Origin of the sequence: Bifidobacterium sp. ESL0800, assembly GCF_029395355.1 — a bacterium.
Lineage (GTDB): Bacteria > Actinomycetota > Actinomycetes > Actinomycetales > Bifidobacteriaceae > Bifidobacterium.
Genome location: NZ_CP113913.1, coordinates 1,730,148 through 1,845,490, shown reverse-complemented (window position 1 = coordinate 1,845,490; position 115,343 = coordinate 1,730,148). Strand labels below are relative to the sequence as shown.

The following is a 115,343-nucleotide window of genomic DNA, read 5'->3' as shown; positions in this document are numbered from 1 at the left end:
TTCTCAGTCTCAAGGTCCTGTGACGTTGGAATTTATGTCTATGCAGTCCGTTGGCACCACGCAGTTGAAAGCCATACAGCAAGTTTCCAAGGATTTTGAGGCTAAAAATCCCAATGTGAAGATTAAGGTTTTGCCAGGATCGAGCACTAACGAAAATGATATTAAGGTTCGTTTGGCAGGGCATAATCCCCCTGATATGTGGGATACTCACGGATGGTCGCGAGATCGTTATGGCAACTTCTTGGAGCCTCTGCAGAACAGGCCTTGGGCCAAATACATGAAGGCCGAAGGCAAGTCGATCTTTAAGAATTCCAAGGGGCAGTTCTTCACGCTTCCTGTGAATATTCAAGTTTCTGGAATAATGTACAACAAGACGGTTCTTCAAAAAGCGGGCGTGGATCCAAAATCCATAGTTACATGGTCTGATTTTGAAAAAGCTTGTGACAAAATCAGAGATGCTGGTATGACCCCTATTGTTAACAGTGCAAAGGATCCGGGAGCCCCGGGCGACTTGTCGGATTATATTCTTCCTGGACTATACACTCCTGCGCATCTCCAAGGTCTTAAGAAGGGCAATTTTGATATGGATACCTATATCACTTTCGCTCAGATGATTAAGAAATGGGTAGCCGCCAAATATTTCAATGTTGATTACAGTTCCGCCACGGCTGACGACACAGCCCGTTATATGGCGTCTGATCAAGCTGCGTTCCATTTCCGTTCAAACAGTCGTGGACAACTGGTCGAATCATTCAACCCCAAAGTCAAGCTTGGCATGATGCCTGTGCCCGCCAAAGTCGGCAAGCCTTACTTCTCCGTTGGAGAGGAGCTGGCATTCGGTGTCTCCAAAACAAGCAAGCATAAGGAACAAGCCCTGAAGTTCATTGATTTCATGGCGCAGCCGACCGAAATGAGCAAATTGGTCAAAACCAGTATGAACAACTCCGCTTTGAGCAATGTTGATTCTTCGCTTGGCCAGTTCCAGGATACTTACGATTATTGGGTTAAGGATAAGAAGACTAAGTTGATTCCTCTTTTCGATCGTTCATACATGATTGGCATATTCCAGATGCTTACAAAGTCAACCGATGGTCTGATTTCGGGGCAACTGACTCCTCAAGAAGCTGGCGAGCAGGTCAAGACTATGTATAACACCAAGCGTAGCGAGCAAAAGTCCTGAAAGTCTGGGGACGAGCATGAATCACAATAAATCGAAGTCTCAGAGACCTAGAAAGGCTCACAGGTTTCGTGGGTCCGCGATGAATCTCTTTTACCTGCCTGTAGTTGTTCTTATGGTGGTTTTCGTCATTTATCCGCTAATTTCTGGCGTCGGTATCTCATTGATGAACTGGAATGGTTTCGATCCGACTAAACGGTTTGTGGGTTTGTCGAATTATCGACAAATTCTCACTGATCGCAATTTCGGTACGATTCTTGTTAATACTTTTATCTACGGCTTTGTTGGGACCGCAATTCAGCAAGTTCTTGGATTGGGACTTGCCTTATTGCTCAATGCAAAAATACATGGTAGGACGCTTATTCGTGCCATCATTTATTTACCTGCTTTGGTAGCTCCTGTAGTCATGGGTATTATGTATTACTTCATTTTCCAATATCAGCAAGGTGCTCTTAACCAAATTCTTGTTTGGATGGGATTGCCTAAGGTTGCATGGTTCAACAATGCGCATTTTTCTGTGGCGATAGTAGTGATAGTCAATTCGCTTCAGTTTATGGGCGTTTCGATGATTATCTATTTGTCTGGGTTGCAGACGATGGATCAGGAAGTACTTGAAGCAGCTGAGGTAGATGGTGCCTATGGCTGGAAGAAATTCCTGTATGTGCAGTTGCCTCTGCTGGCTCCTGCGTTTACCACCAGCGTCGTGTACAACCTTATAGGCGGACTGAAGATTTATGACATCATCAGGGTGTTGACAGGCGGGGGGCCGGGTTATTCGACTAACTCTCTCTCCACATACATCGGCATTCTCTACTTTGACAATCAGACGGCTGGATATGCTTCTGCAGTCGGCATTGTTCTATTTGTCATTATCGTTTTGGTGACCTATGCGGTGAACAAGGGTCTTGCAAAACTGGAATGGGAGTGATGATGAGAAACAGGGGAACGCAAAGCGCGAAAGCTGTTGAAATCTCTAAGGCGCACCAAACTCACGAGATGCGTGAGACGCAGAGTGAGCATGAAAAGTATAAATTCAGCAAGGGAATGATTTATTTATTCCTTGGCATTGTGGTTATTTGCCAGCTGTTGCCTTTTTACTTAGCGATCACCACTTCTCTAAAGCCATCTGATGATATGTCTTCGGCGCTTATTCCGAGAACGCATGATTTGGCATGGAGTAATTGGAGTATGGCTGTCAATGAGGGAGGCATTCTCAAAGCCGTATTAAATAGCGTTATAGTCACTGGCTGTTCTACGTTATTGGTATGTGTTTTGGGAGGTATGGCTGCCTATCCATTGGCGCGACGTCGTACACGTCTCAACAATTTCATTTCGGCGTTTATTCTTGCCGTGATGATGGTTCCGCCCCTTTCGATTTTGGTGCCGTTATATACCTTCCTGGTGAACATCAACGGTGCTAATACCTATTGGGGTGTCATTGTAGTGCTGACTGCAACTCATATGCCGCTCGCTGTTTTTTTGTATACAGCTTTTATTAGGGCAATACCTTCGGCAATTGATGAGGCGGGTACGATAGATGGCGCGAATCGGTTCCAGGTTTTTTCGCGTTTGATCATGCCGATGCTTAAGCCGGTGACTTCGACTGTCATCATAGTGACAGGATCTCAGTTATGGAATGAATATGCGCTTGCCAATTACATTCTGACTGATCCGTCAAAGCAGACGATAGCGCCACGTGTGGCTTCCTTCTTCTCTGAGAACTCGAATCAGCTCGGCATTGCCGCAGCGGCCGCTTTGATTGCTGCTGTGCCTATGGTCGTGGCATACATGTTCTTGCAGAAATATTTCATTGCAGGAATGATCGCAGGTTCCGTGAAGTAGAAAGATCAAGCTGGAGTATAAGCCGTTATCTGTCTATCTCATAATCACAGATAACGGCTATATTCCCAATTATTTCAAAATTTAATGCGAAGTTTTTTCTAAATAAGATCGATAATTTAAGTAAAGGAAAAGGAACATGTTATTTCCGTCTACCGCCACCTCTACGCGGTTGCCTCTGACCCGTTTGGCCATGACCGACAGTTCTGTCGGCGATGACCTGCCCAATGTCATCAGCGTTTTCGCGAGCCGTGATGCCGGTGTATTTGGGCAGGCCGTTGACCAGAATCTGCGCCCTCGTACTCTGCTGGTCGAGCATGCCCTGGATGTGTTCACGCGGCCGGGTCTGCGGGGCCAGCGTGTGGATAGTGACGGCAACGGAACGGTGAACGCCGGTCGCGCTTGGTCGCCGAGGTTCAAGGTGAGCAGGCCGGCTACGGTTTCCGGCGATATGCTGCGCTATGAGGCCCGCGACGACGATGCAGGACTTGAACTTGCCACGGAAGTCGAGGCGCTGGAAGGCGGCTCGCTGCGGATTCGCCATACACTCACCAACATCGCCTCCGGTTCCTACATGCTTGAAGGCCTCGACGTCCATGTCCCGCTGGGCGACGACATGACCGAGTTCCTCGACTTCTCCGGCCGTCACGAGCGCGAACGTCAGCCGCAGCGGCATCAGGTCGCAGACGGCATGTGGCTGCGCGAGTTCCGTAAGGGCAAGCCCGGATATGCCGGACCGCTTATCGCCGCCGGTACGAAAGGCTTCGATTTCCAGCACGGATCCGTTGTGATGGTTCAGGTTTCCTGGAGCGGTGATTCCGCAATCGCCGTCGATCGCGACGATGACCAGAGTGCCGGCATCAACGCGGGCGAGCTGTTGCTTCCCGGCGAAATCGTTCTTGCGAAAGGCGAAAGCTATACCACGCCGTGGGTGATGGTTACGGCTTCGGACGAAGGCCTGGACGGCGCCGCGCACAGTGTCCACGCGTGGGAGCGCTCGCTTCCGACCCATCCCAAGCCCCAGCCGATGACACTGAACGTGTGGGAGGCGGTGAAGTTCCATCAGGACTTCTCCAAGCTCAAGAAGTTGGCGGAAATCGCTTCGCGCATCGGCGTCGAGCGTTACGTCCTGGACGATGGCTGGTTCCATTCGCGTCGCGACGATTACGCCGGTCTCGGCGATTGGTGGGTCGATCCGGACGTTTGGCCGAACGGTCTCAAGCCGCTTTCCGATTATGTGCACGGGCTCGGCATGGAATTCGGTTTGTGGGTTGAGCTGGAGATGATCAACGCCAACTCCGATCTCTACCGCAAGCATCCGGACTGGATTATGCAGGCGAGCAACCGCACGCCGATCGAGCAGCGTCATCAGCTGGTGCTGGATTTGACGAATCCCGAAGCTTTCGACTATGTATTCAGTTCGATTTCCAAGGTTCTTTCGCAGACTGGCGTCGATGCCATCAAGTGGGACCACAACCGTTTCCTGCTTGAGGCGGGCTCGAATCTGCGCGGTGGCGCCCCGGCGGTGCACGCCCAGACCGAGGCCTACTATCGTCTGCTCGACAAGCTGCGTGCGCAATTCCCCGATATCGATTGGGAGTCCTGTGCTTCCGGCGGCGGACGCATCGACACGGGAGTCGTCGAGAAGGTGTCTCGTTTCTGGTGCTCGGATATGACCGATGCCATGAGCCGGCAGAAGATCCAGCGCTGGACCGTGCAGACCGTTGCGCCTGAATATATCGGGGCGCATATCTCGCAGCCGACATCGCAGCAGACCGAACGTACCCTGAGCCTCGCCTTCCGTGCCGCCACCGCGGTGTTCTTCTCCTTCGGTATCGAATGGGATCTGACGCAGGCAAACGAAGCCGACCTCAAGGAACTCGCCGAATGGATTGCCTGGTACAAGGGCAATCGCGATTTCCTGCATTCCGGGAAATTCGTGCGTTTGGACCTCGCCGATTCCGCGGTTCTGGGCTACGGCGTGGTCGCCGACGACGGTTCTCGTGCCATCATCGAGCACGTGCAATACGACGAATCGCGCTCCAACCGTGGCATTTATCTGCGCATTCCGGGTCTTGACGAAAGTGCGCAATATAAGGTTCGTTGGACGGCCGTCCCCCAGCTTTCCGCGCCGCTCGAGTCTTTCGACTCCTACGGTCCGTTGGGAGACTTGGCGGTTTCCGGCGAATACCTGATGAAGGTCGGCGTGCGTATGCCGCGCTGCCTCCCGGAGACGGAGCGTATCTTCGAAATCGTGAGGCAGTAGTTCATCTAGTATATAGAACATGTAAGGATCGTCGGTTTCAAAGCAAATGGCCGGTTTCGGTAACCGGCAGTCGCTTTGAAACCGACGATCCTTGCGCTTCCAGTCTTCAGCAGCTTTCAGCCCGCAGCAGTACTTAACAGTCTTAAGTTTCTTTTGCTTTTAAGGGCAAACGAGATTGTGCGAAAGCAATCAGAACGAAAGCACTTCGACCTTGCCGGTCTCCAACTGGTAGCGGGCGCCGACGATGGAGAGGCGTTGCGCGGCCAGTGCTTGTTGTATTACGGAAGAGCGGTCGACCAAGGCCTCGATCGTGCGGGCGATATGGACGCGTTCGAAATCGTCGGTATCGCTCAGTGCGGCCTCCTGCGCGGCCAGAACGGATGCGCCCACCGAGCGCACGAGCACGGATTCGGAAGCTTCGATCAGCTCCTCCATCTTGTCGAATACGTCGTCGGAGTCGATGCGGCCGGCGGTTTCGAAATCGTCATCGCCGGTAGATTCGGCGCCGTCTTCCGCCGCACTCGCCGCGTTGTTTTCCGGCAGCCCATCGTCCGTTGCAGGATCGATTATTTCGGAATCCGTGACTTCCGCTGCGAAGGCCGCTCCCAAGTCGATGCCCGCGCCGGCGGCGATGGCGTCAAGTTCTGCGACGGCGCTCGCCACGGCCCCGCAATGCTGGTGGCCGAGCACCACGAGCACGCTGACGCCCAGATGGGTCACGGCGTATTCCAGCGAGGCGATGACCGCGTCGTCCAGCGTCTGTCCGGCGGTGCGCACGGTGAACATGTCGCCCAGGCCTTGGTCGAAGATGATTTCCGGCGGCACGCGCGAGTCCGAGCACGAAAGCACGGCCGCGTCCGGGTGTTGCCCGTCGATCAGCGATTCGCGCGTCTCGAGATCCTGCCAAGGATGCTCGGCCTGCCCCGAAGCGAAACGTGAATTGCCCTGCAGCATGCGACTCCAGGTGGCGTTGGCCGTGGATTCGGCGGAATTCGGGTCGTTGCCTTGCGGGTTGGTGGCATTGGCGGCGTTGTCTGCTTCGTTGGTATCGGTCATGTCGCTCTCCTTGGCTTACGGCGGTAGGCGCAAGCGCGTCTTGTCGCTTCAAGATTTTACTCCGTTTATCGTCGTGAGCGCCATGGGTGTGCAAACAGCTGTTATGGATGCAGAAATCAGCGATATCGGAAGTGTGAAAATGGCGTTCGACTGTGAGGAAAATCACGTAAAATGTCAGTGTGCAATGCATATATTATGCATGTGGCAGTTGTGTGTTTGGACAAACTTACGATTGCTGGGAAAAGAAATGAACGATGCGTTAGACGCTGTCAACGTTGCGTAGGTTGCGATGGTTGGGTGCGGTGTGCTTGGGGTAGGAAGGAGATGTTGTGCAGACGCGGATGAAGCGATGGCTATGGATTGCCGTCGGAATGATGCTCTTGGCCGTTGGGCTCGCCGTATTCGGCGTTGTCGTGCAGCAACGATCTTCTCAAGAAATTCCGGCAAATGGCTCGCAGCATAACGCAAACGACATTTCGATGAATTCGGCCACGAGCAATGGCACGTATGGCGTGAATTCCTTGGCGGAGTATACACAGCGCAGCAAGTCCGAGTCGCAGACACCACAGGCACAAACGCCGCAGACCAGGACCTGTACCCCGTTCGGTGGCGCGAATCTTCCGGACCACATCGTCAACGGCAACTTTGACTACCCCTCTATTTCTTCGGGTGTCACTCCCATCCAGCAGGTCCTCTATGTATATCCTGTCAGCGGGTACAAGTCCTTCAACGGAGGTCCTCGTGCTTTGATTCCAGGGTTCTGCCGTTCGCAGTTCGGCTGGAGCTCGACGGAGACCACGACCGATACCGGTGTAAACGACCAGCGCATCGAGATGCAGAAGTGGCGGGGCAACCAGCATGCCGAATTGGTGGCTCTGACGCCGGGAACATCCATTTACCAAGATGTGAAGACCACTCCTGGTGCGGTGTACAAGTGGAGCCTAAAGCACGCGAGCAGGTTCAGTTACGCTCATCTTCCGAGCTATCAGGGGCCGCCGGACGAGATGCAGGTGTTGCTTGGCCCGCCAAGTGGCTCCGGGGTTGCGCAAACGGCCACCCGTGAAACGTCCAATGGGGGCGGTGACGTAGCGGGTGAAGTGGGGCATGGTGGCGATCCGACCATTATCGCTACCAAAAATCCAGCCAATACTCCTGAAAACTCAAGCATGACCGGGGGAACCAACGATTTCTCCGGGGCCTGGGAGACCTATACCGGAACGTACAGAGTGCCGGCAGACCAGACGGTGACGCGGTTCAGTTTCAAATCGATACGCTCCACGTCGATTAATGCTGGCAATGAGGTCGACGACATCAGTTTCAAAGTGACCTATCCACTGTCCTATGATGCGAACGGCGGTACTGGAACGGTGCCGACCGGCGTGGACGCTGTGCATCAGACCGGCGGATGTGCGGCGCAACATGACTCCGGTGAATCAATCGCCTTGCCGACAGGAGCCGAAGGCGAATGCTGGAACGGCGATCTGACCCGTGAAGGAACGAAGTTCGTGGGCTGGTCGACGACGAAGTATGCGGATCCGTTCAATACCATTGCGGAGGCCAAAGACGCCACGGTGAGCACGCTGACGATGCCGGCGGATGCCCAGATGTTGTATGCGGTATGGGTGAAGGCCTATACGGTGGAGTTCTGGACGCAGATGAACACTGCAGGCGTTGCTTCTCCCAACCTCATGGACACACAGATGGTGGCCGGCGGCGAGAAGCCTGAAATGCCAACGCCTCCCGCTACCTACAATCTCGGCATAAAATTCATGGGTTGGGGCACAGCTCAGAACGATCTGGACGCCGGCGAAGGCAAGATGACCAAGTTCGACCAGACGGCTCCGATCACCGGCGACGTCAAAGTGTGGACGCTGTGGGGTTACGAAGACACCGCACCTGGCTACCAACGCACGTGCACCATGGGCATCGACACGGTCAAGACGTGCTTCCCCGATACGGCGCTGGCGGGCGCGGTTCTCGCCTCGACGGATATTCAGCATGCCTCGTCGGCTTCGTCCATTTGGACGCAGCGTGACGCATTGAATACAGGCCGAGTGAATGCTAAAGCCTTTCCTCATGACGGCGAGGATACGCCGTTGAGCGTCAGCGAACTGGACGGCATGCAGACGCTGACGGGTATTGGGTCGCTGCATCTCACCGGCGCTGCGGCCAACCACGCCTTCGACGACAACAGTGTCAACCTGCACCAGCTGAAGTATCTCAGTAAGATGGGCAATCTTTTCCTGAGTAATGACAAGATTTCCGACCTAAGCAACCTTTCCGGCCTTTCGCAGCTGACGACGTTGCATCTCACGGACAATGCGATCTCCAACCTTTCCAGCCTGGTTCCGTCATCCGGAAGCCTGCCAAAGATCGAGGAATTGTATCTGGATGACAACCAGATTCAGGATTTGCGGCCTTTGGCTAGTCTGACCACGATGAAAACGCTGAAACTCAAACGCAACAACATCAGCGACATCACTCCCCTGACGTCGATGACGGGAATCTGGGCGCTGTATCTGGACAACAACCAGATCAGCAACATCAGCAGCATCACCCATGCGCATTACCAGTGGATCGACCAGCTCGGGCTGTCGAGCAACAAGATCAGCGATATCAGCGCCTTGCGCGACGGTACCAGTATCACGCAGTTGTGGCTGCACAGCAACCAGATCTCGGACGTCTCGCCGCTGGCCGGCCTGACGGAGCTGAAGACGCTCTATATCGGCACCAACCACATCTATGACATCTCCTCGTTGAAGAACCTGACGTCGTTGGACAAGAATGGCGCATCACAGGCTGACTGTAGCACAGGTACTTCCAGCTTCTGTGCTGATAGCCAGACGGTGACTTTACCGGCTCTGGTAGCCGACCCGGGGCTGTCGATGCATACGGCGGTGACGGTGCGTAAAGTGGATGGGACAGTGTCCGGTTCGGCCGTAGAGCCGACATCCACTACGCCTACCTCGCCCAGCGCGGCTCAGTTCGACGGGCAGGGTAAACAGATGACCTGGGCCGGCCCGATGGACTATAACGACGATGGCTCGCCCAGAGATCTTAAGCAGGAGTTCAACACCACTGCGGACTTTGTTGACGCCAACGGCGACCCGTCCACAACTGGCGTCTTTTCCGGCACCATCACCGAACCCTACACGGTCGCGAAGCACACAGTTTCCTTCGACCCCGGCCAGGACGGCACGCTGCCTTCCTCGCAGCCGGCGTCGGTGAGTGTGCACAGCGGTTACACCGTCGCGCATGAAAACCAGACGCCGACTTCCAAGCCGTCGCGACCGGGCCACCATTTCACCGGCTGGTACTGTTCGGCTGCCGTGACGGGGGTGTGCGATAAAGGCGATCTCTTCGATTTCTCCAATACCAAGGTGATTCGTGATGTGCCCTTGGAAGCCCGCTGGGAACAGATGCTCAGCGCAGTGCCGTTGACCGGCATTTCGGCGCTCGGCGCTCTGTTGCCGTATATCCTTCTTGCGGGTGCAGCCCTTACATGGGGTGCGGTTTTGGCCTTGCGTCGGCAACTGATCTCCCGGTGAACGCGCAGCCTGTCGATGAGCCGTTCCATGTCCTTTATCCTGTGAGAGGTAATCAGCCTGTCCGAAACGGTGCGTCTACGTCGCTTTGCATCAAGCGACAACTCCATTTCTCTGTATTACATATAAGGGCGAAAATTGCGTCAATTGGTTTACCGATGGCTAATTTGCGCTAGACAGTTTAACGTACTACAACTAATAAATGTGAGATGTTATACAGAAGTGCCGTGAGATTTTGGTATTCGCTTGTTGGCGAATTTGGGGGAATAAAGAAGATGGGCCCCTTAAATCGGCGGCTTCATCAATAAAAACGCCATGCTCGTTTGACGCGATGACTGGTGTCTGACGCGTAATCGCAACGCAAGTATGACGATTCAATCGTGAGTCACTGCTGCCGTTTAGGGCGACGGCTTACGCAATTGCGTTCATTTTCTCAATTCGTCGGTGTCGACGACGTATTGGCGATACGGTCAATCGTTTCGGCGTCGACATCTCAGGGATGCTCTGCATCCGTATGGTTGAACAATATGAAAGTGGCCGCTTTAAGTACCTTCGGTATTGGAAGTAGCGGGGGTATGCGGTCATGACGGCGGCGGAATGCTGCCATGGAATGGAGGATTGACATGCGTGAGTCGTGGCCGCATGGCAAGTATGACAACAGGTCATTGAGGCGAGGCGAGGACGGTATCGCCAGCAACCTGAAGCACAGGATCGGAGGCGCGGCGGCCGCGGTGGCACTGTTGTCCGCGGTTTCCATGTGCGTGGCGCTTGCGCCGATGACCAGCGCGAAGGCTTATGCCGCCGACGAGCCGAGCTCGTCTGTCTCGGCAAGTGAAGCCGGCAAAACCAGTCAAGGTGCGCAGGGCAAGCAGGGTTCGCAAGCCAAGTCGAGCGCAAAGAAGCTTGATACGGCAAGCTCGTCTGATGCGGCAAGCCCGTCTGCTGCAGCAAGCAGTGCCGGGCACGCCGCTACAGTCGGTTCGTCTGCCGGAACCGGCAACACTGCCAACGTTGGTGACGCGGGTAATACGGGTAACGCCAGCCATAGCACGCAGACAGCGGCGACGACTAAAAACGATGGTGCGGCAAACTCGAGTAAACGATCTTTGACGAGAGCTACTTGCACGGAGGCCGGACCAACGACGTTCTACAATCCCGTAGGTCCCGCCGGCGACGCTCACCCCAACCATAACGACGATCTTAAAGGAACGTATTGGAAGATTACTCCCGAGGGTTCCGACTGCGTTCTGCACATCGGCAATAACGGCATGGCGGGCCAGTGGGGAAAGATCGCCACGAACGATGACGGCGATCACTCCGAGGGCCACCAGATCGCTCACGACGACTTCTGGCCCTGGTATGGCCAGAGTGACGAGATCACGAAAGTGGTCGTCGACGTCAATGCCAATGGCTATAAGGTCTATACGCTTAATGCCTCGACCCTCGACTACATGTTCGCCAACATGCCCAATCTCGTCAGCGCGGATGTGAGGAACCTCGACGTGGAGTCCCCCGGCTATATGCGTTCCATGTTCGCCAACGATCCCAAGCTTCAGACGGTGGATACCACCAGTTGGCGCCCGTACTGGGCGCGGAAGATGCAGCACATGTTCGATGGCGACACCAAGCTTACCAACATCGACGGCATCGGCGACTGGTTCAGGGATGCCCCCGCGGGTAGCGCGGACCAGCTCAGCGACACCAGCTACATGTTCTCGGAGGACGCCTCGCTCACCTCGATGGATCTTTCGAAGTGGGCCTCGCATCTGACCGTCGGCGCCGACAACATGAGCTATATGTTCAACATGGTCAACGATGCCGCCACCAACTTGGGTGACACTCAGCTGGCCAACATCAACCTGACCGGTTGGCCTATGGGCTTCAACACGGCCGGCATGTTCAGAGGCTGCACGAAAATCACCGGCGTCGGCGGTCTGCGCGATTGGGATATGAGCATGGACCAGCGGATGGACACCATGTTCAAGTATTGCTCGAAGCTTGAAAACCCTGACATGTCGCAGTGGGACACCCATACCGTCTGGAACTTGGACGGCATGTTCGAAAACGACGGCACGCTGACCGATCTGAGCAGCGTTAAGCACTGGAACACGGCCAACGTGACCACCATGGGCGCCGTGTTCGACAGCGACACCAACCTCACCGCCATCGATGTGTCCGGTTGGAATACGGAGAAGGTCACCAACTTCAGCTGGACGTTCCGCAACTGCCCCAAGCTTCCGAGCATCACGGGCATCGAGAAGTGGCACACGCCGGCGGTCATCAAGACCTACGCCATGTTCGATGGCGACCATGAGCTCACGTCACTGGACCTTTCCGGCTGGCACCTCAAGATCAACAGCCTGCCGCCTTCCTCCAACCCTTCGGTGGACAGGTATGGCGATATGAGTGGTATGTTCGCCGACTGCCCGAAGCTTGAAACGCTTACAGGTCTCGACGACTGGGAGACCTCGGCCGTCACGGAGATGTACTCGATGTTCATCGGCGATGGCGTTTTGAAGGAGCTCGATCTGAGCCACTGGAGCACGCCGGCGGTCGATAACATGGGCGACATGTTCCGCGGTTGCAGGTTCCTTGACAAGCTCTCTGTCGGCACCGCCCGGTTCGACCGCGGCGCGTTCTATCAGATCGGCGGCGAGGTTCACTTCCTGCGCAATACCGACGATGACACGGACGGCAACGACGTGACGGCGAACGGCATCACGGAGCCGGGCGTCTGGCACCGTGCACACGCGACCATCACCATCCTGCCTTCCTCCGCGCTCCACTATGAGACCGCGGACAACGGTGGCCCGGGACTGACCGACACCATGCCGAACGGCACGAAAATCGCCTACTATACGCGTGACCATCATCCCGCCAACGAGCATTACGAGGTCGGCACGTGGTCGGGAAGCCGTAAGTACGACTACATCTCCACGTGGAACTACGGCGATCAGGCCGTGCCTTCCGTGCTCACCCCGGTACTTACCGTCTCGCAGCGCACGCTCAAGGGCACCGTCTGGTTCGATACGCAAAAGGATGGCGCCATCGGCCACAACGAGCCGCGCATGAAGAAGGGCACGCGCGTGGAGGTCCTCGACAGCAACGGCCACGTGGTCGCGCACACCACCGTCGACGAAAACGGCAATTGGACGATCGGCAATCTGCCTGCCGGAACCGGTTACCGCGTGCGGATTGAGGCCGGCGACTCCGGTATCCCGCAGGCCGGTGGTTTCCAAAACACCGTCAGCGGCCCCGATTTCGACCCTGCGAGCGGTTCGTTCGACTCGCATGGCAACTGGACCAGCGCTCCGTTCGACATGCCCGCCACCACGCAGGACCAGCACAGCGATGGCAAGTGGAGCAAGACCGAGAATCTGGGCATCCACCGCGGCAAGACCACGGGCACGCCGATGACCCCGCTGCCGGTGCAGCACAAGGCGCACGTCGGATTCAACTCGAACGGCGGCACATCGGTGCCGGGTCAGGATTTGAGCTGGGTCGGTGACGGTCACGGTGAGGCCAGCAAGCCCGCCGACCCGACCAGGGAGGGCTACAAGTTCGCCGGCTGGACGCTGCACGGCGGTGACGGCAAGACGCTCTATGACTTCAGCACCCCGGTCACCGGCGACATCACGCTGGACGCGCTGTGGACCAAGGTGACGTCAACACCTGCCGGCAACCAGCAGAAGGCTCCCGGAGCGCAGGCCGCCAACGGTTCAAAGCCCGGGAAGCTCGCCAAAACGGGCGCGGCGGTTTCCGCGCTCGCCGTGGTCGCGCTCGCTTCGGCTGCGATGGGCTCGTTCATCTCGATGGGCAAGCGTAAGCGTAATCGGACCGATCGGCTCTGAACGGTTTCATAAGACCATAGGAGATGCGTCGGGAGAGCAGTGATTCCCGGCGTGCCTCAATCTAATATAAAATCGCACAAAATGATTGTTCATAATCGGCAATTTTATTATGACAAGTGAGGGTAATTCGACTAGTTATTAACGCTTTATTCGGCACAAACTGACGGATAAACCAGTGTCTATATCGGTTCACGAAAAGAAGTGCCTTCAGGCGCATGCGAACTGCCGATCTTGCTGTTTTCGGCGTTACGATAATATGGTCGCAGCGATAGGCGGTTCCACAAGCGCTCTTGCAAGGTGCTGGGTATTGGTTACGGGCGTTCGCAAAGAGCGTGGAACGGGAACTTATACAGGCCGAAGTCGCGTAGACATATAGCATTTCGAGGTAAAGGGGTACAAACTATGACCATGCTTCAGCACGAGTTGACCGATTTCACGGCCAACATCTATCAGGACAACAAGTTCAGCAAGCTCACCAAGGCTGACGTGCTCGGCCACTGGTCCCTGATCTTCTTCTACCCCAACGACTTCAGCTTCGTCTGCCCCACCGAGCTCGAGGATCTCGCCGATCACTACGACGAGTTCAAGAAGGCCGGCTGCGAGATCTACGGTGTCTCCCACGACACCGAGTTCGTGCACAAGGCCTGGCACGAGGCCAACGACAAGATCGCCAAGATCCAGTTCCCGATGGTCGCCGACCCCACCAACACGCTTTCGCGCGATCTCGACAGCTATGACGAGGTCAACGGCCAGGCCGAGCGCGGTGACTTCATCCTGAGCCCCGAGGGCAAGGTCGTGGCCTACGAGGTCATCTCCTCCAACGTCGGCCGCAACGCCGAGGAGATTCTGCGTCGCGTCGAGGCCTCGCAGTTCGTCTACGAGCACGGCGATCAGGTCTGCCCCGCGAAGTGGGAGCCGGGTGACGAGACCATCGCCCCGAGCCTCGACCTCGTCGGCCAGCTCTAAAGCGAAGCATTCATCGTCAAAGAGTCAAGCCGTGAACCTGCGTGCCGGAATCCGAAAGGATCAGGCTGGGGCTCACGGCTGTTGGCGATTTTGGCGGAGTCGAAGCAGTGATTGATAAAGAGGATCATGAAGCAGCAAGATGATTTGTTTGATGTCGTGGTGATTGGCGGCGGCCCGGCAGGACTTACCGCAGGGCTCTACCTGGCCCGTGCGCGATACCGTGTGCTTGTCCTCGAGAAGGAGGACTTCGGCGGCCAGATTACCATTCTCAGCGAAGTGGTGAACTACCCCGGAATTGCTTCCACCGACGGTCGTGCACTGGCTGAGACCATGCACCAGCAGGCTGCCGATTTCGGCGCGGAATTCATGTCTGCGAACGCCACCGGAATAGATATCGACGGCGATATCAAGATCGTGCACACCGATCATGGAGATCTGAAAACTTTTGGCATTCTTTTGGCAACGGGTGCCGTACCGCGCAAGGTCGGCTTCAAAGGCGAGACCGAATTTGCCGGCCATGGCATTTCCTACTGCTCCACCTGCGACGGCGAGTTCTTCAACGGGCAGGAGGTCATCGTCGTGGGCGGCGGCTTTACTGCGGCCGAGGAGTCCGTTTTCCTTACCAAATACGCCACGAAGGTCACTGTTCTGGTGCGCGGCGACGACTTCACCTGCGATGCATCCATTTCGGACGAGGCCAAGAGCAACCCGAAGATCGAGGTTCGTTACAACACGACGATGAAAAGCGTTTCCGCCGACAGAGGCGGGCTCGTTTCGGCGGTCTTCACTGATCGGAAGGCCGGCAAGGACGTCGAATGGAAGCCTGAGGGCAATCCGCATTTCGGCGTGTTCGTCTTCGCTGGCTACGTGCCGCAGACCGGCTTGCTTGAGGGGTTGGTCGACCTTGATGAAGAAGGGTACGTCATTACCGACCAATATCTTGAGACTTCCGCTGCCGGTGTCTACGCCGCCGGCGACCTGCGCCGCAAGACGTTGCGCCAGCTGATCACCGCCGTTTCCGACGGCGGCATCGCGGCCGTGGAGCTCGAACGGTACGCCAAGGACGTCAGCGAGAAGCTTGGCGTGGTGCCGCCTCGCCCGACCAATTCCAAGTACGAACGGCACGAGCAGGCCTACGAGTCCAACACTGAGTTCAAGCCGCAGCGCAAGGATTCCGACGTCACCAAAGACGTGCAGACCGCCGGTTTCTTCGACAGCACGATCCGCCAGCAGCTCAAGGTCGTCTTCAGTGTGATGGCCAAGCCGCTGATGCTCAAGGTCGCGCTGGACGAGACCCCGCTTTCCCCGCAGGTCCTGGGATTCGTCACCGAGCTCGCGGAGCTGAGCGGCGGCAAGTTGACCGTGCGCTCCTCCACGCCTGCGGATGACGGCGTTGAGGTGGACGAAAAGGGCAACGTCGCGTATGACATCAAGGAGAACCTGCCGATGGTGCGGCCTTGCGTGCGCGTCTGCACGGTAGGCGATGGCGGCGAGCCGGTGCCCACGGGCATCGCGTTCCACGGCATGCCGAGCGGCCGCGAGTTCAGCTCGTTCGTGCTGTCCCTTTACAACGTTGCCGGTCCGGGGCAAGTGCTCGACGACGATGTGCAGAAGCGTATCGACCGGTTGTGCGCGGACGGCGGCAGCGTCGATATCATGGTGCTGGTCTCGTTGACGTGCACGGTCTGCCCTCCGACGGTGCTGGCCACGCAGCGCATCGCTTCCAGCAATCCCAGGGTTCATGCCGAGGCCTACGAGGTCTCGCATTGCCGCGACCTGCAACAGTATTACGGTGCGATGAGCGTGCCCTGCATTGTCGTCAACAAGACCGAGCCTGACGGCACGACCTCTCAAAAGATCGAGTTCGGAAAGAAAGGGGTTCCGGGAATCCTGGATTTGATTGAGGAAATGTGAGCCTTGGAAGTCAAGGCCTGTACAATGATAATTAAAGATTTTGTATGACGTCTATGGCGTTATGCAAGTTGTTTGGTGGTGAATGCCTCCCAACGTTGGTGCCTGCCTGCGGCGAAGCGGTGTATCGTAGAAGGCCGGTGACCTGCGAATAGTGAATACGATATAAAGGACAACATGAAGCAGCAAGACGATTTGTACGACGTAGTGGTGATTGGTGGCGGGCCGGCTGGGCTTACCGCAGGCCTGTATCTGGCTCGTGCTCGATATCGTGTAATGATCCTCGAGAAGGAGGATTTCGGCGGCCAGATCAACATCACGAATGAAGTGGTGAACTACCCCGGCATTGCGCGCACGGATGGTCGTGCGTTGACCGAAACCATGCGCCAGCAGGCCGAGGACTTTGGTGCGGAGTTCATGGTGGCCGATGCGACGGGTCTTGACGTTGCAGGCGATATCAAAACCGTACACACCAATCGCGGCGACCTCAAAACGTTCGGTATTTTGGTCGCAACGGGTGCCAATCCTCGTAAAATCGGGTTCGAGGGCGAAGCCGAGTATGCCGGCCGCGGTGTTTCCTACTGTGCCACCTGCGATGGCGAGTTCTTCAATGGCCAGGAGGTCATCGTCGTCGGCGGCGGTTTCTCGGCGGCCGAGGAATCCGTGTTCCTCACCAAATATGCCAGCAAGGTCACGATTTTGGCGCGTGGTGACGATTTCACTTGCGATGCTTCCGTCTCCAACGAAGCCAAAAACGACCCCAATATCGAGATTCATTACAACACCGAGCTGAAGTCCGTTTCGGCAGGCGAAGGCGGCCTGGTAAGCGCCGTGTTCCACGACCGCAAAACCGGCGAAGACAATGAATGGAAGCCGACCAAGAGCAAGAATTTCGGTGTGTTCGTCTTTGCCGGTTACGTGCCGCAGACCGAGATTCTGAAAGGCGTCGTCGACCTCGACGAATACGGCTACGTGATTACGCACGGCTATCTTGAGACCACTGCGGCCGGAGTGTACGCGGCCGGCGACCTGCGCGAAAAGAACCTGCGTCAGGTGGTCACCGCCGTTTCCGACGGTGCCGTTGCCGGCGTGGAACTTGAGCGTTATGCCAAGGACCTGAGCGAGAAGACCGGCCTGGTGCCGCCTCGCCCGACCAGCTCGAATTATGAGAAGCGCGAGGCCGAAGAGGCTCGGAAAGCCGCCAATTCCGGCACTTCCCCGGCTCCGGTTTCCTCGTCCTCGTCTGCGGCCTCGTCCGATGCCGGCGCTGCTGCTCAAGGCGGCCGCGCCAAGACCTCCGGATTCTTCGACGATGCCATCCGCAAGCAGCTCGATGTGGTCTTCGGCCGCATGAGCCAGCCGCTGGTGCTTCAGCTTTCGCTCGACAAGACCAGGCTTTCGCAGGAGCTCAAGGGCTTCATCGACGAGCTGGTCGGCTTGAGCGGCGGCAAGCTTTCCGCCGTTGTCGCGCCGGATTCTGCTGACACCGAGGATGAAGAGGACGCGGAAGGCCGCGCGAAGTTCGATGCCGCTGCCATGATGCCGATGGCCCGTCCCTGCGTGCGTCTGTGCAAGGTGGGAGCCGACGGCGGCGTGGAGCCTACGGGTCTGGCGTTCCATGGCGTCCCCAGCGGCCACGAGTTCAATTCGTTCGTGCTGGCGCTGTACAACGCGGCCGGCCCGGGCCAGAAGGTGGATGATGGCACCCAGCGGCGCATCGAGGCATTGGGCGCGGACGGTGACACCACCGACGTGATGGTCCTCGTCTCGCTGACCTGCACGATGTGCCCGACCACAGTGCTCTCCTCGCAGCGCATCGCCGCCGACAATCCGAAAGTGCGCGCCGAGGCTTACGACATCTCGCACTTCCCCGAGCTGCAGAAGCAGTACGGGGCGATGAGCGTGCCCTGCATCGTCGTCAACAAGACCGCCGCTGATGGCACGACCACCCAAAAAGTCGAGTTCGGCAAGAAGTCGGTCCCCCAGATGCTCGATCTCATCAACGAGGCGTGAAGCGCAAAGCGCGAAGCGTACGAAGGCAAAATCAGATATTTACGGTTTCGCGGCGTGAGGCGCAAGCCACAAACTCATTTTCAAGACCTCCCCGGTTCATCCCAGCGGAGGTCTTTTTATGTTGATTGCGGAGTAGATCCTATGTTAATTAGGTAGTAGACCCTATGTTAATCATGGAATAGAGCTTATGTTTATTGTGGAATAGATTTTATGTTAATCCGGGAATAGACTTTATGTTAATCAGGGAGTAGAGTGTATGTTAATCAGGGAATAATGGGGATGGTATCGTTATTACCCAAAGTTAGGGAATGATAGGAGAGGCCAATGATACCAAGGGAAATCACTGCTGAAATGCATGACCTGTTTCGGCAGTTTCCAATCGTTTCACTGACTGGTGCTAGGCAGACCGGCAAAACGACTTTATTGCGCGAGGTATTCAGCGATTACGCATATGTTTCGTTGGAGAATCCTCGGATGCGTGAACTGTTGCAGACCGACGCTGATACATTTTTCGCTCGTTATGGTATACATGTCATCTTCGATGAGGCTCAGCGTATGCCTGACCTGTTCTCGTATCTTCAAGGAATTGTGGACGAGCGCCATCAGGAGCCGGGGCAATTCATCCTTTCCGGATCACAAAGCTTTCTGTTGATGAAATCCATTACGCAGTCTCTTGCCGGTCGGGTCGCGGTGCTGCACCTTATGCCGTTCTCGCGCGGTGAGCTCAAAGCGGCAGGCAAAGATCTTGGCACGATGGATGAGTGGATGTGGCGTGGTGGATATCCTCGGCTTTATGACACTGCCAATGAGGTGAATCCAGAGAAATATTTCCGTAGCTACATTGACACCTATCTTGAACGTGACGTTCGAGAAGAACTCGGTGTTCGCAAACTGTCGGCCTTCCGAAACTTTCTAGTGCAATGCGCGATTCGGGTTGGGGAGCTTATCAATTATGCGTCGCTGGCGAAAGCCTGCGGAATCGATGTGAAAACGGTGCAGGACTGGCTTTCGGTGTTGGAGGCCAGTTTCATCGTGTATCGTATGTATCCATACTATAAAAATTACGGCAAACGGCTTGTCAAGACACCTAAATTGTACTTTTATGACACAGGGTTGGTGGCTTATCTTCTGGGGATTATTTCGCCGGATAGGCTTCTGCTCAGCAAATATCGTGGACCGATTTTCGAGAATGCAGTCAGTAATGAAGTCATGAAGGAATACTACGTGCGCGGGCGAAAGCCGACTTTTTATTTTTGGCGTGACACCAATCAGAAGGAAGTCGACCTGGTTATCGAAAAAGGCGGCGAAGTCCAGTATTTGGTTGAGGTCAAAGCCTCTGCCACTTACGATCTGCATGCGTTCGCGCGGGTCGATGAGCTCGGCGAAACCATGGGGCTGACGACTGATCGTCGCATTGTCGTCTACGGTGGCGACCAAGCCTTCGACACCCGTTTCGGCCGGTTGCTGACGTTGGATGACGTCGATCAGCTGGTGGTGTGAAACGTGTCGGGGTCAGTGGGCCAATGAGCACAAAGGTCGCCAAATAGCAGAAGCGGATTGGCGGGTTTCCGCCGTTTTGGGTTTGGATTTGGTGACTTTTGTGCGTATCTGTTGCTGAATAAGAATATAGAGAATCTGCGTGGCTGCGTTGCGGATCTTTTATATTTCATACATATCGTTTTGCCGAAAATCATCGTTTTGATGTCTTATATAGCATCTCTAAAGTGCGATTTTGACCATTTTCGTACTTTAGCAAGTTGTTTTCAATATGCTAAATGTTGATTTTGCTAGTTTTCGCACTTTAGAATAGGCGGATTGCCTTTCTATCCGGCAATTTTGGATAAGTACGACGAAGCCTCGCTGAAATCCTTTGAAAATCAGGATTGCCGGCGAGGCTTCGTTTTACCGCTTATCGGCTTAAGAATCAGCCGGTGTTCTGCAGGCCGGCGGCGACTCCGGAGACCGTGCAGAGGATGAGGTAGGTGAAGCCGCCGCGCTGTTGGTCGCGGGCCAGCTCCTCGTTGTCCGTCTTCTTGGGCTCGACGGCACTGGCGTTCGCTGGGGTCTCGCCGTTGGCCTTCGCCTTGGCGGCCGCGGCGTCCTGCTTCTTCTGCAGTTCGCGCTGGCTGCGCAGGGCAAGCACCTGGATGACGGAGAGGATGTCGACGTACGGCGAACGCACGCGCACGGCCTGGCCGAGCACGTGGCGGTGCTGCAGCGGCCAATCGTCGCCGACGATGGCGAGCACCCACTTGCGGGTGAGCTCCATCTCGTTCAGCACCTTGTCGCGCAGGTCGTCGCGGTCGCCCAACGCCAGGTACATCTTGGCGATGCGCTCGTCGGTCTTGGCCAGTGACATCTCGATGTTGTCGATGAACGTGGAGAACATCGGCAGCTCCTTGTAGGCGCCACGCAGGGTCTTCAAATCGCCGAATTCCTCGCACGCGGTTCCCAGGCCGTACCAGGCGGCCAGGTTGATGCGTGCCTGGGCCCAGGAGAAGACCCACGGAATCGTACGCAGGTCATCGAGCGACTTGGCGCCGAGGCCGCGCTTGGCCGGGCGGGAACCGATCGGCAGCAGGCCGATTTCGGTCAACGGGGTCACCGTGGAGAACCAAGGCGTGAAGTCGGGCGTATTGAGCAGGTCGAGGAAGCGCTTGTGCGCGGATTCGTCGAGCTTCTGCGTCATCGGTGCGTACTTCTTGGTCATCTCGGTGGTCGTCTTCTCGACGCTCGGAGCGGATTGCAGCAGCGTTGCCGCCGCCACGGACTCGACGTGACGAATGGCCAGCGCTTGGTTGCCGTAGCGGGCGAAAATGCTCTCGCCCTGTTCGGTGAGTTTGAACCGGCAGTTGACGGAACCTGCCGGCTGCGCGAGAACCGCACGGTTCGCAGGGCCGCCGCCGCGGCCGACAGCGCCGCCGCGCCCGTGGAAGAGCGTCAGGTCGATGTCGTGCTTCTTGGCCCATTCCGCAATGCGCCATTGCGCCGAATGCAGCGCGAGCGTCGCGGTGGTGGGGCCGGCGTCCTTGGAAGAATCCGAGTAGCCGAGCATGACCTCGAGCTTGCCGCCGGTGGCCTTCAGGCGGGCCTGTACCTCGGGGATTTTGATCATTTCGTCAAGCACGTCGACGCAGTTCTGCAAGTCCTGGAGCTGCTCGAACAGCGGGATGACGTCGATGGTCGGCACATCCTCGGGGTTCGAGAACGCCATGCGGTTGAGCTCGTAGACGTCGCGGATGTTCTGCGCGGACTTGGTGAACGAGATGATGTAGCGTCGGGCGGCCTTCTGGCCGTTGCGCTTCTGGATGGCGCCGAGCGCGCGGAAGGTGTCAAGCACCTCGTGGGTCATCGGCTGCAATTCGCCGCGTTCGCCGTGCAGGCCGTGCTCGCGAATATCCTCCAGAGCGCGGGAATGAACGAGCGAATGCTGGCGGAACTCCGTCTCCACAAGATGGAATCCGAAGGTCTGTGCCTTCCAGATGACGTCCTGCACCGGGCCGTAAGCCGCGCGCTTGTCACCGGCGGCCGCCAGCGAACGTTGCACGATCTTGAGGTCGGCGATGAAGTCGTCGCAGTTCTTGTACATCAGGTCGGCATCACGCACCACAGTGTAATGCAAACGGTCGGCCATGACCAGCATGGCCGCGCGGTGCAGCTCATGCGAGGAGGTGGAGGCGGCCTTGTCGGTCAGGCGCTCGCTCATTTCCTTCTGGTGGCTCCAGAGGTTGACGAGTTCGTCGCTCGGGGGTGTTGTGACGGCTTCCATCGTCAGGTTCGTGCCGGCGGTGCGGGTCGCCTTTTCCAGCGCTTCGATGGCGTGGTCGCTGAACTTGCGGGCCACGGCGCGGCTGACCTTGGCGGTGACGTTCGGGTTGCCGTCGCGGTCGGTGCCGATCCAGGAACCGGGATGGAAGAATGCGGGGCATTGCGGCTCCGAGATTCCGGCCTGGTCGCCCAGGATCCAATCGTCGAAGCGGCGATAGACCTGCGGGATGGTGTCGAACAAGGTGTTGTCGAAAATATCGATGATGGTATCGGCTTCCTCGACCGGTGTCGGCTTCTTGGCGCCGATCGGAGAGGTGCGGAAGAGCGCGTCGATCTCGTTATACAGACGACGGTAGTTTTCCTTCTTGTCGGAGCCGCCCAGCAGCTTGCCGGCGCTCAAAAGCGTGGCGATTCTGCGGATCTTGCCCTCGACGGCCTTGCGGCGGGCCTCGGTGGGGTGCGCGGTGAAGACAGGATGGAACTCGAGTTTGTTCAGGAGTTTCTTGGCTTTGGCCGGGCCCATTTCATTGATGAGCTGGTGGTAGGCGCCGGTCAGTTCGTTGACCGGATCGGTCGCCGCGTCCTCGGCGACGTTCGATTCGCGCTTGTGCAGCACCGAAACGCGGTAGTTCTCCTCGCAGAGGTTCGCCAGGTGGAAATACGTGGTGAGCGCGCGTGCGAGCAGCTGTGCCTGATGGACGTCCAGGGCGTCGATGACCTTTTCGGCCTTTTCGAGGTTGTCTTCCTTGGGTTGTTCCTTGCCGATGGTTTCCGCATAGTGCTCGGCGCTCGCCTTGACGGCGTAGCCGCGGACGGTGTCGAATGTGGAAAGCAGGTTCTTGTCGTATTCCCCGAGCACGGTGCGCAGAATCTCAAGACAGAGCGCCAGATCGTCTTTCAGCGTTTCGGGAAGATCACGTTCCTCGGGGCCTTTGGTCCCGACGCCGGAAGTGAATAATGCGGCATCAGGCTGCGTGATCGGTTGATTTTTTGCTGGCTTGTTGTTTTTGGTACTTGTAGCCATTCAGACCTCCTTCAAACCAAGCGTCCGGTTGTTCGGTCTGTCGGCATTCCGCGGCTCCTCCGCGGTTGTGGTGCCATCTGTTGCGAACCCAAAGCCATTGCTTGGCGAGTCCTGTTCGATTGTAAGGTGACCTAATCGACATTTTTGTAACGAAACCCAATAATGGCCATATTCCGGACGAGTTTTCCGGGAGGCGGAGACTTACCTCGTGCGTGCTAAGAATATAGTGTCGAAAAGGTCAAAGTTTTATACGAACGTAACGGTGTTTGTTGTATTTCGTGCGATTTGAGTGTGGGGAGCCTAGCTTGAGGCGTGTGGAGAACGTGGGATGCCGAAACGATGGGGGAAGTTGCTGCTGTTATGGCGAGGAAAGGGACGAATTTGACGGACGACAATACCGGTGCGAACAGGGAAGCCGACGTGGACACGGTTGCCCAGGACATTGAGAAAACGGTCAACGTGACCGATGGCGTCAACGATGCCGAGCGCGGCAGCGAAGGTATCGACGATATTTTTGGCGAATTGGGCGAATCTGATTCCGAGGAATACCGGCGTGTGGCCGAGGCCGTGGCGTCGATCGATGACGAAGTGGACAGCGGCGACAGGGCCGGTTACGGGGCTCGCGGCGATCACCGCGCCAAGGTCCACGACCGGCTGACGCATTACATGCCGCTGGACACCGCCGATATCGAGCGCGATTGGGACACGCCGGTGGTCGACGCCGGCATCGCGGCGAAGGCCAGCATTATCGCGCGCGTCGGGCTGCTCGACCTGCGCGCGGGCACGGGAAGTTTCCGTATCCGCGAGTTGATGCACCGCATCGGCTACCCGCTCGGCGTGCACGTGCGGGCGAACATCAACCTGACCGATATGGGCGTATCGTGCAGCGACGGCGTCAGTAGGATTACGCAGGTTGTCGATTTGCCGACAACCGGAGTCAATACGGAGCGTATCTGGCTGCTTGAGCACTTCGCCGATTGGTTCAGCGTCAATATCGGTGCGCCCGCGACCACTTACCACGCGCAGACCGCGGTGTCGCAGGCGATGGTGCAGCAGCTCGACAACCCCGACGCCGAGCGTTCCGTGCTGCGTGCCACGCAGAAGGCTCACCGTGAGATCGAGCGGCGTAAACGAATTCATGAAAAGGCCGTCAAACGTGCCAAAAAGCGCGGGTTCCAGCCGCCGAAGGGCGAATATGCGGAGCATTTCGAGCACATCGGCAAGACGCGCGAGGACATCGCCGCCGAACGTGCGGCCGCGGCTGCCGGCAATAATGTCGGCAAGAAGGTCGCTTCTGAGCCCGTCCGTAATGGTTCCGACAGCGTTGATAGCCATAATCAGGCATCGGGTAACTCCGTCAATGTCAATAATACAGTAAACCAAAATGTCGATAGTGTCAGGGCCGCTAATTCTGCTGCTGCCACTTCTTCTGTTGCAACGAAATCGGCAGGTTCCAAACCGCAAACCAGTGTCGGGGCCGCGCCGAAACTCAGCTCAAACACCAGCCGCGGCATCACCGTCCGGCAGGCGCATGAACGGCTGAGCCTTATCCAGCACCGCAAGCCGCTTTACGCCCCGTGGTTCTCGGCCATCGCCTCGGCCGTGGCGTGCGCGTGCTTCGTCTTCCTGCTCGGCGGCGGCCCTTACGACATGATCGGCGCGTTCATCGGCGCCGGCATCGGCCATTGGGTGCGTCGACGGTTGTTCGTCTACCACCTCAACCAGTTCTTCGTCACCTTCGTGGCGGTTGCGGTGGCTGCGTTCGCCTGTGTGGGCACGCTGCGGCTGATCGGCGTCTTCGACCCGGTGGCCCTGCGTCACGATACCGCCTACATCGGCGCGATGCTCTTCGTCATCCCCGGTTTCCCGCTGATCACGGGTGGTCTTGATATCGCCAAAATGGATCTGCCCAGCGGCATCCAGCGCCTGGTCTACACGCTCGCGCTCATCCTCATGGCCACGCTCGCCGGCTGGATGGTGGCGTCCATCGTCCACCTGAGCCCCCAGGGCTTCGAGCCGCTCGGCCTCAATCCGTGGGTCACCGGCGCCCTGCGTGCGCTCTGCGCGTTCGGTGGGGTCTGGGGCTTCTCGGTGCTGTTCAACTCGCCGCAGCGCATGTGCTTCACCGCCGCGATCATCGGTGCCATCACCGACACCCTGCGCCTCACCATCGTCGATTTCGGCATGCCGCCCGAGGCCGCCGCGTTCCTGGGCGCGATGCTCGCCGGTCTGCTCGCCTCGGTCTGGCGCTCGTCGGTGCGCCACGGGTTCCTGCCGCCCTACCTGGGCTACCCGCGCATCTGCCTGACCGTGCCGTCCATCGTCATCATGGTGCCCGGCCTCTATATGTACCGCGCGATGTTCTACTTGGGCCAGTTCGATACCCTGAACGCGCTTGATTGGGCCTTCCGCGCCTTCATGGTCATCCTCTGCCTGCCCATCGGCCTGGCGATGGCCCGCGTGATCACCGACAAGTCCTGGCGTTACGACGTCTGATAGCACAAAGGTCGAGTGATGAGAAATCAGAAATGGCAAGAAATGGCCATTCCTAAAACCGAATTACTCGACCTTTGTGTTGACAAATACGATAAATTCTCAGAATATTGATGGTTTAACGGGAATTTTGTCATTCTGAGTGTGGCAAAATTAGTTTCTTATAACTTTTAAATGACAAGAACTGAATTTCTTGTCATTTTCGATTGACAAGTTTTTGACGACTTTTAAAAGAATTTTAAGAATTCTAGTTCTATTCCAGAGATTTCATTACATATTCTAAAAATCTATATTGCGGTTCTTAGAATCTTAGACTGCATTTTAAGAACCGCAAATATTTATAGACTTTTGGCACAGGTCGACAATCAGTACTTCATGCCCATGGCCTCGCGCACCTGGTCGAGGGTTTCCTCGGCGATGGCGTTGGCGCGCTTGTTGCCGTCGTGCAGGATGTCGCGCACGGAGTCCATGTCTTTGGCGAGCTCGGCGCGGCGCTCGCGGTGCGGTGCCAGATAGTCGTTCACGGACTTGATGACGTACTGCTTGAGCGCACCGGCCCCGGCGTCGCCGATTTCCTCGGCGATGTCCTTCGGGTCGCGCCCGGTGACCAAGCCGGCGGTGGTCAAAAGCGCCGAGACCTGCGGGCGTTTGACCGGATCAAATGTAATACGACGCTCGGAGTCCGTAGGGCTCTTCTTGATGAGCTTGGCCGTCTCCTCGGCTGTGGCGGAAAGCGAAATCGCGTTGCCGTAGGACTTGCTCATCTTGCGCCCGTCAAGACCCGGAATCTCCGGTGCGTCGGAGAGGATCGCGACCGGCTCGGGGAACACGGGGTGCTTTTTCGCGTACCGTTCGTTGAACCGCCGCGCAATGGTGCGTGTGATCTCGATGTGCGGCAGCTGGTCCTTGCCCACGGGCACGACGTTGCCCTTGCAGAAGAGGATGTCGCACGCCTGGTGCACCGGGTAGGTCAGCAGCAGGCCGGTGAGCGCGTGGCCGCTGGCCTCCTTTTCGGCCTTCACCGTGGGGTTGCGCTCGAGCTCGGCTTCGGTCACGAGTGAGAGGAACGGCAGCATGAGCTGGTTTTCGGCGGGTGTGGCCGAGTGTGTGAAGATCATGGTCTTGGTCGGGTCGATGCCCGCCGCGAGGTAGTCAAGCACCAGGCCGAGCGTGTTCTCGCCGATGTGTTCGGTGGTGTCGCGGTCGGTGATCACCTGGTAATCCGCGATCAGGATGTTGGTGTGCACGCCTTTGTTCTGCATCTCGACGCGCCCCTTGAGTGTGCCGAAATAATGGCCGAGGTGCAGGCGTCCGGTCGGGCGGTCGCCGGTGAGCATCGTGAACTTGCCCGGGTCCTTCTCAAGTTTCGCCGAAACCGCGTCGGAGCGCTTCTTCGCCGCTACGAAACTTGCGCTTATTTCGTTGCCCGCCGCAGTGACTTGTTCCGTTTCCGTGTCGTTCTGTTCGTCCGCCATGACCCGCCCTTAATGTCTGGAATCCTTGAAAATCTTGTTTTTATGGTAAAAGTCTGAGCCGACAATGAAACGTAACAGATTGGGTGGTATCCTACTATATTGATGGATTAAATTGCGACTGAAAATAATCGGGGGGTCAAATGGGCCGCGGACGTCAAAAGGCTAAACAGAAGAAAATGGCCCGTAAGCTGAAGTATTTGACAACCGACACCGATTACGACGAGCTGGCAAAGGAGCTTGGCGCGCAAGAACCAGGGAGTGGGTCGGCAGATCCGTTCACCGAGGTCGAGAAGGAATATTCAAGGGCTCACGGCAAGGTCGATAACGACACGCACACCGAAGCTGCAGACGAGCATGGGGACTCGCCGGTTGCCGATGACGATTTGGACGATTACGCCAAGTGGGCCGCCGAGGCGGCGGCAAAGGCGGCAAACGGTGACAACGCGAAATCCGCGTCCGCTTCCAGCACCAGGAAAGCGCCGATGCCGAAGCCGCACAAGCCCATTCGTATGCCAGTTCCCAGCGCCCTGCGCAAGCCGAAGCCCAAGGCCAGCGAGGCCTGAGCAGCTTCAATCCAGCGGCAGCAGCGCGCTGAGGTCGTCGCGCTCGCCTACCGCGCTGATGCGGCCTGCTTCCTTTTCCTCGGACCACGTCGTCAGTCCGCAGGCCAAGCGTAACCACACGTCCGGGTCGAGCTCAATGACGTCGGGCGGGGTGAGATTGTGCGGGTCCGACTCCGGGCCGTCGAGGATTTTCACCGCGCTCCACGGCGCCACGCGTACTTCAACGCCGGGCCCGGGAGCCTTGTTTTCCAACAGATACAAGGAATATCGCACCGCCATCGCCCACGTGTTGCGCGGCAAGCCGTCCGGTGAAAACGCAAGTCTCGCCTCAAGCGGTTCGCCACGATGCGTGTCCGCCGCCTTGCGCCACGCATCCAGCGCCGCCATACCCTTCGAAATGTCCTGTTCCCGTATCGCTGCCATACCGTCATTGTATATGGTGACGGGTCACTAACGGGCCTCTGCTGCCGGGCTGCTTTGTCGCTTTGCGATTCGAAGATACGCTGAAAATCACATTTTTGGCCCCATTTCCGTGATTTTCGTTGCATTTATCGGCTCTACGCAATCAAAATCACGTTTTTGGCCCTGTTTTTGTGATTTTCAACGCAGCCTATCTATCCAACGCGTTGGGAAGCATGGTTTTGGCCCTGTTTTTGTGATTTTCAGTGTGTCTGCCATTTCAATGCAGTCATATAAGCACAAAAAAGGGAGCCGACAACTGTCGACTCCCCTTCTTAAATAAATCGCAAATCAGGCGGTAGCGGCTTCCGGGCCTTCTTCAGGCTTCGGGTCGGCTTCCTTATCAAGACCCAAATCGACTGGCGAAGAGCTGTTTTCCCACGGCTCTTCCCACGGATCGTAGTCGGGGTTCTGCTGCTTGTACATATAGAAACCGACGACTGCAGCGAGCAGACCGCCGAAGAGCAGCGCAAAGAACTTCCAACCGTTAGAAGACTTGTTCTCCATGACGGCTCCTTTCATAAGTGTCGGCCTGCGCGTCCAAGCCGACGTTGTTTCTATCCTAGCCGATGTTCTGTGACAATTGGGTGGAAAACCTCAAGAAAAGTAAAAAGTTCAAGGTTTCTTGAAGTGGGCATCAAGGTTTTGTTCCCTATGTCTGGCCTCTGACGTCGTGAAGGAAAGCAGGTATATGTACCCGTTCTTCGATAAAATGGCCCAATGACCAATGAGAACGGCATCCAACGATGGTATCGGAAACTTAGGTATGAGTGGGCGATCGAAGGTCCGGTAATGACTTGGGCGATTGTCGTCATTTGTGTGGCCGTGTGGCTGGTGGAGGTCCTCTGCAAATACGCTTCTCCGCAGCAATTCGACGTTATGCTTTTCAACTGGTCGTTCATTCCGGGGCAAGCGGTGTTGAAGCCATGGACTTGGTTCACCTCGATGTTTATGCATGATCCCAACGTGCTGCACGTGCTATGCAATATGCTTACGCTGATTGCCATCGGTCCGTTTCTGGAAAAGATGCTTGGCCATTGGTGCTTCCTCGCGTTTTATACGATCTGCGGTCTCGGTGCCGCTGACGGGATGATGGTTTCCAGCTATTTCACCCATGATTGGGCCACTGGTGGCTACGGAGCCTCCGGCGCGTTGTTCGGGCTTACCGCGATGCTGCTGTTGGTTGCCTATCGCACGCATACGGATATTCGCGGCATGCTGGTGTGGGTCGCCATCAATTTCGCGATGCCGCTATTTATCCCGCACGTGGCGTGGCAGGCTCATGTCGGCGGATTCGTGATTGGCCTGCTGCTGACTTGGTTGCTGCTGGACGGAATTCCCGCGCTGCGTCGCCGCCCGCTGTGGGTACGGATGCTGGTTTACGGCGCGATTCTGGTTGTGCTGCTGGTGGTGTTGGCAGTGGTGGTCACGCCTTCGTGGGTGGCCCAGATGGAGCTGTTCGCGAAACATCTCAATCTGCAAAATCTGCCGTAGACATTGTTGTGCTTTTTGTCGCGCTGCTATCGGACTTAAAAGAGGCTTGTATAGTGCCTGCGCAGGTTTAATTGCGCAGAAGCCCCTGCTGATAATCGTCCAGCGGGAGGGGCTTCTGCATGCTGGCATGAGTGTATGCGGTGAATCTCCGCTGACGGTTAGTGAGTGGGGGCTTTAACACAATTGATGCCACATGGGTTGGGCGGGCGATGCTGGGAATCGGGCGACCTATTCGGTGGCGTCAGACGGCGTGATGCTGAGATCAGGCTAAAGCCTGTGGTGTCAGGCGGCGCGATGCTGGCGCAGGACGGACTCGACCAGCTGCGAGTAGAGGTCGGGCAGGCTGTAGCCCGCGGCGATGGCGGCCTGGGGCAGCTGCGAGGTTGCGGTCATGCCGGGGGCCACGTTCGACTCGAGGAACTGCGGGGTGCCATCGGCGTCGACGATGAAGTCGGTGCGGGAGATGTCGCGCAGGCTCAGCGTATTGTGCGCGGTGAGCGCCGCTTCCTGTGCCGCTTTCAGAACGGCTTCAGGCAGACGCGCAGGCACGTAGAAATCGGTCGGGCCGGGGTTGACGCGCGCCTCATAGTCGTAGTCGCCGTCGAAAGTGGCCACCTCGAGCGGCGGCAGCACGAGTGGCTCGCCGTCGATTTCCAGCACGGAGACCGAAATCTCGGTGCCGGTGACGGCCCGCTCCACCAGCGCGACGTCGCCGTACGCGAAGCTGTTGACCATGGCTTGCGGCAGTTCGGAAGCCTTGTCGACGCGGGTGCAGCCCATCGCCGATCCGCCTTGGGTGGGCTTGACGAAAAGCGGCAACGCGAGCGACGAAACGAGCAGATCCACCACTTTCTTCGCGCCCAGCTCGCGGAACGTCGATTCGGGCAGCGTCACCGAAACCGGGGTGGAAAGGCCGCCGAGCTTGCGCACCACGTTCTTGGCGATGGGCTTGCTCCAGGCCGTGCGCGAGGCCTTGGCGCGTGAACCGATATACGGCAGGCCTTCCAGCTCGAGGATGTCGCGGATCGAGCCGTCCTCGCCGTTGGCCCCGTGCAGCAGCGGCCAGACGATGTCGGGGCGGGTCTTCGGGTCGCTCAGATACGGCAGCAGCTCGCTGTCCATATCGTGCACGGCGACGTTCCAGTCGGCCTTTTCGAGGTAGCCGCCGACGCGGTGGCCGCTGGCGAGCGAGACGTCGCGTTCGTGGCTCATCCCGCCGCAGATGACGAGCACTTTGGTGGCTGCGCGGTCGATGGGAGCATGGTCTTGTGCCTTGGTTGAACGCTTGGTGGTCTTGATATGCTTTGCCATGATTTGCTCCTTCAGTCTTTCCTATCCTCGTGCCTGGCGTGTGTATCCGCGTCGGCCGGGGCCGTTCCGAAGAGTTCCGCGGTCTTGAGTTCGCTGTTCATCACACCCGCGAGACGCTTGATACCCAGCGTGATCTTCTCCGGCGTCGGGTAGCAGAACGAAAGGCGCATATGGTGCGTGCCGCTGCCGTCGAGGTAGAAGCCGGTGCCGGCCACGTAGGCGACTTTAGCGGTGATGGCGCGCGGCAGCATCTCCTTGGAATTGAGGCCTTCGGGAATCTGCAGCCAGATATAGAAACCACCTTTCGGCTTGTTCCAGGAGCAGTATGGCAGGTACTTCTTGAGCGCCGCGTCCATGGTGTCGCAGCGCTCCTTGTACATGCCACGGTACTGGCTGATCTGCTTCTTCCAGTCGAAATTGTCGAGATAGGTGGTGATGGTCATCTGGCTCATGTTCGGCGGGCAGAGGATCGATGCCTCGTTGGCCAGGATGAGCTTCTTGCGGATCCCCGGAGGCGCCACGATCCACGCGATGCGCATGCCCGGCGCGATGATCTTGGAGAAGCTGGAAAGGTAGACCACGTTCTCGGCGTCCATCGAGCGCAGCGCGGGGTAGGTCTGGCCGTTGAAACCGAGCAGTCCGTAAGGGTTGTCTTCCACGACGAGCACATGGTGGCGTCGCGCGATCTCGAGGATCTTCGGCCTGCGTTCCACGCTCATGGTCACGCCGGCGGGGTTGTGAAAATTGGGCACGGTATAGAGGAACTTGACCTTCTTGCCGGCTTTTTGCTGGGCGACGATGGTCTCCTCGAACGATTCGGGGATGAGCCCGTCCGCGTCGGTCATCGCGTTGACCACTTCGACTTGGAAGGAGGCGAAGACGCCCAGCGCACCTACGTAGTTCGGGGCCTCCGTGATCACCACATCGCCCGGGTCGCACATGATGCGAGTGACCAGGTCGATGGCGTTCTGCGAACCGTTGGAAATCACCACGTCGTCGGGCTGCACGTCCTTGATGCCCTCGAGTGCCATGATCTGCAGCACGTCCTCGCGCAGATGCGGGTCGCCCTGCGCCGAACCATACTGCCAGGCCACGTCGCCCTTGTCGACGAGCATCTTGGCGATGAGCTGCGAAAGTTCCTTGAACGGCAGATACTTCAGGTATGGCATGCCGCCGGCCAGCGAGACGACGTCCGGGCGCGAGGCCGTGGCGAAAAGCGCGCGAATCTCGGAGGCGCGCATGTTGTCGGCGCGGGCCGCATACGAGCCGTACCACGGGTCGCTGTTGAAGACCTTGGACTTGGGGTTTTCGGTTTCAGACATCGATCTATGCCTTTCTTCGGTTGCGGTCCCGCTTCGAACGAGTACCGCCTCCCGAACAGATCGTGCGATTAAAGAATATAAGAGAAGACTCTAGTCGCCACTGCCAGCCTTGCAAACGCTGACGAAAAACCGGCACCGCTTCAACACGCTTCCGGCGGTTCATGGGGAAGGGGCTAAGGGCTATCGCGCTATACGTAGTTATAGAAGCTCATATCTCAGGTGTTTGGATGTGTCTGATGGGAATTCCGTCGGTTGGGTTGAGGCCGATGTGCGCTCGGTGACATCCGATGCACAGATAGCTGAAGAAGAATCACTGTAGCGGCCCTTGGAAGAGTTGGGCATGTTCGCCGATGCGCACGAGACGAATAACGGGGTTCGATTTGTGTGGCAGGTACAGAACGACTACGTCAACTTCTCCGTCGGAAAGGTGGAAATCAATGTGGCCGTTATAGTTGCCGCCTGGATTGTTTAGCGGATGCGGGCGATATCCTGATGATACCTTGCCGTTCTGGGCCAGCTCATCGATGGCGGACTGCAATTCGGCAACGAGATACGGGTATCGTCGTCTGAACGCCGCGTAATCCTTGACGAACTGCGAATCAATCTTAATCTGAAACACGATCGGCCTTTTGGTTCAGATACGCCATGGCGTCTGCCGCGTTGGTGAACGCCGGCGAGTCGTCGGGTACTTTGCCGTCGGCTCTTTCCTGTGCATATTGCATGGCTTCGATGGTTGTTTGGTTTGGATTGAACGATTCGGGAAGCCGTACCGAAAAGGGGAACCCGCGGTCCTCGACGAACTTCTTGGCCATGACGTTGAATGCCGCCGTTGCAGAAAGCCCCAACGCATTGGCTATGGCATCGAACTGTCGTTTGAGATCGCTGTCCATGCGCATCGTAAAAGCGGTAGTGGTTGCCATTATAACTCCTTTGATATCAGAAAGGTATAATAATGATACCAGAAAAATGCTAGATGCAATCCATTTCCCTTCAAACGAGCCGTGCTCCGATTGGGAGAGAACCAGGACGATACGCGGTATCGGCGTTGCCGTGCCGTGCACACTTCGTTCCTAGAACAGCTGGACGTGGTTGATGTAGAGGGAGTTGTTGGGCAGCGAGTTCATCGGGACCCAAAGCAGGAAGTCCTGCGACTTGACGGGCTTCTTCAGCTTGACCTCGGTGGTGCCGCTGGCGTCGAAGGTGAACTGCGCGACCTGCTGGCCGGCGTTCGGATCCTGTGCGGAATTGGCGATGAGGTAGCCGGTGCCGCCGGAAGTGCGAATCTGGACCACGAACCGAGTGACGTCCGCGGGCTGGCTTACATGCATGTAATACGCGAGGCCGTTCTGGCCGGCCGGGTTTTCGTAGAACTGCTGCTTGTCGATGGTCAGCGGCGTGTTGTTCACCGGGATTGACGGCGCAGGCACGGCCTTGGCGACCTTGTCGGCCTTGGTCGCTTTGGAGTTGGATTCGCCTTCGGACTTCGAATTCGAGTCATTGGCGGAGCCGCCGTTCTGCTCGTCGGAGTTGCCGGAATCGGCAGAGCCCTGTTCCTCACCGCCGCCGTTGCTTTGAGCGCCGAACGGCACTTTGTTGAGGTTCATCTTGGGCCACGGGTCGGAGCTGGTTTGCTGATAAGTGCCGGTGCTTTTGCTGTTGTGGCCGACCAGCACGTACGCGGCGACCCCTGCGGCCGCGAGAATCAGGACGATGACGGCGATGATGGCGACGACTTTGGTCGTGAGTCTGCCGAGTAACGGGGTGTCGGCGATGTCATCGCCGGTCGGGTTGGCGGATTGCTGTTGGGCCCGCTGCTGAGGGGTGAAGCTGGGAGGTGTAACAGGATTGACCGCGTCGATGGCCTCTTGCTCCGCTTGGAGCGCCTGCGCGGACTCGTGTCCAGGCTCGATGGGATTCCCGTTGGCGTCGAACAGCGGAATACGCCCTGTGGCTTCGGTGCGGTTGCCGGGGGTGATGTCCGGCGTGCCGGTGGCGTTGCCTTTGACGGCGAAGTCGAATTGCATCGTCGGATTGGTGTTTTGTATGGTGTTTTGATCGAAATCCGGGAAGATGGAATCGTCGGCGGTCGAATCGAAGGATTTGAAAGCGTCTGCCATTTCTGCGGCGGTCAGATCGTGCAGATCCAAGCGCGGGGCCGGGGCGTTGGTCAAATCGTCGGAGGCGCCGGATTGATTGTTGCCGGACTTGCCGCGTTGGCGCCACCACTTCGAGGATTTGTCTTGTGCGGGCTTTGCCGAATCCGAATTCTGTGCGGAGGCTGGGTTTTCGTTGGTACTATGGGCGTTGTCGGCAGCGCCGGAAGTGCTGGAAGCGGCCTGAGAATTTGACGCGGTGCCTTTATTTGGTGAAGTTGCCGGGCTGCTCTGAGACGACGCCGGCTTCGGTCCGGTCGGCGCGCTGCCGGCAGCGGAATCGTGGCTTGTTTCTGCGGTTTCCGGTTGATTCGTTGAATCCGCCTTCGCCGGTTTGCCACCGTGCTGGACGTCAGCGGACGAAGAAGCTGCAGAAGCTGCAGCAGCGGCAGCGGAACTGGCGCGGTTGGCCGCAGCACCCGCCTGCTTCTGCGCTGCACCGGTGAGAGCGCCGGTTCCTGCAGCGGCAGCGGCGACGCCCTGTGCCGCCCCGGATTTCGCTGCACTGGAGGCTTGACGAGCGCGGAACTGCAACTGGTTGGTCGAAAGGTCCTGCGGGAAATCAAGCAGATCGCTCGGCCGTGGCCTGCGCAGCGGAAGCCTCGTAATGGAAGCCTCTCCATCGGAATTGGGACGTTTCACTTCGCTTGCGGGAAGCTTTGCCAGCGGTTTGACTTCGCCCAGCAGCGCCACAAGCTCGGACAGGGAAACCATCGAAAGGGTCGGACTGCCGTTCGCGTCGTTGATGGACAACCCGCGTTCGCAGATGATGCGTAATTCTTCCGGAGTGTCTTCCGGCAGCGCGGAAAGGTCGAAATCCTTGATTTCCGAAGTCCATTTACCGATGAGCATGGCGTAAAGAAGCGATGCGAGCTCGTGGACTGCGAGCATTTCCGGTTTGAGGTGCTGCTTCACGGGGCCATTGGTGAACATCGCCTGAAGAGGGACGTCGGCAATCTGGACGCCTTTTGATGTAATACGGACGATATCGGTGCTCAGAGACTTCATGCTCAAATCGTCACGCAACAGCGTTTCGAGCCCATCGGCGACTTCGGCGATGACGGAATGCATGGCATCGTAGCCGAGCTTGCGTTTGCCGTGCCCGATGAAATCGTTGAGCGAAAGCCCGCGATCCAGTTGCGTGATGAGCACGGGGACGTCGCCGACGCGCTGCATCTGGATGACCGGCGTGAAATGAGGGTTGCGAGAAAGGGTAAGCGTCGAGGCTATGGCCTCGAAACTGGGGATGGCGGCCTTGTCGGTGACGATGAACAGCTGGCAGTCGTGCGCGAGGACCCGATCGTTGGCCTTCCACGCCTCGAGCCCGGGTACGCTACGCAGCGGCGACACCAACGTATATCTGTTGATGACGATATCTCCCAGCTGTGGCTTCATAATGTCCTCGACCCTACGCGCAAACGAATGTAAACAATATCAGGCGGCAAAGCGCCTCTTTTATTCTATCCATGGCCGTGGCCGGGGCGGAAGGTTTTGTGGCAAGGTTTCGTGTCGATTTGTTTGGTGTCTGCGGCTTGGCGCGTGTGGATTCGGTGCCGTCTCAGCGAGCGCGGTGACGGGCGGCTTTGCCGACTTGCCGTTCCAACGCCATTGCGTCGTCCGCGGCAACCGGTGGCAAGCCCAACGATGCCGCAGTAAGCCACGAGAAATCAGCGGCTGAGGTCGGGCGTTCGAGGCCGGATTCGGTGGGATTGCCGGATTGGGCATCGTCGCCGTCGGTCTCGATTTCAGCGCCGTTTTGGTGTGACGATGCGTCGCCGAGGTCGAAAAGCGGCTTGATTTGTTGGGCCGAGCGATCGCCATAAGACGTATCGGCGGAATTGACGGGTTCGATAGGAAGCGGCGGAAGTTCCGTATCGGCTGTTTCGCCTAATGGTGAAATCGCGGAAACGGAAGCAAACGTGAGGTCGTCCGATATCTCGACCACCGGGAATTGATTCGGCTTTTGGGATTCAGGGGCTGCTGCCGCCGGCTCGGTTTCGTGCGATGCCGAAGCGGGCTCGGGACCATTGCCGGTTTCTGCGTCGACTTTCAGGTTTTCGCGATCCGCATCATCGTCCGTCGCGCCACTGTCCAACGGGTTGAAGCCAATCGGGTCATAATGCCGCGGATGACCTGTACCGAAAGGGAATTTGTCTCCCGCAGTCTGGGAATCCTTCTCTTCGGTATCAGAGGTGTCGTGCTCGTTTCCTTGATAACCGTTTCCCTGACTGCCGGTGCCGTCATTGCCGGGAAGTTTGATACCGAATCTGCCGGCCAGCGAACGTGCGATCGGCATCAGTTCCTGCGTACGAAGTACCCACAACGTACCCACATACAGCAGCGTGACGATGATGCCCAGCACACAGCAGACGCCCACGGCCTGCAACCAGTTCATATGCCCGCCGCGCACGCCCGAGCCCGGCTCGATATCGGCGCCGAATAGCCCGTAGACCGGGTAGCGCAGCAGCCAACCGACCGCGGCGGCGACCAGTGAGGCGATGATGCCTTTGCCGAACGCGGTGGCGATGCGTTTGCCGTCGAGCCGGCCTTGGAAACGCTTGCGCATCATAGTGATGATGACAGGGAAGGCCAGGATGAACGACAAGGACATCGTAACGCCCACCGTGGTGGCCCAGTTGAACGGCGAGATGAACAGGATCGCGATGACGATCATCAGCGCCTGCCCGCCCGAGACCAACAGGGTGAAGAAGAAGGGGTGGTAGCCGTCCTCGAAGGCGTAGAACGTGCGTTGGATGATCAGATAGGTCGAGGAGAACGGCAGCCCGATCGACAGCGCGGCGAGCGGACCGGCCATCAGCACCGCCTCCTTGACGCTCACGCTGGGCAGCAGGGCGAGCGTGATCGGCGTGGGGATGACGATGAACATCACGGTGAACAGGCACATCATCAGCCAGACATTGCGCAGCGAACCGCTGAGATCTTCGCGCGCCCCGTCGAGGTCGTGGTCGGCGATGGCCTGCGAGATCTTGGGGAACATCGCCGTGGCGACGGAGGTGGCGATGAGCGAATAGGGCAGGATGTAAATGGTGTTGGCGTTCCAATAGCTGGCGTTGCCGGCCATATCGAGCACGTTGAGATGCAACTGCGCCGCCTTGCCGGGCACGCTGGTGAGCACGCGCTGGTTGACGATGGTCTGCAACTGATCGACCACGACGATGCCGATGCCCCAGGCCGCCACGGAACCCATCGAACGCAGGCCGAAGCCGTGGATGCCCCAGCTCGGCCGATAGTGCAGGCCGATCTTGCGCAGCGGCAGAAACAGGACGAGCGCCTGGAACGCCACGCCCAGCGTCCACATGCCCGCCGTCAAGGCGATTTTCCCGCTGGTCCAGAAGCTCAGGGGTTGCCTGTTCGCGCGGCCGAACATGAGGATGAACGCGGTGAAACCGATGCAGCTGATGACGTTGGCGCCCACCGAACTCCAGGCGTAGGTGCCGAAACGGTCTTTGGCGGCGAGGATCTGGCCGAGCACGGTGTAAAGGCCGTAGAAGAAGATTTGCGGGACGCACCAGAAGGTGAACGAGGTCGCCAAGGCCAGCATGTCGTGGTCACCGTTGACGTAGAGACGCGTGAGCGGAGGGGTCAGCAGCGCCACGAGCAGCGTCACGCCTAGCAGCAGCGCGATGGCGAGGGTGACGAGCTTGTTGAGCCGGTCCTGTGCGTCCTTCTTTTTGAGCGTGCGCACGATCTGCGGAACGAGCACAGCGTTGAAGATGCCGCCGGAAACCAGCGTGAAGATGACCTGGGGAATCTGCGAGCCGGCCTGGTAGGCGTCGGCCGCCATGCCTGTCGTGCCGAGCGCGGCGGCGAGCAGGATGGTGCGAACCTGGCCCGTGATGCGGCTTGCCGCCGTCCCCACGGCCATAACCATCGAATTATGACCTACGGAAGAGCTCATTCGTCAGGATCTTTCTTGCGGTTGAATTGGCGCCAGAGGCCGAGCACGCCTAGAAACAGCGCAATGACTATGAAGATCATGCCGCTCATGTCGCTCAGGCGTAAAGTGCTCGTGATGCGTGTCGATTCCGGGGTGGAAAACGCGTCGCCTCGGCGGTCGGTAAGGGTCAGATGCGCCGTGGCTGTGCCGGAGGTCGAAACGCGGACGTTGAACGTGGTTTGGGCTTCGCTGCGCGCCGGGATGGAAAGCGTGGCGAAACGTGTCGTGACGATTTCCATCGAATTGGACAGCGATGAGATCTTGACCGTGACCGGGTAAGGGTGGTTGTTGCTCACCGTCACCGGCATTTTCGCGGATTCGCTCAAGACGGTGATGGATTCCGAAGGAGTGATTTTGATGCCATCCATCAGCTGGCCGGCGAGGTTCTGGGCGCTTGCGTCCATGCGTTTGGCGACGGTGTCGTTGCAGGAAAGGGCGTGGAGGGCGATGGCGTTTTGCAAGGAGGAGATGGCGGCCATCCAGTCGCAGCCGTTCTTCGAGCGCTTCGCCGTGGCGTCCGCGTCCTGGCGGGCAAGGGATTGCGCGTCGCCGGTGTCGACTTTGGTGTTGCCTGCGTTTGCGTTTCCTTTGACATTGCCGTTGTTGGTGGCGCCCCCGTTGGTTGAGTTGCTGTTGGCGTTTGAAGATGAAGAGGGTGACGAGTTTTCGGACTTATTTGTATTACTAGATTTATCGGATTTGCCGTTTTTTGAGGAAGACGTTCCGGATTGCCCCGATGTTTCGTCTGCTGAGGAACCCGAGGTCGCGTTTGAACCTGATGCTGAACCGGAGTTGGAAGCTGAGCCGGAGCTTGCTGCGGATGAGGAGTTCAAATCGGCCTTGGATGGACTGCTTTTATCGTTTGGTGTCTTGGATTTTTCCGAGTTTCCCGAATTGCCCGAGTTCTCTGACGTCTTTGACGAAGATTCATCGAGAATAGAATTGGTGAATCGGTCGATGTCGTTTTTGCTTGCGGCGAGCGTGGAAAGTGACTGCCGGATTTTTTCGAGAACGGATGCGTGTATGTTGGCCGAATCGGGAACCGCACTGGCGGCTTTCTCCCCGGAAAGATAGGCTTCGGTCTGGTTCAGCTCGCTCATACTGCGCAATTTCAGCCATGGTGCCTGTTCCACCGCCTGCATCAAGGTATCGGCATTTTGCGCGTTGTTTTCGGAATTGGCAGTGCCGGTGTCGAAGCAGATCAGCAGATTGCGCGCGGCGTAGGGGCTCTCCATCTGGTAAAAAGCGCTTTGCGCCATAAAACGCGCAAGCCTGCCGGCAGCGCTCGACTCTCCGTCGACGGTTTTGTCGGTGGGCAGGCCTTGCGCGAGTCGGCTCAACTCGTCCTGCGCGGTGAGCACGGTGATGTCGCCGGCCGAGGTATGGATGATGTATTTGCCGGTGTGGATCGTGGAATTGTCATCGGCGTCTTCCACGCCGGTAACGTCGGTGGCGATGGCGGTGGAATATCCTTGTGCTCTCGCCGTTTGTAACGAACCCATCGTCCACCGTCCGTGGCCCGGCCAAGCGTAGGACGGCATATTGGCCTTGGTGTCGCCGGTGGCGTCACGATATTGCTTCAACCCAGTTTCCGCGTTCCAGTCTTTGGACGCAATGCCTGCCTTCTCGTACTCGCTGCCATTGTTCAGGGCGGAATATGCGGTGATGTCGAAGTCGCCGGACTGCATGATTCCGCTGGTTTTCGGCGGCACGGGAAGGCTCTGCGCCAGCGTCGGATCCGTGATGACCTGCAGGCCCGGATGCTTGCTGATCAATTGTTCGACGGGTTGCGAAAGTTTGTGTGTGCTGAGGATTTTGGCGCTGTCCCCAACGCCTGCGGTCATGAACTCCGTGAGCTTCTGCCCGTCGATCTGCCAGCCGTTACTGGTCAGCGGCATGGCGATGGTGATGTCCATCGGAGGGGTGTTGGCGGTATTGAGGCCGTCACCGGAACGGGTCAGGAACGTATGCGTGGTATTGAGATATGGCTTCTGTGATTTTGAAGCAGATTTGCCTTCGTCGCTTGAATTCCGAACGAACGAATAGTCGACGCGCACCGGCTTCGGGCCCCACGAAAGCATGTTTTTCAGGCTCTGCTGGTCAGGATTTGCATCGATGGTGACGCTGGTCTTCTCGCCTTTTGCGATTTCGGGCACGTTGACTTGCCCGATTTGGTTGGGCACTTGGATTCGTGAATCCCCTTGTGCCCATTGCTGCAGGTCCGAGCGCGAGACGAAGGTGTAATAGTCGTTGACGGCCACGCTCAGTGTGCCCGCCGGCAACGCGCTGTCGCTGGTGTTTTTGATGACCGCGCTCAGATGATAGCCGGAGTTCGCAGTGACCACGGGTGTTGACGCGGTAATCGTCACCTCGGCATCCTTTTGTGTGCCTTTGGCGCCCGGTTCGTTGGACGCTGAGCCGTTTTGATCGGCATTGCCCGCAGTGCCTTGCAGCGTTTGCCTCGATGAAGGGGAAAAATTATTGAAGGAACGCGTCGATGGCGATGTCTGCAGGCCCGGAGTCTGTTCTTCGGAAGTCCCGTCTTCCGGCGTCTGGGTCGGCTGCGACGGTGTTGCGGGTTTGGCTGGTTCCTTGCCGGTGTTGTCGCCGGGAGTGGAAGGATTGGCCGGAGTGGTCGAAGAGCCCGAGCCTCCCGGATTGGTCGTTGAAGTATCCGAGGATGCGTCGGTCTCTGAGGTTTCCGCAGCCATTGCGACACCGGGCGAAAGAACCAATGCGGATGCGCACAGCAGGGCTATGACAGATGAGACGATCGCCGAGATCTTGGAAGAGAGGGGCGATTGTTTGCTGTCCATATTGGTGCGGGGGACGCAGGGGTGCCAGTGCTTCAACCTTCTGCCTGCCTGTTCAGTTTCTTGGCGTAAAGCCACGCGATTTTACGCTCGTTAGGATAGCTCAGCACGTTGTCAAGGTCGTCGAAATCCACCCAGATGGCGTCTTCGGCCTCATGGTCGGGGTCGCCTTCGACGGTGAGGAAGCCGCCGATCTGCCGAAGTGCGAAATGGTGGACGAGCTTGTGTACGCGCTCTGCCTGGCCGGTGAACCAATAATCGATGGTGGCGATGGAATCGATGACCTCGCCTAATATGCCGGTCTCTTCGTGGACCTCGCGGACGGCGGTCTGCTCGGGAGTCTCGCCCTTTTCGATATGGCCTTTCGGCAGGCACCATTCGAGGTGGCCGCTGCGCGAATGGCGGGCGATGAGCGCGACCCGGTTGTGGGAATCGAAAATCAAGCCGCCGGCTGAATATTCGCGGGCCACCGGCAGTTCCTGGGCGTCGAGCGTGGCGAACTTGGTCGGACCATGGCCGGCGCGGTGATGTGGCATCATCTTCGGCGTCGGCGCACCGTCCGGTTCGATGAAACGGACGATATGACGTTCGGATTGCGAAGTATACAGTAATGTGTCGGGCTGGTTGAGTCTGTTGCCGTCGTCACGCCTGTCGGAATTCTCGCCATTCGCGTTTTGGGCATGGTTGCCCGAGGCGTTGGCCATCATACGAGCCATGTCTGCGGGCGTTATCATACAACCTAGCTTACTCAGAAGGATGTGCAGGTAGGGTAACGGGATGGCAAAGGGCACAAAACCGGCCGGAATCAGGGTGAAGGGACTAGCGATTTCCGCTTTTTGCTTTAGAGATATCGCCGGTAACCGGCTGTTCTGCTTGACTTGTGCAGTAAACCGGTACGTGCTCCATCACAGTGGCTTGATGGCCGGAAACCTACTCCAAGTGGCATGAATGACCGGTTTGCGGCACAAAAACTGGCAGGGCGGTTGGATATTGATTGATGTTGGCCAATTGCCGGCCGATTGCCGGCATGCGGCGCGGGCAACGGTGACGGTATGCTGGAAGTCGCGTGAAATTCGAGCGTTGGAGGCAAATCGTGAAGTTTGAGGTGTGGCCTGAGGCCATTGAGCTGGGGCACATGTTCGCGGAGCAGGGCTACGAGCTTTCGCTGGTGGGCGGGCCCGTGCGCGACCTGCTGTTGCACCGCAAAAGTCACGACCTCGATTTCTGCTCCTCCGCCCGGCCCGAGCAGTTCGAACCGATTCTCAAGCGTTTCGGTCACGATGGTTTCTGGGATATGGGCCGCAAGTTCGGCACCTTGGGCGCGATGCGGCGTCGCAAGGACGGCACTGAAGTCAAGGTCGAAGTCACCACCTACCGCTCCGATAAATATGATCCCGATTCGCGCAAGCCGGTCGTTGAGTATGGGGACTCGCTGGAAGGCGACCTTTCGCGGCGCGATTTCACCGTCAACGCGATGGCGTTGCGCGTGCCCGACCTTGAGTTCGTCGATCCGTTCGGCGGTGCCAGCGATCTGGCCAAAGGCGTTCTGCGCACGCCGGTCGACCCGCGGCAGTCTTTCGAGGACGACCCGCTGCGTATGATGCGCGCGGTGCGGTTCGTCGCCCAGCTTGGCTTCCGCATCGAGCCGGACACCGCCGAAGCCATCACCGATATGGTCGACCGCATTTCCATCGTCTCCGCCGAGCGCGTGCGTGACGAGATCACCAAGCTGCTGCTCTCCGAGCGCCCGCACGAGGGTATCGAGGCGCTGGTCGACTCCGGCTTGGCCGATATTGTATTACCTGAGATTCCTGCGCTGAAGCTGCAGATCGACGAGCATCACCGTCATAAGGACGTTTTCGAGCACACGCTGATGGTGCTCGACCGCGCGATCGCCCTGGAAACCGGCCCCGACGGCCCTGTTCCCGCGCCTGATCTCACGTTGCGTCTGGCCGCTTTGCTGCACGATATCGGCAAGCCCGCCACGCGCCGCTTCGAGCCGCACGGCAAGGTGAGCTTCCACCACCACGACGCGGTGGGCGCGAAATTGGTGCGCAAGCGCTTGAAGGCGCTGCGTTTCGACAAGCATCTTATCCAGGACGTCAGCGAGCTGGTGAATCTGCACTTGCGTTTCCACGGCTACGTCGATGAGCCTTGGACGGATTCCGCCGTTCGCCGGTATGTCAAGGATTCCGGGCATCTTTACGAGCGCTTGAACCGGCTTACCCGCGCCGACGCGACCACACAGAACAAGCGCAAGGCGCTGATGTTCTCGGACGCGATGGACGAGCTCGAGGCCCGCGTCAAGAAGCTTAAGGAACAGGAGGACTTCGACGCGATCCGCCCGGACATCAACGGCAACGAGATCATCGAGATCCTAGGCGTCAAGCCCGGCCCGGCAGTCGGCCGCGCCTACAAGCACATGCTCGATTACCGTCTGGACCACGGCCCTGCCGACCACGACACCGCCGTCGCCGAGCTCAGGCGTTGGGCCGCTGAAGTTGGCTTAGTCTCCGAATAGCCGAATTGATGGCCCTGATGGCCGCGAAGAAAAGTCGTGCAGGCTGCCAGCTGAACCGACGACCCGCAATAAGTGCTACTTCTTTTGGCGGAAATCCTTGGGCAGCTTGGCCTTGTCGATTTTGCTGGGCAGTGTGCAACCTGGAATGTTTTTGATTTTAGAGTCTTGGGGCGGCACTGATTTTTTGGGGGTCAGGTCGCTGAATGTCGAGCCGATGGCCACGCTGACGACCCCGTCCGTCCTGCTGTCCATCACCAGTTCGGCGTCGGTGAAGTTGCTGTAGACCGTATAGGCCTGCCACATGTTGTTCACCCCGTAGTAGATGGTGGTCCGCTCCACTTTTCGCGAAGGGAAATCGCCGACGGCGGAAACGTTGAAATTACGATTCCGCAAGGCCTCGCCTACCGCTCCCGCAAGACCCACCGATTTGGTGCCGTTCAGCACGTTGACTTCCACGCTCCCGTTTGGCTGGTATGTGGCCGGGCTTTTCTTGGGGTCTTCAGATGCGCAGACAAGCGGTGCGCCGTAGTTGGTCTGTGCCTGTGGCACGTCTGCATTGCTTTTGCCGATGGTGCGGAAGAAGACGAGGAACGAGACCACCAAGGCCACGACCAATACGGCCGCAATCGTTGAAAATACACGCACCTGACGGTGATGCACGTACTCCTTGCGCGCCTTGCGTTCGTCGCTAAATTGCTGCATTGTTCATTCCTGTCAACCCGTGCCTGCGCCATTCCTTCAAACGCGCGTCTTGCCCGGCGTGCAGAGGATTTGGCGAAATACCGACGTTTTTACTTTACCGTGAGAGTGTGACGCACAGAAGATACCGTCGATGAAGATTATTTCTTGTATATCATAGTAAAATTCGTTGGATTATATTGACTTGTGGACGATAAAAGGAACAGAGGAAGTCAGTTCTCAACCGCTGCGGCCAAAGCGGCGAATTCGTTGACGGTCAAGGTCTCGCCGCGTCTGGTGGGGTCGATGCCGGCAGCCGTGAATGCCTCGGATGGCACCAGCTTTTTCAGAGCTGCGTGAAGGGTCTTACGGCGCTGGCTGAAGGCGGCGTCGATGAGTCGGAACACTTTCTCGCGGTTGGCTTGATGGGTGATAGACGAGGTGGGCGCGAATATGGTATTTGCTGATTGTGATACATTTTGGTCGCGCTTGTTGTCGTTGTCAAGGCTTGATTCTGCGGCAATCTTGCTTGTCGACGTGTTTTTGCCATCATAATTGCGATACCGCGTAAACGAAACCAGCGCGGAATCGACGTTCGGCGCGGGCCAGAAGACGTTGCGGCCGACGAGACCTACGCGTTCGGCCTGGCCGTACCACGCCAGTTTTACGCTTGGGGTGCCGTAGATTTTTGATCCCGGCTTGGCGGCGAGCCGGTCGGCGACTTCTTTCTGCACCATGACGAGAAAATGGTCGAGGTTTTCGAAGCGCTCAAGCAGCGTCAGCAGTATCGGAGTCGCCACATTGTATGGCAAATTGGAAACGAGGGTGAACGGATTGCCGGATGCCGTGTGGGTGTCTTCTCTCCTGTCGTCGGCGTCAGTCTGGCTGCTTGGTGTGTGCGTTGCGTTCGGCGCATTCGCTGCAAGCTCCGGCAGCGTCTCGGGGCTCAGGCTCATCGCGTCGGCGGTGACGACGGTGAGCCGGTCGGCCGCCTCCGGCATGAATTCGGCAACGGTCTCGGGCAGCCGTGCCGCCAGCGCCGGGTCGATTTCCACGGCCGTCACCGCGGCCCCGGTTTCCAGCAATGCCAAGGTGAGCGAGCCCAAACCCGGCCCGACTTCGAGCACGCGGGTATCGGCGGTGACGCCGGCTTCGCGCACGATGCGCCGCACCGTACCCGGGTCGATGACAAAATTCTGTCCGAATTTCTTGGTCGGGCTGATGCCGGCGTCCGCCGCGATACGCCGGATGTCCCCCGCCCCCAGCAGGTGGCCGTTATGTGCCGTCACGCCGTCTGTCACACTGCTCCCGTTCGTTGTTTGCTCACTCATACTTTCAAAGATACCCTTGGCGCGCGAATCGATGTGTTCGAGGCTTGGCCGATGCATGGCTAAAAGCGTCGGCTATTGCTTGCGTTTCTTCTTCTCAATATGAAATCGTAAGCGGTGGATGACGCTGACGCCTTTGCATAGTTGACTGACGGTGCCAGGCACAGCTTACGTTCCGGGATTCAAACGGCTCAGATTGAGTTGCTGCGATTGTTCTCAAACACGGGCCAAATGCGCGGATTGTTGACGTGACAGGTGATATCGGTAGCTGTCAGATTCGGTAACGAGCCAGCGCGATCCTCGCGTACGCGCAGGTCAGTAGGCGTGATGGGTTTGCCAGAAGCTCCAGGCGCCTCGTGGGCTGCCGTACGCGCTGTGAATGTAGCTCAGGCCCCAATCGATCTGGGTGCCGGCGTTGTCTTTCCAATCAGCCCCGAACGAGGCCATTTTGCTGCCGGGGTATGACTGCGGTATGCCGTATGGCGCGTTTTCCGGAGTGCCGTCCGCCATTTGCCGGTTCAGCGCGCTCCAGCTCCAACTGGATTCGAGGGTCCACATATTGATGAGCGGTTGGCAGTCTGCCTGGTTCCAGCCCCAATCACTGTGTTGCATCACCATTGCGCAGGCATACTCTTGCGCCGCCGCAGGGCTTGCATGCCACAGGCCGCCGTGACCGGGAGCTGAAGGTGCGGGTGCAGGGGCTGGCGCCGGTGCCGGAGCAGGCGTTGAAGGCTGCGACGGTTGGTTCGGCTGCTGTGCAGGTGCTGAAGGTGCCGGGGCTGACGAAGACGAATTGCCGGAGTCGTCTTTGCCCTTGTCCTTGTCTTTGCTTGTGCCGGAATCGCTGCTGCCGTTTGAACCGGTGCCGGTGCTGGAATCGCCATTGCCGCTGCCGCCGGTCGAAGGTGCGGGAGTAGCAGCAGCGGCCGGCCCGACGGCCACAATCTGGTCTACCGCCACTTGGGTGACGGTCTCGGATTGAAGCGTCGAGCTTTCGGCCTGGCCGTCGACATAGGTGACGTCGTAGACCTGCTGCTTGTTGCCGTTCTGGCCCGCCTGACGAATCTCGGTCTGGCCGGGCTGCAGGTTGGAATCGACCACGGTGCGTGTGGCGAACGGCACGGCGACGTCCTTCGTCTCCTGACCGTGCGTGACGCGTTGGACGCGCAGGATGGTCTGCCCGTTGTCCTCGCTGACGCTGACTCGGTCTTCCTTGCCGATGGTGATGTTCTTGGAATCGAGAATCGAGGCGGCCGTAAGCTTGCCGTTGGGTGCCACGCTGGTCTTGCCGTCGGCGATGACCGTGACCGGGCCGGCCTTGTTGATCACGAACCCGCCGGTGAGCTGGTTGTAGACGTTGGTGACATTGACCGACACCTTTGCAGCGTTCTTGGCGTTGGCCTTGAAGAAGCCGAGCAGCTGGTCGGCGCTGGTGGCGTACGTCCAGAAGGGCACGTCCTGGCCTTCGATGTTGATGGTGGACTGATAGGCGCTGCGCACGGTGACCACGTCGTGGTTCTTGAGGCCCGCCTTCTCGTCTGTCGAGTCGATGAAATCGTGGGTTTTGACCTTCACGCCTTGGGATTCAAGGAATCTGGGGACGGAGGCGGAATAGGTGGTCACGGTTTTGGTCGCGCCGTTGACCGTCAGGGCCACGCTCTTGCGCGCGGTGATGGCGAAGAAGACGATGCTGGCCAGCAGCACCACTCCCACGCAAATCGCCACGCGAACCCTGCGCAAGGTGACGAACCGCCGCGGAGTCCATCGACGTGCCATGCAAACCCCCTGAAATGATGTATCTGACATGTCGTAATGTACCGGCCATGTCTACTGCTATACCCAGTCTACAGTCTATCGGTTTCACCGTGAAGATTGCAATACGTATTCGGGTTGCGGGGGCAAGTTTTTACAAAGAAACCACAGCAAGTAACGAGTGCGATCGAACCGGTGCCGGGGTCCTTTGCGAAGCCGTCAGATGAATGGCTTCCAGTGGGAAAGCCCTTTAAAAAGGGGAAAGGGGCGGGAGAGAAGGGGATATTCCCGCCCCTAAAGGGCGAAGCAAATTGGGGGAAGTTTCGCCCTTGGACGTCGCTCCCCATATGGAAGAGGAACAACGCTTACTTACTCGAGCGCGAGTAATGCCGTCGGCGCCTCCTTCACGCCGGAATCGTTGGGTCTGACAATGCTTGCCGCCACAACGCACACAACCCACTCTCGTGGGCTTCACAACAAATTCATTACTGCCTCAGTTAAAGCGTGCCGTCTGCTCCAACTGAAAACATCTACAACACAAACAACTCATGTCTCTCACCGCAACATTGCACCGGTGAGCCTCCTGTCGGGATCGAACCGACGACCTGCCGCTTACAAGGCGGCCGCTCTGGCCATCTGAGCTAAGGAGGCGTTGGTTTCAATCGTATCCGACAAAACCAGACAGACCCTCACTTTAACAGCAAGGCTCGATTACTTGTGTGTTGGTCCGGTTTGTAGACCGGGGAATTTGAATCATCGATTTTCTCTCGCACGCAGTATTTGTGAAAGAAATAACATGGAATAGAAATTGTTCGTATCAAATAATGCGTAAAACGTTCTACGTATGATTTACTTTCTGAATACAACGATATCGGGAACTCAGAATCGTTGGTATGAATGGATTCTCGATATTTTTTTAGTTTTACGTCATATGGAAGGGTGTTGCGTTTTGCGCAAAACGACTTCGCCAAACGAGACAAAATTCGTCGGGTTTTGACTCATGATATATTCTAAAGAGCGTTGCTTCTCGCACATCTTTCATGGTGTTGCCTCTTTTAGAGGAATGTCATATAGCATGTTGGGGGTAGGAATGTTAGGACATGACTAGCCGGTAATGCGCAAAGGTACGGTAAGGGGCAACGTTGCTAGCGCAAAGAGTATAGAGGACGGAGTATGGCTCGGCATACAGGCAATGGCTACTACGTACAGGCGCCAGCGGATTCTTCTTGGTATGGCGGCGCCGACGTTGGCGATTTATTGATTCAGGCGCGGCAGGCGCAGGAAGCCAAAGAACGTAAGCAGCGTCGTATTGTCGGGTTCATTGCTTTTATCGTCGTCGTCATTTTCGTTGCCGTTATCGGTCTGGTGAGTTACCGTTCCATCGCCAAGCGCAACGCAGCGCAGAATGTGACCGAGGATCAGGCCTACAGCGCGTTGCAGAGCGTAAAGTTGAAACCTAAATTCGCAAACGACAAAGGCGGCATACTTTTTTCGAAGGCCGGTTACGGCAAGAAAACCGCGAATGCTCCCACGCTGGAAATCTACACCGATCCGATGTGCCCTGGCTGTGCCGTCCTGCATCAGCAGATGGATGCCACGTTGCGTGCGCTGCTGGATTCCGGTCAGATCAATCTTGAAATTCATCCCGTAACGTTCCTTGACAATATGTCGACGGACCATTATTCATCGCGTGCCGATAACGGCGTGGCCTATATTGCATCCAATGACCCGGATCCCAACCACCTTCTGGATTTCATCACCAACATCCATAGCGACGATTTCCAGCCTGAAGAGGCCGCCGACTACAAACCGGTGAACAACCGGCAATTGCAGGAGCAAGCCATGGCGGCAGGCGTCCCGGAGGATATTGCGAGCAAGGCTTTCGGCAACGAATACGAACCATGGCTTTCCGCCGCCGCGCAATACACGCTGCGCCGTCCGGAACTCAAGGACATCGGCGGCCAGTTCAAGGGCAAGCTCACCACGCCGGTGGTGGTCATCAACGGCAAGATGCTTGATATTTCGGGGATTTCGGACATCGGGCTCACCTATAAGGTGGCTATCCTTCAATCTATCGGCCTCGCCAATGAGGATATAGGTGTGGCCGGCAAGCAGCCGGCGATCGGCGCCGATGGCAATCCTACGTTCCCGAAGACCCAGCCCTCGGCGTGAATTACTCTGGTTTCGTATTCTGGTTTCGTATTCTGGCCTCGCGAATGTACTCTGATTCCGTGAGTCTGCATCTCGGTTCTTCGGTACGCTTTCAGCGGTTTGTCCGCATTTCAGTAGCTCGCTTTTGAGCAGACGCTCTCGTCTGTAGCCAGCCTTTGCCTTGGCGCGATGCCTTGAGTTTGCAACTTAATTCTGTGCCTTATAACCTTGGGCTCTTGGCTGATGCCCTCAGTCGGATGCCTCAAGCAGCGGTGTCAATCGCGAATAAAAATGGCGGCAGGCCACGCACGAATGGTGGTCTGCCGCCGTTTTTATGAGGCTTGGATCGGTTGGTCAGTCCAAGGATTCAGGTGCTCCGGTACCGATCCTCGGTGTAACGCCTTTCATGCCTACTTGCGCTTCCTTGATTCCCAGCTCCTTGAGCAGGGCCTGCTGCTGCGTGAGGCCGAGTTGCGACAACGAGCTCATATCCATGAGCTTGCCGTTGACCGTGACGGCCGGCGTGCTCAGCTGGCCATCGGTGTTCAGCAGATCCTTGCGCCTGATCGTGTAGTTGTAGGAGGCCTCAAGCCACTTGTTGTAAGTGCCGTTGAACGCCTTGCTGATCACGTCTCGAGGTACCCCGGCGGCCACAGCCTGCGCCTGAATCTGGTCATTGCTCGTAGCCTTGTAATCAGGGCCTTCGGCGGGCTGGTAGTCCTTCTTATAGAGGTTGCTGACGAAATCGAGCAGATGCTGCGTGCTCGGGTCGTGGCTGGCTACGTAGAGTATGGCTCCGGCCGCGCGGGTGGAGTACTGGTCGGTCGAATCCTGATCCAGGAAATTCATGACATGGTAGACCAGATTGATCTGGCCGGAATTCACCATTTTAGCGAGGTCGGTGTCGATCTGGCGGTGCAGTGAACCGCAACCGGGGCAAAGCGGATCCATGTAGATTTCGACGGTCGGAACCTTGTCGATCTTCTTGTTGTATCCATCCTTGGAAATCAGGATGCCGCCTTTGTCGTCGGCGTACTTCGGCTTGGTCTTGACCTTCTGCAGCGAAGAGTAAGAGGCGTCCGCGGTGACTTTTTTCGCTTCGTTGCTCTTGTGGATGGAGCGGAAGCTGACGGCAGCGACAATAACGACGAGGATGACGAGGATGGCCACGACGAGGGCGCCGATGATGGTCTGCTGCTTGCGTTCCTTGGCGGCGGCCTCCTCGAGCGCTTTCTGACGTGCCGCTTCCTCGGCCTGACGTCTGGCTCTCGTCTGGCGTTTTTGCTTCTTGTTATTGCCTTGCTGTGCCATATGTCCTTCTTTATGATTGCAAAATGCTGTCAACCGCCGGTTTATCCGCCGTTATGGCGACAACGCAACCAACGTACTGTAGACTCGATGCTTTCTTATTTTGCACGTACGGGTGGATGAAATAGTCTGAGAGCCGAGTGCGTTGATATTTTATTGCGGATATTGCAAGTTTGTCCAAATAGTAAGGTGCGTCTGCCTTGGTCAATGTGTATTACAATTGTGGATTTGGAAACGGAACCCAATCGATTTGGTGATTGGCGAGGGCGAACACAAGTGCCGCGAGCGTTGCTACCAGCCAAATCGCCAACAATAGCCAGTGGTGGGTCGAACGGTGTTTGGCGGATCCTGCGCTGTTTATGCCGATGTCGTCTTCGTTGCCGTCGGTATCGTTTTCTTGATTCTGCAGATTGCTGTATCCGTCATCTGCCGAATTCGGCGAACTGAACTCGGGTTGCGCTGCGATGTACGGTTGGTCCGGCTGGTAGGTGGCGCCCCGCAGTCGGCCGGCACCGATGCGCAGCGACGTGGCTTTTGGCCCGAAAGCCGTGACAAGCCATGCGGCGGCCATGAATACCGCCAGTGAAAGGCTCGAATAGGAAAGCGAAAGATCGGCGGGGAGAGGAAGCGGAAGGTTCAGGGAACCGGCCGACAACGCGACCATATGCGTGGGAAGTCCCGAAACCAGATTGAAGACCACCGGGCCCACGCCGGCGATGAAGACGAGAACCAGCGCTCGCGGGACGGTGAAGAGCAGGGCTTTGAGGATATGCCAGGGCAGGCTGACCGTACGCAGCGCTGTGTCCCCGCCTTTGCGGATACCGCCGCGTCGGCCTTCGCGCTCGAGTTGCGCTTCTTCGCTGTAGCCAAGTGTCAGAAGGAACCAAAGCAAGGCCGTGGCGCAGCAGATCGAGATAAGGGGCACCGAAGCCGAAAGCAACGCGAGCGGAATCGCCAGCAGCCAAAGCGGCAGAATCGAGCGCGAAAGAAGCTTGCCGCGCCGCACGTCAGCCGGGTTCGCAATCGGGGCCGATTCCATCGGTTGAGACATGGGCTGGAGCATGGGTTGAGGCGCTGGGGCGGCCTGCGTTTGTTGCGAAGAATAACTCGGCTGGGGCGTATAGACGGGTTGCGTGGGCTGTCCATATATATAGGGAGTAGGTGCGGGCGCGTAAGGCGCGGTCTGCACTGGCTGCATGGGCTGAGTTGACTGCACAGGCTGCAGGATTTGAGTGGCCGGTTCGAGCGTCATCGGCATCGTGCCGGCTTCTGTTTGGTCTGCCTGACCTGTCTGGTTTGCCGTGTTCGGCGCCGCGACAGGTAGCGGTGTGGTTGACTTGAGGACTCGCGTCGCAGCCGGGTCAAGCGGCATGGTGGCGGTTGCGTTGTCGTTTCCGTTTCCGACCACGCTCCCATCCTGCACCATCGCGGAAGTCGCCGTCAGATCTTGCGTCGAAGGCGGCGGCAAGGTTTGGGTGGCGTCGTCGCTTGGAAGTGACGACAGGCTGAGAAGTGTTTGTGGCGCTTGATGCATTGACGGTCGGGCGCTGTTGTATGCGGTTCCTTGCGTTCCGGCCAGCCGGTCTGTGGCCGGTCCGAATGGCATCGCTCGCGTTGACCCGCGTATCTGGTGGCGTTGCTGCCCCGTCGATACCGGGGTTGTGGTGACGGCGTTGTCGGTGGTGCTACCCGATATTGTATTACTATTTTGGGTCACAGCCGTAGGAATGTCGTCGGTCCAGGCGGAACGGGGATTATCCGTGGACGCGACCTGGGAAGCCGGATCAGGCCGAGGCGTTCGGCCAAAAGGGGGCACCACCCCTTCGGGACCGCCGTTTTCGTCGGCTTCGTCGTCCAGCTCACCGTTCTCGAACGGATTCAGCGCATCAAGCGTGACGGCCTGCAGCAGCTGGTCGGGGCTGCAGCGTTTGGCCGGGTCGGGATTGAGCGCGCTGCGCAAGGCGTTCAACGTGTTGGGTGGAAGGCCTGCGAGATTGGCGTTGCCGCTCGCCTCGCGCTCGAGCACCGCCATCATCGGCTTGCTGCCGAACACGGGCCGGCCGGTGGCGGCGAAGGCGATGACGCTGGCGAGCGACCACCAGTCGGTGGCCTCGTTGCTTTCCGCGCCGTCGATGATCTCCGGGGCGATGAAGCCAGGTGTGCCCATCACCAGGCCGGTGCGGGTGACGTGGCTTTCACCGGCGGACATGGCGATGCCGAAGTCCACCAGAACGGGGCCGGACGCGCTGACCATGACGTTGGTCGGCTTGATGTCGCGGTGGATGATGCCTTGGGCGTGCACCGCGCGGACCGCGTCGATGAGCTTGGAGGTGAGGCGCTGCAGGTCGTCGCCGACGTATCGTCCGTTCGCGGCCACATCGTCGCGCAGGTTTTTGCCCTCAATCAGTTCCGTGACAATGAAGGCGAGGGAGTCGTCGAGCTCCATGTCGACGATGGCGCAGACGCCGGGGTGGTGGATTTTGCGCATGGCCACCGCCTCGCGCCGCATGCGCTCGCGGGCCGTGACGTGCGGATCGCGGCTGCGGTGGTGCGGTTGGGCGCCTCGATCGCCATTTTGCCCGCCGCTGCCGTGCCCCGGCTGAGACGAATATGCACCAACCTTCCCGTTGCCTTGCCCGTAACCGGAAGTGCCATATTCATTGTCGGCCGCGTTGTTGTCTGTAAAATCGTAACCGGCGGAACCGTTGCCTGTCGCGTTGCTGTCCGCGTTTCCGTAGCCTTCAGGATTGCCTTCCGATGGCATATCATCGTTTTGATAATGATTATCGCCGGTTTCGTTATCGTCCTTGAGCGAATCCCGCAGAATCTTCATGGCGTATATCTGCCCGCCGTCGTCACGCACGCGCCAGACTGAACCCATCGCACCGCCGCCCAGCCGCGAGATCAGCGTATATCCGCCGACGATCTCTCCGGGTTCCAAATCCAACGCGTTCAAGTCGCTCATACCCTCATACTACCGAGGGCGCGAAACAGCTTCGGACTGGTTTGGCCGCGGCATAATGGCAGAAAAGCGTAAAAAGTGCCAATTAGCCCGTCTTAATCGCACTTTTTTCACTGGGCCGGTAGAAAAGTGCGTTTTAGGGAGACTAAAACGCACTTTTTGCACTTGCGCTGAGCGCTTGGAGCCGCCTACTCTGCCTTGATGGTGAAGCTGGTCTCCAGTTTGCCATCGGTGACGTTGAGTGTCGCCACTGATTCGCTGTCGGATTGTCGCCCTGCTTGTGAACCGGGCATCTCGATGATGGCCAGCGCCTCGCCGCGGTAGGTGCCGGTGCTGCCGGTGACGAAACTGCCCGGATTGTAGGGGGCCGCGGACCCGAACGCGACCAGCCGGCCGCCGCTGACTGTTGCGCTGAGAGTGCCGTGTTGCAGAGGTTTGGTGATGCCGGCGGCGTCGGTATAGCGCACGCGCACGTACGCCAGATGCCCAGGGCTGCAGGTGCCGGAAGCGTTGCTGTCCCTGCGTTTTGGTGTATCGGACGAAGAGTATTGGGACTCCTCGAAGCCGTCGACAGGCTCCATCGAGGCGGTGAGCTTCGTCGGCCCTTCGGCGCTGGTCACCGCGCACCGGCCGATTTCCGCACCGCTTTCGTCGAAGCTCACGGCCTCGAGGGTGCCGGGTTGGTAGGTGCAACCGAACCGTGCCAGGCAGTCATGCTGCAACGTCTTGCGTGCGATTTCCTTGCCGTTCAATATCAGGGCGACGCTCGCCGCGCGCGCGTAGACCTCGACGTCGGCCTTGTGCCCCTCATAGCCTTCCCAACTCCAGGAAGGCACGGCATCCGTCATTTTCCAGGCGCTCGGCGAATGCTTGTCGCCGGTGTGGTTCACCGGTCGCACCGCGAGGTAGGGGCCCTGGCTTTCTTCGAGCGCGACGCGGGTGTAGAGCGCCTCGCCGGTCACCCTCCCCGTCAGGTCGAGGCGGCCGGAGCCGGAAGTAAGCCAGCCGAAGCCGTTTTCCGTCGGGGCGTCATCCCCGTATTCCCACGCGCCGACGCCGGTTTCGCCCATATAATCCATGCCCGCCCAGACGAAATCGCCGATGAGACGCGGGTTGTCTTTGGCCATGGCCTTGAACCGATAGGCGTCGGCGCAGAAGGTTTCGGAACCGAGGATCAGGCGGTGCGGATAGCGGCGAAGGTCCTTGCGATAGCGCTTGATGCCGTAGTTGTAGCCGGCGATATCGAGCTGCGCAAACGCGTCGCGGGTCTTGACGTCGCAGGCGTGCAGCGTGGCGCCGGTTTTCATGAAATCGGCACCCATGATGCCCGCCAGATTATTGAAGAACTCGCTGCCCACGGCCTTGTGCTTGGATTTTGCCGACCCGTCTGTTGCGCGCGGAGCCACGCACGCTCCCGGAACGACGGACTCCCCGTGTGACGCCGAAACGTGCTCTGTGGATTGCGATTCGACCTCTTTGCGCGCCTTCTTGTCGGAATAGACGCCGAAGCCGATGGAGCTCAGGAAATTGAAGAAGATATTGACGCCGCAGGTCACCGGTCGGGTGGGGTCCAGGCTGTGCAGCAGGCCGACCATGGAACGGGTCAGCGCGATGCCTTTCTTTTCCGCGGTTTCGCTGACTTCGTTGCCGATCGAATACATGACGACGCTGGGGTGGTTGCGGTCTTTGCGGACCATGGCTTTGAGGTCGCCCTGCCGGTTGGCCTCGAAGTAATCGACATAGTCGTAGAGGGTCTTGTGGATGTACCAGTGATCGATGTATTCGTCGAGGACGAGCATGCCCAGCTCGTCGCAGGCCTTGAGCAACGCCTTAGAGCAGGGGTTGTGGGCCGAGCGGATGGCGTTGTAACCTTGGGCCTTCAGCCCTTGGACCTTGCGTCGTTCGGCGTCGTCGAATGCGGCGGCCCCGAGTATGCCGTTGGTGTGGTGGACGCATGCGCCTTGCATGATCGTGCGCTCGCCGTTGATCAGGAATCCGTTGTCGCCCCAGTCCAGCGTGCGTATGCCGAACACCGTGCTGGCGGTGTCGGAGGTTGCGTTGGTTGCGATGGCACTGCCAGAGTTGCCGGCAATATCTGTGGTGGTCTTGACGTCGGTAGCGTCGGTGGCCGACTCGTGGCTTTCAGCCTGATACGTTACTTGGCAGGTGTAGAGGTTCGGGTGCGCGGGACTCCAAAGTTGCGCGTCAGGAATATCCAACGTAACCGTTGCTTGGCCTTGTGCGTCGGTTGCGCACTCGACGGATGCCGTCGACGTATCGATATCCCGCTCCCCCGCGAAAATTTCGATATGCGCCCTGCCGGCTCCGGTGGTCTGCAGCGTGATTTCGACCTTCGCAGGCTCCGTCGAAATCGTGCGTACCCCGACGCCTTCGAAACGGATATGCTCGCGCGGCCCTGTCCAAAGCGTGACCGGCCGGTAGATGCCGGCTCCCGAATACCAGCGGGAATTGGGTTGGTCGGCGTTACGTGCCACCACGCGGATCTCGTTGTCCTCGCCGATGGTGACCAGGTCGGTGACGTCCACCGTGAACCCGCTGTATCCGTAGTCGCATGAACCGGCTTTCCTGCCGTTGACGAAGACTTCGGCGAGCCGATAGACCCCCTCGAATTCGAGGATCATGGCCTTGCCGCGCAGCGCTTCACCGGGCTTGAAGTGGCGGACGTACTCGTAATCCCGTCCGTCGAACCACCCCGTGTTGGTGCCGCCCGGCGCGTCTTCAAAGCGCGGCTCATAGAGCATGGCGTCATGCGGCAGCGTCACCGGCGTAAACGCCTCGTCGCTGCTCAGGTGACGGACCTGCCAGTGTCTGTTCAATCCCGTTGGCTGCATAAGGTCTCTTTTCTGCTATTTCTATTGATACTACTGTCTTGTGCGGCTTCGAAGAAAAGGCGTCCATGATTTCTTTTTTGCGCCATAGCAATCTGTTCGGCGGTTTTGGTGCCGTTTAGGCATGATTCGGTTTCGGTGGACTTCTTGCTGTGCTCAAATGGATGGCGTTAGGGCGGCTATGGATTGGTTATGTTGTCCGGTTTGTCCGTTTGCGGCACGCTTATATCAAATTACTTGTTGACAAGGGAACGATGACTATGAGTGGTTCTTCTGCTATGGCTGATAGTCGGGCTCCGTACGTAATGAGCCGCGACGGCAAGAAGACTTTTCTGGGAGACGAAGCGTATAAGGTCGTCCAGAGCGTGATTGCGGCTTTTCGGGTCGGCAGGAGATACTGACGACAGGCGAAGCGGCGACGATACTTGGGGTGTCGGCAAAAACCGTCGCCCGCATGGTGGACGCCGGCGAGATGCCAAGTGAACGGCGCGGAATTTCAGGCCGTCGCATGGTTCTGGCTTCCGAAGTCATTGCGTACCGCGAGCGCAGTGCCAAAGACAGGAAGAAGAATCTGGCACAGACCCGTCGTGTCGCTTTCGATTCTGGCCCATGTAACTTGGATCAGGGTTATATCGACAAGGACCAGATAATGACTGCGGGCGTCGGTCGAGAGGGTGTCATTCTCGGCGCGAATATTTTTCTGGGTGATTGACCTCAATAGAGACTATCAGCCAGCTTCATAATTATTTTATGAAGTTTGGTGCGTAACTTCATAATTATTTTATGAAGCTGTATATGCAATCGTCATTGAAATGATTGTTGCGCTTGGCGGATAACGGGTACGGGTTCTGGTGTGTGAAAGTTGTCGGTCAAATCTGAGGTAGGAGACTCGCTTCTTTGTACTTATCTGGCACATTAATCACTGAAGAGTGCAAAAAGTGCTAATTGGCTTACGTAAATCGCACTTTTTTCATCGGTAAGTGAGAAAAGTGCGTTTTGGTGGTAGTAAAAGGCACTTTTTGCACGAAGGTAGGGTATGTGATTGGCTGCAGGGCCGCTGGCGGCTAGCCTAGTTGAGGCTTGGCTGCATGGGAATGCCATTGCTGATGAGCTTCTGAATTAGTGGCTTTCGCGAAGTCACTTCTTGATAATCGGTGCGTAGAATGCTTGCGACTCCTGCGCGGTGTAGCGCATCTTCACGCCTCCGTTCGTCGTAGACCACCCGCCGTGTACTGCGCCCATTTGTCATGTGCTGGTTGGTGTACTTTTCCATGCCATCGTATTCGAGGACTACGGCGTTGCCGTTGCATAGCCAAAGAAAGTCAGTGCGAAAAATATGCGTTGGATTAGCGGGATCGCGAAATTCGTGTTGTAATTCCGGTTTCGCGAATCCGGAATCAAGTATTACTGCGCGGCAGAACGATTCGCCTCCATTTTCGCTCTTGGGGTCGGCGTCGCGAAGAAGTCTGTGCATGGGCTCGCAGTTATTGCTCCGTTGACAGGTTCTTTCGATTGCGTCAGTTGTTACTAGTCCCATGCGTAAAGCGGAGTCGAAAATACCGAGAGCTTGGGCGTAGGGGTATCGAAGTCCGCAATCGACCAATGTTTGGGCTGGAGGTGTGACCCGAATGCCATCATGCACAATGAATGTCAGTGGATGAACATGGATTTTCTCCACGGCCCCTGCCGGCTGTCGCGTTATGGATTCCTCCGTCGCGATTTGCGCATGTCCCATCTCGCTCAGTCGCCAAGGACATTCGAGTCCCAACACCAGCGCCGCGCTCAGGCCGCCGAATACGCGTCGAGGATTTTTGAGTGCGAGTGTGCGTATGAGGTGCAACGTCCTCTCGACTGGGTTAAGCTCGTTGAAATATTCCAACCGTGCGTAGATGTTTGGGCACAGACGTATGTATTCGTGCGCCAGCCACCGCGTTCGCAGGACTTTACGCTGGTTGGCTGTTGTGCCGAAAATAAAGTGGCGCTGCGTTTCAGCCTTGCCTGTTAGGCGTTCTATCTCTGGGTTTCGTCGCATGCTTTCGACGTTACGTGTTGCAATAAAAGGAGCGCAAGTTTTGCGGGCTACTGTGGTCGAATGCTCGAGGTTATGCACAATTCGGGCGTGTCGCACCAAACTTATCCACCTTATCCACCTTGAACCTTTTCATGCATATTTTTCATTCCCGTGTGCAAAAAGTGCGTTCTGCACGGGGTAAAATGCACTTTTTTCACATAACAGTGCGAAATGTGTGATGAGGCATGTCTAAAATGCACTTTTTGCACGGATGCCGAAAAGCGGTCGGGAGCCATCGATGTGATTTGCGGCACAGACTGTGCGCGATAAACGACAGGATGAGTGCAGGTGAGAATAGTCTGTTGGAATAGTGGTTTCCTAAAAATAGGCGCAACAAGACCAAGGTGGTCGTTAGCTGTAACGATGGTGTATGAGGCGTGGAAGCTGTTCGAGCGCACCAATCGCAGGAGTTTGGCGTTTTAGAGAAAGAGAAGCATATGGAAGCGAAAAGGAAGATTCCCGTCGCGCGAATAATAAAAACCGTGCTTTCGATAATTCTTGCGGTGGTGCTTATCGTGGCAATGGCACTGGCGAATCCGCAATTGTCGATGAACAAGAAAATGCTGTCGAATATACTCGGCATGAATCATCAGTCGGCGGATAATTCGAAGATCGACGCGCAAGGTGTCAACGCAAATTACTACTCGACTTCTTATACCAAGGACAGCATCAAGAAGGCCGAGGACAAGCTTTACAACGATATCGCCGACGAAGGCACGGTGCTGCTGAAAAACGACGATCATGCTCTGCCGATGAAGCAAGGCACGAAATTCAGTTTCTTCAGCGCCAACAGCAAAGACGGGACGACCCGCGCGGTACTTCCCATCGGCGAGGGTGCGCAATCGGTTACTTTGCAAAGCAGCTTCCAGAAAGCCGGTTTCAAAGTCAACCAAAAACTTTGGGATTTCTACCAGTCGAAGACCGGCAAAAAGTATGGTCTCGCCAAGGGCTCGGTGAATTTCGGCGATGCCGAGGACTTCCGCATCAACGAAGCACCGCTGTCCGTTCTGCGCTCACAGCAGGGGCTTCTGAATTCGGTGAAAGGCACGGTTCCCGTCTATGTGTTGAGCCGCGTAGCTGGCGAAGGGCGCGATATGCCCCGTTCCATGTACAACCATGCGACTTCGCAGGCGGACAAGGGAAAGACCTACCTGCAGCCGGATTCAACGGAACTCGAACTGCTTAAATACCTGAACGATAATTTCGGCACCGTATTGCTGTACGTCAAGTCGAACGCCGCGCTGCAACTTGATTGGTTGAAGCAGTTCCCTCATATCAAGGCCGTGCTGTATTCGCAGAATGTCACCAATTCGCTCGCGCAGATCGTTGCGGGCAAGGTCAACCCGTCAGGTCGTACCACCGACACATTCGCGGCCGATCCGCTTGCCTCGCCCGCGGCGCAGAACTTCGGCAGCTACCAGTATTACGACCAGAACGGCAAGCCCACGAAATACAACTATATCGACTATGCTGAGGGCATCTATGTGGGCTACAAGTATTATGAGACCCGCTACGAAGACAAGGTGCTCGGCCAGGGTGACGCCGGCGACTATAACTATGCCAAGCAGGTCGTGTATCCGTTTGGTTATGGCCTGAGCTATACAACATTCAACTGGAGCGGCTTCTCGGTAAACGCTGCCGGGCAGAAGTTCAACGCCACCGTGACGGTAAAGAACACAGGTTCCAAAGCCGGCAAGGACGCGGTCGAACTGTATGCGCAGGCTCCTTACACGCAGTATGACAAGGACAACGGCGTTGAGAAGGCATCCGCGAACCTGGTTGGTTTCGCCAAGACCAAGGTGCTGCAGCCCGGTGAAAGCCAGACCGTCACGGTGAAATTCAACGAAGACCAACTGAAGTCCTACGACTATAGGAAAGCTAAGACCTACATCATGGATCCTGGTGAATATCGCTTCACCGCCGCTCGAAACGCTAACGAGGCCACCAACAACTTCCTCGCGGATAAAGGCAAAAACAAGTCCGCGGGCATGACCAAGGACGGCGACACCTCGATGGTGGCGCATTGGACTCCGGCGAACACCGACGTTGATTTCACCACGTTTGCGCTTGATTCCAAGACCAAGAAGAAGATCAGCAATGTCTTCGACTTCGCCTCGGATAAAGGTGTCAAATATCTGACCCGTGCCGATTGGACGAAGACTTTCCCCAAGCATTACGGCGAGCCTTCGGACTCCATCGACACCTGGGGCGACGAAATCAACTGCACCGACAAGAAGGGTGCCAAGGCTTCCTGCACTTGGAAGAAGACGGCCAGCTCGCAGCTGTTGAAGCAGTTGGAGGGCAATGATTCCGGTACGCCCGTGAAGCGCGCTTCCGTCAAGGCCACCCCGACTTTCGGCAAGAAGAACGGGCTGAAAGTCTCCGATTTGCGCGGCGCGGCCTATAACGACCCGAAGTGGGACAAACTGCTCGATGAATTGACGCAAAAGGACTATCAGCAGACCATCGGTTTCTCCGGTTACGGTATCGGATATCTGAAATCCGTGCAGAAACCGTATCAGGTAGATGCCGATTCGGCGACCGGACTGGTCTACGGCGGCACTAATCGTATGTTCCCCAGCCCGATGACTCTGGCTCAGACCTACAATACGGATTTGGCCACGAGGTACGGCAAGATGATTGGCGATGAGGCTTTGCTCGGCGGCGCCAATGGCTGGTATGCGCCTTCCATGGATATTCATCGCACGCCCTTCTCCGGGCGCAACGGCGAATACTATTCCGAAGACGGATTCATGTCCGGCTCGATGGCGAAGCAGGAGATCACAGGTGCGGCGACCCGAGGAGTCTACTCGTACATCAAGCACTTCCTGCTCAACGATCAGGAGGACCATCGTGGCGACCGGCCGGGTAATTTCTCGGTGGCGACTTGGTCCAACGAGCAAGCGATTCGTGAGCTGTACCTCAAGCCGTTTGAGATGTGCATCAAGTCGGGCACTGTGCCCATGAAGTACGTCAAGAAAGGTGCTGACGGCAAGTATCGCAACGCTGTGGCCCAGATGCCTGCGGCCCAGGCGATGATGACTTCGTTCAACCGAATCGGAGCCACGTGGGTTGGCGGCTCGTATCCGTTGATTCACAATCTGCTGCGTAGCGAATGGGGCTTCAACGGTTTGGTGATGACCGACAACGCCAATACCGGTAAGTTCATCAGTGCCTATCAGATGATTGAGGCTGGCTCTGATTTGAAGCTGCTGAGCGCCAAGGATCCGACCGGCGAGAAGCTCAATTTCAATGATCCCGCGACGTACCAATATGGCCGTGACGCTATGCACCGCACGCTGTACACAGCTGCTAACAGCAATTGCATGAACGGCGCACTGCCTGGAGCCGGGTTCAAGTATTCGACTACAGTGACCACGATTCAGGTGATCTTCAACGCCGTTTGCGTTATCCTCATCGCTTTGCTCCTGTTCTTCTCGGTCTGGCGCTGGATTCCGGCTACAGTTCGTCGTGTGGATGCCCGTAAGGCAAAGCGCAGGGCGAAGCGTGCCGAAAAGCGCGCTGCACGGAAGAAGTGATGGCTGGCAAGGATAGAGGATAAAGGCAAGGCTTGTTGACGGGCCCGGCGGCGTGATCGTGCGGCGCCTGGACCGGCGACTTGGCTGGTGGCGGTTTCGGTCTCCTCCGTGCCGCTGCCGACATCCCCGCGCACCCCGGTTGTGGGTTCCGGTTCGATTCCGGAGTCCGCCGCCGGGGTGCGTCTTGCGTTGTGGGCCGGTTGTGCGCACTTTCTACGCTTCCGTGTGCAAAAAGTGCGATTTACCCACACTAAAGTGCACTTTTTGCACATGGTCGTGCGAAAGGTGCGATTTGGCGGTACTAAAACGCACTTTTTGCACTGATGAGGCCGTATTGATGAGGCTGCACGGATGAGGCTGCACGGATGCGGCTGCACGGATGAGGGTGGGCCGTGGGCATAAGAGCGGCGGGGCATACGACATAATGGGCCCTGCGGATGCAATTTATGCGGTTGTGGCTACAGAACATGATTGTTGTGGTGAGGTGTGGTGCGAAATCTGGTGAAATGAAGCAGCTTGGCATAACGAGGTGTTGGTTTGGGCCAACGGATAAGTAGCGAGGCAGCGGGTAGCGCAGTGGTGGTCCGCAGTGTCGTACGATGTCTGTTTGCAAGGGCAAACGCCTCTGACAGACGAGCGTGGCAGGGATGTCGCGCGAGTCTGCTCGGCGTCGGTAAAGGTTATCGGTGCCATGCCGTTATTCCGTAAGAGGAATAAGGAGGAGACAAAGCCATGTTGCAGATCAACATCGCCGATGTCGTCAACGTCATCAAGTCGCTGGTGCCCTATCTGGTGGTCATCGGCGTCCTGCTGGTACTGGCGATCGTCATCAGTGTCGCCGTCAACAAGAAGACGGTCAAGAATGTAGGAACACGCAAGCTTGTGCGCAGCGAGACCTGGCTGGTGGCCCTGGTGGCCATCGTCGCGGCCGTCTCGATGATGCTCACCGGCCCGATGTCCACGTTGCTCAACAACGTGACATCCAAGAAGTACACGCTTTCCCAGTCCACCATCGACCGCGCCAAGACGCTCGCCGAGAAGGTTGAGGGCGAGGGCATCACCATGCTCAAGAACGACGACGCCAACCTGCCGCTTTCAAGCAAGAAGGTCAACGTCTTCGGCTGGGCCTCGACCAACCCGATCTTCTCGGGCACCGGCTCCGGTTCGATGAGCACGCAGTACAAGACCGTTGGCGTGCTCGACGGCATGAAGAACGCCGGCATCCAGACCAACACCGAACTTACGAAGGTCTACACCGACTACATGAAGCAGCGTCCCGTCGTTAAGGGCGCCATGTTCGCACCGAACTGGGAGCTTCCGGAGGCCCCGGTTGACAAGTACTCGGCCAAGACGATCGCCGACGCCAAGAAGTTCTCCGACCAGGCCGTTGTGTTCCTGGCCCGCCAGGGCGGCGAGGGCAACGATCTGCCGACCGATATGAAGGCCAAGGGCGTCTCGTTCACCAACAACTCCAAGAGCTACGAGGACTTCAAGGCTGGTCAGTCCTTCCTCGAGCTCGACCAGACCGAGCGCAACATGCTCGACATGGTCACCAAGAACTTCAAGAACGTCACGCTGGTATACAACGGTGGCAACACCATGCAGTTCGACTTCCTGAAGAACTATCCGCAGATCAAGTCCGTGCTGTGGTGCCCGCCCGCCGGCCAGACCGGTTTCAACGCCCTGGGCAAGGTGCTTTCCGGCGCCATCGATCCGTCCGGCCGCACTTCCGACACGTTCCTCAAGAACCTCAAGCAGGCCGTCAACTTCAACAACTTCGGCGACTTCAAGTACGACAATGCGCAGAGCCTCGGCGTGGCCACCACCGGTTTCGACGGCAAGACCAAGACCAAGACCCCGACGTTCGTCAACTATTCCGAGGGCATCTACCTGGGCTACAAGTTCTATGAGACGGCCGCCAAGGAAGGCCTGATCAATTATGACGACGTGGTGCAGTATCCGTTCGGTTACGGCCTGAGCTATACGAAGTTCAGCCAGTCGATGGGCAAGATCAGCCATGAGAATGGCAAGGTCAGCTTCGACGTCACCGTTCGTAATACCGGCAACAAAGCCGGCAAGGACGTCGTAGAAACCTACTACAACCCGCCGTATACCAACGGTGGCATCGAGAAGGCCTCGGCCAACCTCGTCGCGCTTTCCAAGACCCGCGTGCTCAATCCCGGCGAATCCCAGAACGTCAAGATCTCCTTCAAGGACGATGACATGGCTTCCTATGATTCCAAGGGCGCCAAAGCCTGGGTGCTGGAGAAGGGCGATTACGCCGTCTCCATCAACTCCGATTCCCACACGGTGATTGACCAGCAGAACGTCAACGTTCCTGCGACCATCACCTATAACACGAAGTCCAAGACCCACGATGGCGACAAGACTCCGGCCACCAACCAGTTCGACGACGTTGCCGGCGACGTGACCTATCTGTCGCGCGCCAACCACTTTGCCAACTACCAGCAGGCCACCGCCGCTCCGAAGAGCTTCTCAATGAGCGACAAGATCAAGTCCGAGTTCGTCAACAACGGCAACTACAAGGCCGCCGCCCACAACAAGGCGAGCGACAAGATGCCGACCACGGGCGCGAAGAACAACATCCGCCTGGCAGACCTGCGCGGCAAGTCCTACGACGATCCGGAGTGGAACAAGCTGCTCGACGAGATGACGTTCAAGGATATGGACAACCTCATCGCCAACGGCGGCTACGGCACCCCGGCGGTGGATTCGATCGGCAAGATCAAGACCACCGACGCCGACGGCCCCGCGGCGCTCAACAACAACTTCACCAAGGTCGGCTCGATCGGCTTCCCGGCTGAGGTTTCCTTCGCCTGCTCCTGGAACAAGGACCTCAACAAGGAGTTCGGCGAGATGATCGCCGACATGGCGCACGACATGCACGTGGACGGCTGGTACGCCCCGGGTATGGACACGCACCGCAGCGCCTTCTCCGGCCGTAATTTCGAGTACTTCTCGGAGGATGGCGAGCTTGCAGGCGTTCTGGCCTCCAGCCAGGTCCAGGGCGCGCAGTCCAAGGGCGTCTACGCCTTCATCAAGCAGTTCGCGCTCAACGACCAGGAGACCAACCGCCTCAACATGCTGGCCACCTGGGCCAACGAGCAGTCGATGCGCGAGATCTACCTGAAGCCGTTCGAGATGGGCGTCAAGACCGGCGGCGCGACCGCTGCGATGAGCTCGTTCAACTACCTCGGACCCACCTATGACGGTGCCAGCAACGCGTTGCTCAACAACGTGCTGCGTGGCGAGTGGGGCTTCAAGGGCTTCGTGGTCACCGATTACTTCTCGGGCGACCCGATGCAGAACGCCGACCAGATCATCCGCAATGGCGGCGACACCATGCTCGCCACCACCAAGGTGACCAACCACATCACCGACAAGTCCGCCACCTCGCTTCTCGCGATGCGTCAGGCTTCGAAGAATGTGCTCTACTCCGTGGTGAACGGCTGGGAGTATGCCAACGGCGAGCCCAAGGTCGACGTTCCGTTCTGGCGTCCGGTCATGTACGTGGTCTGGGCCGTCGTCGCGGTGCTCTTCATCGGCCTCGAGGTGGTTGCCATCATGCGCTTCCGTCGTCGTCGCGCCGCTGCCAAGACCGCGGTGACGGTTGAGTCCGTCGAGGCTGCTGACCGGCCCGCAAATTCCGCTGAAACGTCGGATACGGTAGCCCAGTAACCGGTTGGCTATTAATCGGTCGGCCAGATCCAGCCATAAGGATTTGGCCGACCGGTTATCTGCCGGCCGTTCGGCGTTATACGGCCGAGCGATGGAACTATAGACGACAAAGGCACGTGGAAGCGCGCGACAGTGCTGTTCGTGTCAGGGAAATGACAGCTTGGGCGATACGTTTCTGCGATTGCCGGGTTGCTGGTTAAATAAACAATTGCTAGTGGTGGATGGTATGCGATGTAGCACAAGGTGTGCGGTGTCGCATATATGTGCCGACTAGGTTCATGACGGTCGTTGAGCCGGTGCGGCTATTGGCGTGGGCGGTGTTGCGCCATCGGAACCGGACGATTGCGTCATTGGTACAAGGATTATAAGGAGTAGGTATGAAACTCGAAGAACTGAGCGTTACCGAGAAGGCGGCGCTGCTTTCGGGCGCATCCGAGTGGGACTCTCGGGGCAACGAGCGGGCCGGGATTCCGAGTTTCGTGATGAGCGACGGCCCCCACGGGGTGCGTCGTCAGCTGGGCGAGGGCGATCACCTTGGCATCGGTGCCTCCAAGCCCGCGACCTGCTTCCCTACCGCCGGCACGGTGGCCAATTCCTGGGATCCCGCTCTTGCCGAGGAAATGGGCGAGGCGTTGGGTCGCGAGGCGCACGATCTCGATGTCAACGTGCTGCTTGGTCCGGGCATGAACATCAAGCGCAACCCGTTGTGCGGCCGTAATTTCGAGTATTATTCCGAAGATCCGCAGGTCGCCGGGCGCATGGCCGCCGGCTTGGTCAAAGGCATTCAGAGCAACGGCGTGGCCGCTTGCCCCAAGCATTTCGCGGTCAACAGCCAGGAGCTGCGCCGTCAGGCCTCCAATTCCGTGGTTGACGAGCGCACGCTGCGTGAGCTTTACCTGACCGGTTTCGAAATCATGATCCGTGAGTCCCGTCCGTGGGCCATCATGAGTTCTTACAACCAGATCAACGGCACGTATGCGCACGAAAACAAGCATCTGCTCACCGAAATCCTGCGTCAAGAATGGGGTTTCGACGGTGCGGTCATCTCCGATTGGGGCGGTTCCGATTCCGCCGTCGCCGCGGTGAAGGCCGGCGGAACGCTGGAGATGCCGTCGCCCGGTTACACTTCCGTACGCGAGCTGGTCGGCGCGGTCAAAGCCGGGACGCTGGCTGAAGCCGATCTCAACGTTCGGGCTGGTGAAGTGGCCAAACTCGCCGGACGCACCCGTTTCGAAGGTGTCGGCCGCGATGATCTGTTGAGCGATTATATTGCCGAGCAGCATCATATGATTGCCCGTCACGTAGCCGAAAATACCGCCGTACTGCTCAAAAACGGCAGCACGGTCGGCAGTAAGGCCGTGCCGGTACTCCCCCTCAAGGCCGGCACTCGCGTGGCGGTGATTGGCGATATGGCGAAAACCGCACGTTATCAAGGTTCCGGCTCATCCAAAGTCAACGCGACGCAGGAGGAAAACCTGCTTGACGAACTGGGGAAGATCGACGGCGTTGAGGTCGCGGGCTACGAGCAGGGCTATGAGCGTCACGGCGGCAGGAACAGCGTTTTGATCGAGGATGCCGTCGCCTTGGCCGCAGCCGACAAGACCGATGTGGTGCTCGCCGTCGTCGGACTTGACGAACGCAGCGAATCCGAGGGGCTCGATCGTTCCACGATGGCCATTCCCGAAGGCCAGAACGAGCTGGTGAAAGCATTGGTGGCCACCGGCAAGCCTGTGGTGATCGTGCTGGTCGCCGGCTCCCCTGTCGAGCTGCCGTGGTTCGACGACGTTGCCGCTCTCTTATATATAGGTCTTTCCGGGCAGGCTGGCGCTTCCGCCACGGCCCGTGTGCTCGCCGGAAAAGTCAATCCCTCCGGCCATCTCGCCGAAACCTGGCCTCTTAAGTATGAGGACTCCCCCAGCTCCGGCTGGTACCCGGCCATCGGCCGCGACGCCATCTACCGCGAAGGCCCGTTCGTCGGCTATCGGTATTACGAGACCGCCGGCGTGCCCGTGCGCTTCCCGTTCGGTTACGGCCTGAGCTACAGCTCGTTCACGTATTCCGGCTCGACCAGTGACGAAAAGGGCGTGACATTCACCGTCACCAACGATTCCGACGTCGCCGGCGCCACCGTTGCCCAGATGTATGTACGCGGGCCAAAGGGCGGCGCGATGCGTCCCGACCGCGAGCTCAAGGGCTTCAGGAAGGTGTTCCTTGCCGCGCACGAGACCCAGACGGTCACGATCCCGTTTGATCGCTATACGTTCCGTCATTACGACGTGGTGCCCGGAACGTGGAAAACCGAGACCGGCGAGCGTGAGATTCTGGTCGGCGATAGCGTGGAAAATCTGCCGCTCAAGGCCACCCAGATGATTCAAGGAGACATCGATCTCTGCCCGCCGAACCCGGTGCTCGGCCATTACTTGAAAGGCCAGGTCAAGGACGTCACCGACAACGAGATGACCGCGCTCTTCGGCCACGGAGTGATCGCTCCCGGCAAGCCGACGGTTTTCGGTGAGAACGATCCGATCTCCTCTTGGGCGGATTCCCGCGGTTTCCTCGCGCGAACCATCGCCAAAACGTTGAGCAAGCGCGAGGCGAAGATTCGCCAGAAAACCGGCCAGCCCGACCTCAACACCCTCTTCATCCTCAACATGCCGCCGCGCGCGATGTGCAAGATGACGCAGGGCATGGTCGACTCGGCGATGGTCGAGGCCGTCGTCAAGATCGCGAATGGCCACACGTTCCGTGGTATCGGCTCGTTCATCGCCGGTTATTTCCGCAATATCTCGGCCAACAAGCGCATTGCAAAGGAGCTTGAAAGGCAGTAAGCGGCCACGGGCGAGATGAGTAAGACAATGAATGAGACCGTAAATGAAAACGAGGACAGCATGAGCAAGAAAGAGCAAGCCCAGGTCGATTCGGCCGATACAGTGGATTCCGTACCTGCGCCGGATGCCGGAAAAGGAAGCAAAGGCGTTGTCGCCGCTTGCAAGCGCCTGATCGCCAAGTACCCGAACCTGTGGGAATTCATCAAGTTCAACGTGCTCTCGAATATCTCCACGATCACGCGATTCGTGGCCGTCTGGGTCCTGACCGCGCTGTTCGTGCACGCCATGGGCCTGACCCAGCCGTTCAGTTTCCTCATCTTCAACTACTCGGCGCCCAGCACCAACGGCCTTGGCGGTTTTCTCACCTTCTTGATCGCGGAGATCTGCGCACAGGCTGTCAATTTCGTGGTGCAGATGAAGTGGGTCTTCAAGTCCGACGCGAGCTTCAAGTCCACCGCGTGGAAGTACGCGATTCTGGCCATCATCATCGTGGTCGTCGGCCTGCTGCTGCCGGGCTATGTCACCACGCTGTGCAAGGGCTTTGGCTGGAACGATGCCGTTTCCTCGACCCTCGCCTCCGTGGTCAACACGGTTCTGGCCGTCGTCATCAGCTACCCGCTCCTGAAGTGGTGGATCGCCCCGGCGAAGAAAGAATAAAATCCGCGGTTCATATGCCTCCGTCACGTTATACAGGGTCGTGTGCGTGGCGGAATGGAAGCGTCCGAGCGAAGCCTCCGAGGTAATAGCATGGTGGCGAATCCGAAATGAAACGGCTTTCGTTTCAGAATGTGCAAAGCTTGTTCAGTATGTGAGGTATATTACAAATATTGTTGTTCCCTACAATTATGCTAGGCAAAACAAGGAAGTTTGTTGATTGGAGTTCACAAGGGCTCTGATTTCAATAAAGGGAAGAAGGATGCCACGATGGCTCATTCAAAATTAATCAAGGGCGGAGTAGCGCTGACGGCTACCGTGTGTATGCTGCTTGCCGGTGCCAGCACGGCCAACGCTGCTGACCCCGCGCCAGTTCAAGCTGCACCTGTGACGGCGACTCAGACGGCTCCTGCGACGACGGCTCAGGCCAATGTCGACAAGAGCAAGCTCCAGGCGGCAGTCGCCAGTGTTCCGGCCGGTTTCGAAGACGACGAAGGTGCGTTGGAAGCCGCTCAGGGTGTGCTCGACAATGCGGACGCCACACAGCCAGAAGTCGATAACGCGCTTACGCAGCTGCAGAATGCCCTTGAGGACGCTGCTGCCCCGGTTCCTGAGCCGACCGACGCTGAGAAACTCGCTGATGCAAAGGCCGCTCTGGAAGTCATTATCAAGACAGCCCAGACCAAGAAGGAAGCCGATTACACGCCTGCCACTTGGGCTACGTTCGCTGCCGCGCTGCAGGCCGCCGAGCAGGAAGATGCCAATCCTTCCGCCACTGCGGACACGCTTGCTACGAAATCCGATGAACTTGTCACAGCAACGAACGCGTTGCAGAAGAAGTCCACGACCCCAACGCACGAGAATCCGGTCAATCCGTTTGCGCCGAAGCCGGATGTGAGCATGCTGACCGTGCTTGTGAATGACTTCAAGTATTATACGGAGTCGATGTACACTCCGGAGACCTGGGCTCCGTTTGCCGAGGCCAACGCCAACGGCAAGGCCGATCTTGAAGAGGCCAACAGCGAGGGCAACTCCCTCGATCAGGCGGCCATCGACAAGGACGTTGTCGCTATCGAGACCGCCGGCAGCAAGTTGGAGTTCACCTCTGCGCAGTGGAAGAAGTTCCTGCAGAGCGACGTCGACTATGCCTACAGTGACAACTTCAAGCAGAGCGATTACACCGCCGAGACCTGGAAGCCGTTCGATGCGGCCCGTGCCGCCGGCAAGGCCGCCCTCGATTCCGTCACCCGCGCCGAGCCTGATTATAAGGCTCTGGACAACGCGCTGATGACCGCCGAGTTCAACCTTAAGAAGGTCAAGCCCGCGTCTGACACTGAGAAGAAGGACGATGCTGCCAAGAAGTCCGACAAGAAGTCCGACAAGAAGCTCGCGACCACCGGCGCCAGCATCTCGGCTGCCGTGATTCTTATGTTCATGGCTCTTGGTGCCGCCGGTGCGTTCACCGCGCTGCGCAAGCGTGACTGAGCTCGGATTGATGCCTATGCTCATACGAGCTGGTTCACATTGATGTAAAAACTCAATGGGACTTTACGAGACCGCCTCAAAGAAGCAATTCCTTGAGGCGGTCTCGTATATGTAAATGTCGGCGATTCTACGGCTTAGTCATTGGCTGTGTGGATGACGATCATTTTTAACACAGCACAATGACCGTGTAAATCTGAAGTCGGTTGATGGGGGCGAATCGGTAGGATTATGCCGATGTCTGTCGGCGTATTTGTGCCAAAATACTTGCTTGCTGATAGGTGCCAAGTAAAAAGGCACAGTTAACGCCTGCATGGTTACAGCTGTGTTCTCAGTTGGTTTGTTCCGGGTTCTCATCTGCTAGCGCGGCAACAGCACGGTCAGGGTGAACCAGTGGTCGCGGGCCTTGATGGTGACGTTGCCGTGGTAGAGGCCGGCGATGTGCTTGATGGATTTCACGCCGTAGCCGTGGGCGCGCTGGTCGGATTTGGTGGTCTTGAGGTCGCCCTGGTCGTCGGTGCGCAAGGTCGATTCGTAGTAGTTCTCGACGCGGATGACCGTGAACTGGCCGTGTTGGTAAAGCGCGAGCTTGATGAGCCGACGTTCCGGCTGCGAGACCTGCGCGGTCGCCTCGATGGCGTTGTCAAGCGCGTTGCCGAAAAGCGTGGCGATGTCCATCGAGCTCATGTCGCCCAGCAGCTTGCCGTCGGCCACCGTCGTAAGTGTGATACCATGCTGAGTGCAAGCCTTCACTTTCGAAGTGAGGATGACGTCGAGCACGGAATTGCCGGTGTGCTCCTGCGCGCTGTATTCCCGCACCGACGCCTCGAGCTGCTCGAAGCCGGCGGCCGCATGCTCGGGGTCGACCTCGGCGCGCAGGGCGGTGATCTGGTGTTTCAGATCGTGCGAAATGCGTCCGAGCGATTCGATGTTTTCCTTGGATTGCAGGTATTCCTGGTGCTCGCTCTGCAGTTTGGCGTCGATGGAATTGAGCTCGACGTTCGCCCGCGTCACCCTCGCCTGCTCCTGTTGCGCGCCGAGAATGGCGTAACCGCACAAATCGACGAGCGTGCGGATATAGAAGATCTCTTGGCCGACGGAACCGGAGAAGGGCGTGTTGGTGGAGACGAAACTCAGGTTGCTCATCGCAAAGGTGACGATGGTGATGATGATGGAGCCGGCCACGGCCGTGCGGCTGGGATCGGTCGGCCGGTCCCGTTCGAAGTTGTGGCGTTCGATGGCCCAGGCCAGGCCGAAGCCGACCATGTAGATTGCCGTGGCGAGCGCGGCCGTCGGCAGACCCGTTCCTGAGGTGCGAACCCGCATATTGAAGCCGATAAACGTGGCGATTTGCCAGTGCAGTGAGGCCACGAGTTCCGCGAGCACGAAAGCGCGGGCGGTGACGTAGAGCGCCTCGCGCGGCGTGGTCTGTGAGCCGAGGAAAATGACCAGATACATGCCTGCCACCGCCAGCAGCATGCCGAAAATCCAGAAGTCGAGGCTCATCGCTCCGTCGAGATATTGGATTCCGATAATCGCCGGCAGCCCGATCGCGGCCACGAGCACGCTGCGCCATTTTGGTGCGCGGCGATAGATGACCAGCAGATAGACCACGCAGGCCATCCATTCGCAGATGCCGGTGTAAAGCCGCGGAATATTGGGCAGCGCGTTGGTGATGGTGTTCATTGGCAGTCTCTCCGAATCACGTTAATCTTGTTGCTATATCCAGCTTCCAACTCATCGAGTTCAGACCCATGCTCAGTCTGCGCATTTTGCATACTCCAGTGCAAAAAGTGCGTTTTACCGACCCTATTTCGCACATTTTTCACTTGTGTGGTCAAAATGTGCGATTCGTGGCGGCTAAAACGCACTTTTCGCACATGCATCATTGCAGCCCGCCGTTGATATAGCCCGCCAGCGCGGTGACGAACGCTTTCTTGCGCGGCCGGCTGACGCGCAGGCGCTCGCCGTTGCTCATGATGCAGTCCTGATCCTCGATGCCGGTGACGTGCCGCAGATTGACCAGATAGCAGGAATTGGAGCGGAAGAAGTCGTGTTCGGCGAGTTGCGCTTCCAGCTCCTTCAAGGTCGAAGTGATGGAAAGTTTCCCGTCGAGCGTATGAATGATTATTGTATGACGAATTGATTCGATGTAGACGATGGCCTTGAGCTCAACGCGCGTGCGCTGCGATCCGGCCTCGAACAGCATCGAGTCGTCGGCTTCGCGTTGCACCGCCTCGATCGAGCGTTTGATTTCCTGGCTGAACGCAAAGTACGGCACTGGCTTCAAGAGATAGGAGAGCGCCTGAACCTCGTAGCCATTGATGGCGTATTGCGAGGCATTGGTGATGAAGACGATCACGACGCTGCTGTCGATTTTGCGGATTTGCCTCGCCGCTTCCATGCCGTCCATCTGCTTCATTTCGATGTCGAGCAGCAGAATGTCGTAAATCGGCCGGTACCCCTCGACGATTTTCGAGCCGTCGTCGAAAACGGAAACGGTGAAGTGCTCCCCGTTTTCGCTTTGATACCGGTTAAGGTAGTCGAGCACCTTCTGGCATGCGGCGGGTTCGTCTTCAACTACTCCGATTCGTATGTTGCGCATCGTCGCCGCCTTTCGTTTGGGTACGCAAGCCCCATAATATCTTGATATAGCATAGTTTTGTGGCCTTGAAGGTGAAGCCCCGCTATATTGTAGTTGTCGCTTCCCCAGTTGTCTTGAATTTCGTATAAATAGATAAATATATCATGTATGTATTATTAAGCTTTGCGAGAGCTGTCCAGGGCCTTGGTGAGCAATCGCGCTTTAACATTGATGTTTTTGCTGCAATCGTATTGTTTGTCGGTTATGGTCGTATGGTCGAGTTTTAGTTCAGGGGGAAGCCCTGCAAGTCGGTGATTCCGTCCGAACCCAGCCTTATGGGTGAGTAGGATTGCTTGGCTGCCATTATTTTAAACGAGCAGTGACGAAATGAAAGCCGTATCGATGACGCTCTAATAAGTGTCGAGATACGGCTTTTTGATTGGGTGGAATCGGTCTATGGATTATTCGGTTTTGCCTTTGTTCTTGTTCTCAGACGAACGCAGACCGCACATGTCGTCACCTTGGCCGTCCAGGGCGGCGGACGGGGAGAAGCTCAGCAGGTTGCTGGCGGCGGAAAGATGCAACGGGCTGTCTGTTGGAGCCGGAGCCGAAGTCGGTGCGGCGCTCGCATCGGCAGCGGATCGTGCGTTGGAATTGTTCTGCGTTGCGTGGAGTCGGGCAGAGGCGTTGGTATCCGTATCCGTTCCGTTTGCGTTGCCTCTTGCAGCTGCTTTCGCATCTCCGTTCGTGGCGGTTGCGCTGACGCCGGCCAGTACCTTTGCGGAATCCTCTTCGGTGTCCGTGTCCAAAGCATCAGTGTCCAGATCCGAGTCAACGAACTCCTTGCGTCCGTCGTAGAGGTCGCGGTCGAGCTGGTGCTCGGTGGCGGCGACGATGAAGGCGGTATTTGTAGCGCCGGCCACGTTGAGCGCGGTGCGGCCCATGTCCACGATCTGCGAGATCGGCTGGGAGATGGCGATGAAGGCGATCGGCAGGCCGGTGGCGGCGAAGAGCGAGGTCGCGGTGATGGTGGCGGTGCCGGGCACGCCGACGGTGCCGATCGAAACCAGCAGGGTCAGGGCGACGAGCATCAGATACTGCAACGGAGTGTAATGCATATTGAGCGAGTTGACAGCGAACACCGCGAGCAGCGTGGGCCAGACGCCGGCGCATCCGGGCATGCCCAGATTGGCGCCGAGAGACGAGACGAACGAAGCGATGTCATCGGGCACCCCGCCGCGGCGCAGCTGACGGACGGTCACCGGAATGGTGCCGATGCTGGACTCGGACGTGAAGGCGACGACGCCGGCGGGCCAGAAGAACTTGAAGAAGCGCAGCGGGTTGGTGCGCGTGGTCACGCCGAGGATGGCGGGCTGAACGACGAACATCTGCAGCGCAATGGCGATGTAGGCCACGACGAGCACGAGCAGCAGGGGGAGCAGCGCGACGAGGTTGCTGTTGGATATCGCGGCGGCGATCAGTGCGAGCACGGCGTAAGGTGTGAATCCGACGACGATCTGCGTGGCCTTGGAAAGCACGACGTTACCGGCGTCAACGAAGGTCTTGAACGGCTTCACGGCGGCCTCGCCCTTGGGCGTTGAGGCAGCCGCGTTGTAGGCGAGAGCTACGAGGATGGCGAAGATGACGACCGGCACGACCTGGTTGGCGGCCCAGTTGGCGACGAGATTCGAGGGGAAGAGCCCGACGACGGTGTCGAGCACCTGTGGCACGTGCTTGGCCTGGTAGTGCTGCGGCATGGCGACGTTGAAGCCTTTGCCCACCCCGAACGCCAGCGCGAGTCCGAGCGTGACGAGCGAGGCTGTCAGCGTGTTCAACAGCAGGAATACCACGGTTTTGACCCCGATGTTCTTGAGCCGCAGCGACGAGCCGAGATTGGTGATGCTGGCGATGACGCTGAAGAGCAGCAACGGCACGACGATGGCCCCGATCGCGTTCGACCAGACGGTGCCGAATGCGGCGACGTAGGTGGTGTGCCCTTTGAAAATCAAGCCCATGGCGATGCCGAGCACGGTGGCGATGATGACGCGTGCGCTGAATCCGGCTTTTTTGGTGCGGCTCAGCACCGCGAGGCCTGCGAACAGCAGGACGCTGACGCCGAGCGCCAGCCAGTTCCAGGTAATGTCGTTCATGATTTCCTCTCAATGATTTGCATAAAAATATGTATATGTGTCTGGAATAAAACTTTTTGGTTGACTAAAACTGTGTTTTTTGATGGATTCGAAAGGCTGAATCCGTATTTTTTATATAAAATATCGAAAATATACAGTTTTAAAAAATGAGGTGAAGAGCCTGCTGATTTCGTTGTGAAACTTTTGGCCGCGTATCCGTCATGCCGTATAAATCAGCATGATTATTCAAGCGAATGAATATCGATTCAAGCCAATATGTCAATCGACAAGCCGAATACAGAAAACAGGAAAAAGCCGCGAGGAATGATCGATGCATTCAGCGACAATAAGATATTGTCATACAAGACATCATCGTATGCAGACCAGAGTTACAGCTGGCGGCGGAGTGATAGAGTCCGTAGCCATTGCTGCTGTCTGCAGAAGAGATTTGTGATGTCATGAGAGCCACCATAACGGATAGCGGCGATATTCGCAAGAACAAATTGCATATAATGAGAATTTTTATTTTTGCGCAAAAGCAGGCGCGGCCTACTCCCGATTCGAATGATGGGCAAAAATATGTGCTTCAAGAACCTTGATTTTTCCTTGCGAGAGCAACGTTTCGTGCACGTCTTTTTCGTCTCCTGAAGGGCGGGCGTCTCACGGCTGGCTCGCGGCAAACGTAAACAGGTACATAAAAACGGGCTGATGATTGATATCGTCAACCCGTTGAAAGTAGATTGTGCGCTTTCGATATGACGGTCGGCCGTTGATGGTCCTGAAGGTGCCGGCGCAACTGATAAGAAACGCCGATATCCTAAGCTGAAGGACGATGCGAACCGTTGCGTCAGAGCAGGAATCGCTCTCAGGCGGCCTTCGTGGTGGCGTCCTGGGCCGCGACGCTGTTGCTGTACTTGTCGTCGCTCTTCAGCTGACTTTTTTCGTTGTCGCGACGGACGATTTCCTTCGCGATCGACTCGATGTCGCACAGACGCAGAGCGTTGTCTCCGCGCACGCCCGTGGCCTCTTCGCTGCTGATCACGCCGGTTTTCACCAATGCGTCAACAGGGTTGATGCCGTAGCTGCGCGCGATGGAGATAATCTCATCAGTCGCCAGCTCGCTTGACTTAAAGCGCTTGTATAGCGTGGCATAGGGAATTCCGGCTTGTTGCGAGATTCTGTTGATGGAATCGTCGTGGGTGATTTCTCGTAGCCATTCAATGTGATTATGTCGAATTTTTTCCATATGTTTATTTTCTGATAATTCGACTGAAAATGTGAGGAAAAATATTATGTTAAACGTTTGATTCTTTTAAGACAATTTTATCTCATTTGTATCCATAAAAAAACGCCTAGACAGAAAGTTATATTGTCTAATATACTAGTAAACCGTTGAAAATAATAGGAAAGCAAAACAATAATTGAATCAGAATAGAATTTTTATATAGCAAAATAAGCAAACAAAAATCGTTTATATAATATTGGAATGATGCAGCAACCGTTTAATAAAAAATTTCAAAAAAAATTATATAAAACGTTTCTAAGTGTATAAATTCAGTTATCAGCATAATAACTGCGCACCGCTTAAGAATCCAGGCTTCTCGCACTGGCGGCTGGGCTGGGCCAAAAAGCGCCAGCGCGAGGAATATGCCTTGGTTTGTCTCCTTTATCGTATCAGTTTATCGTATCGACTGCGTTCTCTTCGGCTTTTCCCGATTTTTTTGGATTGTCGTTTCCTGCCGGGCCGCTCGTTGCGGTGCTGCGCCGGACGATTTCATCTGCGATGTCGTTGATGCTGGTAAGTCGCAGAGCATTGTCTCCGCGAACGTCGGTGGCCTCTTCCTTGTCGATGACGTGGTTTTGGACCAATGCCTCAACAGGATTGATCTGGTAGCCGCGGGCGATTGCGATGATCTCGTCGGTGCTCAAAGCGTTTGATTTGTAACGCTTATACAGGGTCGTATACGGGATTCCGCTCAAACGCGAAATTTTATTGATGGAGTCGTCATGCGTGATGCGCTTCAGCCATTCAATCGGGTTATTGCTATTGTTTTCGTTCATGTGCTTATTATGCGGGGGCCGCTCGAAAAAAAAATCACATAAACTGAAACGTTTGATGTTTAAAAGAGATATAGGTCATAAATCGATGGAATGGATAATGGGAACGAGTGCAAACGTAATCGCTCCGTGGAATGTGGAACGCACTTTCTTTCGGTTTTTCTTCGTTCGATATCCTCGATATTATGCGCTTTCTACTTCGCTGAATGCTTCTGCTGCTTGGTTTTATGATTTGTGGAAAGATTCGTCAATGTTCTCGAAACTACGAAGCTAAAGGATATGTGATATTCAACCTATTTCATCTATAGCAGAACCAAAGGTTCCTCAAAAGCGTAACAGAGTTTTTGTTTCCGCATAAATTCAAAATATCAAACGTTTGCCTTAAGTCGATATCCTTGAAAATTTCTCAACGTTTTCGCGTTGAAAAGAGTGTGAGCGTGCGCCGGCGTGTGCGAGAATGCGAGAACCGATATGCCAGAAACGTTGTTTTGCGCCGGACTTGTACGTTATGTGGCGTGTTGTGCGATATTTTGGTGCTGACCGTGTATAGTGGTTTTTGAGCTCAACGGGGAAGGAACCCCAAAAGGCTCCACTCATAATGGAATGAAAGTGCGGAAATTCGCTTGCCGAGGTTGGCTTGCGGGTGGATGCAAACCCCTTCACAACGGATCGTTCGGCACGTACCTGCCGATGAAAGGAATATTAAATTATGGCAAAAGTCGTATTTGACCATGTCACTCGTATCTACCCGGGCAATACGGAGCCCTCGGTATCCGATCTCTCACTTGATATCAAAGACGGTGAATTCCTCGTGCTCGTCGGCCCTTCCGGCTGCGGCAAGTCAACGACCCTGCGTATGCTCGCGGGCCTCGAGGAAGTCAACAAGGGCAAGATTTTCATCGGCGATAAGGACGTCACCACGATGCAGCCGAAAGACCGCGACATCGCCATGGTCTTCCAGAACTACGCACTGTATCCGCACATGACCGTCGCCGACAACATGGGCTTCGCCCTGAAGATCGCCGGCGTTCCGAAGGATCAGATTCGTCAGCGCGTCGAGGAGGCCGCCAAGGTCCTCGACCTGACCGAGTTCCTTGACCGCAAGCCGAAGGCTCTCTCTGGTGGTCAGCGTCAGCGTGTCGCCATGGGCCGCGCAATCGTTCGTAAGCCTAAGGTCTTCCTGATGGATGAGCCGCTTTCCAACTTGGATGCAAAGCTGCGTGTGCAGACCCGTACGCAGATCGCCGCCCTGCAGCGTCAGCTCGGCGTCACCACCCTGTACGTCACCCACGATCAGACCGAGGCTCTGACGATGGGCGACCGCATCGCCGTCATCAAGCTGGGCATCCTCCAGCAGGTCGGCGCTCCGACCGAGCTCTATGACAAGCCGCAGAACGTCTTCGTCGCCGGCTTCATCGGCTCGCCGTCCATGAACATCAACACCCACCCGGTCGTCGACGGCAAGGCGAAGATCGGCAGCGATACCGTCGAACTCGACAAGGACGCCGTCGCCAAGCTCACTCCCGAGGATAAGGGCCGCATCGTCGTCGGCTTCCGTCCCGAGGATGCTTCGCTCGCCGCTCCCGACGAGGCCAACGCCTTCTCGCTGAAGGTCGAGAATGTCGAGGATCTCGGAAGCGACGGATACATCTACGGCAACATCATCACCGATGGTTCCGCAGCCGAGTCCTCTGCGATGATGTCCGACCAGAACAAGCTGACCACGATTCGCGTGAACCCGCGTCAGCTGCCGAAGGTCGGCGACACCGTCAAGATCAAGATCGATCCGTCCAAGATGCACCTGTTCTCCCCGGCCACCGAGCTGCGCCTGAACTGATTCGCATCTTCGCGTCGTTTAGCTGAAAGGGCCCGTACATTCGTGTGCGGGCCTTTTCGTTTGCTTGATAGGCGGTGTTTGGTTGTGTTTGTGACGCTGGTGGTCTTGTTGGCGTCACGTATGCAATGAAAGGGCAAAGGGGATACGGACGTATCGGCTGTTCATAATGACGGGAAACTATCCTATGCGGGCGCTAGATTTGGAAGTATGGAATTGACCGGTGGAATGCAAATGGACCCCAGGGCGCTAAAGGCGACGTCCGTGACGGCCGACGAGACGGGGAACGCCGATGTCCCCGAGCCGCACGCGCTGCAGATTACTGCCGCCAGCTCAAACCCGAAGATGTTCACCCTGCCTTGGGAGAAACCGCTGGCAACCTGGCCCAAGGAGCTGCTGGCCAACCTGCCGCGAGGCATCTCCCGGCACGTCGTGCGTTTCGTGCATGTCGGTGACGAGATCTATGCGATGAAGGAAATCACCAGCCGCGTGGCCGCGCACGAATACGAGCTGCTGCGGCGCCTGCAGAAGCTCGAGCTGCCTACCGTCACGCCGATCGCCGTGGTCACCGGACGGCATACCCGCGAAGGCGAGCCGCTTGAATCGATCCTGGTCACCAAGCAGCTCAAGTTCTCGCTGCCTTACCGAGCCCTGTTCGCCGGGAACCTTCGGCCCGACACTGCCGACCGCTTGATTGACGCGCTCGCCGTGCTGATGGTCCGCCTGCACCTTTCCGGTTTCTATTGGGGCGACGTCTCGCTTTCCAACGTCCTCTTCCTGCGCGACGCCGACGCGTTTTCGGCATTCCTGGTCGATGCGGAAACCGGCGCGCTCTATACAACGTTGACTGAGGGCCAGCGCAACTATGACATGGACCTGGCCCGCACCAACATCATTGGCGAGCTGATGGATCTGGCTTCCGGCAAATTGCTGCCCGACGAGGTGGATGAGGTAGGGGTCGGCGACAGACTTCTCGAGCGCTACGACTCGCTGTGGGGCGCGCTGACCGATCAGGACGACTTCGGGCCCGACGAGATGTGGAAGATCGAGAAGCGCGTCAATAAGCTCAACGACTTGGGCTTCGACGTCGATGAGCTTGAGGTCAAGACCGCCGACGACGGCAAACGCGTGCTCGTGCGTCCGCGCGTGGTCGACGCTGGCTATGCTTCGCGCAAGTTGCTGCGGCTTACGGGCCTCGACGTGCAGGAGAACCAGGCGCGGCGACTGTTGAATGATTTGGACGCCTACCGTGCTTCCACCTGGCGTGACGGTGAAGAGCTGGAAATCGTGGCGACCGACTGGATGCGCGAGGTTTTCGAACCCGTCGTTCGCATGATTCCGCGTGAATACCGCTCGAAGATCGAGCCGGCGCAGTTCTTCCACGAGGTCTTGCAGAATCGTTGGTTCATGGCCGAAAAGGCCGGGCACGACGTCTCTACCGCCGTGGCTGCGAGCGACTATATCAAACACAATCTGCCCAAGTACAACATCGATTCGAAGGCGCTCGCCGAAATCAACGAGGACGCCGATTCGGGTGTGGTCGACGACAGCTCGACCTATGACGAGCCCGTGGATGGTACTGTGGATGGCGAAAATGGCGATAGCGGAGATAGCGACGTTGCGGACACCGTAGGGCGCGACAATGACGACGTTGACAGCATCAATCGCGGTGATTACGCCGATCTCGGGGACGGTCTGGGCAACCTTGGGGCGACTCTGAGCGTTGGCGCCGATGACGGGATTGACCGCGATACCCAAGTATCCGAGGACTTGTGGCCGACCACGCCTGATCCGATGCCCGCGGCGAGAAGAACGCATGGCTCGAGTCAGCCTGATGCTGATGGCGGGAAATCCGCAGGTGCCGGTTCAGCGGCCGATGCTGGTGATTCTGATTCTGGCATTGCTGCGGAATCCGGCTCTGGTACCGGTGCTGATCATTCTGGTTCCGGTCTTGCAGCTGTCGGTGATAGCGAGAGCGGCGACACTACCACGTCCGCTGACAACGCATATGACGATGATGACTATGATCCGGCCGAATACGATCAGGATGCCGCTGTCTGGAGTCATTGAGCGATTCCAAACGGCGGTTCGGCGTCAATTGTGTCTTTTTACTTGTGATAAAGAGGCTACTAAGTAAAAAGACGCATTTAAGCGTGCTAATTGCGCCTTTTTACTTAGTCCGTAAGAACAAGCAAGTAAAAAGACACAAATATGAAGCGGGCCGGGTATAAAACGTGGATTCGAACTGAACCCGAGACCGGGCTTGTGTTTTGTGCTTTATTCTTCACTAGGCTGCGTTCGGCCTCTATACGGAAGGCTTACCATACGTAAGGCTTAATCTTCCGATCCGGCCACCGCTCAAAAGGAAACCCGAACCACATCTCGTGAATGGGGATGGGTTCGGGCATAAGTGATAAGCGCGCTGCGGGTTCTATGCTATTCGGCGTTGTCGGCCTGTTCGCCGGCCTTGCTGCGTGCGCGGGAGACGGCGTAAAGGCTGATGCCGGCGGCAACCGAGGCGTTGAGCGACTCGACTTCACTGGAAATCGGGATGCCGGCGATGGAATCGCAAGCCTCGCGCACCAAACGGCTCAGGCCCTTGCCTTCCGAACCGAGCACGACGACCAACGGGTCGGTTTCGAAGCCGGATTCGCCGACGATGGCGTCGCCGCCGCCGTCAAGGCCGACCACGTAGTAGCCGCGCTCCTTCAGCGCTTCAATGGCCTTGGTCAGATTGACCACGCGGGCCACGGGCAGATGTGCGGCGGCGCCGGCCGAGACCTTCCAGGCCGCAGCGTTGACGGAAGCCGAACGACGTTCCGGCAGAATGACGCCGTTGGCGCCGAAAGCGGCCGCCGAGCGGATGACCGCGCCCAGATTCTGGGGGTCGGTGACGCCGTCGAGGGCGATGAAGAGCGGACGCGCGTTGATGCGGGCGCTGCGCGAATCGGCCTCTTCCATGGCGCGCGACTTCTTGTCCGCGCGATCGGCAAGCTCCGCCAGCGTGTGGTACTGGTAGGGCTGTACCTTCAAAACGATGCCCTGATGGTTGCGCGAATGTGCGATGCGATCCATCTCCAGCCGGTCGGCCTCGAGCAGGTTGAGCCCCTGCATACCGGCGAGCTTCACGATTTCGCGGGTGCGATCGTCGTGCTCGATGCGATTGGCGATATACAGCTGCGTGCTCGGCACACCCACGCGCAGCGCCTCGAGCACCGCGTTGCGGCCGACCACCAGATCGTCGGAATCCGAAGTGTAGTGTGCCGCGCGACGGCGAGCCGCCAGTCGCGGATCGGCGAACCGGCGCTTTTCATTCTGCTTCTTGGCGCGGTACGCCTTGTGATACACGCGGTCCTCGGCTTTGGGCGTCGGCCCGCGGCCCTTCAATGCGTTGCGATGTTTTCCGCCCGAACCTTTGACCGGGCCCTTCTTGTTAGTCATACCCTCAATTGTCCCAGCACCCCGCGCCAACGTGCTCGGCGGCCGCAAGCTGCGAGCAAAATCAGGATTAGAGGACCAAAGTCTTGATTTTCATCGCATGAGCGGTACGTTCAGGGTTTATCGGTCGCGCGGATTGTGATTATCTCTGTATCGACCCTGTTGATGCAGAGATAATCACAGAAGTAGGCTGAAAAGTGTGATTTTCTCTGTAAAAGTACCGGTTATACAGAGATAATCACAGAAATGGGGCCAAAACCGTGATCATCTCTGCATGTACGGGCAGTCGGCTCAGCCGAAGGTGTGTGAGAGAGCCCCAAGCGGCGGCAATCTTTGCGCCCGACAAGATGCCGGGTGGGGCGGCTGATGCCAATGGGCCGAACTTCTCAATCAGTCCTTGATCTCGGCCTTGTAGAAGTTGACGTAGGAGCGCGAGGGGGTCGGGCCGCGCTGACCCTGATAGTGCGAGCCGACGCCGGTCGAACCGTACGGGTGTGCCGCGGGGGAGCTGAGCTCAAAGAAGCACATCTGCCCGATCTTCATGCCCGGCCAGAGCTTGACCGGCAGCGTGCTCACGTTGGAAAGCTCCAGCGTGATGTGCCCCTCGAAGCCCGGGTCGATGAACCCGGCGGTGGAGTGCGTCAGAATGCCGAGGCGTCCCAGCGAACTCTTGCCCTCGAGACGCGCGGCGGTGGTGCCGTCGAGCTTGACGTATTCCCAGGTCGAGGCCAGCGCGAATTCGCCGGGGTGCATGATCCACGGTTCGTCCGGGCCCACCTCGAATTGTTCGGTCAGGTCGCCTTGGTTTTCGGCCGGGTCGACGTAGGTATACGCGTGATTGTTGAACAGCCTGAAATACCGGTCGAGCCGCACGTCGATGGAGGCGGGCTGCACCATCTCGGGCGTCCACGGGTCGAGCGAGATATGGCCGTCGGCTTGGGCGGCGAGGATGTCGCGGTCTGATAGCAGCATACGTTCCTCCAAAGTGGGTTGCGTGTCGAACGCTTGGCCGGGCATGGCTACGAAAATCGAGGGTGATGCCTGGTCGGCGTTCGATTACTTTACTTTCTGCTCTAAGTGTAGACGTTACGGCCGTCGAGGCGTGCGCAACCCGGTATATTGCCTAAAAACGGAGGAAAAGTCGGGGAAACAGGAAAACAAATACAAATTATCAGGTAATTTTCAGGTAATCCGATTCTCTTTTCAAGGATGATGGAGTTACATAATAACTGTCAGCAAGAGCTGACCGGTGATTTTGAGTTTTGGATTTGCCGATAATTGAACCCTTTCTTCTTCTCTCTTCTCTTCCCCGGTGTGTTCTAGCACCGGGGTTTCTCTTTTCTGCTTGCTCAGCAGCTATCAGCCGGTCCGGCAGTGTGGTGTCGCGTGCGCTATGGCGGCAATGTGCAGCGTTAAGTATGGCAAAGTCGGCAGTGACGCAAGCAGTGTGACAATTCCCGTTCAAAAGGACGCTATGTTGGCCTCTCGCGGGGTAGACTAAAATCATCGGTTCATTCCAGAGACGGATCGGCCATAATTCGTGTTCTGATTTTCGACCGCATTATTGAATATGGATTTGAATAGACGGGACAGATGGCGACATGAAAGAGGATTCCGACCATCATGGCGATCAGACCGGTGCGCGGATACGCAACGGTTCCGAGCCCGACAACGCTCGCGTATATAACGTCAGCGAGTTGCGTCGTCACAGTCCTGCGTCGCAACGTAAAGCCCGTCATCGCAAGTCCTTTATTATCAGCGCGATAGTCGTTATCGCCGTTCTCGTTTTGATTGTGGTGGCGTTGCAGGTATCGCTCAAAACCCTTAAACGTAATACGGATTCATTGCTTGGAAACGATACGTCCACGACGATTCAGGGCAAGACCAAGGCGCCGCAAAACGATGCCGATCAAATGAAGCAGGGCATCGAGCAATTCGCCGGAACCTGCACGAGCGGCTGGATGGATGTCGATGTGTCCAGCCAGCTGCCGGGTGCGGGTGCCGCGTCATTCTGCAAGACCACACAGGTCGCGTTCGTCACGTTCCAGACGAAGGCCGCGGCTTCGATGGACGGTGACATGGTGCGTTCGCAGGCACCCAACCTGATCAATCAATATACGGGAAGCAAAGTCGAGGTGGATGATTTGCGCGTGTTGAGCAACGATCAGTGGATGGCCGTCGGCAAAACGAAGGCGATGAAGGGGTTGCAGCAGCAGTGGGGCGGCAAGCTTGAGAAGATAGGTTCCGGCGATTGAGAGTAAGGGGATATCCCAGCCGCTTATGGGGTCGCTACAGTAGTCACTTGATTTGAGAGATGGTTGCCTGGTTTATTGAGTATTGGCAAGAAGTGATTGGTCGTTTCCGAGGGCAAGATCGTTCATTTTCGTCTCATTGGCATACGGTGCGCTGCCTCAAAACGTGTGTGATTCAGATTGGCGTTCTTCCAATCTGAAAATGATGTAGCGCAAAGCGCGTGTTCGATAGCGACCGGTGCAATGCCATCCCGCTCGATACCATCCGTTTGCCTCGAAACGCCAGTGAACATTTTTGGCCGCTGTTGGGCTGGCCGCTTATCATGGTGACTATGAGCGATGAAGCAGTAAACAGCGAACATTTCGGCAAACCGGAGGACGCGAACGGGGGGAAGACGGAAAACGTTGGAAGCGGCTTAGTTGGCCGTCAATCCGATGCTATTCCCGGGCGTTTCGGCGACCCGATGGAGATTTCCCATGTCGTCTATTCCCAAGGCGGCGGCAAGGCACGACCGACGCGGCCGATGTTCCTGTGCCTGCATGGCTGGGGTTCCAATGAACAGGATCTGGCCGGGATGATGCGCTACGTCGCGCCCGGCAACGATTACGTTTCGCTGCGTGCACCGCTGGTGCTGCAGGCCGAGGGGCCGGGGGAGTTCGGCAGCGGATCGGGGGCGTATAGCTGGTTCCATGACGGCGTGCCCACCGGCGAGGATTTGGACAGGGACATTTTCGCTGCGGCCACCGCCGTCGACAACTGGGTCAACGAGCATGTCGGCGCCGACCGCGAGCTGGTGCCCATCGGATTCTCGCAGGGTGCGGCGCTCGCGATTCACTTGTTGCGCATCCATCCCGAGCGTTACCGTGCGGTCGCTGCGCTTTCCGGTTTCGTGGCTCCTGGGCAGGTTAAAGGCACGGCACCGGCCGACGACCGGCTTGCAGACATGGAAAAGCCCGTTTTTTACGGTTACGGAGACCGTGACAACGTCCTGCCGAAGTACGAGATTTACGGTGCGACGGCCTGGCTTGAGGAACATACGTGGCTGACGGTGAAGAACTATCACCAGCTCGACCACGCCGTGAGCCCAGCCGAATTCACCGACCTCACCCAATGGCTTCTCCTCAACAACATCTCCTCTGGCGTTGTCTGAAGCCGTTAAGCGGAAAGCCCAGTGGGCTTTCCGTAGGCTGAAGGAGCGCGATTCTCGAGCGCGAAAGAGCGATAAGAGCCCAAGTAGAGTATGTTTTTCAACGTCACGAGCCCTGTGGGCTTCTCGTAGGTGAGCTGAGCGCGATGTATCGAGCGCGAAATGCGGAGTTGTTGGCTTAGAAGGCAGAGTTGTATACCTTTTTCACTTATCCCTTTGCGTCGACCTGCTGAGGCGTTAAGCAAGAAGCCCTGTGGGCTTCTTGTAGCCGAAGTGAGCGCGATGTATCGAGCGCGAAGGATGCAGGTCGAAATGAGCTCTCTTGCACAGTCAGGTGCCGTTTAGAGTTCCGCTTCTGCGTCAACTTGGCGAACCGTTAAGCGGAAAGCCCTGTGGGCTTTCCGTAGGTGAGCTGAGCGCGATGTATCGAGCGCGAAGGATGCAGGTCGAAATTAGTTTGGTTGAAGAATTGGATAACCTCTAGAGTTCCGCTTCTGCGTCGACCTGCATCACATACACATTCCGCCTCAAATGCTTCGCCTGATTGCGCGAGATTTCGCCGGAATCGAGCATGTCCTGAATGACGCCGAGCTCGATGGAGTAGCTTTCGTGTTTGACCTCGTCGATCTGCGGCGCGGCCTTCGCGGCGGCCGCGACGTCCTTGCGGCTGCGCAGTTCGGCCCGCGCGCGCTGGTAGTCGCGCAGCAGCAGTGTGCAATATTCGGATTTATAGGTATCGCTGCGCATTTCCTTGTAAAGCCGGTTGATGACGTGATCGATGGCGTCGATTTGGGTGGCTCTCAAATAATAGTAAATTTCATTCTCATTGAGCATCGGAGCGGTTCGGCGGAACTTGTTGTTGGCTCGCCTTGCCAATGTGGTGATCTGACGCCGTAGCGCATGCGCACGCCCGCGAATCTGCGAGACCGCACGATAGTGGGTTTTCTTGTCGGCCGTATGCCGCAACGTGTTCATGATCTGGTCCATCATGCGTTCGCACGCCTCGATCTGCAGCTGACGATTGTGCTCGTTCATCTGCGTATCGGCTTGGGCGTTCGCCAGCCGGCCTCGCACGTACTCTTTTTCCCAGTGCAGCGCGTCGATCTGCAAAGTCTCGAATTCCTCGACATTGAATCCGCCGATGCGTTGATGCAGCCGGGTGATTCGGTTGTTGTAGGAATCGATGACGGGCAAAATCACGCGGCGGTTGTCGTCGGTGACGCGGCCCGAAAGCTCCTGAACGGTGCGCTTCAGCTCCTCGATGGTGATTTCGACAAGCTTTTCGGATTCGTCGGCGTCGTCTTTGGCCGGCGCAAGCAGCGGCAGCATGAAATTGGCCAGCAGCAGCGTCAGCACGATGACGCCGGAAGCGATGAAAATAAGCTCGTTGCGCATCGGGAACGCGTCGCCGGAGAGGACGGAGTAGGGGATGGTGAACATCAGCGCGAGGGTGATGGTGCCTTTCGGTCCGCCGAACGTCATCACCGCCGCGTCACGCAGAGAGCGCGGTTTCAGCGGCACGCGCTTGCCGGTTTCAGGGTCGCGAGACGGCGCCGCGATCAGCCAGACCCACAGGAAGCGGATGGCGATGGCCACCACGGTGACGAGCAGAATGATGCTGACCAACGCGGTGTTGCTGACAGTGTGGCTGAGCCAGCTGGCTCGCATGGCGCTTGGCAATTGCATGCCGAGCAGGATGAATACGGTGCCGTTTAGCACGAACGAGAGCACGGCCCACACGCTGTTCGAGACGATATTGGTGCGGGCGACGTTCGGTCCGCCGATGCCGTTGCGGTCGAAATGGACGGTCAGCCCGAAGGCGACTACCGCGAGGATGCCGGAAATGTGTAACGCTTCGGCACCCAAAAACACCAGGAACGGCAGGAACAGTTCCATCAGAATGCGTGTGGTCATCGTCTCCCAGCCCAGATGCCGGGCCAGGGTGAAGATCCAGTTGGCAAGGAAGCCTGCGAGAAAACCGACAATGATGCCGCCGAAGAACGAGAGCAGAAAATCTTTGGTGGCGGTGGCCATCGAAAACGAGCCGGTCACGGCCGCCAGGATCGAGAACTGGAAGCCGATGACGCCGGAAGCGTCGTTGAAGAGCGATTCGCCGGTCAGGATGCCGGCTTGTTCGCGGGTGAGTGTCGCTTCGCTGGAAAGCGAGGACACCGCCACCGCGTCGGTCGGGCCGAGCGCCGCACCCAACGCAAACGCCGCCGCCAGTGGAATCACTGGCCACACCGCGTGCAGCATGAACCCGACGACGGCCATGGTGCCCAACGCCAGTCCGATGGCCATCGGCAGCGAGAATTTCAACGTTTTGAAGAGCATCCGTTTGTCGATTTCATGCGCCTCGACGTAAAGCAGCGGCGCGATGAACAGCACCATGAACAGTTCCGGGTCGAGCTTGACATGCGGGAATACCGGCAGAAAGGCGAGGGCGATGCCGAGCGCGATTTGAACGAGAGGGGTCGATATTCGTGGAATAAACCGGCTGACGAACGATGAGAGCACGACGGCCCCCAGGATGCAGAGGATCAGCTCGAAAATTGCCACGGATTATCGGTTCCTTTCTTGGGTTGGCTTCATTGCGGTTCTGGTCGGTTCGGCGATTTAACGGTTCGGACGGTTTCGGACACTTCACTATTCACTATATCGAATGGATATTTCGGCATTATGCCTCAAGCTTTGCGGATTTGAGGAATCTCTAGGTTTCGAGTTGGGCGTTCGGTATTTTTCTGGACAATGAGGTGGGTTTTATTTGGTAAACGGCGTTTACGGGTATTTGCGGGCATCGAAACGTAATGCATTATTCTGTACAATCTTTTCACTTTTCATCTAGATCACTGGTTGGATTGAATCAGATTGCCGGTCGCGGTTACCTTGAACCCGGCCGTTTCCCGTATACGGTTGTCGATTGCTTTTACACTTAAGGATTATGGACACTGCGAGTTTGCGTTGCGCGATGGATGCCGCGCTCGGTCTGGCGCGTGAGGCGGCAAAGGCCGGTGAAGTGCCGGTGGGCGCGGTCGTGCTTGACGGAGATGGCACGATTATCGGTTGCGGCCGTAACCGGCGTGAAGCCGACGGCGACCCGCTCGCCCACGCCGAGGTGATGGCGATGCGTGAGGCGGCGGACTCACGGAAAAGGCATATGAACGATGATGCTGGTTATAGTCGCGGCAATGCCGACGATAGCCGCGATGGCCAGACCGTGAACAAGTCTGCTAGGCAAAATGCTTGGAATCTGGCCGATTGCACGCTGGTGGTCACGCTTGAGCCATGCCCTATGTGCGCAGGAGCCGCTCTGCAGACCCACGTCGGCCGCATCGTGTTCGGTGCATGGGATGCCAAGCTGGGCGCGTGCGGTTCGATCTGGGATATCCCGCGTGATCCGCATGTCGGTGCTCGCCCCGAGGTGATTGGCGGGGTGCGCGAGGCTGAGTGCGCGCAAATGCTTGCCGATTTTTTTGTCTATCGTCGTAAATGATTCAATTATCGAACCCGTTGACAGCCGTTCTGGCAAACAAATCATAGAAATGGTTCATCATCGTGTGAAATTGCCTCAATATAAGAGATGTTGGTGCCACCAAGTTGCTCTTTTTTGAGGGAATTGCCTTCATAATGTGCGTTTTTTGGGGGTCTTGGTGCACCAAGACCCCCAAAAAACGACGAAATTCACACTTATTCTTTCAAAAACGGCCTGCTTGGTGGCACCAACATGCTGAAATGTTGGAAATGCTGTTTGCAAGAGGATGGCATACGCGGGGTAGTGGCTGTACGTGCAGTGAGTTATTTGCGTGACGGCAACGGCGCGATGCCGGGCGTGATCTTCAGGGCGGTCCAGGCGGAGCGCAGCAGAATGATGAAAAGGTAGGCCGCGAGCAGGTACGAGCCTACTTTGGCCGAGACGAACGCGGCGACCCAGGCTCCCAGCGGCGTTCCGCAAGCGGCGGCGATGCCAATGATCAGGCCGTTCTTGAGATGTACCAGCCCACGCTTCCAATTGGCGAAGGTGCCGGTGATGGCGCTGGGGAACATGGCCAGCAACGAGGTGCCGCGGGCAATCAGATCGCTCGCGCCGAAGAGCAGCGAAAGCGCGGGCACGGTCACGGCGCCGCCGCCGATGCCCAGTAGCGCCGAAAGCATGCCGATGAGCACGCCGAGCAGCACGAGCAGAATGCCTTTGACCACGGTCAAGTGGATGCTGGAGTTGCGCGAAGGCGTCAATACCAGCTGGCTGACCACGACGAATGCCAGGAACGCCACGAAGAACCAGCGCAAGAACACTTCGGAAAGCCGCGAAAGCAGCCAGCTGCCGATTTGCGAGCCGATAATGGTGCCGACCACCATCAAAAGCGCTGCGATCCAATCGACGTGCCCGCTCATGGCATAGGAAATGACGCCGGAAATCGAAAGCGGGATGATCGCCGCAAGCGAGGTCGCCGCCGCGTGGCGCTGGGTCATGCCGAGCCACACCAGCGCCGGCACGATGATCGACCCGCCGCCGATGCCGAAGAGCCCGGAGAAGAAGCCGGCGATCAGCCCGACGACGATCATCACGACAATCTGCTGCACCGGTCCGCGCGTGACGGGCGTTTCCTCCTCGACTTGCGTCTCGGCTGCGTTCCCCTTAGGTTTCTGCTCGTCCATCACATTCCTCGTTCTTCTCGTCCTTTGCGCGCTGCCGTACGTATGTTCATTGTCGTCGACCGTTCGCCATGCCGTTACACCACATTGTATGGAGAACGGCAAAATTTCTGCCCCGATTCGCGCGGAAAAGTCAGGATGTGGTCAAATTCGGGATGATTCCAGCGTAATTCGCTCACATACTGTTCCGATCATTCTTAACTAGACATCGATCCGGAAATCAATTCGGAAACGCTCAATGAAACGGTTTGCGGGTTATGCCTTCGCTCAAAGGGTTCTCACCATTGAGTTTTGTGAGCTAGAATACATATATAGGTATATGTCTGCGTGAAGGCAGATCTGGATTTGTCTCTCGCATGCAGCAGTATCCACGGCGAAGTGAGGGGTAATTATGGCTCGTTTGATTATCGTTTCCAATAGGCTTCCAATGTCCCTGCATGCCAAACCCGACGGTACGTTCGCGATGAAGCAGAGCATCGGCGGCTTGGCCACGGCAATCGGGCCTTACCACAAGTCCCACAACGACTGTCTGTGGGTTGGCTGGAGCAGCATCGACCCTGAAACGCGCACCAAGGACGAAATCGAGAAGATTCGTGACGAATTCGCGCGTCGCCGCTGCGTCCCGATTTTCCTGACCCAAAAGGAAATCGACGGGTATTACGCCGGTTATTCCAACGATACGTTGTGGCCCCTGTTCCATGATTTTGCACATGAGGCGAAGTTCGATTCGTCCACATGGAAGGTCTATCAGGAGGTCAACAAGAAGTTCGCCGACACCATCTCCCAACTGGTTAACCCCGACGATACCGTGTGGATTCAGGATTATCATCTTTTGCTGGTTCCGGCTATGCTGCGAGCCGGCTTCCCCAAACTCAAAATCGGCTGGTTCCTTCATATTCCGTTCCCCAGCCCCGAGATCTTCCGCCAGCTGCCCAACGGCAAGGACCTGCTCGAAGGCCTGATGGGCGCGGACCTGCTGGGCTTCCACACCGAAGACTTCTGTGTGAATTTCCTCGCCTCCGTTCGTGCGCTGCTGGGCATGGAGGTCGACAGGGACGGCCGCATTCCCGTTGGGTCCGGCGCGTCGCAACGGTTCGTGACGGTCGACGCCTTCCCCATAGGCATCGATTACGGCCTCTACCGCCGCAACGCCCATTCCAGCCTCGCGCAGGCCATGCGCCACGGCATCGAGGCCGTCAGCGGCAAGCGCACAAGGCGAGTCAGCACCTCGTTGACCGCAGAATCCCAGGCCGCAGCGGAGGCGAGCGATCAGGAAGAAAACTGGTGGAGCGCCCATACAGGTGACGAACTTCCTGAGGTCGAGCTGGCGCAGTCCGCCGCGGCCAAACGTGGCACCCAAGACAACAAAGTGGTCGTTTCCGTCGATCGCCTCGATTATACGAAGGGCTTGCCGGAACGCCTGCGTGCCTTTGATCTGATGCTGAGCCGCTATCCCGAGTGGGTCGGCCACGTTACGTATTACCTTTTGGCGACGCCCACGCGCGAGGACGTGGAGACGTACCGCAAGCTGAAAGATCAGGTCGATCAGCTCGTCGGTGAGATTAACGGCAAGTATTCACTTCTTTCCTGGGAGCCGATCCATTACATCACCCGTTCCCTGCCCATCAAGCCGGTTTGCGGTATCTATACGGCAGGCGACGTGGCGCTGGTCACTCCGCTTCGAGACGGCATGAATCTGGTCGCCAAGGAATATCTGGCCGCCCGCGATGGTCGTGACGGCGCGCTGGTGCTTTCCGATGAATGCGGCGCCGCTCGCGAGCTGACGGACGCGTTCATCGTCAATCCTTATGACACCGAAGCGGTGTGCGAGGCCCTGCATTCGGCCTTGGAGATCAGTTCTAGTGAGGCCAAGCGCCGCAATGCCGCTATGCAGGCCCGTCTGAAGTATCGCACCGCAGGGCTGTGGAGTGCGGAATTCCTGAGCACATTGCGTCAGGTCAGTGATCCGCGTATGGCCGACCACCGTCTGCAAAGCGCCCAGCGCGATCGCTTGGTCCGCGAGTGGGGAGAATCGAAGCACAAGCTGGTGCTATGCGATTATGACGGTACGTTGACGCAGATCGTGCGCACCCCGGGTCGCGCCAAGCCGACGCACCGTCTGATCGATTTGCTGCGTGAGGTCGGTTCCATCCCCGATGTGGACCTGTATCTGGTCTCCGGCCGCACCCGCGAGACGATGAACGAGTGGTTCGGCTGCCTGCCGATCGGCCTGATCGCCGAACACGGTGCCTGGCACACCAAGCCGATCGCCGGCGAAACCGCCAAGAACGCTCAAGGCAGGACGATTACTCCCAAACGTTACTGGCGACGTGCCGAGGGGCTTCCCGACCCGGATGAATGGCGTCCGATCATCGAGACGATTATGAACAAGTCCGTCGCCCGCGTGCCGAAGTCGTTCATCGAATACAAGTCCACGGATCTGGCATGGCACTATCGCATGAGCGACCAGAAGCTGGCCCTGGAGCAGCGCGAACGGCTGGTCGACGAGCTGCAGAAGGTATGCCCGCAGTACGGTCTGATGGTCATGCGCAACGCCAAGGTCATCGAGGTCTGCCCGGCCAACGTCAGCAAGGGCGAGGCGGTGAAGCCACTCCTGGAAAGTGGCCGGTACGATTTCGCCCTCGCTTTCGGCGACGACACCACCGACGAGACGATGTTCGCCTCGGTTTCCAGTTGTGCCGATGCCAGCGACGAGGACGATATGCTCGAGGCCTTCGACGTCGCCGACACCGGTGCGGTCAAGGTCGTTTCCAACAAGGCACCTGCTGCTGGCTCATCGAGAGCCGAAGCCGATAGCGCGAAACCTGCTGTAAAGTCCGCAAAACCTGATGTCGCATGGACCATCAAGGTCGGCGCCGGAGAGACTAGCGCCCGTTCGCGCATCGCCACCCCGACCGATACCGCGCGGTTGCTGGGCTACCTGGTGGCCGAGTCCGAGGCCGTCGCCGCCGGTACGGCTCCTGACGATAAGCCCAAGTCCAAGCTCAAGTCCAAGAACGAAAGAGTCTCAAAGGCAAAAGCCGCGACGAAGGCGAAAGCGTCTGGAAAGAGCAGGGCCAAGGCCACGGCAAAGTCGGGCAAGTAATATTCGATTTTTGGACATCGAACCGGCCGCGATGTCATGCCGCCGTACAATTCCGGTATGAAACAAGAAAAAGTTGTCAAGGCACTGCAGCATGATCACGCGGCCGAGTTGAAGAAGGCGGCCCAAAGGTTGAAAGGCACTGCGCGCCACACGCGCATCATGCCTTCGCCCGCCCTTTCCGAGGCGACCGGCCATGAGATTCTTCTGAAGCCGGAGAACCTTCAGGTCACCGGTTCCTTCAAGATTCGCGGTGCATACAACAAGATCGCGTCCCTGAGTGACGAGGATCTGGCCCGCGGCATCGTCACCGCCTCCGCTGGCAACCATGCGCAGGGTGTCGCTTATGCGGCACGCGAGCGCGGCGCGAAAGCTACTATCGTGATGCCTGAAAGCACCCCGCCGCTTAAGGTCGACGCGACGAAATCCTACGGTGCCAACGTCGTGCTGCACGGCAATCTGTTCGACGATGCCGCCGAATACGCCTCCGAACTTTCACAGCGTGACGGTCTGGTTTACGTCCATCCTTTCGATGATTACGAAGTACTCTGCGGGCAGGGTACCATCGGTCTCGAAATCCTCGAAGACGTCCCGAACGTCACGGACGTCGTGGTCCCGCTGGGCGGTGGCGGCCTGGGCGCGGGTGTGGCGCTCGCCATCAAGACCTTCAAGCCGGAAGTCCGTGTCATCGGCGCGATTCCCGAGGGTTCGCCCGCGTTCAAGAATTCGTTTGCCGCTGGCTCGGTCGTTGCCGCCGACAAGGTGGTCACCTCGGCCGAAGGCGTCGCGGTCGGGCGTCCCGGCGACCTCACGTTCGCGATTTTGAACGAGTACCTCGACGACCTGATCACCGTCACCGAACGTGACATCAACGAGATGATCCTCTTAATGATGGAAAAGCACAAGCTGGTGGTTGAGGCTGCCGGAGCGGTGTCGTTGGCCGCATTGGAGCACCTGAGCCTGCGCTCGCGGGTTTTCGCGGCAGCGAAGGGCAAGCATGTCATCGTGCCTATCATCTCCGGCGGCAACATCGACACGGTCACCATCGGCGCTGTAATACAAAAGGGCATGATCGCCCGCGGCCGCATCATGAACTTCGAGGTCGAGCTGCCCGATACTCCCGGCCAGCTGGTCAAGGTCGCGCAGGTGCTCGCCGACGCCCGCGCCAACGTCATCGAGCTCAACCACGACCAGTTCAAGGCTTCCGGCCACTACACGGATTCGGTTTCGCTCGGCGTCACCGTCGAGACGAACGGCCCCGACCACATCGCCCAGGTCCTGAAAGCCCTTAAAGACGCCGGTTTCGACCCGAAGCGCATCTACTGACCGATCGTCCGTATAAAGCACTTGTATATGGAAAAGTCCCGTCGGGTTCGGTTCGGCGGGACTTTCACTGTTAGATGGATATATATGTCTTGGACTTAGGCTTTCTCCGCTTCGGCGATGGTCCGGTCCACCAGTTCCGGCAGCGCCTTGGCGATGTCGTCGTGGATGAGCGTGGTGGCGATGTTGTCGTACTGCGTGCGTCCCATATTCATGATCGTCATCGGCACTCCGGCCTGCACGGCGGTCGGTGCCAGCGACGCGGCCGGGAAGACCTCGAGCGTCGAGCCGATCACCCAGAACTCGTCCGCCTTGGCCACGCGCGCCATCGACTTCTCCATCGCCCCGTCCGGCAGCATCTCGCCGAAATAGACCACGTCGGTTTTGATCAGTCCGTCGCAGGGCATATTGCCGCTATACGGCAGCTTGCGGTGGCAGTGTGGGTCCGGCTCGGCGTCGAGGTTGTCCATGATGTCGGCGGTGTTGTACTTGGCATGGCATTTCATGCAGTGCGAGGTGCCGATGGTGCCGTGCAGGTTGACGATCAGGTCGCTGGAATTGCCGGCCTTCTCGTGCAGCGCGTCGAAGTTCTGCGTGGCCAATAGCGTCAGCAGCCCCGCCTTTTCCAGCTTCACCAGCGCCTTGTGCGCCTCGCCCGGCTCCGCGTTCCACACCGGCGATGCTTTCTGCCAGGCCCACGAATATTCACGCGCCTTCTTGTCGCTCATAAACGCGTCGATGTCATAGACGCTCATCTGGTCGGGGTGCTTGGTCCACACCCCGTCCGGTCCGCGAAAGTCGGGGATTCCTGCGGAGGTCGAAATACCTGCACCGGTCAATACCGCAATTTTTTTAGTCATATGTATATTGTAGCCAAATCGTAAAGCGCGGCTACGGAACAACCAAGAAGCGCCGCCTCCTATATATATATCCGCTTCCTTTATATATCGATTCTTTATATGTGCCTCTTTACATGCCGGATCTTTATATATTGAAATATATTGGGGTATTCCCCTCTCGAAGAGGCAGGATGTTCGAACTTAGCGGCGAAGAGGCTGAAGGATTATTCGTTTATCTCAGTATCTGAGCAGCGTTGAAGGAAGCGCCCGGCTTTTAAAAGGCTTGTGGCGACGCATTTTTTGGCATAAGGACGCTGACACGCCGTAAATAAAGAATTACATCGATTTGATTCTTGATATTTACGGGCTAAAATAACGCGTAAAGGTGCAGTAACGCCTTTGATGACACGCCGGAAGAACCGCATCATTGCAACGGTTCTTAAGGTTTTTGCGTCCCTGCACTTGCGCGATATCGATTTACCGCGTATATTTATTTCTTGCTGCTCAACACGGCAACTTCTCCTCCAAGAGTTGAGATTGTTTGTTGGTGTGGTGGTGGTTTGAGAACTCAAGAGTGTGTCTGTACTACTTTTATTGTAAAGCTTTTTTTGATTGCCAGTTTGGTGATCGCCTCGTGTTTCGCGGGGTGGCCGAGGGGCCTTAAAGATTGCCGAGGTTTTTAGTGTGGACCATTCCCCCTTATGGAATGGTCTCGTCAATTATTGTGCCTGTCCTTTGGGATGGGTTTTTGAGAGTCGTTGAACGGCTTTTCTGCAAGTTTTTTTGTGGAGGGTTCGATTCTGGCTCAGGATGAACGCTGGCGGCGTGCTTAACACATGCAAGTCGAACGGGATCCATGGTGCTTGCACCGTGGTGAGAGTGGCGAACGGGAGAGTAATGCGTGACCAACCTGCCCCATGTTCCGGAATAGCTCCTGGAAACGGGTGGTAATGCCGGGTGTTCCGCGTGATCGCATGTGATCGCGGGAAAGGGTTACCGACATGGGATGGGGTCGCGTCCTATCAGCTTGTTGGCGGGGCAACGGCCCACCAAGGCTTTGACGGGTAGCCGGCCTGAGAGGGCGACCGGCCTCATTGGGACTGAGATACGGCCCAGACTCCTACGGGAGGCAGCAGTGGGGAATATTGCACAATGGGGGGAACCCTGATGCAGCGACGCCGCGTGCGGGATGAAGGCCTTCGGGTTGTAAACCGCTTTTGTTGGGGAGCAAGCGAGAGTGAGTGTACCCTTCGAATAAGCGCCGGCTAACTACGTGCCAGCAGCCGCGGTAATACGTAGGGCGCAAGCGTTATCCGGATTTATTGGGCGTAAAGAGCTCGTAGGCGGTTCGTCGCGTCTGGTGTGAAAGCCCATCGCTTAACGATGGGTCTGCGCCGGATACGGGCGGGCTTGAGTGCAGTAGGGGAGACTGGAATTCCCGGTGTAACGGTGGAATGTGTAGATATCGGGAAGAACACCAATGGCGAAGGCAGGTCTCTGGGCTGTTACTGACGCTGAGGAGCGAAAGCGTGGGGAGCGAACAGGATTAGATACCCTGGTAGTCCACGCCGTAAACGGTGGATGCTGGATGTGGGGCCCATTCCACGGGTTCCGCGTCGGAGCTAACGCGTTAAGCATCCCGCCTGGGGAGTACGGCCGCAAGGCTAAAACTCAAAGAAATTGACGGGGGCCCGCACAAGCGGCGGAGCATGCGGATTAATTCGATGCAACGCGAAGAACCTTACCTGGGCTTGACATGTTCCGGATCGCCTCAGAGATGGGGTTTCCCTTCGGGGCCGGTTCACAGGTGGTGCATGGTCGTCGTCAGCTCGTGTCGTGAGATGTTGGGTTAAGTCCCGCAACGAGCGCAACCCTCGCCTTGTGTTGCCAGCGGGTTATGCCGGGAACTCACAAGGGACCGCCGGGGTCAACTCGGAGGAAGGTGGGGATGACGTCAGATCATCATGCCCCTTACGTCCAGGGCTTCACGCATGCTACAATGGCCGGTACAACGGGATGCGACATGGCGACATGGAGCGGATCCCTTAAAACCGGTCTCAGTTCGGATTGGAGTCTGCAACCCGACTCCATGAAGGCGGAGTCGCTAGTAATCGCGGATCAGCAACGCCGCGGTGAATGCGTTCCCGGGCCTTGTACACACCGCCCGTCAAGTCATGAAAGTGGGCAGCACCCGAAGCCGGTGTCCGAACCCTTGTGGGCGGAGCCGTCTAAGGTGAGGCTCGTGATTGGGACTAAGTCGTAACAAGGTAGCCGTACCGGAAGGTGCGGCTGGATCACCTCCTTTCTACGGAGAATTCAGGCCACTGTCTGGTGGCCGGTGTCGGATCGCCACGGGATGTTCCTGTGGTCGGTCCTGCTGGTGTGGAAAAGATCAAGGATGACAGTTTTGCTCTTATAGAGTGGTGCGGGCATGCTTTTGGGCTCCCGGATCGCCACCCCGTCCTTTGGGACGGTGCGATTCGATGCCCTTCGCTGACGGTCTTCCCGGACGGGGATTCCGGACGCGTCGGTGCGTGGTGGCTTGAGAACTGGATAGTGGACGCGAGCAAGAGTTTTTACTCTTGTTTTGTTAGATGCAATTTTTAAGACCGGTCTCCGATTCCGTTAAGGATTGGGGATTTGGTCGATCGTTTTGTGATCATTTTAGTGTGATGATGTGTTGTCCAGAGTTTTTCGCAGTGGTCCTTGCGGCATGCATTCCTTGTGTGGGTGTGTGTTGCTGGTAAGGGCGTATGGTGGATGCCTTGGCAGACAGTACCGATGAAGGACGTGTGGGGCCGCGATAGGCCTCGGGGAGCCGCCGACAGGGCTTTGATCCGAGGATTTCCGAATGGGGGGACCCGCCGGCCGTATGGGCCGGCACCGCATTCGTGCGGGGGGTACGCAGGGAAGTGAAACATCTCAGTACCTGCAGGAAAGGATATTCCGTGAGTAGTGGCGAGCGAAAGCGGATCAGGCCAAACCGGCCGCGTGTGATAGCCTCCAGGCGTTGCGCGGCGGGTGTTGTGGGGCCTGGTGCCCGGATGCTGGAGCGTCCGGCGGAAGTCATAAAGCGGCGTGCTAGGCGAACGGGATTGAATTCCCGGCCGTAGAGGGTGATGGCCCCGTAGCCGGTCGCGCGCTGCCTTCCGATCCAGGTTCCCAAGTAGCACGGGACTCGTGGAATCCCGTGTGAATCCGCCCCGACCGTGGGGTAAGCCTAGATATGACTGTCTGACCGATAGCGAACGAGTACCGTGAGGGAAAGGTGAAAAGCACCCCGGGAGGGGAATGAAATAGTTTCTGAAACCGTGCGCCTACGAACCGTCGGAGCCTCCTTGCGGGGTGACGGCGTGCCTATCGAAAAATGAGTCTGCGAGTCAGTGGCAGGTGGCGAGGCTAACCCGTCGTGGGGGAGCCGTAGCGAAGGCGAGTCTCAAAAGGCGTTTGAGTCGCTTGTCCTGGACCCGAAGCGGGATGATCTAGCCCTGAGCAGGTTGAAGCGCGGGTAAGACCGCGTGGAGGACCGGACCCACCTAGGTTGAAAACTGGGGGGATGACTTGGGGCTAGGGGTGAAAGGCCAATCAAATTCCGTGATAGCTGGTTCTCTCCGAAATGCATTTAGGTGCAGCGTCGCGTGGTTCCACCGGGGGGTAGAGCTACTGGATGCCTGAGGGCGCGTATCGCGTACCGACGGCAACCAAACTCCGAATACCCGTGTGGTAGAGCGCGGCAGTGAGTCGGCGGGGGATAAGCTCCGTCGTCGAAAGGGAAACAGCCCAGATCGTCGTCTAAGGTCCCGAAGCGCGTGCTAAGTGGGAAAGGATGTGGAGTCGCATAGACAGCCAGGAGGTTGGCTCAGAAGCAGCCATCCTTGAAAGAGTGCGTAACAGCTCACTGGTCTAGTGGTTCCGCGCCGACAATGTAGCGGGGCTCAAGCACGCCACCGAAGACGCGGCAGTATCTTTGATACTGGGTAGGAGAGCGTCCCGTACGGGGTGAAGCGGCAGCGTAAGCTCGCCGTGGACCGTGCGGGAGCGAGAATGCAGACATGAGTAGCGAGAGACGGGTGAGGATCCCGTCCGCTGGATGACCAAGGGTTCCGGGGCCACGTTCATCGTCCCCGGGTGAGTCGGGTCCTAAGGCGAGGCCGACAGGCGTAGTCGAATGGACGAACGGGTCGATATTCCCGTACCGGCGCAGGACCGTCAAGACCGAAAGTCGGGTACTAACCTCCCGCATCGCGGATGCCTCCCTTCGGGGTGGCTGAGGCGGTGTGGTTGGGACAGACCTTCCGGTAGGCCAGCGCAGGAGTGACGCAATGGAAGAGCCGGCCGCGGCGGTGGTAGTCCGTGGCCAAGCGTGCAGCCGGTGTCGTAGGCAAATCCGCGACACAATACGGCGAGGCGCGATGGTGGGGCCCGTTGGGGCCGAATCCGGTGGTTTCCGTTGCCGAGAAAAGCTTCGGCGCGAGGTGCTGCGGCGCCCGTACCGCAAACCGACACAGGTGGTCAGGTAGAGAATACCAAAGCGATCGAGCGAATCCTGGTCAAGGAACTCGGCAAATCACTCCCGTGCCTTCGGTATAAGGGAGACCCCTTGGGGTGAACCGCCTTGCGCGGGGAGCCTCGGGGGGTGGCACAGACCAGGGGGTAGCGACTGTTTACCAAAAACACAGGTGCATGCGAAGGCGCAAGCCGCTGTATATGCACTGACGCCTGCCCGGTGCCGGAAGGTTAAGAGGATCCGTCATCCCGACTCGTTCGGGGGCAGCGGTGAATTCAAGCCCCGGTAAACGGCGGTGGTAACTATAACCATCCTAAGGTAGCGAAATTCCTTGTCGGGTAAGTTCCGACCTGCACGAATGGCGTAACGACTTCCCCACTGTCTCGACCAGGAGCTCGGCGAAATTGCAGTACGAGTAAAGATGCTCGTTAAGCGCAGAAGGACGAAAAGACCCCGGGACCTTTACTATACCTTGGTATTGTCATTAGGTGGAAACTGTGTAGCATAGGCGGGAGGCTTCGAAGCGGTGGCGCCAGCCATCGTGGAGCCGCAAGGTGAAATACCGCTCTGTCTCCATTTGATGTCTAACCTCGACACGTCATCCGTGTCAGGGACAGTGCCTGGCGGGTAGTTTAACTGGGGCGGTTGCCTCCCAAAGGATAACGGAGGCGCTCAAAGGTCCGCTCAGCCCGGTTGGCAATCGGGTGTCGAGTGCAATCGCACAAGCGGGCTTGACTGTGAGACTGACGGGTCGAGCAGGGACGAAAGTCGGAGATAGTGATCCGGTGCCGGCGCACGGGCGCGGCATCGCTCAACGGATAAAAGGTACCCCGGGGATAACAGGCTGATCATTCCCAAGAGTCCATATCGACGGGATGGTTTGGCACCTCGATGTCGGCTCGTCGCATCCTGGGGCTGTAGCAGGTCCCAAGGGTTCGGCCGTTCGCCGATTAAAGCGGCACGCGAGCTGGGTTCAGAACGTCGTGAGACAGTTTGGTCTCTATCCTCTGCGCTCGTTGGAATATTGAGGAGACCTGCCCATAGTACGAGAGGACCTGGGTGGACGAACCTCTGGTATGCCGGTTGTCGCGCCAGCGGCACGGCCGGTTGGCTACGTTCGGAAGGGATAACCGCTGAAAGCATCTAAGCGGGAAGCCTGCTCCGAGATCAGTATTCCTTAGGACCTTCGAGTCCTTGTAGGCCCCAGGCGAGAACACCTGGTTGATAGGCCGGACGTGGAAGCCCCGCGAGGGGTGGAGCCGACCGGTACTAACGGCCGAAAGGCAATCACACCCCGACCATCGCGGTTGGGCGTGAGGATTCTTCTGCGATAAACGAAGACGACATTGAGCATTATGATGTCACATCACGATTCATCCGCATCCGACATCGCGTCCGCTTTCCGGTTCCCGAGCCGCCACATCCCATGGCGGGTCACAGGACTCCACATGCATAATATAAGATTTGCGGCGGCCATAGCCCAGGGGAGACGCCCGGTCCCATTCCGAACCCGGAAGCTAAGGCCTGGCACGGCGATGGTACTGCACCCGACAGGGTGTGGGAGAGTAGCCCGCCGCCGCACCACACTTCACAAGGGAGGCCCTGTAGGGCCTCCCTTTTTTCATGCCCGCGGCCGGGCCCCACGGCCCCCGCGGGGCCTTCCGCATACCCCCACACACCCGCGCCGCACACGTAACAGGAAACACGCACCACCGGCACAACCGGACACGCGAGGGGCGATTGGTCGGCGTCGCGCAGAAAACACTTCGAACCGTTCGGAAGGGTCCGGGCCATCGCCGGCTTTCGGCCACGACCCTGACAGGATCGGCAGGAACGAGGCCGCAGCCAAGGCGTATGGGGACGCCGGTTATAGAGCGGAGTCCGACATCCGCACGCATCCGGAAACGGTTATGCCGGCACGGTCCGATACGGTGCGAAGGCATATTACCGTTGGAAATTCGACGCGCATAGTCGTGCCACTCGGCGACTCGGTTGAATTGTACCAATCTGTATTTTTGTCGTGTTTCCAGGCTTGCTCATCTGGAAACCCCATATCTGGCGGGCGGTACGTCTGTCAATTGATGGCTGCCAAGTGTGCGGATAACATATCTTTCTTTTTGGTTTTAATCCATGCAAATATGCAGGTCACCATGCGTCAATTAGATAGAATGTCACAAAAGGTTGAAATAACGACGTTTGTACCATAAAAAAATTTAAAAAACAAGTCTTTTTTTCTGTAGGTTTTTCCTTTACTCTGTAGACACTGCGGCACAACACTGTCGCGGAACAGAGTGAAGCGGAGCGGCAATGCGTGTGAGGACAGGACTGGCCAAAGTTGTGGCGCTGATGCCATTGCTGGCGGTAATGGCGATGCTCGCGTCGCTGTTGGTAGCGCAGAGTCCTGCAATCGCAGCAGACGGTGGATCTGCAAGTTCGATAAGCTCGAATGCTTCGCAACATTCAAATCGTCAAGCTGAAGCAGATCAACTGGTACAAAGTAATCAAACAGCTTCAGAATACCCGTACTCCGATGAAACAGCGATGGCTAAGGAACAGGCGCAGTCTAGCGGTTCAGCGTTAGTAAACGGTGTTTTCCTATCGCATGCAAGCCTTGAGAATCAGGGCCATTCGGTACGGCCGGCGGCAGATACGGTTACAGCAGAAGATGACACTTGGGGCGGGGTGGCCAAAGAGCTTAATAAAGGGCTTGAACAGGTCGATGGCACGTATGCTTCCGGAGACAGGACCACGGCCGCCTCGCAGATGAGCGCGGTTGCGACACGATACACGGCATCCAATTTCGGCAGGGCTGTGCAGGAGACGCTTGGTGCCGATCGTCAGCAAGGCGAGATGAGCCAGTTCCAGTCCGTACAGCAACTGACGTATAGCTACGGACATGGAGCCGATCTCGGCTCGCAGATTGCCGCGCTTTCCAACGAACTGGAAACGGCTGCAGCGCAACTCGACGCCAGTCCTAATCTGGCCAAGCCCAAGGCGTACGCGGCTCAAATCGAGCAGACGGTCAAGGCGCAGCGCAAAGTGCTGCAGAAGAACAAGAAGACCAAGTTCTATGGCAAAGGGAACCGCACCTGGCTCCAAGTGGCCGGGCAAATGGGCAAGGTCATCGATCAGGGCGTTGCCGCTGCCAAAGCCGGTGACGGCGAAAAAGGTTCCGACAAGGTGAACGTCGCCTACTACCAGTATTACGAAAAGCTCGGGTTCGAGAAGAACGTGATGAACGCGATTTCAGGCTCGCGCGTCTCCTATATGGAAAGCTGTTTCAAGGAACTGCGCAAGGCCATGATACGAGGGGACGCGCCGGCGAGTATCAAAAAACAGGCCAATGAGCTCAAGGCCAATCTCGTTGTCGATGCCAAAAAGCTTGACGGCGGAGCCGAGGCCCAAGTCAACGGCGCTACGAAATTCGCCACCAGCTCCATCGGCCAATCATTCCTGATTCTGGTACGCGAAGGGCTTGAAGCGCTGCTTGTGGTCGCGGCCATTATCGCCTACATGCTTAAAAGTGGCAACAAGAAACTGGTGCGTTGGATCTATTTTGGCGTCGTTGTCGGGCTCATCGGTTCGGGGCTGATGGCGGTGCTCTTCGCGGTGTTCTTCAACGGCAACGGGCCGCAGCAGGAGATTATGGAGGGCGTTGTTGCGCTGATCGCGATGCTCATGCTCATCTACACCAGCAACTGGATGCTTTCGAAGTCCGATACCGAGGCGTGGAAGTCTTATATCGGCAGCAAAACGAAGAAGGCGATTTCGAATGTCGCGGCGGCTGATTCACTGACGTTCGCCGGGGTGGTATCACTGGCCATGCTGAGCTTCCTAGCGGTCTTCCGCGAGGGCGCCGAGACGGTGATGTTCTATCAGAGCGTCTATTCGATGACGAAGGATTCGCGCGGCATGTGGATTGGCGGCTTGGCGGCTGCGGTCGTGCTGATTATCGTCTTTGTACTGATTCGCTTCACTTCCGTACATATCCCTCTGCATCCGTTCTTCCTGATCACGTCGGTGTTGTTGGCCGTCTTGGCCGTTACGTTCGCAGGTGGCGGCGTGCACTCGCTCATCGAAGGAGACGCCGTCAACGGAACGTATCTGGCAAGTATGCCGACCAACGAATGGCTCGGGCTCTATCCGTATACCGAAACCATCGTCGCGCAGATTATTGCCGCCGTGGTGATTATCGGGTTGTTCGTCGTTTTCGGTATTCGCAAGCACCGCGAAAAGGTGGCGAAAAGTGCCGGATCTTCTGATTGCAAGGAGGCGTTGGCATAGATGAGAAAACGGGATTCGCTGCAGGTGCGGCCTGTATCGTGTGGTCTGCGATTGCGGATATTCGGCACTATTGCGGTCAGGCGATCACAATGACAGCGGTTAGTGGCTTGATCATGATGCCGGCTCCAACGGTTCCGGGAGCAAGCGGTGAACAAAATCGTTCGGCACACATAGACGTTCGACAGATGACGGATATTCCCCTTACAGGGAAAGCTGCGATATGGCTTGGCACGTATTGATTGAGCGGTTGCCGGATTCGTCTTATACAACTGCGGACAGAAACAAAACAGAGTAATAACCATTACACAACAAATAGGAGAAAACAATGAAGAAAAGCAAACTCACCGGCCTGCTGACCGCTGTGGTCGCCGGGGCGCTCGCGTTCTCGTTGGCCGCGTGCGGGTCGAACGGCTCGGGCTCCGCTTCCGGCTCGGGTGACAAGGGCAAGGCTGGGTCGTCATCCTCGCAGAGCGCTCAGAAGAAGGCCAACAGCAACGGTGCGAAGTTCGAGGAGATTCCGATCGGACACGACCAGCAGATTTTCCCGCTCAACATCGCGACCGTCTACTTCCAACCGGTCGATATGTACCCGCAGGGGATGGGACTTTCCGCGGCCGAGTCGAACCTGCACCTCGAGGCCGACATCCACGCGTTGAAGGACAACAACCTGGGTTATGGCACCGGCGACTTCATCCCGAAGCTCACCGTCAAGTACCAGATCCAGGACAAGAACGACCCGAACAACAAGCAGGACGGCACGTTCATGGAGATGAACGCCGACGACGGGCCGCACTACGGCGCGAACATCAAGCTCGACAAGGCCGGGCAGTACAAGCTCACCTACACCATCTACAGCCCCGAAACCAACGGCTGGACGCTGCACGTCGACCCGGATACCGGCGTCAAGGGACGTTTCTGGACCAAACCGATCGTGGCGAGCTTCGACTGGAACTACGTCGTGCATCAATGGTGACTGCTTCCGCAGATAACTAACTGACGTGGTGGAAAAATGAATGACGTGGCGGAGGAGGGAAATACTTGCTTCGGAACCCTTACCGGCTGAGCCGTTAAGCGGGAAGCCCTGTGGGCTTCTCGTAGGCGAGGTGAGCGCGATGTATCGAGCGCGAAGGCAAAATCTCTGATTTTGCTTAGGCCAAGCTTTACTCCTCAGCAAGCATGTCCCCTTCCTCCACCACTCAGGGAATTCAACTTATTCCGAGGTAAATGTTCGCCATATTGTAAAGCAACTGGTATGAACCGCATCATTGATCTCTTAATGATGAGTTGCAAACTGCCGAGTTGTGATGATTGGCAAGGATAAGGATTCGAGAAATGCTCGAGGAATTTGTGGGGGCGCTGCCGGGGATGGTGGCGCCGGCGCTGCTCGTGATGACGCTGAGCGTACTGCTCGGTGTGGGCGAGGGGCGCGATAGGCCGGTGAGCCGGCGTTGGCGGCTTTATGGGCTGCTCGTCGGGATTGTGGCGGCATTGATCTTTACGGTGTTGCGCGTGCTGGTCATCGTCGATCGGCGCTCCGGGGTCAATCTGCCGGTACTCATTGGCTGCGTGGTGTGCGACGTACTCATTCTGGCGATTATGGCCTGTTCGAAGGGGCTGGTGCACGATTGGCACAAGCATCCGGTTCGACTCCATGTGGCTAACGCGGTCTGCGCGATCGGCATTGCCCTGACCACGTTCTTTGCCTCGCAAGACGTTTTCATGCAGCTGACCAGTTTTGTGGAGACCGGCGAATCTCCGTTCACTTCCAAGATGCTGCTGCGCGCGCTTGGCTTCGCCTTGGGTATTGCCGCAGCCGTTGTGGTGGCGGCCATTTTCCGCACCATGCGCACGACCGCCGTGCGCGGCAGTTTCCTGGTGGCTTCGATGCTGATGCTGCTGGTTTTGCTGATTCGCCACCTGACACAGCTCTGCTCGCTGCTGATGTCGATGATGTTCGTCGAATTCGATGGAACTGCATTTAATGTGCTGATTCTGGCGGCGAATAATGATATGAAACTGGTCATCGCTTCGGTGCTGGTCTTCATCATCCCCGTCATCGCCTCGATTGTGGCTGGCTTCCGCAAGCCGCTCACCGGACCGAACGATGCCGTGGTCCGCGAGCACAAAGCGTTCCGGCGTCGTGCCAAAGCTGCAGGAATATGGAGCCTGATTGCCATGATTGTGGTGACGGTCGCGCTGACTGCAGGCGTGGCCAAAGTCCACGAACAACCTTCACTTTCGCCGCCGGAAGGGTATTCGCAGCACAATGGCATCGCTACCATCGCCTTCAGCAAGGTGGACGATGGCCATCTGCACCGCTTCCAGTACAAGGCCAAGGACGGCACGGTGATGCGCTTCATCATCATCAAGAAGAACGGCGGCTCCTACGGCGTCGGCCTTGACGCCTGCCTGACCTGCGGCGACGCGGGCTATTACGAAAAAGACGGCAAGATCATCTGCAAGCGTTGCGAAGTGGAGATGAACGTGGCGACCATCGGCTTCAAGGGCGGATGCAACCCGATACCGTTCCCGTTCGAGGCGTCGCACGGCAAAATCACCATCCACACCTCCGACCTCGACGCGTTGTCGTCGCATTTCAAGGAATAAGGGAGGCGATGACGCTCATGCACGATTATTCCAACATGGTTTTTGGGCTTGGACGGCGGTTGATGCCGCGAACCCATGTTCTGGAAGCCCCTCATCATGGGTTTGTGGCTCAGAAGCGGAATTATGCCGCGAACCCATGTCGGGACAGAACGGATTGGTTGCGTTGCCGTGCCTGGACCATAGATGAGCACAACAGTTTTGTGATGAAAAGAGGGTGACGGTAATGTTCCTGTTACGAATGGTGTTTCGCTCGTTTTCACGGCAGCTCAAGCGGCGGTTGCTGATTGCGGTGACCGTATGCCTGTCGGCCACAATCTGCGTGGCGATGCTCGGTGTCGTCTTCGATGTGGGCGACAAGCTCAATGCCGAACTGTCGACGTACGGCTCGAATATCGTGGTGCGTCCCAAGGCCGACGCGGTGGTGTCGGATCTGTACAATACCGCCGACGCGGGTAATGGTGCCGAAACCGCGGACCCGACCTCGTTCCTCAAGGAATCGGACGTGCCCAGCATCAAAACGACGTTCTGGGCGTTTAATATCACCGATTTTGCGCCGGAGCTCAACGTGAACGCCATGATCGACGGGCGTAATGTGCCGGTGACGGGGACGTGGTTTTCCAAGAAAGTGCCGCTGGCAACCGGTGAAAGCGTGGTCGCCGGGGTCAGGGGCATGCGTTCGTGGTGGAAAATCGACGGGGCCTGGGCCAAGGATGGAACGGGGGCTGCGGGAACCGGCAAGGTCGTAGCGGCCTCGGTCGATACCGACAAAGCCGGCGTTGTTCAGGGGATGATGGGCAAGGAACTGGCCGGTGCCACCCATACCAAAGTCGGGCAGACCGTTACGGTTTCCAAGGTCGCGGCCGACGGACAGCATCGCAGCCAGCGCGTGCGGATCGTCGGGATTTTCGATTCGGGCGACAATGATTCGAGCGGTCTGTACATTCCCTCGTGGTCGGCTCAGAGGCTCTCCGATTTGCCGGATTCCATCGACAAAATCGAGGTCAAGGCGCTCACCACTCCCGAGAACGCGTTGGCACGCAAGGCCGAGAAAGACCCTGCGGCACTGAGCCAGGAGGAGTGGGAGACCTGGTATTGCACGGCCTATCCGTCTTCAATCGCCTATCAGATCGAGGAGGTCATGCCCGGGGCCGTTGCCAAGCAGGTACGGCAGGTGGCGGCGTTGCAGGGCGACGTGCTGCATAAGACACAGGCCGTGATGATTTTGATGACCGCGTTGAGCCTCATCGCAGCGGCCATCGCCGTGGCCAATCTCATGGCATCTTCAATCGGTGAGCGCGGTTCGGAACTGGCGCTTTTGAAGGCTATCGGCGCGACGGACGGTGCGGTTTCAAGGCTGATGCTCACCGAAACGGCGGTCATTTCACTGATTGGCGGATTGGTCGGTGCAGGGCTCGGCTCGGTGCTCGCACAAGTGATCGGGCATGTCGTTTTCGGCTCGGGAGTGGCGATGCGGCCCATGGTATTCGTGCTGGTATTCGTGCTTTTGGCTGTGACCATTCTGATTGCCTCGTTCTCCTCGATCCGTTCGATTCTGCACCTGCGTCCGGCGGAGGTGCTGCATGGAAGGTAAACATTCAATGACAAATCGACAGATGTTCTTCCGTATGCTGTTCAGCGCGGTGTTTCGGCGGCGCTCGCGAGCGTTGATGGCCGTGGTCGCGTCCCTGGTGGGTGCGGCGACGCTCTTCTGTCTCGCCGCCATCTGTGTGGCGGTGCCGCAGCAGATGAATGAGGAAATGCGGGCTTATGGTGCCAATCTGATCGTCACGCCGACGCAACGGACCGTCGGTGGAAAGGCTGTTGAAGGTTCCGACGGCGCCAATGCCGCAACTTCCGGATTCGACCGGGAAAGTGTTACATCGCTGAATACTGCGGTCAAAGACGCCGGTTCCGAGCGCTCGGCTTCGTATCGGTACGAGAACACGCGTATCAACTCGTTGCCGTTCGTGGTGGCGGGCATTGACCCGCACGATGTGAAGGCGCTCAATCATCACTGGAGCGTAGAGGGCAAGTGGCCGTCGAACGGCGGGGTGATGCTCGGACGCGACGCGGCGACGAAGCTTGACGCCAAGATCGGCTCGGTTATCACCATCAAATACAGCCCCGGTAAAAGTGTGGCCGCCGCGACTGGCGGAACTGATGGTTCCAATGGTTCTAATGGTTCCGGTAGCGCTGGTTCGGGCAATGGAAGCTCGGGTTCGAACGGCTCGACTAGCGGTAGCAGCGATACCGGCGATTCCGGCACCGGCTCAACCGCGTCGGCAAACGGCAATTCGTCAGGTCATGACATGCAAAACATGAAGGGCATGAAGATGTCCGATTCGTCGCATGCCGGTGATGTACGGCAGGGTATGGCTGACGCGACGGTGAAGGACAAGCTGGGCAAGGCGCTGGGCGACATATCGGCGGAGGCCAAGGCCCCCGATATGTCGGATATGGATATGGCGGTTACGAACACGCAAAGCATGCTAGGTGTGAAGATGTCTGTCGTAAGCCCCGGTTCCGTCAACCTCGTGAAATGGAATTCGACAGATTCAGCCGTCAACAATGCCGATAATCACTCCGGTTCCGTCCAGCTGGCCGAGTGGAAGCCCACCGCTCCCAACGCAGGCGGTATGGAATTCCGCGTGGACGGCATCGTCGACACCGGCGGCAGCGAGGATGACATGGTCTATGCCAACAACCTCGACGTCGATAAGCTCACCGGCTTTGAGCGTGGGGCGGATGTGGTCGAATTTTCGGTCGATACGTCGGATGCTGGTCTGAGCAGTCTCGTAAGCAGTATCAACAAGAAGGCCTCGCTCAATGCCAAGGCGCAGAAGGTCACGAAAATCACCTCGTCCAACGTCCACATCATCACGATGCTGCAGACCTTGTTCTGGATTGTGACGGTTGTTGTGCTCGTGCTGACGCTCGTTGGCGTCGGGACCACGATTTCGTCCATCGTCTCTCAGCGTCGCAACGAAATCGGTCTGCGCAAGGCGCTTGGAGCTTCATCACGGAACATAGCGGTGGAATTCACCGTTGAAGCGGCACTTTATGGGCTGATTGGCGGATTGTTCGGCACAGCTATCGGCTATGTGCTCGCGCGCGCGTTGAGCGCTTCCGTTTTCGGGCAGAAGCTTTCTCTCAACTGGCCGTTGGCGCTCGCATCCGTGGTAGTGGCGATGTTGGTCGCGGTGCTTGCGTCGCTGCCGCCGGTGCGCAACGCGGTGCGGATCGATCCGGCCGTCGTGCTGCAGGAAGAATGACGAAAGTCCTGCGGAAATAAACGTAACAGTGTAAGAAACTATTGAAAGGAGTGGCTATGCTGCTCGAACTTGATCATATTTCGAAGATCTATGGTGACCTTCACGCGGTGGATGACCTCAGCCTCACCGTGCCGGCAGGGCAGTGGCTCGCGGTCGTCGGCTCGTCCGGGTCTGGCAAGACCACGCTGATGAACATCATCGGCTGCATGGACTCGCCCTCGTTGGGCTCAGTGACGCTCGAGGGCCGCGAACTCAACGATCTGAACGCCACCCAGCTGGCCGACGTGCGCAAGAACGTCATCGGCTTGGTCTTCCAGAAGTTCTACCTCGTGCCGCATCTCACCGCCGTCGAGAACGTCATGGTGGCACAGTATTACCATTCGGTGGTCGACGAGCAGGAAGCACTTGAAGCCCTTGACCACGTCGGGCTGAAGGACCGCGCGAAGCACCTGCCGAGCGAGCTTTCCGGCGGCGAACAGCAGCGTGTGTGCATCGCCCGTGCCCTGATCAACCATCCGAAGCTCATTTTGGCCGACGAGCCGACCGGCAATTTGGACGAGAAGAACGAGAAGATCGTGCTCGACCTCTTCCGTGAGCTGCACGAGCAGGGCACGACCATCATCGTCGTGACGCACGATGCGCTGGTCGCCTCGTGTGCGCAGCGTGAGATCATGCTGAACCACGGCATTCTGGTCGGCGAGCAGTGGAACGATGACAGGGCGCGCGAGGCATACGAGGCTGCGGGAGGCAAGCCGGCTTCCACGGGTGCGCAGGTCGAGGGCGCGCAGCAAGGTGACGCGCCGATTTCGTTCGTCAACCCGACCAAGGCCGCCAAGGTGCAGGGCTGACGGCTATCGGCTGGAATTGCGCTGTCTATGGCAATACATGGTATTCGGGTATTTGTCTGTCAGAGCCGATACGAGGTATTGACGCGTTGACCGGTCTGGCCACCTTTTTCCCGACAATGGTGCCAGGATCATATTGGAATAAGAAGCCGGACGGTATCGGGTGCCTTGCCAATTCAGGAGATTCGATGAGCTGCTGATATCGATGGCCGAGATTTCGGAGGCTTAGGATTGGTACTGATGGTTTGGTCTCGGGGCTTTAGATTAGCTTGGTGCGCTCCATTTGGCCGGAGAACCAGGTGTTGAATTTCGAGGGTTTCGGCATGAGCAGGCCGATGACAAGCATCACGGCGGCGTAGATCAGGACGATACCCAGCTGGATCCAGAAATCGTTCTGGTAGATGCCGGCGATGGCGGCGCGAGCGGCCTGGATCGAGTGGGTGGCCGGCAGGAACGGATTGATGACCGCCACGAATTTCGGCAGCACCTGCAACGGGTAGGTACCGGAAGAACCGGAAATCTGCATGACAAGCACGATTACCGACATCGCCTTGCCGATGGTGCCGAAGCAGGCGACGAGCGTATAGATGACGAAGGCGTAGACCAGGCCGGAAATCCAGCCGGAAAGCATGAACAGCATCGGATGAACCGCGTGGACGCGCAGGAAGAGCAACGTGCCGGCGCAGGAGAAGGTGCTCTGCAGCAACGAGATGAAAGCGAAGATGCCGAAACGACCGAGGAAAAGCTGGTAGGGTTTCGGTTCGGTGAAAAGGCGTCCGGCGTCGTCGATGGGGACGGATTCGTCATCTGGCGAGACAGGCTCTGCAACAGTCTGGGGCGCGGTATCGACGTTAGTTCTGGTTACGCCCATCCGTTGTGTGGTTTCGTTATCGGCGTCGATTGGATGATTGAGAACGAGCGTATTGGCCTCGTCTGGGGTTCCCGGATTCGCCGACAGTACGTCTCCAAGCGTGCTGTTGCTGCCGCTGTCATTGCCGTCTCCGGCAAGTGCAGCAACGTCTGTGGCATGGTTTTGCGCCATGCTGGCAGCAGTCGCAGAGGAAAGAACGGCAGGCGACGTTTCGGCCCCGATGCCGGCCCTGCTTTCGGAGCTGCGTCGCTTCTGACGCTGATACCTGCGCTGTCGTTTGCGCAACCAGCTCCAGCCAGAGCCGATCTCGCCTAGCCTGCGTCTTGTTTCACGTGAAACGTCGGTTTTGATGGTCAGCGCGATCAGCAGCGAGCCGACCCAGAGCGGAATGAACGTATAGAACGGCGTCAGCGATGTGCCGAAATTCTCGACCGGGAACACGGCGTTGCGCTTGAGCGCGACAGGTGCGGCAAGCGTGGCCGCGAGCTTGTCGGGGTCGTCGGAAAGCAGCTTCCTGACTTTGGCCATGTCGCCGCTGTCCAGCGCATCGGTAAATTGCCTGCTGAATGTGGTCAGCTTGCCACTGGCCGCCGAAAGCGTGGCGGAGGTGCCGCTGAGCGTTGCCTGCGCCTGCTTGAGTTTGCCGCTGGCCTGGTTGGTGGTGTCGTTCAGCGCGGTCACGGCGTTGTTGAGGTCCGTGCCGGTGCCGCTCAGTGTGCCGGAAACCGAGGCAAGCGACGCGGTAATGTTTGCGATTTGGGGTTTCAAGGTTGCGGAAAGGTCGGCGTTGAGCCCGTCGATGGCGGACTTTGATTGCTTGGCGAGGTCGATGATTTGCTCGCGTTGCCGTGCCGCGTCGCCGGTTTTCGCTTCAAGGTCGTTGGCCGAAGCGTCCAGAGCGGTTTGCAGAGCCTTTTGCTTTGCGATGATGCTATCAAGAGTGGCAAGTGTGTCGGTCGGGGCCGCCGGCAACCCGGCCAACGTATCCCGGATTTTCTGATATTGCGCCGCCTGCTCGCCGATGAGCCCAGCCTGTTTGCGCAGCGTCGCCGAAACGTCGGCGGAAGATTTGCCGACGCTGTCGAAGGCGTTGCCGATGCTTGTGCCGATGGTCGCGTTTCCTGAACTGCTGGCGTTCAAAGCCTGAGAAAGCGTGGAAGTTGCGGTGTTGAGCGCACCCGAAACGTCTTTGACGCTGCCGGCTGCCTTGTTGAGCTGTCGCAATGATTTGCCGGCATCGTTCGAAGCGTTGGAAAGCAGGGCCGAAGAGCTGGAAAGCAGGGTCTGGGAGACGTCGATAAGGCTGGCGTAGGCGTCCACGCTTGTTGCGGAATCGTTGAGCTGGCTGGCCAGATCGTTGATATTGCCGTTGAATGTGGTCAGGCGACCGCGGGCGTCCGAGGAATCGAGCTGCTTCGAAAGTCCGTTCGCCACGCTCAGCGCGGTGCTGGTGATGGTCTTCGCGAACATCTCGTTGACCTCTTTGGAGATCTGGTCGGCGCCTTGGCCGGTGACCTTCGGGGCGACGGCGTTCTTCTTCTCATTGGTGTAATACTCAAGCGTCGCATGTTTGGCGTTTGAGGAGAAGAAGGTCATCATGTTGCGGCTGAAATCCTTGGGAATGATGACCGCCGCGTAGTAAGTGCCCGCCTTGGTGCCTTCAATAGCCTTGTCTTTAGTGGTGAACGTCCAGTCGAGCTGGCTGTTGGCACGAAGCTGGCCGATGACCTGGTCGCCAAGTTTCATTTTCACTGGCATCAGATCGCTGGAATAGCCATCATCGACGCTCGCGACCGCGAATTTGAGGTTTTTCGTGTTGCCGAACGGATCCCAGCTTGCGGTGACATTGAACCACGTGAACAGCGCGGGGATGACGACCAGCCCCATCAGGATGATGATCGAGATGATATTGCTGGTCATGCGCCGCAAGTCGCCGCGGAAGAGGCTCCAGATCGTTCTCATCGCTGGTCGCCTCCGATCGTGTTGCTTCGAAGGACCTTTGCCTGTGCCTTCTTGCCGCGTGGTCGCTGGCGTTCGTAGAGCAACGAACGTACGGCGTCGTCCTCAAGATTGCCAAGGCGTACCTGACGGGCGAGGCTGTCACGGATAGATTCGACGACAACCAGGAAAATGATGGTGGCAAGGAACCAGATGACCCACGCGGCCAGCGCAATCACCTTGGTGCCGGTGGTCAGCGAGAAGGTGATGGCCATGGCCGCCGGAATGGCGATGCCGAAAGCCAGCGCCCCGCGCATGAGCTTGGGGTAGAGCAGAGCGAATTTCCGTGCGCGTTCCTCGATGCCGGCGCGGTATTCCT

Annotated in this window: 64 protein-coding genes, 1 tRNA gene, 3 rRNA genes and 2 pseudogenes (2 of these 70 cut by a window edge); 37 read left to right on the top strand and 33 right to left on the bottom strand. The window is 57.6% G+C overall.

Annotated elements, in window-relative coordinates:
• The 4 genes from OZX75_RS07095 to OZX75_RS07080 all read left to right on the top strand — a co-directional run.
• On the top strand, window positions 1–1,180 hold the 3' portion of the coding sequence (locus OZX75_RS07095; protein WP_277145950.1) for an ABC transporter substrate-binding protein. 83 nt of this gene lie to the left of the window's left edge; 1,180 of the gene's 1,263 nt are visible here — the last part of the coding sequence; the start codon falls outside the window, past its left edge; the stop codon is at window positions 1,178–1,180.
• Between the two features lie 112 nt (window positions 1,181–1,292).
• Entirely contained in the window at window positions 1,293–2,105 is an 813-nt protein-coding gene (locus OZX75_RS07090) for a carbohydrate ABC transporter permease (RefSeq protein WP_277145949.1), read from the top strand.
• A complete protein-coding gene (locus tag OZX75_RS07085) occupies window positions 2,105–3,019 on the top strand; it encodes a carbohydrate ABC transporter permease (RefSeq protein WP_277145948.1) in 915 nt (304 codons plus the stop codon). Before OZX75_RS07090 ends, OZX75_RS07085 begins: the two co-directional genes overlap by 1 nt.
• A gap of 136 nt (window positions 3,020–3,155) precedes the next feature.
• Window positions 3,156–5,282, top strand: a complete 2,127-nt coding sequence (locus tag OZX75_RS07080) for an alpha-galactosidase (protein WP_277145947.1) — start codon at window positions 3,156–3,158, stop codon at window positions 5,280–5,282.
• Window positions 5,283–5,471: 189 nt separating this feature from the next.
• Here the strand turns inward: OZX75_RS07080 and OZX75_RS07075 are convergent, their stop codons facing one another.
• Window positions 5,472–6,236 carry a carbonic anhydrase gene (locus tag OZX75_RS07075; RefSeq protein WP_277147490.1) on the bottom strand — a complete coding sequence of 255 codons (765 nt, stop codon included), beginning with the start codon at window positions 6,234–6,236 and terminating at the stop codon, window positions 5,472–5,474.
• 623 nt (window positions 6,237–6,859) lie between these two features.
• On the opposite strand from OZX75_RS07075, the gene OZX75_RS07070 reads away from it, so the two are divergent.
• From OZX75_RS07070 to OZX75_RS07045, 6 genes are all read left to right on the top strand, one after another.
• Entirely contained in the window at window positions 6,860–9,886 is a 3,027-nt protein-coding gene (locus OZX75_RS07070) for a leucine-rich repeat domain-containing protein (RefSeq protein WP_277145946.1), read from the top strand.
• Window positions 9,887–10,506: 620 nt separating this feature from the next.
• Window positions 10,507–13,734, top strand: coding sequence for a BspA family leucine-rich repeat surface protein (locus tag OZX75_RS07065; protein WP_277145945.1), 3,228 nt, complete (start codon window positions 10,507–10,509; stop codon window positions 13,732–13,734).
• A 402-nt stretch (window positions 13,735–14,136) separates the two neighbouring features.
• The gene (locus OZX75_RS07060; RefSeq protein ID WP_277145944.1) at window positions 14,137–14,700 is read left to right on the top strand and encodes a redoxin domain-containing protein; all 564 of its coding nucleotides are present in this window, start codon (window positions 14,137–14,139) and stop codon (window positions 14,698–14,700) included.
• A gap of 126 nt (window positions 14,701–14,826) precedes the next feature.
• Window positions 14,827–16,614, top strand: coding sequence for an FAD-dependent oxidoreductase (locus tag OZX75_RS07055; RefSeq protein WP_277145943.1), 1,788 nt, complete (start codon window positions 14,827–14,829; stop codon window positions 16,612–16,614).
• Window positions 16,615–16,788: 174 nt separating this feature from the next.
• A complete protein-coding gene (locus OZX75_RS07050) occupies window positions 16,789–18,624 on the top strand; it encodes an FAD-dependent oxidoreductase (RefSeq protein WP_277145942.1) in 1,836 nt (611 codons plus the stop codon).
• A 324-nt stretch (window positions 18,625–18,948) separates the two neighbouring features.
• The gene (locus OZX75_RS07045) at window positions 18,949–20,124 is read left to right on the top strand and encodes an ATP-binding protein (protein WP_277145941.1); all 1,176 of its coding nucleotides are present in this window, start codon (window positions 18,949–18,951) and stop codon (window positions 20,122–20,124) included.
• A 424-nt stretch (window positions 20,125–20,548) separates the two neighbouring features.
• Here the strand turns inward: OZX75_RS07045 and OZX75_RS07040 are convergent, their stop codons facing one another.
• Window positions 20,549–23,416, bottom strand: coding sequence for a phosphoenolpyruvate carboxylase (locus tag OZX75_RS07040; protein WP_277145940.1), 2,868 nt, complete (start codon window positions 23,414–23,416; stop codon window positions 20,549–20,551).
• A gap of 666 nt (window positions 23,417–24,082) precedes the next feature.
• Between OZX75_RS07040 and OZX75_RS07035 the strand changes: the two genes are divergently transcribed.
• Window positions 24,083–25,912, top strand: a complete 1,830-nt coding sequence (locus OZX75_RS07035; protein WP_277147488.1) for a threonine/serine exporter family protein — start codon at window positions 24,083–24,085, stop codon at window positions 25,910–25,912.
• A gap of 362 nt (window positions 25,913–26,274) precedes the next feature.
• On the opposite strand, the gene trpS is transcribed toward OZX75_RS07035, so the two are convergent.
• Window positions 26,275–27,384, bottom strand: a complete 1,110-nt coding sequence (gene trpS, locus OZX75_RS07030) for a tryptophan--tRNA ligase (RefSeq protein ID WP_277145939.1) — start codon at window positions 27,382–27,384, stop codon at window positions 26,275–26,277.
• A gap of 140 nt (window positions 27,385–27,524) precedes the next feature.
• Between trpS and OZX75_RS07025 the strand changes: the two genes are divergently transcribed.
• Entirely contained in the window at window positions 27,525–27,947 is a 423-nt protein-coding gene (locus OZX75_RS07025; RefSeq protein WP_277145938.1) for a DUF3073 domain-containing protein, read from the top strand.
• A gap of 6 nt (window positions 27,948–27,953) precedes the next feature.
• Here the strand turns inward: OZX75_RS07025 and OZX75_RS07020 are convergent, their stop codons facing one another.
• Both OZX75_RS07020 and OZX75_RS07015 read right to left on the bottom strand, forming a co-directional pair.
• Entirely contained in the window at window positions 27,954–28,370 is a 417-nt protein-coding gene (locus tag OZX75_RS07020; protein WP_277145937.1) for a sterol carrier family protein, read from the bottom strand.
• A gap of 327 nt (window positions 28,371–28,697) precedes the next feature.
• Window positions 28,698–28,913, bottom strand: a complete 216-nt coding sequence (locus OZX75_RS07015; protein ID WP_277145936.1) for a hypothetical protein — start codon at window positions 28,911–28,913, stop codon at window positions 28,698–28,700.
• Window positions 28,914–29,126: 213 nt separating this feature from the next.
• Between OZX75_RS07015 and OZX75_RS07010 the strand changes: the two genes are divergently transcribed.
• Window positions 29,127–29,900, top strand: a complete 774-nt coding sequence (locus OZX75_RS07010; RefSeq protein ID WP_277145935.1) for a rhomboid family intramembrane serine protease — start codon at window positions 29,127–29,129, stop codon at window positions 29,898–29,900.
• Between the two features lie 282 nt (window positions 29,901–30,182).
• Here the strand turns inward: OZX75_RS07010 and OZX75_RS07005 are convergent, their stop codons facing one another.
• From OZX75_RS07005 to OZX75_RS06970, 8 genes are all read right to left on the bottom strand, one after another.
• Window positions 30,183–31,211: a D-alanine--D-alanine ligase family protein gene (locus OZX75_RS07005; RefSeq protein ID WP_277145934.1), complete on the bottom strand. Its 1,029-nt coding sequence runs from the start codon at window positions 31,209–31,211 to the stop codon at window positions 30,183–30,185.
• An 11-nt stretch (window positions 31,212–31,222) separates the two neighbouring features.
• Complete coding sequence (locus OZX75_RS07000; protein WP_277145933.1) at window positions 31,223–32,533, bottom strand: aminotransferase-like domain-containing protein; 1,311 nt, start codon at window positions 32,531–32,533, stop codon at window positions 31,223–31,225.
• Window positions 32,534–32,843: 310 nt separating this feature from the next.
• Window positions 32,844–33,152, bottom strand: a complete 309-nt coding sequence (locus OZX75_RS06995) for a type II toxin-antitoxin system YafQ family toxin (protein WP_277145932.1) — start codon at window positions 33,150–33,152, stop codon at window positions 32,844–32,846.
• Window positions 33,139–33,453 (bottom strand): type II toxin-antitoxin system RelB/DinJ family antitoxin, encoded by a 315-nt coding sequence (locus tag OZX75_RS06990; RefSeq protein ID WP_277145931.1) that lies wholly within the window; start codon window positions 33,451–33,453, stop codon window positions 33,139–33,141. Before OZX75_RS06990 ends, OZX75_RS06995 begins: the two co-directional genes overlap by 14 nt.
• A 150-nt stretch (window positions 33,454–33,603) precedes the next feature.
• A complete protein-coding gene (locus tag OZX75_RS06985) occupies window positions 33,604–36,081 on the bottom strand; it encodes a protein kinase family protein (protein ID WP_277145930.1) in 2,478 nt (825 codons plus the stop codon).
• Between the two features lie 163 nt (window positions 36,082–36,244).
• Complete coding sequence (gene murJ / locus OZX75_RS06980) at window positions 36,245–38,572, bottom strand: murein biosynthesis integral membrane protein MurJ (RefSeq protein WP_277145929.1); 2,328 nt, start codon at window positions 38,570–38,572, stop codon at window positions 36,245–36,247.
• 29 nt (window positions 38,573–38,601) lie between these two features.
• Entirely contained in the window at window positions 38,602–41,460 is a 2,859-nt protein-coding gene (locus tag OZX75_RS06975; RefSeq protein ID WP_277145928.1) for a DUF6049 family protein, read from the bottom strand.
• Between the two features lie 32 nt (window positions 41,461–41,492).
• Entirely contained in the window at window positions 41,493–42,191 is a 699-nt protein-coding gene (locus OZX75_RS06970) for an NUDIX hydrolase (RefSeq protein ID WP_277145927.1), read from the bottom strand.
• A 359-nt stretch (window positions 42,192–42,550) separates the two neighbouring features.
• Here OZX75_RS06970 and OZX75_RS06965 point away from each other — a divergent pair, with 359 nt between their 5' ends.
• A complete protein-coding gene (locus tag OZX75_RS06965) occupies window positions 42,551–43,978 on the top strand; it encodes a CCA tRNA nucleotidyltransferase (RefSeq protein ID WP_277145926.1) in 1,428 nt (475 codons plus the stop codon).
• A gap of 75 nt (window positions 43,979–44,053) precedes the next feature.
• Here OZX75_RS06965 and OZX75_RS06960 read toward each other — a convergent pair whose 3' ends face one another.
• From OZX75_RS06960 to OZX75_RS06945, 4 genes are all read right to left on the bottom strand, one after another.
• Window positions 44,054–44,680: a LytR C-terminal domain-containing protein gene (locus tag OZX75_RS06960; protein WP_277145925.1), complete on the bottom strand. Its 627-nt coding sequence runs from the start codon at window positions 44,678–44,680 to the stop codon at window positions 44,054–44,056.
• 209 nt (window positions 44,681–44,889) lie between these two features.
• Window positions 44,890–45,987 (bottom strand): 16S rRNA (adenine(1518)-N(6)/adenine(1519)-N(6))-dimethyltransferase RsmA, encoded by a 1,098-nt coding sequence (gene rsmA, locus OZX75_RS06955; RefSeq protein WP_277145924.1) that lies wholly within the window; start codon window positions 45,985–45,987, stop codon window positions 44,890–44,892.
• Window positions 45,988–46,299: 312 nt separating this feature from the next.
• On the bottom strand, window positions 46,300–47,760 hold the full coding sequence (locus tag OZX75_RS06950) for a resuscitation-promoting factor (protein WP_277145923.1): 1,461 nt from the start codon (window positions 47,758–47,760) through the stop codon (window positions 46,300–46,302).
• Window positions 47,761–48,313: 553 nt separating this feature from the next.
• A tRNA-Thr gene (locus OZX75_RS06945) sits at window positions 48,314–48,387 on the bottom strand.
• A gap of 522 nt (window positions 48,388–48,909) precedes the next feature.
• Here OZX75_RS06945 and OZX75_RS06940 point away from each other — a divergent pair.
• Complete coding sequence (locus OZX75_RS06940) at window positions 48,910–49,908, top strand: DsbA family protein (RefSeq protein WP_277145922.1); 999 nt, start codon at window positions 48,910–48,912, stop codon at window positions 49,906–49,908.
• A gap of 333 nt (window positions 49,909–50,241) precedes the next feature.
• Here the strand turns inward: OZX75_RS06940 and OZX75_RS06935 are convergent, their stop codons facing one another.
• The 3 genes and pseudogenes from OZX75_RS06935 to OZX75_RS06925 all read right to left on the bottom strand — a co-directional run bounded on the left by OZX75_RS06935 (window position 50,242) and on the right by OZX75_RS06925 (window position 57,009).
• A complete protein-coding gene (locus OZX75_RS06935) occupies window positions 50,242–51,198 on the bottom strand; it encodes a DsbA family protein (RefSeq protein WP_277145921.1) in 957 nt (318 codons plus the stop codon).
• A 1,873-nt stretch (window positions 51,199–53,071) separates the two neighbouring features.
• Window positions 53,072–54,160: pseudogene (locus OZX75_RS08685) on the bottom strand (serine/threonine-protein kinase); the annotation flags it as partial.
• Window positions 54,161–54,345: 185 nt separating this feature from the next.
• On the bottom strand, window positions 54,346–57,009 hold the full coding sequence (locus OZX75_RS06925) for a glycoside hydrolase family 2 TIM barrel-domain containing protein (protein ID WP_277145919.1): 2,664 nt from the start codon (window positions 57,007–57,009) through the stop codon (window positions 54,346–54,348).
• Between the two features lie 391 nt (window positions 57,010–57,400).
• On the opposite strand from OZX75_RS06925, the gene OZX75_RS06920 reads away from it, so the two are divergent.
• The gene (locus OZX75_RS06920) at window positions 57,401–57,718 is read left to right on the top strand and encodes a helix-turn-helix domain-containing protein (protein WP_525930289.1); all 318 of its coding nucleotides are present in this window, start codon (window positions 57,401–57,403) and stop codon (window positions 57,716–57,718) included.
• A 357-nt stretch (window positions 57,719–58,075) separates the two neighbouring features.
• Here the strand turns inward: OZX75_RS06920 and OZX75_RS06915 are convergent, their stop codons facing one another.
• Complete coding sequence (locus OZX75_RS06915) at window positions 58,076–59,038, bottom strand: CTP synthase (protein WP_277145917.1); 963 nt, start codon at window positions 59,036–59,038, stop codon at window positions 58,076–58,078.
• A gap of 476 nt (window positions 59,039–59,514) precedes the next feature.
• Here OZX75_RS06915 and OZX75_RS06910 point away from each other — a divergent pair, with 476 nt between their 5' ends.
• From OZX75_RS06910 to OZX75_RS06890, 5 genes are all read left to right on the top strand, one after another.
• Window positions 59,515–62,616, top strand: coding sequence for a glycoside hydrolase family 3 N-terminal domain-containing protein (locus OZX75_RS06910; protein ID WP_277145916.1), 3,102 nt, complete (start codon window positions 59,515–59,517; stop codon window positions 62,614–62,616).
• A 732-nt stretch (window positions 62,617–63,348) separates the two neighbouring features.
• Window positions 63,349–66,315 (top strand): glycoside hydrolase family 3 protein, encoded by a 2,967-nt coding sequence (locus tag OZX75_RS06905; RefSeq protein WP_277145915.1) that lies wholly within the window; start codon window positions 63,349–63,351, stop codon window positions 66,313–66,315.
• 377 nt (window positions 66,316–66,692) lie between these two features.
• Window positions 66,693–69,143, top strand: a complete 2,451-nt coding sequence (locus OZX75_RS06900) for a glycoside hydrolase family 3 C-terminal domain-containing protein (RefSeq protein WP_277145914.1) — start codon at window positions 66,693–66,695, stop codon at window positions 69,141–69,143.
• Window positions 69,144–69,203: 60 nt separating this feature from the next.
• Window positions 69,204–69,800 carry a GtrA family protein gene (locus tag OZX75_RS06895; protein WP_277145913.1) on the top strand — a complete coding sequence of 199 codons (597 nt, stop codon included), beginning with the start codon at window positions 69,204–69,206 and terminating at the stop codon, window positions 69,798–69,800.
• Window positions 69,801–70,067: 267 nt separating this feature from the next.
• Window positions 70,068–71,282, top strand: a complete 1,215-nt coding sequence (locus OZX75_RS06890) for a hypothetical protein (protein WP_277145912.1) — start codon at window positions 70,068–70,070, stop codon at window positions 71,280–71,282.
• Window positions 71,283–71,639: 357 nt separating this feature from the next.
• Here OZX75_RS06890 and OZX75_RS06885 read toward each other — a convergent pair whose 3' ends face one another.
• The 5 genes from OZX75_RS06885 to OZX75_RS06865 all read right to left on the bottom strand — a co-directional run bounded on the left by OZX75_RS06885 (window position 71,640) and on the right by OZX75_RS06865 (window position 78,053).
• On the bottom strand, window positions 71,640–72,965 hold the full coding sequence (locus OZX75_RS06885; RefSeq protein ID WP_277145911.1) for a sensor histidine kinase: 1,326 nt from the start codon (window positions 72,963–72,965) through the stop codon (window positions 71,640–71,642).
• Between the two features lie 199 nt (window positions 72,966–73,164).
• On the bottom strand, window positions 73,165–73,884 hold the full coding sequence (locus OZX75_RS06880; protein WP_277145910.1) for a LytR/AlgR family response regulator transcription factor: 720 nt from the start codon (window positions 73,882–73,884) through the stop codon (window positions 73,165–73,167).
• 440 nt (window positions 73,885–74,324) lie between these two features.
• Window positions 74,325–76,013 (bottom strand): dicarboxylate/amino acid:cation symporter, encoded by a 1,689-nt coding sequence (locus tag OZX75_RS06875; RefSeq protein ID WP_277145909.1) that lies wholly within the window; start codon window positions 76,011–76,013, stop codon window positions 74,325–74,327.
• A gap of 844 nt (window positions 76,014–76,857) precedes the next feature.
• Window positions 76,858–77,238 carry a hypothetical protein gene (locus OZX75_RS06870; RefSeq protein ID WP_277145908.1) on the bottom strand — a complete coding sequence of 127 codons (381 nt, stop codon included), beginning with the start codon at window positions 77,236–77,238 and terminating at the stop codon, window positions 76,858–76,860.
• A 428-nt stretch (window positions 77,239–77,666) separates the two neighbouring features.
• On the bottom strand, window positions 77,667–78,053 hold the full coding sequence (locus OZX75_RS06865) for a hypothetical protein (RefSeq protein WP_277145907.1): 387 nt from the start codon (window positions 78,051–78,053) through the stop codon (window positions 77,667–77,669).
• 706 nt (window positions 78,054–78,759) lie between these two features.
• Between OZX75_RS06865 and OZX75_RS06860 the strand changes: the two genes are divergently transcribed.
• Window positions 78,760–79,887 carry an ABC transporter ATP-binding protein gene (locus OZX75_RS06860; RefSeq protein ID WP_277145906.1) on the top strand — a complete coding sequence of 376 codons (1,128 nt, stop codon included), beginning with the start codon at window positions 78,760–78,762 and terminating at the stop codon, window positions 79,885–79,887.
• 207 nt (window positions 79,888–80,094) lie between these two features.
• Window positions 80,095–81,507, top strand: a pseudogene (locus tag OZX75_RS06855) (DUF4032 domain-containing protein); the annotation flags it as partial.
• 813 nt (window positions 81,508–82,320) lie between these two features.
• On the opposite strand, the gene rlmB reads toward OZX75_RS06855, so the two are convergent.
• Both rlmB and dcd read right to left on the bottom strand, forming a co-directional pair.
• Window positions 82,321–83,325 (bottom strand): 23S rRNA (guanosine(2251)-2'-O)-methyltransferase RlmB, encoded by a 1,005-nt coding sequence (rlmB, locus tag OZX75_RS06850; protein ID WP_277145905.1) that lies wholly within the window; start codon window positions 83,323–83,325, stop codon window positions 82,321–82,323.
• A 387-nt stretch (window positions 83,326–83,712) separates the two neighbouring features.
• A complete protein-coding gene (dcd, locus tag OZX75_RS06845; RefSeq protein WP_277145904.1) occupies window positions 83,713–84,294 on the bottom strand; it encodes a dCTP deaminase in 582 nt (193 codons plus the stop codon).
• A gap of 629 nt (window positions 84,295–84,923) precedes the next feature.
• On the opposite strand from dcd, the gene OZX75_RS06840 reads away from it, so the two are divergent.
• Window positions 84,924–85,577, top strand: coding sequence for a hypothetical protein (locus tag OZX75_RS06840; RefSeq protein WP_277145903.1), 654 nt, complete (start codon window positions 84,924–84,926; stop codon window positions 85,575–85,577).
• Between the two features lie 329 nt (window positions 85,578–85,906).
• Window positions 85,907–86,725: an alpha/beta hydrolase gene (locus OZX75_RS06835; protein WP_277145902.1), complete on the top strand. Its 819-nt coding sequence runs from the start codon at window positions 85,907–85,909 to the stop codon at window positions 86,723–86,725.
• A 477-nt stretch (window positions 86,726–87,202) separates the two neighbouring features.
• Here OZX75_RS06835 and OZX75_RS06830 read toward each other — a convergent pair whose 3' ends face one another.
• A complete protein-coding gene (locus OZX75_RS06830; protein ID WP_277145901.1) occupies window positions 87,203–89,281 on the bottom strand; it encodes a Na+/H+ antiporter in 2,079 nt (692 codons plus the stop codon).
• A 382-nt stretch (window positions 89,282–89,663) separates the two neighbouring features.
• Here OZX75_RS06830 and OZX75_RS06825 point away from each other — a divergent pair, with 382 nt between their 5' ends.
• Complete coding sequence (locus OZX75_RS06825; RefSeq protein ID WP_277145900.1) at window positions 89,664–90,215, top strand: nucleoside deaminase; 552 nt, start codon at window positions 89,664–89,666, stop codon at window positions 90,213–90,215.
• Between the two features lie 302 nt (window positions 90,216–90,517).
• Here the strand turns inward: OZX75_RS06825 and OZX75_RS06820 are convergent, their stop codons facing one another.
• On the bottom strand, window positions 90,518–91,378 hold the full coding sequence (locus OZX75_RS06820) for a sulfite exporter TauE/SafE family protein (protein ID WP_525930237.1): 861 nt from the start codon (window positions 91,376–91,378) through the stop codon (window positions 90,518–90,520).
• 388 nt (window positions 91,379–91,766) lie between these two features.
• On the opposite strand from OZX75_RS06820, the gene OZX75_RS06815 reads away from it, so the two are divergent.
• Together OZX75_RS06815 and ilvA are read left to right on the top strand one after the other, a co-directional pair.
• Complete coding sequence (locus OZX75_RS06815; protein ID WP_277145899.1) at window positions 91,767–94,481, top strand: bifunctional alpha,alpha-trehalose-phosphate synthase (UDP-forming)/trehalose-phosphatase; 2,715 nt, start codon at window positions 91,767–91,769, stop codon at window positions 94,479–94,481.
• 57 nt (window positions 94,482–94,538) lie between these two features.
• Window positions 94,539–95,804 carry a threonine ammonia-lyase gene (gene ilvA / locus OZX75_RS06810; RefSeq protein WP_277145898.1) on the top strand — a complete coding sequence of 422 codons (1,266 nt, stop codon included), beginning with the start codon at window positions 94,539–94,541 and terminating at the stop codon, window positions 95,802–95,804.
• 95 nt (window positions 95,805–95,899) lie between these two features.
• Here the strand turns inward: ilvA and OZX75_RS06805 are convergent, their stop codons facing one another.
• Window positions 95,900–96,661, bottom strand: coding sequence for an SIR2 family NAD-dependent protein deacylase (locus tag OZX75_RS06805; RefSeq protein ID WP_277145897.1), 762 nt, complete (start codon window positions 96,659–96,661; stop codon window positions 95,900–95,902).
• A gap of 761 nt (window positions 96,662–97,422) precedes the next feature.
• Between OZX75_RS06805 and OZX75_RS06800 the strand changes: the two genes are divergently transcribed.
• From OZX75_RS06800 to OZX75_RS06760, 9 genes are all read left to right on the top strand, one after another.
• Window positions 97,423–98,945, top strand: a 16S ribosomal RNA gene (locus OZX75_RS06800).
• Window positions 98,946–99,373: 428 nt separating this feature from the next.
• Window positions 99,374–102,441: ribosomal RNA gene (locus OZX75_RS06795) — 23S ribosomal RNA — on the top strand.
• Window positions 102,442–102,612: 171 nt separating this feature from the next.
• A 5S ribosomal RNA gene (gene rrf / locus OZX75_RS06790) occupies window positions 102,613–102,729 on the top strand.
• The 16S, 23S and 5S rRNA genes sit together here, the layout of an rRNA operon.
• Before the next feature lie 959 nt (window positions 102,730–103,688).
• Window positions 103,689–105,431 carry an FTR1 family iron permease gene (locus tag OZX75_RS06785; RefSeq protein ID WP_277145896.1) on the top strand — a complete coding sequence of 581 codons (1,743 nt, stop codon included), beginning with the start codon at window positions 103,689–103,691 and terminating at the stop codon, window positions 105,429–105,431.
• 325 nt (window positions 105,432–105,756) lie between these two features.
• Window positions 105,757–106,404 carry an iron transporter gene (locus OZX75_RS06780; protein WP_277145895.1) on the top strand — a complete coding sequence of 216 codons (648 nt, stop codon included), beginning with the start codon at window positions 105,757–105,759 and terminating at the stop codon, window positions 106,402–106,404.
• Between the two features lie 359 nt (window positions 106,405–106,763).
• Window positions 106,764–108,038, top strand: a complete 1,275-nt coding sequence (locus OZX75_RS06775) for a Fe-S-containing protein (RefSeq protein WP_277145894.1) — start codon at window positions 106,764–106,766, stop codon at window positions 108,036–108,038.
• Between the two features lie 223 nt (window positions 108,039–108,261).
• Entirely contained in the window at window positions 108,262–109,629 is a 1,368-nt protein-coding gene (locus OZX75_RS06770; RefSeq protein WP_277145893.1) for an ABC transporter permease, read from the top strand.
• Window positions 109,630–109,636: 7 nt separating this feature from the next.
• Window positions 109,637–111,310: an ABC transporter permease gene (locus tag OZX75_RS06765; protein WP_277145892.1), complete on the top strand. Its 1,674-nt coding sequence runs from the start codon at window positions 109,637–109,639 to the stop codon at window positions 111,308–111,310.
• A 56-nt stretch (window positions 111,311–111,366) separates the two neighbouring features.
• Window positions 111,367–112,158 carry an ABC transporter ATP-binding protein gene (locus tag OZX75_RS06760; protein ID WP_277145891.1) on the top strand — a complete coding sequence of 264 codons (792 nt, stop codon included), beginning with the start codon at window positions 111,367–111,369 and terminating at the stop codon, window positions 112,156–112,158.
• A 256-nt stretch (window positions 112,159–112,414) separates the two neighbouring features.
• Here OZX75_RS06760 and OZX75_RS06755 read toward each other — a convergent pair whose 3' ends face one another.
• Complete coding sequence (locus OZX75_RS06755; RefSeq protein WP_277145890.1) at window positions 112,415–114,988, bottom strand: YhgE/Pip domain-containing protein; 2,574 nt, start codon at window positions 114,986–114,988, stop codon at window positions 112,415–112,417.
• On the bottom strand, window positions 114,985–115,343 hold the 3' portion of the coding sequence (locus OZX75_RS06750) for a YhgE/Pip domain-containing protein (RefSeq protein ID WP_277145889.1). Its footprint extends 2,245 nt past the window's final position; only the last 359 of its 2,604 coding nucleotides appear in the window; the start codon falls outside the window, past its right edge — the gene reads right to left on this strand; its stop codon occupies window positions 114,985–114,987. Before OZX75_RS06750 ends, OZX75_RS06755 begins: the two co-directional genes overlap by 4 nt.

Coding starts and splice junctions, on each gene's coding strand:
- OZX75_RS06960 (WP_277145925.1), bottom strand. CDS start 44,680: ATGCAGCAATTTAGCGACGAACGCAAGGCGCGCAAGGAGTACGTGCAT.
- trpS (WP_277145939.1), bottom strand. CDS start 27,384: ATGGCGGACGAACAGAACGACACGGAAACGGAACAAGTCACTGCGGCG.
- OZX75_RS06760 (WP_277145891.1), top strand. CDS start 111,367: ATGCTGCTCGAACTTGATCATATTTCGAAGATCTATGGTGACCTTCAC.
- OZX75_RS07040 (WP_277145940.1), bottom strand. CDS start 23,416: ATGGCTACAAGTACCAAAAACAACAAGCCAGCAAAAAATCAACCGATC.
- OZX75_RS06765 (WP_277145892.1), top strand. CDS start 109,637: ATGACAAATCGACAGATGTTCTTCCGTATGCTGTTCAGCGCGGTGTTT.
- OZX75_RS07050 (WP_277145942.1), top strand. CDS start 16,789: ATGAAGCAGCAAGACGATTTGTACGACGTAGTGGTGATTGGTGGCGGG.
- OZX75_RS06940 (WP_277145922.1), top strand. CDS start 48,910: ATGGCTCGGCATACAGGCAATGGCTACTACGTACAGGCGCCAGCGGAT.
- OZX75_RS07080 (WP_277145947.1), top strand. CDS start 3,156: ATGTTATTTCCGTCTACCGCCACCTCTACGCGGTTGCCTCTGACCCGT.
- OZX75_RS06780 (WP_277145895.1), top strand. CDS start 105,757: ATGAAGAAAAGCAAACTCACCGGCCTGCTGACCGCTGTGGTCGCCGGG.
- OZX75_RS06985 (WP_277145930.1), bottom strand. CDS start 36,081: ATGAAGCCACAGCTGGGAGATATCGTCATCAACAGATATACGTTGGTG.
- OZX75_RS07060 (WP_277145944.1), top strand. CDS start 14,137: ATGACCATGCTTCAGCACGAGTTGACCGATTTCACGGCCAACATCTAT.
- OZX75_RS06935 (WP_277145921.1), bottom strand. CDS start 51,198: ATGGCACAGCAAGGCAATAACAAGAAGCAAAAACGCCAGACGAGAGCC.
- OZX75_RS06950 (WP_277145923.1), bottom strand. CDS start 47,760: ATGGCACGTCGATGGACTCCGCGGCGGTTCGTCACCTTGCGCAGGGTT.
- OZX75_RS06825 (WP_277145900.1), top strand. CDS start 89,664: ATGGACACTGCGAGTTTGCGTTGCGCGATGGATGCCGCGCTCGGTCTG.
- OZX75_RS07090 (WP_277145949.1), top strand. CDS start 1,293: ATGGTGGTTTTCGTCATTTATCCGCTAATTTCTGGCGTCGGTATCTCA.
- OZX75_RS07000 (WP_277145933.1), bottom strand. CDS start 32,533: ATGTCTGAAACCGAAAACCCCAAGTCCAAGGTCTTCAACAGCGACCCG.
- OZX75_RS07075 (WP_277147490.1), bottom strand. CDS start 6,236: ATGCTGCAGGGCAATTCACGTTTCGCTTCGGGGCAGGCCGAGCATCCT.
- dcd (WP_277145904.1), bottom strand. CDS start 84,294: ATGCTGCTATCAGACCGCGACATCCTCGCCGCCCAAGCCGACGGCCAT.
- OZX75_RS06975 (WP_277145928.1), bottom strand. CDS start 41,460: ATGGACAGCAAACAATCGCCCCTCTCTTCCAAGATCTCGGCGATCGTC.
- OZX75_RS06805 (WP_277145897.1), bottom strand. CDS start 96,661: ATGACTAAAAAAATTGCGGTATTGACCGGTGCAGGTATTTCGACCTCC.
- rlmB (WP_277145905.1), bottom strand. CDS start 83,325: ATGACTAACAAGAAGGGCCCGGTCAAAGGTTCGGGCGGAAAACATCGC.
- OZX75_RS06755 (WP_277145890.1), bottom strand. CDS start 114,988: ATGAGAACGATCTGGAGCCTCTTCCGCGGCGACTTGCGGCGCATGACC.
- OZX75_RS06840 (WP_277145903.1), top strand. CDS start 84,924: ATGAAAGAGGATTCCGACCATCATGGCGATCAGACCGGTGCGCGGATA.
- OZX75_RS06870 (WP_277145908.1), bottom strand. CDS start 77,238: ATGGAAAAAATTCGACATAATCACATTGAATGGCTACGAGAAATCACC.
- OZX75_RS06925 (WP_277145919.1), bottom strand. CDS start 57,009: ATGCAGCCAACGGGATTGAACAGACACTGGCAGGTCCGTCACCTGAGC.
- OZX75_RS07010 (WP_277145935.1), top strand. CDS start 29,127: ATGACCAATGAGAACGGCATCCAACGATGGTATCGGAAACTTAGGTAT.
- OZX75_RS06880 (WP_277145910.1), bottom strand. CDS start 73,884: ATGCGCAACATACGAATCGGAGTAGTTGAAGACGAACCCGCCGCATGC.
- OZX75_RS07005 (WP_277145934.1), bottom strand. CDS start 31,211: ATGGCAAAGCATATCAAGACCACCAAGCGTTCAACCAAGGCACAAGAC.
- OZX75_RS06905 (WP_277145915.1), top strand. CDS start 63,349: ATGTTGCAGATCAACATCGCCGATGTCGTCAACGTCATCAAGTCGCTG.
- OZX75_RS06915 (WP_277145917.1), bottom strand. CDS start 59,038: ATGCGACGAAACCCAGAGATAGAACGCCTAACAGGCAAGGCTGAAACG.
- OZX75_RS07025 (WP_277145938.1), top strand. CDS start 27,525: ATGGGCCGCGGACGTCAAAAGGCTAAACAGAAGAAAATGGCCCGTAAG.
- OZX75_RS07045 (WP_277145941.1), top strand. CDS start 18,949: ATGATACCAAGGGAAATCACTGCTGAAATGCATGACCTGTTTCGGCAG.
- OZX75_RS06865 (WP_277145907.1), bottom strand. CDS start 78,053: ATGAACGAAAACAATAGCAATAACCCGATTGAATGGCTGAAGCGCATC.
- OZX75_RS06860 (WP_277145906.1), top strand. CDS start 78,760: ATGGCAAAAGTCGTATTTGACCATGTCACTCGTATCTACCCGGGCAAT.
- OZX75_RS06900 (WP_277145914.1), top strand. CDS start 66,693: ATGAAACTCGAAGAACTGAGCGTTACCGAGAAGGCGGCGCTGCTTTCG.
- OZX75_RS07015 (WP_277145936.1), bottom strand. CDS start 28,913: ATGGAGAACAAGTCTTCTAACGGTTGGAAGTTCTTTGCGCTGCTCTTC.
- rsmA (WP_277145924.1), bottom strand. CDS start 45,987: ATGAGTGAGCAAACAACGAACGGGAGCAGTGTGACAGACGGCGTGACG.
- OZX75_RS06970 (WP_277145927.1), bottom strand. CDS start 42,191: ATGATAACGCCCGCAGACATGGCTCGTATGATGGCCAACGCCTCGGGC.
- OZX75_RS07020 (WP_277145937.1), bottom strand. CDS start 28,370: ATGGCAGCGATACGGGAACAGGACATTTCGAAGGGTATGGCGGCGCTG.
- OZX75_RS07085 (WP_277145948.1), top strand. CDS start 2,105: ATGATGAGAAACAGGGGAACGCAAAGCGCGAAAGCTGTTGAAATCTCT.
- OZX75_RS06815 (WP_277145899.1), top strand. CDS start 91,767: ATGGCTCGTTTGATTATCGTTTCCAATAGGCTTCCAATGTCCCTGCAT.
- OZX75_RS06775 (WP_277145894.1), top strand. CDS start 106,764: ATGCTCGAGGAATTTGTGGGGGCGCTGCCGGGGATGGTGGCGCCGGCG.
- OZX75_RS07065 (WP_277145945.1), top strand. CDS start 10,507: ATGCGTGAGTCGTGGCCGCATGGCAAGTATGACAACAGGTCATTGAGG.
- OZX75_RS06910 (WP_277145916.1), top strand. CDS start 59,515: ATGGAAGCGAAAAGGAAGATTCCCGTCGCGCGAATAATAAAAACCGTG.
- OZX75_RS06785 (WP_277145896.1), top strand. CDS start 103,689: ATGGCTAAGGAACAGGCGCAGTCTAGCGGTTCAGCGTTAGTAAACGGT.
- OZX75_RS07035 (WP_277147488.1), top strand. CDS start 24,083: ATGCCGCTGGACACCGCCGATATCGAGCGCGATTGGGACACGCCGGTG.
- OZX75_RS06885 (WP_277145911.1), bottom strand. CDS start 72,965: ATGAACACCATCACCAACGCGCTGCCCAATATTCCGCGGCTTTACACC.
- OZX75_RS06895 (WP_277145913.1), top strand. CDS start 69,204: ATGAGCAAGAAAGAGCAAGCCCAGGTCGATTCGGCCGATACAGTGGAT.
- OZX75_RS06990 (WP_277145931.1), bottom strand. CDS start 33,453: ATGGCAACCACTACCGCTTTTACGATGCGCATGGACAGCGATCTCAAA.
- OZX75_RS06835 (WP_277145902.1), top strand. CDS start 85,907: ATGAGCGATGAAGCAGTAAACAGCGAACATTTCGGCAAACCGGAGGAC.
- ilvA (WP_277145898.1), top strand. CDS start 94,539: ATGAAACAAGAAAAAGTTGTCAAGGCACTGCAGCATGATCACGCGGCC.
- OZX75_RS06890 (WP_277145912.1), top strand. CDS start 70,068: ATGGCTCATTCAAAATTAATCAAGGGCGGAGTAGCGCTGACGGCTACC.
- OZX75_RS06770 (WP_277145893.1), top strand. CDS start 108,262: ATGTTCCTGTTACGAATGGTGTTTCGCTCGTTTTCACGGCAGCTCAAG.
- OZX75_RS07055 (WP_277145943.1), top strand. CDS start 14,827: ATGAAGCAGCAAGATGATTTGTTTGATGTCGTGGTGATTGGCGGCGGC.
- OZX75_RS06820 (WP_525930237.1), bottom strand. CDS start 91,378: ATGGACGAGCAGAAACCTAAGGGGAACGCAGCCGAGACGCAAGTCGAG.
- OZX75_RS06875 (WP_277145909.1), bottom strand. CDS start 76,013: ATGAACGACATTACCTGGAACTGGCTGGCGCTCGGCGTCAGCGTCCTG.
- murJ (WP_277145929.1), bottom strand. CDS start 38,572: ATGGCCGTGGGGACGGCGGCAAGCCGCATCACGGGCCAGGTTCGCACC.